The sequence below is a fragment of the Corynebacterium marinum DSM 44953 genome (assembly GCF_000835165.1).
Lineage (GTDB): Bacteria > Actinomycetota > Actinomycetes > Mycobacteriales > Mycobacteriaceae > Corynebacterium > Corynebacterium marinum.
This window is the reverse complement of sequence record NZ_CP007792.1, coordinates 1-96,094: the sequence shown is the minus strand read 5'-3', so window position 1 is coordinate 96,094 and position 96,094 is coordinate 1. Positions and strand designations below refer to the sequence as shown.

General features: G+C 62.9%; 91 protein-coding genes and 5 pseudogenes. 46 read left to right on the top strand and 50 right to left on the bottom strand.

Annotated elements, in window-relative coordinates; all coding sequences use genetic code 11:
- The first annotated feature begins 120 nt into the window (after positions 1–120).
- Positions 121–1,533: an IS1380-like element ISCli1 family transposase gene (locus B840_RS12780; RefSeq protein WP_018297647.1), complete on the top strand. Its 1,413-nt coding sequence runs from the start codon at positions 121–123 to the stop codon at positions 1,531–1,533.
- 118 nt (positions 1,534–1,651) lie between these two features.
- On the opposite strand, the gene B840_RS12775 is transcribed toward B840_RS12780, so the two are convergent.
- Positions 1,652–2,350, bottom strand: coding sequence for a helix-turn-helix domain-containing protein (locus B840_RS12775; protein WP_169745292.1), 699 nt, complete (start codon positions 2,348–2,350; stop codon positions 1,652–1,654).
- Positions 2,351–2,822: 472 nt separating this feature from the next.
- Between B840_RS12775 and B840_RS12770 the strand changes: the two genes are divergently transcribed.
- Positions 2,823–3,545, top strand: coding sequence for a VIT1/CCC1 transporter family protein (locus B840_RS12770; RefSeq protein WP_003859513.1), 723 nt, complete (start codon positions 2,823–2,825; stop codon positions 3,543–3,545).
- Between the two features lie 240 nt (positions 3,546–3,785).
- On the opposite strand, the gene B840_RS12765 is transcribed toward B840_RS12770, so the two are convergent.
- The gene (locus B840_RS12765) at positions 3,786–4,391 is read right to left on the bottom strand and encodes a class I SAM-dependent DNA methyltransferase (protein WP_229676671.1); all 606 of its coding nucleotides are present in this window, start codon (positions 4,389–4,391) and stop codon (positions 3,786–3,788) included.
- A 313-nt stretch (positions 4,392–4,704) separates the two neighbouring features.
- Between B840_RS12765 and B840_RS12760 the strand changes: the two genes are divergently transcribed.
- The gene (locus B840_RS12760) at positions 4,705–6,228 is read left to right on the top strand and encodes a molybdopterin-dependent oxidoreductase (RefSeq protein WP_042622843.1); all 1,524 of its coding nucleotides are present in this window, start codon (positions 4,705–4,707) and stop codon (positions 6,226–6,228) included.
- 7 nt (positions 6,229–6,235) lie between these two features.
- Positions 6,236–6,511, top strand: coding sequence for a hypothetical protein (locus B840_RS12755; RefSeq protein ID WP_042622842.1), 276 nt, complete (start codon positions 6,236–6,238; stop codon positions 6,509–6,511).
- A gap of 95 nt (positions 6,512–6,606) precedes the next feature.
- Here the strand turns inward: B840_RS12755 and B840_RS12750 are convergent, their stop codons facing one another.
- The 3 genes from B840_RS12750 to B840_RS13735 form a co-directional block, all read right to left on the bottom strand.
- A complete protein-coding gene (locus tag B840_RS12750; RefSeq protein WP_042622862.1) occupies positions 6,607–7,407 on the bottom strand; it encodes a ZIP family metal transporter in 801 nt (266 codons plus the stop codon).
- Positions 7,408–7,824: 417 nt separating this feature from the next.
- The gene (locus B840_RS12745; RefSeq protein WP_042622841.1) at positions 7,825–8,745 is read right to left on the bottom strand and encodes an NADP-dependent oxidoreductase; all 921 of its coding nucleotides are present in this window, start codon (positions 8,743–8,745) and stop codon (positions 7,825–7,827) included.
- Positions 8,746–9,116: 371 nt separating this feature from the next.
- Positions 9,117–9,713, bottom strand: a complete 597-nt coding sequence (locus tag B840_RS13735; RefSeq protein ID WP_042622840.1) for a CueP family metal-binding protein — start codon at positions 9,711–9,713, stop codon at positions 9,117–9,119.
- 588 nt (positions 9,714–10,301) lie between these two features.
- Here B840_RS13735 and B840_RS12735 point away from each other — a divergent pair.
- From B840_RS12735 to B840_RS12725, 3 genes are all read left to right on the top strand, one after another.
- Positions 10,302–11,042: a Crp/Fnr family transcriptional regulator gene (locus tag B840_RS12735; RefSeq protein WP_188656969.1), complete on the top strand. Its 741-nt coding sequence runs from the start codon at positions 10,302–10,304 to the stop codon at positions 11,040–11,042.
- A gap of 155 nt (positions 11,043–11,197) precedes the next feature.
- Positions 11,198–11,434: a heavy-metal-associated domain-containing protein gene (locus tag B840_RS12730; protein ID WP_042622839.1), complete on the top strand. Its 237-nt coding sequence runs from the start codon at positions 11,198–11,200 to the stop codon at positions 11,432–11,434.
- A gap of 205 nt (positions 11,435–11,639) precedes the next feature.
- Positions 11,640–11,957 (top strand): hypothetical protein, encoded by a 318-nt coding sequence (locus B840_RS12725; RefSeq protein ID WP_042622838.1) that lies wholly within the window; start codon positions 11,640–11,642, stop codon positions 11,955–11,957.
- A 209-nt stretch (positions 11,958–12,166) separates the two neighbouring features.
- Here the strand turns inward: B840_RS12725 and B840_RS14000 are convergent, their stop codons facing one another.
- Positions 12,167–12,295 (bottom strand): hypothetical protein, encoded by a 129-nt coding sequence (locus tag B840_RS14000; protein WP_255312486.1) that lies wholly within the window; start codon positions 12,293–12,295, stop codon positions 12,167–12,169.
- Positions 12,296–12,599: 304 nt separating this feature from the next.
- On the opposite strand from B840_RS14000, the gene B840_RS12720 reads away from it, so the two are divergent.
- Positions 12,600–14,480, top strand: coding sequence for a heavy metal translocating P-type ATPase (locus tag B840_RS12720; RefSeq protein WP_042622837.1), 1,881 nt, complete (start codon positions 12,600–12,602; stop codon positions 14,478–14,480).
- Positions 14,481–15,180: 700 nt separating this feature from the next.
- Here B840_RS12720 and B840_RS12715 read toward each other — a convergent pair.
- Complete coding sequence (locus B840_RS12715) at positions 15,181–15,516, bottom strand: transposase (RefSeq protein ID WP_042622836.1); 336 nt, start codon at positions 15,514–15,516, stop codon at positions 15,181–15,183.
- 514 nt (positions 15,517–16,030) lie between these two features.
- Between B840_RS12715 and istA the strand changes: the two are divergent.
- Both istA and istB (B840_RS12705) read left to right on the top strand, forming a co-directional pair.
- Positions 16,031–17,501, top strand: a pseudogene (istA, locus tag B840_RS12710) (IS21 family transposase).
- On the top strand, positions 17,498–18,232 hold the full coding sequence (istB, locus tag B840_RS12705; RefSeq protein ID WP_211255114.1) for an IS21-like element helper ATPase IstB: 735 nt from the start codon (positions 17,498–17,500) through the stop codon (positions 18,230–18,232). Before istA ends, istB (B840_RS12705) begins: the two are co-directional and overlap by 4 nt.
- Positions 18,233–19,104: 872 nt before the next feature.
- Here the strand turns inward: istB (B840_RS12705) and B840_RS12695 are convergent.
- The 5 genes from B840_RS12695 to mobF form a co-directional block, all read right to left on the bottom strand.
- Positions 19,105–20,040 carry a replication protein RepA gene (locus B840_RS12695; protein WP_052491236.1) on the bottom strand — a complete coding sequence of 312 codons (936 nt, stop codon included), beginning with the start codon at positions 20,038–20,040 and terminating at the stop codon, positions 19,105–19,107.
- 395 nt (positions 20,041–20,435) lie between these two features.
- Positions 20,436–20,603, bottom strand: a complete 168-nt coding sequence (locus B840_RS13995; RefSeq protein WP_156971988.1) for a toxin-antitoxin system HicB family antitoxin — start codon at positions 20,601–20,603, stop codon at positions 20,436–20,438.
- Between the two features lie 70 nt (positions 20,604–20,673).
- Positions 20,674–20,904 (bottom strand): ribbon-helix-helix protein, encoded by a 231-nt coding sequence (locus B840_RS12690; protein WP_042622833.1) that lies wholly within the window; start codon positions 20,902–20,904, stop codon positions 20,674–20,676.
- Entirely contained in the window at positions 20,901–21,488 is a 588-nt protein-coding gene (locus tag B840_RS12685; protein WP_042622832.1) for a ParA family protein, read from the bottom strand. Before B840_RS12685 ends, B840_RS12690 begins: the two co-directional genes overlap by 4 nt.
- A gap of 193 nt (positions 21,489–21,681) precedes the next feature.
- On the bottom strand, positions 21,682–25,695 hold the full coding sequence (mobF, locus tag B840_RS12680) for a MobF family relaxase (RefSeq protein ID WP_084603129.1): 4,014 nt from the start codon (positions 25,693–25,695) through the stop codon (positions 21,682–21,684).
- Positions 25,696–25,962: 267 nt separating this feature from the next.
- On the opposite strand from mobF, the gene B840_RS13000 reads away from it, so the two are divergent.
- Complete coding sequence (locus B840_RS13000) at positions 25,963–26,415, top strand: hypothetical protein (RefSeq protein ID WP_156971987.1); 453 nt, start codon at positions 25,963–25,965, stop codon at positions 26,413–26,415.
- A gap of 283 nt (positions 26,416–26,698) precedes the next feature.
- Positions 26,699–26,995 (top strand): hypothetical protein, encoded by a 297-nt coding sequence (locus B840_RS13645; RefSeq protein ID WP_052491233.1) that lies wholly within the window; start codon positions 26,699–26,701, stop codon positions 26,993–26,995.
- 250 nt (positions 26,996–27,245) lie between these two features.
- Here the strand turns inward: B840_RS13645 and B840_RS13355 are convergent, their stop codons facing one another.
- Positions 27,246–27,635, bottom strand: coding sequence for a type II toxin-antitoxin system prevent-host-death family antitoxin (locus B840_RS13355; protein WP_084603127.1), 390 nt, complete (start codon positions 27,633–27,635; stop codon positions 27,246–27,248).
- A gap of 90 nt (positions 27,636–27,725) precedes the next feature.
- Between B840_RS13355 and B840_RS12660 the strand changes: the two genes are divergently transcribed.
- Positions 27,726–28,346: a class I SAM-dependent methyltransferase gene (locus B840_RS12660; RefSeq protein ID WP_011867702.1), complete on the top strand. Its 621-nt coding sequence runs from the start codon at positions 27,726–27,728 to the stop codon at positions 28,344–28,346.
- 422 nt (positions 28,347–28,768) lie between these two features.
- On the opposite strand, the gene B840_RS12655 is transcribed toward B840_RS12660, so the two are convergent.
- Positions 28,769–29,377 (bottom strand): YdhK family protein, encoded by a 609-nt coding sequence (locus B840_RS12655; RefSeq protein WP_042622830.1) that lies wholly within the window; start codon positions 29,375–29,377, stop codon positions 28,769–28,771.
- Between the two features lie 370 nt (positions 29,378–29,747).
- On the opposite strand from B840_RS12655, the gene B840_RS12650 reads away from it, so the two are divergent.
- The 4 genes from B840_RS12650 (at position 29,748) to B840_RS12635 (ending at position 37,135) form a co-directional block, all read left to right on the top strand.
- Positions 29,748–30,158 carry a four-helix bundle copper-binding protein gene (locus B840_RS12650; protein WP_042622855.1) on the top strand — a complete coding sequence of 137 codons (411 nt, stop codon included), beginning with the start codon at positions 29,748–29,750 and terminating at the stop codon, positions 30,156–30,158.
- Positions 30,159–30,340: 182 nt separating this feature from the next.
- Positions 30,341–32,776 carry a phosphoketolase family protein gene (locus tag B840_RS12645; RefSeq protein ID WP_042622829.1) on the top strand — a complete coding sequence of 812 codons (2,436 nt, stop codon included), beginning with the start codon at positions 30,341–30,343 and terminating at the stop codon, positions 32,774–32,776.
- Positions 32,777–32,852: 76 nt separating this feature from the next.
- The gene (locus B840_RS12640; protein ID WP_229676669.1) at positions 32,853–35,999 is read left to right on the top strand and encodes a beta-phosphoglucomutase family hydrolase; all 3,147 of its coding nucleotides are present in this window, start codon (positions 32,853–32,855) and stop codon (positions 35,997–35,999) included.
- A gap of 251 nt (positions 36,000–36,250) precedes the next feature.
- Positions 36,251–37,135 (top strand): fructose bisphosphate aldolase, encoded by an 885-nt coding sequence (locus B840_RS12635; protein WP_042622827.1) that lies wholly within the window; start codon positions 36,251–36,253, stop codon positions 37,133–37,135.
- Between the two features lie 111 nt (positions 37,136–37,246).
- Here the strand turns inward: B840_RS12635 and B840_RS12630 are convergent, their stop codons facing one another.
- The 6 genes from B840_RS12630 to B840_RS12605 all read right to left on the bottom strand — a co-directional run bounded on the left by B840_RS12630 (position 37,247) and on the right by B840_RS12605 (position 43,672).
- Entirely contained in the window at positions 37,247–38,299 is a 1,053-nt protein-coding gene (locus B840_RS12630; protein ID WP_042622826.1) for a type II glyceraldehyde-3-phosphate dehydrogenase, read from the bottom strand.
- An 87-nt stretch (positions 38,300–38,386) separates the two neighbouring features.
- Positions 38,387–39,049 carry a DUF305 domain-containing protein gene (locus B840_RS12625; protein ID WP_042622825.1) on the bottom strand — a complete coding sequence of 221 codons (663 nt, stop codon included), beginning with the start codon at positions 39,047–39,049 and terminating at the stop codon, positions 38,387–38,389.
- A 57-nt stretch (positions 39,050–39,106) separates the two neighbouring features.
- Positions 39,107–41,326, bottom strand: coding sequence for a copper-translocating P-type ATPase (locus B840_RS12620; RefSeq protein WP_042622824.1), 2,220 nt, complete (start codon positions 41,324–41,326; stop codon positions 39,107–39,109).
- Positions 41,327–41,376: 50 nt separating this feature from the next.
- Positions 41,377–41,718 carry a heavy-metal-associated domain-containing protein gene (locus B840_RS12615; RefSeq protein ID WP_042622823.1) on the bottom strand — a complete coding sequence of 114 codons (342 nt, stop codon included), beginning with the start codon at positions 41,716–41,718 and terminating at the stop codon, positions 41,377–41,379.
- Positions 41,719–41,765: 47 nt separating this feature from the next.
- Positions 41,766–42,953: a sensor histidine kinase gene (locus B840_RS12610; protein WP_042622822.1), complete on the bottom strand. Its 1,188-nt coding sequence runs from the start codon at positions 42,951–42,953 to the stop codon at positions 41,766–41,768.
- Entirely contained in the window at positions 42,950–43,672 is a 723-nt protein-coding gene (locus B840_RS12605) for a response regulator transcription factor (protein ID WP_003859491.1), read from the bottom strand. Before B840_RS12605 ends, B840_RS12610 begins: the two co-directional genes overlap by 4 nt.
- A gap of 403 nt (positions 43,673–44,075) precedes the next feature.
- Between B840_RS12605 and B840_RS12600 the strand changes: the two genes are divergently transcribed.
- The 7 genes from B840_RS12600 to lnt all read left to right on the top strand — a co-directional run bounded on the left by B840_RS12600 (position 44,076) and on the right by lnt (position 52,392).
- Complete coding sequence (locus B840_RS12600; RefSeq protein ID WP_042622821.1) at positions 44,076–44,651, top strand: CueP family metal-binding protein; 576 nt, start codon at positions 44,076–44,078, stop codon at positions 44,649–44,651.
- A gap of 70 nt (positions 44,652–44,721) precedes the next feature.
- Positions 44,722–46,203 carry a multicopper oxidase family protein gene (locus B840_RS12595; RefSeq protein WP_003859486.1) on the top strand — a complete coding sequence of 494 codons (1,482 nt, stop codon included), beginning with the start codon at positions 44,722–44,724 and terminating at the stop codon, positions 46,201–46,203.
- Between the two features lie 152 nt (positions 46,204–46,355).
- Positions 46,356–46,970, top strand: a complete 615-nt coding sequence (locus tag B840_RS12590; protein ID WP_042622820.1) for a TlpA family protein disulfide reductase — start codon at positions 46,356–46,358, stop codon at positions 46,968–46,970.
- Entirely contained in the window at positions 46,967–47,779 is an 813-nt protein-coding gene (locus B840_RS12585) for a cytochrome c biogenesis CcdA family protein (RefSeq protein WP_042622819.1), read from the top strand. The genes B840_RS12590 and B840_RS12585 overlap by 4 nt, the downstream gene beginning before the upstream one ends.
- 98 nt (positions 47,780–47,877) lie before the next feature.
- Positions 47,878–49,557 (top strand): cytochrome c biogenesis protein ResB, encoded by a 1,680-nt coding sequence (gene resB, locus B840_RS12580; RefSeq protein WP_084603126.1) that lies wholly within the window; start codon positions 47,878–47,880, stop codon positions 49,555–49,557.
- A gap of 36 nt (positions 49,558–49,593) precedes the next feature.
- Positions 49,594–50,622 carry a c-type cytochrome biogenesis protein CcsB gene (ccsB, locus tag B840_RS12575; protein ID WP_042622818.1) on the top strand — a complete coding sequence of 343 codons (1,029 nt, stop codon included), beginning with the start codon at positions 49,594–49,596 and terminating at the stop codon, positions 50,620–50,622.
- A gap of 207 nt (positions 50,623–50,829) precedes the next feature.
- A complete protein-coding gene (gene lnt, locus B840_RS12570; RefSeq protein ID WP_229676668.1) occupies positions 50,830–52,392 on the top strand; it encodes an apolipoprotein N-acyltransferase in 1,563 nt (520 codons plus the stop codon).
- Between the two features lie 618 nt (positions 52,393–53,010).
- Here the strand turns inward: lnt and B840_RS12565 are convergent.
- Complete coding sequence (locus B840_RS12565) at positions 53,011–53,757, bottom strand: M23 family metallopeptidase (protein WP_042622817.1); 747 nt, start codon at positions 53,755–53,757, stop codon at positions 53,011–53,013.
- A 708-nt stretch (positions 53,758–54,465) separates the two neighbouring features.
- Here B840_RS12565 and B840_RS12560 point away from each other — a divergent pair.
- The 3 genes from B840_RS12560 (at position 54,466) to B840_RS12550 (ending at position 57,657) form a co-directional block, all read left to right on the top strand.
- Complete coding sequence (locus tag B840_RS12560) at positions 54,466–54,675, top strand: heavy-metal-associated domain-containing protein (RefSeq protein WP_042622816.1); 210 nt, start codon at positions 54,466–54,468, stop codon at positions 54,673–54,675.
- A gap of 193 nt (positions 54,676–54,868) precedes the next feature.
- Positions 54,869–57,223 carry a heavy metal translocating P-type ATPase gene (locus tag B840_RS12555; protein ID WP_042622815.1) on the top strand — a complete coding sequence of 785 codons (2,355 nt, stop codon included), beginning with the start codon at positions 54,869–54,871 and terminating at the stop codon, positions 57,221–57,223.
- A gap of 89 nt (positions 57,224–57,312) precedes the next feature.
- The gene (locus B840_RS12550) at positions 57,313–57,657 is read left to right on the top strand and encodes a metal-sensitive transcriptional regulator (protein ID WP_084603125.1); all 345 of its coding nucleotides are present in this window, start codon (positions 57,313–57,315) and stop codon (positions 57,655–57,657) included.
- Positions 57,658–57,672: 15 nt separating this feature from the next.
- Here the strand turns inward: B840_RS12550 and B840_RS13640 are convergent.
- From B840_RS13640 to B840_RS12505, 10 genes and pseudogenes are all read right to left on the bottom strand, one after another.
- Positions 57,673–57,756: pseudogene (locus tag B840_RS13640) on the bottom strand (IS6 family transposase); the annotation flags it as partial.
- 103 nt (positions 57,757–57,859) lie between these two features.
- Entirely contained in the window at positions 57,860–58,747 is an 888-nt protein-coding gene (locus B840_RS12545) for an IS5 family transposase (protein WP_042622814.1), read from the bottom strand.
- Between the two features lie 343 nt (positions 58,748–59,090).
- Positions 59,091–59,774: a DUF305 domain-containing protein gene (locus B840_RS12540; protein ID WP_042622851.1), complete on the bottom strand. Its 684-nt coding sequence runs from the start codon at positions 59,772–59,774 to the stop codon at positions 59,091–59,093.
- Positions 59,775–59,899: 125 nt separating this feature from the next.
- Entirely contained in the window at positions 59,900–60,310 is a 411-nt protein-coding gene (locus B840_RS12535) for a DUF302 domain-containing protein (RefSeq protein ID WP_042622813.1), read from the bottom strand.
- A gap of 370 nt (positions 60,311–60,680) precedes the next feature.
- Positions 60,681–61,389, bottom strand: a pseudogene (locus B840_RS12530) (VIT1/CCC1 transporter family protein).
- Positions 61,390–61,633: 244 nt separating this feature from the next.
- The gene (locus B840_RS12525) at positions 61,634–62,287 is read right to left on the bottom strand and encodes a vitamin K epoxide reductase family protein (protein ID WP_042622812.1); all 654 of its coding nucleotides are present in this window, start codon (positions 62,285–62,287) and stop codon (positions 61,634–61,636) included.
- A gap of 9 nt (positions 62,288–62,296) precedes the next feature.
- Positions 62,297–63,004, bottom strand: coding sequence for a DsbA family protein (locus B840_RS12520; protein WP_042622811.1), 708 nt, complete (start codon positions 63,002–63,004; stop codon positions 62,297–62,299).
- A gap of 97 nt (positions 63,005–63,101) precedes the next feature.
- The gene (locus tag B840_RS12515; RefSeq protein WP_042622810.1) at positions 63,102–63,434 is read right to left on the bottom strand and encodes an ArsR/SmtB family transcription factor; all 333 of its coding nucleotides are present in this window, start codon (positions 63,432–63,434) and stop codon (positions 63,102–63,104) included.
- 144 nt (positions 63,435–63,578) lie between these two features.
- The gene (locus B840_RS12510; RefSeq protein ID WP_042622809.1) at positions 63,579–64,343 is read right to left on the bottom strand and encodes a M23 family metallopeptidase; all 765 of its coding nucleotides are present in this window, start codon (positions 64,341–64,343) and stop codon (positions 63,579–63,581) included.
- 338 nt (positions 64,344–64,681) lie between these two features.
- Positions 64,682–66,748 carry a bifunctional copper resistance protein CopD/cytochrome c oxidase assembly protein gene (locus B840_RS12505; protein WP_084603124.1) on the bottom strand — a complete coding sequence of 689 codons (2,067 nt, stop codon included), beginning with the start codon at positions 66,746–66,748 and terminating at the stop codon, positions 64,682–64,684.
- 299 nt (positions 66,749–67,047) lie between these two features.
- Here B840_RS12505 and B840_RS12500 point away from each other — a divergent pair, with 299 nt between their 5' ends.
- From B840_RS12500 to B840_RS12470, 7 genes are all read left to right on the top strand, one after another.
- Complete coding sequence (locus B840_RS12500; protein ID WP_035120001.1) at positions 67,048–67,623, top strand: copper resistance CopC family protein; 576 nt, start codon at positions 67,048–67,050, stop codon at positions 67,621–67,623.
- Between the two features lie 173 nt (positions 67,624–67,796).
- The gene (gene cmtR, locus B840_RS12495; RefSeq protein ID WP_042622807.1) at positions 67,797–68,156 is read left to right on the top strand and encodes a Cd(II)/Pb(II)-sensing metalloregulatory transcriptional regulator CmtR; all 360 of its coding nucleotides are present in this window, start codon (positions 67,797–67,799) and stop codon (positions 68,154–68,156) included.
- A gap of 4 nt (positions 68,157–68,160) precedes the next feature.
- Positions 68,161–70,134, top strand: a complete 1,974-nt coding sequence (locus tag B840_RS12490; protein WP_042622806.1) for a heavy metal translocating P-type ATPase — start codon at positions 68,161–68,163, stop codon at positions 70,132–70,134.
- 64 nt (positions 70,135–70,198) lie between these two features.
- Complete coding sequence (locus B840_RS12485) at positions 70,199–71,239, top strand: SURF1 family cytochrome oxidase biogenesis protein (protein ID WP_042622805.1); 1,041 nt, start codon at positions 70,199–70,201, stop codon at positions 71,237–71,239.
- 123 nt (positions 71,240–71,362) lie between these two features.
- A complete protein-coding gene (locus B840_RS12480; protein WP_042622804.1) occupies positions 71,363–73,450 on the top strand; it encodes a heavy metal translocating P-type ATPase in 2,088 nt (695 codons plus the stop codon).
- 475 nt (positions 73,451–73,925) lie between these two features.
- A complete protein-coding gene (locus B840_RS12475; protein WP_042622803.1) occupies positions 73,926–74,204 on the top strand; it encodes an SHOCT domain-containing protein in 279 nt (92 codons plus the stop codon).
- 885 nt (positions 74,205–75,089) lie between these two features.
- Entirely contained in the window at positions 75,090–75,806 is a 717-nt protein-coding gene (locus B840_RS12470; protein WP_188656965.1) for a M23 family metallopeptidase, read from the top strand.
- Positions 75,807–75,813: 7 nt separating this feature from the next.
- On the opposite strand, the pseudogene B840_RS13925 reads toward B840_RS12470, so the two are convergent.
- The 5 genes and pseudogenes from B840_RS13925 to B840_RS13630 form a co-directional block, all read right to left on the bottom strand.
- Positions 75,814–75,900, bottom strand: a pseudogene (locus tag B840_RS13925) (metalloregulator ArsR/SmtB family transcription factor); the annotation flags it as partial.
- A gap of 29 nt (positions 75,901–75,929) precedes the next feature.
- Positions 75,930–76,469: a hypothetical protein gene (locus tag B840_RS12465; RefSeq protein WP_229676667.1), complete on the bottom strand. Its 540-nt coding sequence runs from the start codon at positions 76,467–76,469 to the stop codon at positions 75,930–75,932.
- A gap of 42 nt (positions 76,470–76,511) precedes the next feature.
- Entirely contained in the window at positions 76,512–77,051 is a 540-nt protein-coding gene (locus B840_RS12460) for a hypothetical protein (RefSeq protein WP_052491232.1), read from the bottom strand.
- 69 nt (positions 77,052–77,120) lie between these two features.
- Positions 77,121–77,651 carry a DUF2771 domain-containing protein gene (locus tag B840_RS12455; RefSeq protein WP_042622802.1) on the bottom strand — a complete coding sequence of 177 codons (531 nt, stop codon included), beginning with the start codon at positions 77,649–77,651 and terminating at the stop codon, positions 77,121–77,123.
- Between the two features lie 11 nt (positions 77,652–77,662).
- A complete protein-coding gene (locus B840_RS13630) occupies positions 77,663–77,794 on the bottom strand; it encodes a glutaminyl-peptide cyclotransferase (protein WP_373285116.1) in 132 nt (43 codons plus the stop codon).
- On the opposite strand from B840_RS13630, the pseudogene B840_RS13350 reads away from it, so the two are divergent.
- A pseudogene (locus B840_RS13350) lies at positions 77,788–77,981 on the top strand (transposase); the annotation flags it as partial. The gene B840_RS13630 and the pseudogene B840_RS13350 overlap by 7 nt on opposite strands.
- 106 nt (positions 77,982–78,087) lie before the next feature.
- On the opposite strand, the gene B840_RS12450 reads toward B840_RS13350, so the two are convergent.
- From B840_RS12450 to B840_RS12430, 5 genes are all read right to left on the bottom strand, one after another.
- On the bottom strand, positions 78,088–78,684 hold the full coding sequence (locus tag B840_RS12450) for a cadmium resistance transporter (RefSeq protein WP_042622801.1): 597 nt from the start codon (positions 78,682–78,684) through the stop codon (positions 78,088–78,090).
- The gene (gene cmtR / locus B840_RS12445) at positions 78,684–79,043 is read right to left on the bottom strand and encodes a Cd(II)/Pb(II)-sensing metalloregulatory transcriptional regulator CmtR (protein WP_042622800.1); all 360 of its coding nucleotides are present in this window, start codon (positions 79,041–79,043) and stop codon (positions 78,684–78,686) included. The genes B840_RS12450 and cmtR (B840_RS12445) overlap by 1 nt, the downstream gene beginning before the upstream one ends.
- 186 nt (positions 79,044–79,229) lie before the next feature.
- Positions 79,230–79,928, bottom strand: a complete 699-nt coding sequence (locus B840_RS12440) for a metal-dependent transcriptional regulator (protein ID WP_042622799.1) — start codon at positions 79,926–79,928, stop codon at positions 79,230–79,232.
- A 29-nt stretch (positions 79,929–79,957) separates the two neighbouring features.
- Positions 79,958–81,190 carry an Nramp family divalent metal transporter gene (locus B840_RS12435; RefSeq protein ID WP_042622847.1) on the bottom strand — a complete coding sequence of 411 codons (1,233 nt, stop codon included), beginning with the start codon at positions 81,188–81,190 and terminating at the stop codon, positions 79,958–79,960.
- Positions 81,191–81,540: 350 nt separating this feature from the next.
- Complete coding sequence (locus B840_RS12430) at positions 81,541–82,158, bottom strand: recombinase family protein (protein ID WP_042622798.1); 618 nt, start codon at positions 82,156–82,158, stop codon at positions 81,541–81,543.
- Between the two features lie 458 nt (positions 82,159–82,616).
- Here B840_RS12430 and B840_RS12425 point away from each other — a divergent pair, with 458 nt between their 5' ends.
- Both B840_RS12425 and B840_RS12420 read left to right on the top strand, forming a co-directional pair.
- A complete protein-coding gene (locus B840_RS12425) occupies positions 82,617–82,820 on the top strand; it encodes a cold-shock protein (protein WP_042622797.1) in 204 nt (67 codons plus the stop codon).
- Between the two features lie 111 nt (positions 82,821–82,931).
- Positions 82,932–83,819, top strand: coding sequence for an IS5 family transposase (locus B840_RS12420; protein ID WP_042622796.1), 888 nt, complete (start codon positions 82,932–82,934; stop codon positions 83,817–83,819).
- A gap of 138 nt (positions 83,820–83,957) precedes the next feature.
- On the opposite strand, the gene B840_RS12415 is transcribed toward B840_RS12420, so the two are convergent.
- From B840_RS12415 to B840_RS12410, 4 genes are all read right to left on the bottom strand, one after another.
- Positions 83,958–84,302 carry a histone-like nucleoid-structuring protein Lsr2 gene (locus B840_RS12415; protein WP_042622795.1) on the bottom strand — a complete coding sequence of 115 codons (345 nt, stop codon included), beginning with the start codon at positions 84,300–84,302 and terminating at the stop codon, positions 83,958–83,960.
- A gap of 315 nt (positions 84,303–84,617) precedes the next feature.
- Positions 84,618–85,574 (bottom strand): hypothetical protein, encoded by a 957-nt coding sequence (locus tag B840_RS13625; RefSeq protein WP_156971986.1) that lies wholly within the window; start codon positions 85,572–85,574, stop codon positions 84,618–84,620.
- Positions 85,575–86,121: 547 nt separating this feature from the next.
- A complete protein-coding gene (locus tag B840_RS13620) occupies positions 86,122–86,286 on the bottom strand; it encodes a hypothetical protein (RefSeq protein ID WP_156971985.1) in 165 nt (54 codons plus the stop codon).
- A complete protein-coding gene (locus B840_RS12410) occupies positions 86,283–87,050 on the bottom strand; it encodes an RNA polymerase sigma factor (RefSeq protein WP_042622794.1) in 768 nt (255 codons plus the stop codon). The genes B840_RS13620 and B840_RS12410 overlap by 4 nt, the downstream gene beginning before the upstream one ends.
- Before the next feature lie 231 nt (positions 87,051–87,281).
- Between B840_RS12410 and B840_RS13615 the strand changes: the two genes are divergently transcribed.
- Positions 87,282–87,629 carry a hypothetical protein gene (locus B840_RS13615; RefSeq protein WP_156971984.1) on the top strand — a complete coding sequence of 116 codons (348 nt, stop codon included), beginning with the start codon at positions 87,282–87,284 and terminating at the stop codon, positions 87,627–87,629.
- An 88-nt stretch (positions 87,630–87,717) separates the two neighbouring features.
- Here B840_RS13615 and B840_RS12405 read toward each other — a convergent pair whose 3' ends face one another.
- A complete protein-coding gene (locus B840_RS12405) occupies positions 87,718–88,833 on the bottom strand; it encodes a recombinase family protein (RefSeq protein ID WP_042622793.1) in 1,116 nt (371 codons plus the stop codon).
- 228 nt (positions 88,834–89,061) lie between these two features.
- Positions 89,062–90,483 (bottom strand): mercury(II) reductase, encoded by a 1,422-nt coding sequence (merA, locus tag B840_RS12400; protein WP_003859023.1) that lies wholly within the window; start codon positions 90,481–90,483, stop codon positions 89,062–89,064.
- A gap of 98 nt (positions 90,484–90,581) precedes the next feature.
- Between merA and B840_RS12395 the strand changes: the two genes are divergently transcribed.
- Positions 90,582–90,971: a heavy metal-responsive transcriptional regulator gene (locus B840_RS12395; protein WP_003859021.1), complete on the top strand. Its 390-nt coding sequence runs from the start codon at positions 90,582–90,584 to the stop codon at positions 90,969–90,971.
- Positions 90,972–91,075: 104 nt separating this feature from the next.
- Here the strand turns inward: B840_RS12395 and B840_RS13340 are convergent, their stop codons facing one another.
- Positions 91,076–91,360, bottom strand: coding sequence for a hypothetical protein (locus B840_RS13340; RefSeq protein WP_229676666.1), 285 nt, complete (start codon positions 91,358–91,360; stop codon positions 91,076–91,078).
- 41 nt (positions 91,361–91,401) lie between these two features.
- Between B840_RS13340 and B840_RS12390 the strand changes: the two genes are divergently transcribed.
- The 7 genes from B840_RS12390 (at position 91,402) to B840_RS12365 (ending at position 94,644) form a co-directional block, all read left to right on the top strand.
- A complete protein-coding gene (locus B840_RS12390) occupies positions 91,402–92,187 on the top strand; it encodes an IS6 family transposase (RefSeq protein WP_084603121.1) in 786 nt (261 codons plus the stop codon).
- Positions 92,188–92,282: 95 nt separating this feature from the next.
- On the top strand, positions 92,283–92,513 hold the full coding sequence (locus B840_RS12385) for a hexameric tyrosine-coordinated heme protein (RefSeq protein WP_042622792.1): 231 nt from the start codon (positions 92,283–92,285) through the stop codon (positions 92,511–92,513).
- 357 nt (positions 92,514–92,870) lie between these two features.
- Positions 92,871–93,206, top strand: coding sequence for a cupin domain-containing protein (locus B840_RS12380; protein WP_042622791.1), 336 nt, complete (start codon positions 92,871–92,873; stop codon positions 93,204–93,206).
- A 264-nt stretch (positions 93,207–93,470) separates the two neighbouring features.
- A complete protein-coding gene (gene fdxA / locus B840_RS12375; RefSeq protein ID WP_042622790.1) occupies positions 93,471–93,794 on the top strand; it encodes a ferredoxin in 324 nt (107 codons plus the stop codon).
- A 145-nt stretch (positions 93,795–93,939) separates the two neighbouring features.
- Positions 93,940–94,158, top strand: a complete 219-nt coding sequence (locus B840_RS13920) for a recombinase family protein (protein ID WP_229676664.1) — start codon at positions 93,940–93,942, stop codon at positions 94,156–94,158.
- Positions 94,077–94,250 carry a helix-turn-helix domain-containing protein gene (locus B840_RS13915; protein ID WP_229676672.1) on the top strand — a complete coding sequence of 58 codons (174 nt, stop codon included), beginning with the start codon at positions 94,077–94,079 and terminating at the stop codon, positions 94,248–94,250. The genes B840_RS13920 and B840_RS13915 overlap by 82 nt, the downstream gene beginning before the upstream one ends.
- Before the next feature lie 97 nt (positions 94,251–94,347).
- Positions 94,348–94,644, top strand: a complete 297-nt coding sequence (locus tag B840_RS12365; RefSeq protein ID WP_042622788.1) for a cupin domain-containing protein — start codon at positions 94,348–94,350, stop codon at positions 94,642–94,644.
- Between the two features lie 111 nt (positions 94,645–94,755).
- On the opposite strand, the gene istB (B840_RS12360) is transcribed toward B840_RS12365, so the two are convergent.
- Positions 94,756–95,547 carry an IS21-like element helper ATPase IstB gene (gene istB, locus B840_RS12360; protein WP_042622787.1) on the bottom strand — a complete coding sequence of 264 codons (792 nt, stop codon included), beginning with the start codon at positions 95,545–95,547 and terminating at the stop codon, positions 94,756–94,758.
- A complete protein-coding gene (locus B840_RS12355; RefSeq protein ID WP_211255115.1) occupies positions 95,544–95,981 on the bottom strand; it encodes a Mu transposase domain-containing protein in 438 nt (145 codons plus the stop codon). Before B840_RS12355 ends, istB (B840_RS12360) begins: the two co-directional genes overlap by 4 nt.
- Positions 95,982–96,094: the final 113 nt, after the last annotated feature.

Here is a 96,094-nt window from a genome sequence, read left to right as displayed (position 1 = left end):
CCTGGATCCACCGATGTGATTTTGGGGTAGCGGCGTGGGAAAAAGAGAAATACCCTTCTGAACTGGGATAATACGACTTGTCGAAGGTCTATATTCCCCATCCAGGAGGGCATCTCTCAGGTGCAACTATCTCACACTCCCGCGGCACTCTCTATTTCATTCGATGACCCCAACCTCGTGTCGGCCGCCGGCTTGGTCCCAGCCATGCGCCTGGCCGACACTGCTGGCCTGTCGACCCTGGCACAGCACAGGATGAGTATCGCAGGCGACAAGGGTGCCAACGCCGGGGCGAAGATCTCCTCACTGGTCGCAGGCATGGTCGCCGGTGCCGACTCGATTGACGACATGGACCTGTTGCGCCACGGCGGCATGAACCGACTCTTTACCCGGATCTACGCGCCGTCGACCCTGGGATCCTTCCTCCGGGCCTTCACCTTCGGGCACGTGCGCCAGTTGGATGCCGTGGCCTCCCGCTTCCTGATCAACCTGGCTGACCAGTCACCGGGCCTGGTACCCGCACCCCCAGCTGCCACCAGCGGGTATGTCTTCGTCGATGTCGACGACACCATCATCGAAGTCCACGGCCACCAGAAACAAGGCGCCGGCTTCGGCTACTCCGGTGTCCGTGGGCTCAATGCTCTGCTGGCGACGGTCACCACGACAGAGTCTGCCCCGGTGGTCGTAGCCCAGCGCCTGCGCCGAGGGTCCTGTGGTTCGGCGCGTGGGGCAGGCCGGTTGATTGCCGATGCCATCACCACCACCCGACGCCTACCCGCCATGGCCCAGCAGAAAATCCTCGTACGCGCGGACTCCGCTTTCTACGGCCGGCCCAGCATCCACGCAGCACTCACCGCCGGTGCGGATGTGTCCATCACCGCGCGGATGACGCCCAACATCCAGAACGCGATTGCCACGATCCCGGACACGTCCTGGGAAACAATTGAGTACACCGACGCGCTCTTTGATGAGGACACCCAGACCTGGATCTCCTCAGCGGAAGTCGCGGAAGTCCCCTTCATCGCGTTTGCGTCGAAGAAGGCAGCTGATCAGGTTCCCGGTCGGCTGGTGGTGCGCCGGATCCCGGAGTTGAACAAGAAGAATATCGATCAGCCGGGCCTGTTTGATCTGCACCGCTTCCACGCGGTATTCACCACCGCCGACCCAGACCTGCTGGGTACCGTGGCCGCGGACAAGACCCACCGGCAGCATGCGGTCATCGAGCAGGTCAACGCCGATCTGAAGAACAGTGCGCTGGCGCATATGCCTTCAGGTGTGTTCACCGCGAACGCGGCGTGGTTGGTGGTGGCGGTCATGGCCTTCAACCTCACCAGGGCTGCCGGGACCATCGCGGCCGGGGCACTGGCCAGGGCTACGACTGCGACGATCCGGCGTCGGATCGTCATGGTGGCGGCCCGCATTGCTCGTAGGGCACGACGGTTGGTCCTGCACCTACCGCAGGGCTGGAAATGGGAGCCGCAGTGGCGGAAGCTGTTCGAGCACGGTCACTCGCCACCGGCTGTTGTTTCTTCCTGACCACCTGAGCCGAAACCCTCCGGCCCGAGCCGACCTACCAATTCGTGGAACAACCAGACGACGACGTGATCTGGGGATCATTCCTGCCCGAAAATCTTGGTGGTGCCCGCAGCCGAAATCAACCGATCACCGAAAGACCATCGGCGGATCCAGGCTTAGTCTCCGGGTCCCGGGGCGGGGCCTGCAGGATCCGGGTGCCCAGTGTGCCGGCAAAGGCAAGCACCGGTCCAGTGAGTTTCTTCTGTCCGATGCCAGTCTCATGGTCCCACAACAGGTGCTCGGGCACGGCCTGAAACGACGTGGACAACAAGGCCCACATGCCGGCGATCAGATCTCCGGTGGTGCGTGTCGGCAGTACCCGGGCGGCCATGAACCTTGAGTGGGACGCCACCATCACCAGCACCGGGAACTCCGCCCTCGTCCCGGTCTCATCCGGCAGCCCACCGGTGGGGAAGGTCAGGTCGCACTGGATCTGCTCCCCGGGACGATGGGTGAGGGTATCGACCGGGTCCACGGGCTGGTAGTCGGGGCGGATGCGACGGATATTATCGCGAAACCAGGTGATCGACCCGGTCCACCCCACCCGTTCGGCGATCACTGTGGCCGGCAACGTCGGCGTTTTCTCCAGCAGTGCTCGGACCTGCGGTTCGAACGGGGTGAAGCTGGTCGCCTTGCCCGCCCGCTTCTTGTACGTCGGAGGCTCCGGGGAAGCCAGCGCCCGTTCCACGGTCTTTTTCGCGCAACCGACCTCGGCCGCGATCTTTCTGATCGACAGGCCCTGTTTGCGCAGGCACCTGATCTGAGCCCAATCATCCACGGATATCACCCATCCAATCTTGTTGGTGGGCTACTTTCCGATCGTCGTTGGTGGGCTACTTTTCAAGCGTCGCCGACAGTTCGAGCGTTATCGGATCCATGAGTGCCAGGCCGAGGGTATCGACCTGGTTAAGGCGGCCAACCGCTAACAACGTCAGGGGCACGAAGTTCGATAACGAGCAACCCCAGGTGATCATGGAAAAGATCGCGGCCCACGTACCCAAGGGCCAGGTCGCCCGCGAGGACAAAGTCAACCGGCCCCCCCTCTACCGCATGCTTGAGCATGAGTAGGTGCCTCTTCTCGCATCTCGAGGCCGGAGTCCACGTTCCAGGAGATCTCCCGGAGAGTAACGGGACGTGTCAACGAAGAGATTAGCCCCGAAAGACGGCGAGGGTTGGCTCCGCTTCGTTGTGGGAAAACTAGGCCCTTAATAAGCTGTGCTTATAGGGTCTCCTGCGCCGATAAAGGACTGATGATCATCTCCACTAACACCGCTCACCCCCTGCACGAACCGCACGTACCCAGCCACCACAATCGTATGAATACTCTGCGTGCCGGTGTGCTGGGTGCTAATGACGGTATCGTCTCCATTGCTGCGCTACTGCTCGGTGTGATCGCCACCGGCGCCAGTGACACCGTCGTGTTCGGCGCTGGTTTGGCCTCAACGATCGCGGGGGCGGTATCTATGGCTCTCGGTGAGTACGTCTCTGTCTCCTCACAGCGTGATACCGAACGGGTGCTCATCGCAAAAGAAGCGAAGGAGCTGGCCGAAGACCCGACGGCCGAGCACGTCGAGCTGTCGGAGATCCTACACTCCTACGGCATCTCCCCTGCGACAGCGAACCAGGCGGCCACCGAGATCGGGCAGGGCGACGCCTTGGGCGCCCACCTTCAGCTCGAGCTCGGTATTGATAATGAGCAACTGACCAGCCCCTTGGCCGCCGCCTTCTCCTCGGCCGTGGCTTTCCTGCTCGGAGCACTGCTGCCGATGGTGTCGGTATTCATCGCCCCTGCAGGCTGGGACGCCGGCGTGGTCTTCGTAGTCACGCTGCTGGTCCTGGCGGTGACCGGGTTCATCTCAGCCCAGATCTCGGGTACCTCCCCAATGCGCGCGTGCGGGCGCCTGGTGATCGGTGGTGCCCTCGGCCTGGCCCTGACCTACGGTGTCGGTGTTTTGTTCGGGGCCGCAGTCTGAGGTGCCTCGGGACAGAAAAGGGGGAATGCGGGTTTTGTGGTGGCTGGGCGTTTTCGTCGACGCCTGGACGAAGTGATCGGCGCCGACCTCCTTGCAGACCATCCGGGGCCTGGATGGACCGCTGCCCCAGCCGGTCGCCAGTTATGGTCCGGCTGACTACTCGTTTCTCCTCCGGCAGGTAACCACACTGGTGCTATGAGATGTCTTCTGAGAAGACGACTACCGAGTAGGCCACCACTGTCAGGCGAGATTCTGCTTGCTGGCCTCGGCGGTGAGATAGGCATGGGGGAACCGAGGATCCCAGTGACTACTGGTGACCTGGAAACCAGCGTCCTCCAGTGCCCGGGCAAGGTCGGGAAGCGGCCACTGGTAGGCGGTGGCCACCGGATGGTGCAGCGGTTCGAGACGGGGTCCGGAGAAGAAGGACATGAGGAGGATACCGTCGTCCTTGGCCACTGCGCGCAGTGCAGCCAGTGCCGCCGGCAACTCATCAGGTCCCAGGTGAATGAGTGAGTACCACGCCAGGAGGCCCGCCCAGCGCTTCGGCGAGTCTGAGAGGTCGGTAATAGTGCCGTGGTGAAAGGTCACTGAGGGGTGTGTCTGGCGAGCGAGCTCCACGAGCCGTGTTGCCGGTTCCAGTCCCTCGATCTGGTGTCCGAGGCTCGCGAGGTGACCGGTCCACCGTCCCGTGCCAGAACCGACATCGAGGATCGCCCCGTCGACGTTGGCGGCCCAGGATTCGATGAGCGCTCGGTCAGGGTCATCGGCCGAGATGATCGTTCCGAGCAGGGCTTCCGGGTCGAAGTTCGGTGAGTTGTAGGCCTGGCTGAGGTCATCGGTTGCCATGAGGATAACCCTAAGCATGCCCGGGGCTGGACGTGCTTGTATGCCTTTCAGTAGGCGCGCAGGTGGTCTCCAGGGGCGTAGAGCGGCGTTGATCCGGGCCATGTGGGCGAAGATGCGTCAGTGGGCAGGGGGAACCTCTCGTTCGTCGGCCCAACAGTCCTGGGACCAGGCAACGCCCCTGCCATTACCGAGCCACCCCCGCTGCGGGGGATGACCCCTTATTTTTCCCCTGTTTCCTCGTTAGCGTGAGATGCGTCATACATAAATTTCCGTTGTATTCCCCTGTGGATGGTCGCGACATAAGGAGTGCCCTGTGGAGGTCAACCCGGATTTTCCGTTGTGGTTACGTGCCACGCATCTGATCAATTTCGTTCTCATCGGCATGTTGCTGCGCTCTGGTTGGGAGATTTTGTCGTCGATGCCGCGGCTGTGGTGGCGCAATGACTGCGCCCCGGGCACCGAATGGCTACGGTTCACCAGACGCAAGCTCCCCAAGGAGGAGGGCGTCTACACCTCCCTGATGGATGAGAAGTCCCTCTCGCCGCTCATCGCGCTGCCCGGGCGAGAGAACATCGGCCTGGGTCGGCACTGGCACGGTCTGTCGGTGATGTTGTGGGTGCTCAATGGCCTCGTCTACGTCGTCTTGTTGTTCGCTACCGGGCTGTGGCAGCGGATCATTCCCACCTCCTGGGACGTGTTCCCCGAGGCGTGGGAGACGTTGAAGGTCTACCTCGGCTTCCGGGCCCCGGGTATCGAGCACTTCACCCCGTATGACTCCCTGCAGATGCTCGGCTACACGTTTGTCATCTTCATCCTGGCGCCGTTTCTGATCCTCACCGGCCTGGCGATGGCCCCGGCGATCCGCTCCCGTTACCCGTGGTATGTCAAGGCCTTCGGCGGGCATCAGGGGGCGCGGTCTCTGCATTTCATCGCCATGGTGCTGATGGCGGGCTTTGTCGTCATGCACGTCGGCTTGGTCTTTCTGGTGCACGGTGACTACAACATGGTCCACATGGTCTTCGGCGATATGGACACCACCCGTGCCGCTCAGGCCTACATCATCGTTATCGCCACCATCGTCGTCGTCATCCTGTTCTGGATTGTGCTCAGCTACTGGTCACTGGCTGATCGGGCGCGTTCCCAGCGCATCACCGCCGGGGTCACGGAGATCGGCCGGAAACTCTTCCTTAACTGGATGCGTCCGCGGATGAGTGAGCAGAAGGTCTACACGGACAAGGACATCTCGCAGTTCCACTGGACCAACGGTCTGCCGCCGACCGATGATGACTCCCCCGAATGGATCGCCGCCCGCGACAATGGCTGGGAGGGCTACACCATCACCATCGGTGACGACCTCGCCGGCACCGAGAAGGTCGTCACCCTTGATGATCTCAAGGCGCTGCCGCAGGTGTCCTATGTGGCCGTCCACACCTGCATGCAGGGCTGGTCGGCGACCTCCCGGTGGACGGGGGTGCGGTTGCGGGATCTGATGGAACTGATCGGCCCGAAACCGGATGAGGCGCGTTACGTGCTGATCGACTCCTATGGCCTGGCACAGAAGATGTACGACAACCGGCCACGGGAGCCGTTCTACGCGGTTCTTGACCTGGAGACCACATATGAGGATGACACGATCGTGGCTTATGAGCGCAACGGCAAACCGCTCGAGACCCACCTGGGGGCTCCGGCCCGTTTGCGGGCGGAATCCAACCACGGCTACAAGATGGTCAAGTGGATTAATTCGATACGCTGGATCAAGGACTACGCCGACTACGGTGATGGTCGAGGAGGTACCCGCGAGGATTCCGCCCTCCAGGCATTCAACGGAAGGATCTAGTCCACCTATGTCAGCCTCAGACATCGTCTCCTGCCGGTTCAAGGTCGAAGGTGTGCGTACCGACAGGGACGTCAAGAAGGCCCTGCAGTCCCTCTACGACATCTTCGCCGACCACGGCCTCGGCCAGGCGGCCTTCGAGATCACCGGCGACGAGCACGCCGACCTGATCATCAAGCACCTGGCCTCCGTTGATCCGGATCCGGCCATTATCGACGCCGCACTGGCCCGGGCGGGCGACTTCCGTGTGATCTCCGCTGATCTGCACTCCGACCACTCCGGATAACGACTGTTCGGATCGCTGGCCGATCGGTGGAACACCGGTTGAGGCCGGGCACCCCCGGGGTGCCCGGCCCATCTCGGTTCAGAATTCGGCTGCCCTCACATGAGCATCATGAGCAGGAGGAAGACCAGGAAACCGGCGGCGGCCATGGCGATGGTGCCGGTGCTCTCCTTGATTTCGTAGGCCTCGACCAGTAGCTCGGCGACGGCGGTGAACAGCAGCGCCGCAGCTCCGAAGGCCAGCCCGGCAACCAGCACCGGGGCGGAGACCCCGGCGAAGACGAGGGCACCGAGCACGGCGCCGATCGGCATCATGGCCGCGACGAATGTGCCCACCCCGATCGCCGTGCCCAGGCTGCCTCCGCCGGCACGGGTGGATCCTGCCGTGGAGGCGGCGACGAAGAGCAGCTCGATCGACAGGGCGATCGCGATCAGCAGGGCCGCAGCCCCACCGGCGGAGAGGGCGACGCCGATGATGGCGCCGTCGATCAGGACGACGACCGCGAGGGCGACGATCAGCCGCAGGTTCACCCCGGTGGCCGTGGTGGGGGAGTGAGCGTCATGCCCGTGGGCGTCATCATGGCCGTGGTGGTCGTGGTGCGGATCATCACCGGGGTGGTGGCTGTGTCCGACGCGGGTGAGCAGGGAGCGTAGTGCCAGCATGAAGGCGGTGCCCAGCACGAAACCGACGATCAGAGGCCATCCCCCGCCCAGGTGGAGGGCCTCGGGGAGGAGGTCGAGGGTGGCTGCGGCGATGATCAGACCGGCGGCAAAGTGCTGGACATAACTGGTCAGCGTGGAGGTCTGGCTCCGGGTCGCTAGTGCCGCGATCACCGCGCCGATGACGCCAGCGACCAGGCCAAGAGTGCCCAGCCCGAGTGCTTGTCCAAACAGTTGCATGATCATGTCCTTGTCAGTGGAGTTCTTCTCCGGCCGGGTAGTTACCCGACCTGCTACTAAAAACCCTATGACTCACCCGAGAATCCATCCATGATCTAGATCAATGTTGGTTCCGGGATCGGCATCACCGGCAACACAGGTGCAGCAGCCTGGAGAAAGGAATCGCGACTCCTTCTTGCCGCAGGGCGGGGAGATCAGCAGCACGGAGCGAAAAACCTGCCGGCACAGGCTGCAAGCCTCTGCTGGCAGGGGCCGGGGCGCCCTGTTATTCGCAGGCAAGACCGCGGCAGATGCTCAGAACAGATTGCGGGTCCTCATCGCAGCCCCCGCTTACTGTGGAGTGTCCGCAGTAAGCGGCGCAACCGGCTGGCCGCGCCTACGCGGGTTTTCTCCTCCGCGGTCGTTCTGGTTGTCTGGTTAGTCCTGGGAGGTGATGAGCTCGAGGACGATCTTGCCGCGGGCGTGGCCCTGCTCAACGTGGGCCAGGGCCTTACCGGCCTGTTCCAGCGGGTAGGTCGTATCGACCTTCGGGTCGACCAGCCCGTACTGGACCACCCCGGTGATCTGTCCGACCATTTCCGGGGTGCGGCGCAGCACCTGTCCACCGAGTTCTCCCACGGTGGCAGCATCAGCCGCCGAGATCACGTGCGCCGGATTCTTCGCCAAGGGAGCAACCACCCGCAACGCCTCCCCGCCGACCAGGTCGAAGACCAGGTCAACGCCGTCGGGGAGCAGCGCACGCACCTGCTCCGCGACGGCGTCGCCGGTGGCGACGAAGATAGCACCGGTGGATTCGATGAGCTCGCGCTTGTCCTCGTGGTCGACGCCGACGACCTGGAACTTGTGGACCCGTCCGATCTGCGCGGCCATCAGCCCGACCCCACCACCGGCCCCATTGATCAGCAACGACTGGCCTGGTTCAAGCTCGACCTGGTGGGTGCCGGCGTAGGCGCTCGCCCCAGCGACCGGGATCGCGGCGGCGTCGGTGAACGAGATCTCCTCCGGCTTGAGCACGGTACTCTCTGCCACCAGCAGGGTGTCCTCGGCATATCCGCCGACACCGGGGACCACCAGGCCGAGCACCTGATCACCGACCGCGAAGCCCTCCACACCGTCACCGACGGCGGTGACGATCCCGGAGGCCTCCTCGCCCAGGGGCGCCGGAAGCTCTCGCGGGGTTCCGGCAACCCCGGAACGGACCTTCCAATCAAGCGGGTTGACCCCGGCCGCGTGGACCTTGACCCCGAGTTCTCCCGGGCCTGGCTGGGGGGTGTTGCGGGTGATCAGTTCCTGGTTGTCCGGGCCGCCGTACTCGTTGAACACGTATACCTTCGACATCGTGTGCTTCCTCTCCTCGTGAATTTCTTTCCTGTGGTCACGGCCGTTCGCGGCCTTGCCTGTCACGGTAGGAAGATGATCACCGCGAGACCATGACGTGGATCAAAGAGTGAAAGAAGTGATCACGATGAGACCCCACCGACATTGGGGGTCTCATCGCGCAGGCCCCTTCGTGCCGCTAAGGTCGGTGTCGCTTGCCACAGCGTGCCCAGGGCCTCTCGATGCCCTAGGTGAGGCCTGCCCCTGTTCCCAGCAGGAGCAGGCATTTTTCTCCGTCGTCACCCTTCGGGGACGGCAGGCCCCTGACATGCATATCCCACACCGCCTCAACGGTTGCGCACCATGAATCCCGAAAAACCGGCTAGTACCGGTTAAACCTGCGGCAGTGGGGAGGCCCTGAGGCGAAGGTCGGTGATGCAGGTGGCTCCGTCCGTACCGGTGGCTCCGTCCGTACCGGTGGTGAAGTAGGAGTAGCCGGTGAACTCCCCGTGGGTGATCTCGATGGTGCCGGCGGTATCGCGCGGGAGCCAGTAGCCGATGAACCCGTTGTCGAAGGTGGTTGCCTGCTCCGAGACGAGCACCGCACCCGTGCCGTCCTCAATGATCTCCACCTCCACGGGTGCGTTGCGCAGCTCGCCCAGACACGTGGTCAGGCTGTGGTAGAAGCAGTCATGGGTCTGGTTGATAAACGGGGCCACGGAGACATAGACGGAGGCAGCGGGCATATCCAGGCTGATTTCCTCGTCAGGAGTGGTCAGAACGAGCTCGTCGGGGCGCACCACGGCCATCAGATCCTGCGGACGGGCCTCCACGAGGAGAGCGTCCAGGTAGTCGATGATCCCCACCGCGTCCATACCTGCCAGATCGACCGAGGCCAGAAACTCCGCCTCCTCGGGGTCCGCCGCCGAGGTGGTGCACCCGGCCAGGGTGAGCGCACAGACAGCGAGGAGGGCGGCGAATCGGTTCATGGCAGATCCTTGCTTCATGTTTCTATGGTCAAACATAAAAACTACTGCATGTGACAGTAAGAGGAAAAGGGGACGTGGCCCTTTCCGGGAAGGTCGACGCGAACCCAGTATGCCGCGACCCGCACCGTCATGCGCAGCTGCTCCCGCCGGTCGGGACTCTTTTCCGGTTGTTTGATCCAGGTTAAGGAATTACTCCGGATATGGCCGTATTTTCATTACTATGCACCCATTCCATGTGCCTCCGATGAAAGGGCCTTACTGTCATGACCATTCCCATCCTCAAGCACACCACCGTGTCCACGTCGGGGTTTTTCTGCCCGAGTTGCCTGGCCACCGCCTAGACCACACTCAGTGACCTGGAGGGGGTGGCCTCCGTCGAAGTGGTAGTACCGCCCGGCCATCTCGTGGTGGCCCATGACCTACAACAAGTATCTGTGGGCGAGCTCATCAGGACCGTCACCGACATCACCTCCACTGCCCACCCCTTGGCAAGCTAGTGGTGAGGGGGTGCGGCTGTCGGTTGTGTCGGAGGCTTTTGTTCCTCCGCTTCCGCGGTCATTGCTCTCCGGGCCCGATAGCATGGGGCTTATGGCCCGCAATCCCGTCCGTCACAACTGCGCCCAACCCCACCAGTGCTCCCTGGACGTGCGCATGCAGGTCATGGCCCGTTCCCCGCTGACCAAGGAACTAGGCCCACAGCAGCACAGGGAACTCGACCAGCATCTGACCTCCTGGGCCTGGGCCGCGGGTGATCCCATCCTCCTAGCCGGCGAGCAGACTCAGGGCAGCTATATGGTCGCCTCCGGTCGGGCCCGGATCACCCGGGACACCATCGATGGCCGCGAAATCACCGTCGACATCGCCGCCCCCGGGGATGTCATCGGCCCGCTGCACACCCATAGCTCCCCAGCCACTGACTCTGCCTGGGCGATCGAGACCACCTGTGCACTCTACCTGCCCGCCGAGGCCCTGGCCGAGGTCGTGGACGCCTACCCGCAACTGGCGTTGGCGATCATGCGGATGCAGCAGGATCAGTTGGCCCGGTCCCGGGAGCGTGAAACCGCCCAGGCCACCTCGACTGTCGAGCAGCGCGTGGCCGCTGCCCTCCAACACCTGGACGCCAAGCTCGGGCAAATCCGACAAGACGGATCCAGCCTGCTGCAGGTCCGCCTGCGCCGCAACGACGTGGCCGGCATGGCCGGCACCACCGTCGAGTCCGCCTCCCGGGCAATGGCGCGGATGAAGAAAACCGGTGTCATCGACTCCGGCCGCGAATGGATCGCCATTACCAACCACCAGGCCCTGGCCGACCTGGTCGCCGGCCTCTAAACGCCCACATCCCTCTCTCTTTTCCAGGACAATTTCCTGGTAGGAGAGATTTGTCGTTGTTTGATCCAGGTCAAGGAATTAACCCGGAAAGGACCGTATCTTTAAAGGTGCAAGCACAGGAACATGACGATAAAAGATGAAAGGACCTGGTTACGATGACCGCCCCGGCCACGCTGAAGAACACCACCTTGCGCTCTGATGAGTTCACCTGTCCGAGCTGTGTCGCCAAGATCGAAAACAAGCTGAATGGTTTGGACGGCGTGGAGAATGCGGAGGTGAAGTTCTCCTCCGGACGCATCCTGGTCACCCACGACCCACAGAAGGTCTCCGTACGTGACCTGGTCACCGCGGTAGCCGAGGTCGGTTACACCGCCAAGCCGTCGGCGATCTGACGCACTCCCGACCCCACAAGCCCGCCCGCACCAGAAAGTGCCGGCGGGCCATCTGTGCCCCCGGGCTACGAGCACCACAGTCTTTTTGCGATCCAGATCTCACTTTGCGGGTACTTGATGCGGATCAAGGTACTTTCTCCGGATTGTTCATAACTTAATGAGTGTCACAGAAAACACCTGATCTTCATCATGAAAGGACACCACCATGGCCGAAGTGACCTTTGCCAGTCTCCACGAGAAGATGAACTTCCTGCTCAAGGACCACGGGGTCGAGAACTTCGACGAGTCGGATCTGGACCTCGAATCCGTCTCCTCACTGCACGCCAAGGCGAACGCGTTATGCGCCGCCCACGGCGGTGACCCCTCCCGCATGGCGAACGATACCCTCGCCCAGCTGCACCCGAAGCTGGACTTCCTGATGAAGGGGCACGGCGTGGACACCGACACTGCCCGCCTGAACTTGAGCACACTGGAGGCTGTGAATGCCAAGGTCAACGCCATTGTCAACGCCCACGATCATTAGCGACTGGACCATCTTTCCGAAGTGGGAGCCGCGCTGTCCTCATGCCCACACCGACCCGTGAACGACAGGGACCGAATCTTCTCGCAAGAACTCGAGCCCTGAATACAGGCGACATCCAGGGTGTCATACGCAACGGCTACTCCCGCCTATCACAGTGGGGCGGCGTTGTACCGCGTGAGCCGTCCTGCGGGCCAGGACGACACTATCACCTAGGACATCTCAAGGAGACCCGTGACGCCTACCAGCGACGCGTAGATGACGACCTCGCCCTGTTCCCCTCCCTTGCGGCGCCCGACCCACACGGCCGCCACCCGATCCGGGAATGGCTGAGCACTCACACCGGCCCTCTCATGGCCGCCGGCTGTACCGCCAAACCCTCGGCCTACTAAACACCCCCTATCCGAGTACCCGGGAAAGGAGCATGATCGACGCCACGTCATCTCCACGCTAGGAACCCACCAGCACCGTGCGGTGCTGGTGGGTTCCTGGCGTTGACAGGCCACGTGGCATGCTCTTCTGCTCCACCTCGTCAGGTCGGAGGTGTGTGGGTAATTGATCCAGGTCAAGGAAGTTTCTCCGGAATTGTCCTAACTTAATGAGTGTCACAAGAAAAAGACCCTCAAAAAGTAAAGGACACCCATCATGAAGACCTGGAAAACCTGGGGCGTGGTCGCCGTCTCAGGCCTGTTGATTATCTTGTCCTGGCTCACCCCCGCTGGGTGGCTGTCAGACGGATTCATGATCGCCGCCGCGGTGGTCGCCGGCTGGCAGATCGCCGTCTCCGCCGTCCAGGCCCTGCGCATTAGGATGATCTCGATTGACCTGCTGGTCATCGTCGCCGCCATCGGCGCGCTGTTCATCAACAACTACTGGGAATCCGCCGCCGTCACCTTCCTCTTCGCCCTGGGCAAGGCCCTGGAGAAGGCGACCATGAACCGCACCCGCAAGGCACTGTCGGACCTGGTGGACGCTGCCCCCGAGACCGCCACCGTGCTGCGCGACGGTGAGCCCGAAACCGTTGAGATCTGGGAACTGGCCCCCGGTGACGTCGTGCTCGTGAAAAACGGCGAGCAGATCCCCGTCGATGGACGCGTGCTCTCCGGTCACGGCGGGGTCGACGAGGCCACCATCACCGGGGAATCCGTACCCGCTGAGAAGGCCGAGGACTCGGAGGTCTTCGCCGGTACTTGGCTGCGCTCCGGGGTGCTGCGCATCGAGGCGATTGGCATCGGCTCGGACTCCACACTGGCCAAGATCATCCACCGTGTGGAAGACGCCCAGGACGATAAGGCCAAGACCCAGACGTTCCTGGAGAAATTCTCGAAGTACTACACCCCCGGTGTGATGGTCGCCGCCCTCGCCGTTGGCCTGATCACCCTCAATGTGGAACTGGCCTTGACCCTGCTGGTCATCGCCTGCCCCGGGGCGCTGGTCATCTCCATCCCGGTCTCGATTGTCGCCGGTATCGGACGCTCCGCTAAGGACGGGGTGCTCATCAAGGGTGGCGAATACCTGGAGACCTCCGCGAAGGTCGACACCGTGGTCGTCGACAAGACCGGCACCCTGACCAACGGCCGCCCCGAGCTGACCAACGTCGACGTCCTCGACCCTGCCTACTCGGACGATGAGGTGCTCACCCTGGCCGCCCGTGCCGAAACCGCCTCCGAGCACCCCCTGGCCGAGGCCATCATCCGCGGCGCGGAGAACAAGGGACTGACCATCGAAATGGTCGAGAAAGCCAAACCGGTCACCGGCAAGGGCATCATCGCGAAGGTCGACGACCATACCGTCGCCGTCGGTTCCGCCGACCTGCTCGACCACGCCCCGGACACCACCCGCATCCTTGAACTCAATGACCAGGGCAAGACCGCCATGTACGTCGGTGTCGACGGACGCGCCATCGGCATCGTCGCCGTGGCCGACACCATCCGTGACGACGCACCGGCCGCTATCCGATCGCTGCATGACAAGGGTGTGCGCGTGATCATGGCCACCGGTGACGCGCAGCGGGTGGCCCGCAACGTCGCCGCCGAACTCGGGGTCGACGAGGTCCGGGCCGAACTCATGCCCGAGGACAAGCTCACTATCGTCAAGGACCTGCAGGCCCAGGGCCGCACCGTGGCCATGATCGGCGACGGTGTCAACGACACGCCGGCACTCGCCCAGGCCGACATCGGCATCGCCATGGGGGCTGCTGGCTCACCTGCCGCCATCGAGACAGCCGATATCGCCCTGATGGCCGACAAACTCCCCCGCCTGCCCTACGCCCTGGGTTTGGCCCAGCGCACCGTGCGCACCATGCGGATCAACATCGCCATCGCCCTGGCCACCGTCGCCATCCTCCTGGCCGGCGTGCTCCTCGGAGGAGTGACCATGTCGATTGGCATGCTCGTCCACGAAGCGTCCGTCCTGCTGGTCATCGCCATCGCGATGCTGCTGCTGCGCCCCACCCTCAAGCAGGAGGACAGGGACAAGGCAGACGTCAGCACTGCTGACGCCGCGAAGGAGACGCTGAGCGCCTAACGACACAACCGCCACAGCCAGCCCCGCCGGTTTTCCTCCAGGTTTTCCCGGTGGGGCTTTCCCCTGTCTGGGTTTCCCACTTCCCTTGGACGGGCAGGAAAGCGGTCATGCAGACGACGTGGGACAGATGTGCAACCGCCTTCTGACTTCGACGCCGGACCGCTCCGCCTGGGCTGGTGGGGCAAAGGGCGGCCGGCCGATCATGGCGAGCCCCGAAATCACTCACCGGCAGGAGGGGGCATTCCCTGGAGTGACTGACGACCATCCCAGGGGGCACCCTATCTCTCGTCATCGACGGATGCGATTACTTCCGGGGAGGCAGGGCGCATGGTGGAGAGCCTCCCGCACGGCGCAGGTCACCACGAGCACCACTCCAGGAAGTGCAAGAGCTCTTCCCCATGGTCCAGGGCGGATATTGATATCCCGACCTTGTGGTCATCTTTAGTATTGCCCTATCTATATGGGGGCAGGGAATAGGTGCGGGCGATTTGTTGTGATAAACACAAGTACACCTTTTCTTATGTGGCTCTCACCTACCCGGTGACCGCCCCGTGCCGTAGACGAGGTCTGCCGGTGACACCCGCCGCAGGCTCTCGCGTATGACGCGGGAGAAGGGGCCTGTTGCCGACCGCGCAGCACTTACCCGGGCTCCGTCCTCCCGGCCGTGATCCTCCCCGACCTCCGAGCCCTGTAGGACCACTCACCGCATGAACCACAACGACCAGCCCGCCCCGGCCTCCGCGGCGAAATACTTCGCGGCCTTACGCAGGATGTCTCGCTCGGTCGACAACTTCTGCGTCTCCGAGCGCAAGTGCTGGACTTCCTTGCGCAGGCGCAGTAGCTCATCGGCCGGGTCCTCGGCGGTGCTGGTTGGCTGGATGCCACGGCTCTTGCGGGCCGCGTAGACCCAGTTCTTCAACGTCGCCCGTCCGATCCCGAGGTCCTCAGCGATCGAGGTAAATGAGGCACCTTCGGTGTCTTCGTAGAGTCGGACCGCGTCAGCCCGGAACTCATCGGTGTAGGTGTTCTTCGGCATGAGAGTTTCTCGCATTCTCCGGCCCATTCTGGGCCAGGGTCAGCGTGTCCACCAAACAGGGGTCAGGCCCCAGCTGCGCATCACGGATGTCGATGGCCGCCGGGTCCAGGCCTTTGTCACCAACCGCCCCGGCCATGCCAACCGGCTCGACGTCCTGCACCGCGTGTGTGTGATCAACTCTTTGTAGGCCGGTTGAGCAACAACTCCCGGCCATCTCAGCGGCTGGTTTCCTGCCAAAAGAGCACGGAAAACCAGCCACCCCACCGCACACCCGCCAACTTCCCGTCGGCGACGGCTGCCGGTGTATTTATCCCCGAAGACACGATCACACTCACCCCAGGTGGCCGGGCCCGCACCCCATCCACGGCTGTGACCTAAAGCCAATGGTCACAGGCCCCGCCACCGTTAGATAGGTTCCTCCTCGACGCTTCCCGACCCTTTTCACAAGCGGGAGCGCTAAGAGATAAGGAACCCGAAAGAAGATGGCGGTACCCAGTGAGCCGTTGTAGAAGATATCAGGAGACTCGACTCCCAGGGAGTCTCCGGCCGCGACATCGCCCGCCGACTCAACGTCAGCCGCGACTGAAGTGGCCAAATACACCAGCATCGAGGACTTCTCCCCGACACCACCCGCACCGGTCAAACGCCCCGGATCGAAAGTCCTCGACGGGCTCGAGGTCATCATCGACGGCTGGCTCGACGACGATAAGAAACGCCCCCGGAAGCAACGTCACACCAGCCGACGCGTTTTCGACCGCCTGGTGACCGAATACGATTACACCGGCTCGTATTCACCTGTTCAGCGCTACATCAAGGCCTGGCGCCAGGCCCACCGCCAGCCCGGTGACGGCTACATCGAACTGACCTGGGCCCCGGGCACCGCCCAGGTCGATTTCGGGCAGGCCGACGCCATCATCGACGGCGAACGTATGAACCTGCACATCCTCATCGTGACGTTCCCCTACTCGAACATGCGCTTCATCCAGGCCTACCGTGGGGAAACCGCCGAATGCGTCTGCCATGGACTGCGCACCATCTTCGAACACATCGCAGGCGTGCCCGGACAACTGATCTTCGACAACGCCACCGGTGTTGGCCGACGCACCGGGGCCAAGGTCATCGAGTCCAAGTTATTCGCCGCGTTCAAGCTGCACTACCGGACCACGGCTCGCTACTGCAACCCGTACTCCGGTCATGAGAAAGGCAACGTGGAAAACGCCGTCGGGTTCCTGCGCCGCAACCTCATGGTCCCCGAACCTGTGGCCACCACCCTGGCCGGGCTCAACACCACGTTGCTGACCAAATGTCAGGAGCTGGCGTTGACACCGCACTGGCGCAAACAGCAACCCATCATCGAGTTGTTCGCCGAGGATGTCGCCGCCTGCCTGGACTTGCCCGGCGTCGGTTTTGATCCGGTGCGCTATGAATCCCGCAAGGCCGACAAGACCGGCACCATCACCGTCGACGACAACTTCTACCTCGCCGGCCCCTCATTCGGCAGCAGGGCGCTGACGGTGGCGATCCGCCATGACGTCATCGACATCCTGGATGAGACCTCCCGCCCGGTGGTGACCTTCCCCAGGTCCTATGACCACCAGGATCAGACGATCTTCACCCCCATATCACTGCTGCCGGCGTTGATCGCCAAGCCCGGGGCCTGGACCAACTCCCCGGTCCGCCCCCTGGTACCCGGCACCGTCCGTGACGTGCTCGACGCCGCTGACGCCACCGACCGTGCCCGCATGCTGGCAGGGATCAACCAGGCCAGCACCGCGACTTCCTTCACCAACGCCATCACCGCCTGTGAGCAGTTGATCGCGGTGGGACAGGATCCCGCCGGCCCCGGACTGGGGATGCTCGCCCGCCGCATCGCCCACGGTGCGGAACCTGCCGCCACGGATGTGGATCTGTCGATCTATGACCTGCTGCCGAAAACCACCCGGACACACCTGACCAACAAGCAGAAAGCCCAGGTGGGGGCATGACGGAACCTATCACTGCGGTCGACATCATCACCGCAGGTAAAGCCACCTCGCTGACGGCGGCGGTGCTCGCGGAATGGGCTGAGAAAGGCACCCCGAAACAACGCGAGTACCTCCACGGGCTGCTCATCGCCGAGCAGCACTCCCGCCACACAGCCCGTAGTACCCGGCTACTTCGCGCGGCGAAGCTGCCCATGATCAAGACTCTCGACGGTGACGACTGGAGCAACATCGGCTTCCCTGACGGCTACGGCCGTGACCAGCTGCGCTGCCTGGACTTCCTCGACACCGGTGGTGATCTGGTCTTCTACGGTGATGTCGGCACCGGGAAAACACATTTGGCCTGCGCCTTAGTCGCCCAGGCCTGTCAGGCGGGCATCCCCGCGAGGTTTTTCACCACCGCCTCCCTGGTTGCGCATCTACGCCGGGCGAAAGAGGCCGACCGGCTCGATAAGGAACTGGCCAGCCTGGCCAAGAATCGGCTGCTGGTCATCGATGAATTCGGCTACCTGCCCATCGACACCGAGGGAGCCAGATTATTGTTCCAGGTCATCGCCGACGCCTACGAGAAGCGCAGTTTGATTTTGACGACGAACCTGGCGTTTTCCAAGTGGGGTGCCGTCTTCGGTGATGATCATATGGCCGCCGCGGTCATCGACCGGATCGTCCACCACGGCAGGCTCCTGCACTTCACGGGCGAGTCCTACCGCGTCAAGCACGCCCTGATGACCTGACGCTCACATGGCCGGAAAACCCGCTGAGGTGGCCGGGTTTTCCGCGCTCTTTTGGCAGGCAAAAAGTTGACAAAACACACCTGGTGGTGTTCCTCCAGGCTGGTACACGGTGTGTACATCTGCTGCCCACCACAGTGGGCACGAGGGACACCACGGCTAGAGCAGCCCAGGTCAAGGGGAAGCCCGGGTTCCATGTCGACAGGTGTTCTCGCTTGCTGAGCTCAGCCCGATGTACTCCCTCCCGATCCTGCGGGATCCTGCTTTCACCGACCAGGACCTGAAGGGCGATCCCCAGCTCCATGCTTGCTGGCACGTCCGAAGGACAAACCGACTCACTCCCCCACCGTCAGGCTGCGGAGCATAATCCCACCGTCTCCAGAGACACCGTGTCCTCCGCGAGCCTGGCTCTTCTCATCAACGCATCTCGGATGAAGTGTCCGTGATGGAAGAGGTGCCCCACGATGTTTGGGGGCAAGGCGTCGCGCAGCGGCGCCGCGCCAGCCTCGATCCAGACCGCTATTTTCACCTTCATCAGCGATAAAAGATGACCTTTTACCCTGGGACATATTGTTTTACTGGATACTGTTATAGAAGACGGGGTGAATAAAAAATAACCGCAGCTCAAAGCCTGTGGATAACGGAAAATCGTGGGGTAAATCTGCGCAGAGCGTGGGGTAAATCTGCGCAGAGCGTGGGGTAAATCTGCGCAGAGCGTGGGGTAAATCTGCGCACGCGCATTTCAGCGTGGGGTAAATCTGCGCACGCTCACCAGGGGAAATGCTATTTGGGCCGGCTTACACTGCGAAGCGTGGGGTGAATCTGCGCACGCTCACCTCACGAAAAAACCCGCGCTGGGCGCGGGTATCCGTTGCTTACCGATGTAGTTCTCGCCGGGATGGCTTGGGCCTTACTGGGGGATCTCCTCGGTGAAGTAGCAGCCCCTCATCCGTCACCTCCGCACCAACTTCGGGCCAGAGTTCCTCGATAGAGGCGATGCACTTCCGGACTTCTTTACGGAAGTCGGATCGTTCGTAGCGGGTCGTAAGCTCCTTGGGGGAAAAATGCAGAGCAAGCGTGTCCCACGTGAAAGTAAAATCGCGATGCGAGGATTTAGACAGCCAGTACTTCTTGAGCGCCAGCCAAACATATATGTCGATCGCTCGAGGTTTTCCCAGCTGCTTGAGCACTTCCAGATCGATGGGGATAGGAGCTTCAATCGTCTGCTGGTAAAACTCCCGGGTTAACTCGATGTAAGACTCAGTGACTGTAGTCTGGTCGGGGTTTTCCGCGTCGTACCAGAGGTCGTACTCATCGGTGATGTCAATAGATTTTCCGCGGCCCCGATCCCGTTCTTGCGTCCGGAAAATCTTTTCAACCTTGATTGAGGAGCTCGTAATTCGGCGCAGCTGCTCCCGTATCAACGTCACAGTCCCCCGTTGGCCCCCCGTGCCGCGGCTCATGAGGCCGATCTGCTCAAGAAAAGCATTCATCGAGCGTCCGAGAGGGATCCGCCGTGCCTCATCTTCAGGGAGGTCTTGCCGGTGAACAGCCTGAGTGATGATGTAGGCCATGATTAAGCGAGGGTACTTCCCGTACGGAAGCCCATCTGGCGAGGTGACGGTAATACGGTTCGGGCCATTTTGGACCTGACGGATGAGATCGTCTGTCCTTCGGTAAGGAAATAACGCCTGAACGAATATACGGCTGGTGTAACCGATGTCTTGCTGATCTACCGCTTCGGCGTCTAATAGGGCAGGGGCGTCAGCGTATTTTCCCTCCCCGACCCTCGCCGGAGTATAGTTTTCCATAAATCCTCACACTTTCTTTGAACTCTGTGGGGTCGTGGCCGGGGCTGGTGGTGCAGCGCCCGGCTTTCATTTATTTGACGGTAGCAGTCCCCATTCCTGCTGAGGGGGACGAACCGGCACGTTTTAATAAATGTATTGATGTATTTACATCTGATGTAAATACATCATGATTTATCAGTCTTTCCGGTAGGTGTTCCGCAGCCTTTGAGGGGCCTCTTTCTTCGGCGTTCTTCGGCCATGCCCAAGGGGTCGGGGTGGAGGTCCCTGTTGGCGCGAAGGTTGAACATTATGGTCACCCCCTCCCCATCCTGAAAAGTTTCCTGGATTCCACTCCGTCCTTGAGGGAATGGGAACTTTCCCAATGTATTGATGTATTTACATCTGATGTAAATACATCATGATTTATTCTCGTCGAGGTAGGTACGGAGCAGGTCCTCGAGGATTTCCTTCATGGGACGCCCTTCGGTCACGGCCCGGAGCTTGAGCCGCCGGTGAAGGTCGCTGTTCATGCGGAGCGTGAACATGGTCGTAGGCTCCTCGCCATCATGGAAAGCTTCCTGCATGCTCCGCCGAGCGGCGGTTTAATGAAAGTCATCCTGGTGTATTGATGTATTTACATCTGATGTAAATACATCATGATTTATTCTCGTCGAGGTAGGTACGGAGCAGGTCCTCGAGGATTTCCTTCATGGGACGCCCTTCGGTCACGGCCCGGAGCTTGAGCCGCCGGTGAAGGTCGCTGTTCATGCGGAGCGTGAACATGGTCGTAGGCTCCTCGCCATCATGGAAAGCTTCCTGCATGCTCCGCCGAGCGGCGGGCTTGGTGGCTGCGGGCGGCTGAAACTTCGACTTCTTATCACTCATTGGAAGGCCTCCAGGATCTCCTGGGCAACCTTTTCGTAACCTTCGCTCTTGGTGGGCACGGTGCCGAACGTGTCGCGGATAGTTTCCCGCAGGGGAATTCGCGCGTCGAATACTGGGACCTCTTGCCCCTTCAGGACTTCGGCGACAGCCTCGAGGTTGCGAGTGCCCAGGCGGGCGGAGGTGATAAGAACTCCAAACGGAAGACCGTTCAGCGATGGGAGGGTTTCCCAGACTCGGGCAACTTCAATGCTCGAGGCCTGAGTAGGAACGATAATGAAGTCGGAGGCCTCAATGGCTGCGTCGATGGAACGAGCATCTCCAGGCGGAGTGTCGAGAATGACGATGGCATCTTGGCCTACGGCAGAAATTGTGCGGGGCAAGCGTTTGAGGTTTGAGACCTCGACGGGGAAGGGGAGGGGGGTGCCGGCAGCTTCGGCGCGATCGGCCCAATCGGAGGCGGAACCTTGAAGGTCGAGGTCGATCACTGCGACCTTATGTCCTTTGTCGGTGAATGACTTGGCGAGGTAGATGGCGGTGGTAGTTTTTCCTACCCCGCCTTTGCCGTTGACGATTCCGATTATCATCGGACGACCTTTCTGTAGTGGGGTACAGTTTGATGTACATACATCAAGATTCAATATATCATGATGTATGTACATCACAAGGGGTAAAGATCGTTGCTCAGGTTTATATACCCAGGTCGGGCACGAATCCGCCCTGCCCTTCTCTCATTCCCTCCGATCCTGCTGACATGTCTCCTCGTCGCTGCGGGCGTGGTTACAGTTCGAGACCACCTTGGGTGTGATCGACGACCTGCTGCTGGTGCTGGGTGGGTGCCGCGTAGGTCTCCTGCGCGGCATGATCATTTCTCATCCGGTTCTGGCGGGCGCGCTCGCGGTCGGCCACTGTCTCACCCTGGGCCTCGTGCAGTGCTTCTGGGGCGTTCTCGTCGAGGACGCAGTCCGCGACGCTGAGGTGAGTGCTGGCGTGGGCGTCGGTGAAATCTGCCCCGGTGAGATCGACGTACTGGAAGCGTCCGGCGATCTGTGCGCCCGTGAAGCGGGCATCGGTCAGCGAGCATGTGGTGAACCGGGTGCGGACCAGCTGCGCATCGGTGAAGTTTGCACCGCTGAGGTCACAGTCGAGCAGGGGGATAACTCGGAAGGGGCCATCGCCGACGCCGAAGCGGGCGGAGGTGAAGCTCGTGTTCTGCATCTGGCAGGAGGTGAAGGAGACCTGGTGGAAGTCGGTGTCGTCGAAGGCGGCACCGCGCAAGTCACAGTCGATGAACTTCACGCCCGTCAGTTGCATCCCGCGCAGATCCGTGTTGCTCAAGTCCTGGCCGTGGATCTCCCCGCGCTCAGGCAGGGGAGCATTCAGCGGCCGTAGGGTCCGGGCAGTGTCGCGCGCCAGCTCGTCACGGGTGGTGGTGGCCCAGTCGTAGAGTTCGACGTCCTGGCCAATATGGCGCGGGGGCAGGGCGGCCAGCTTAGGGGCAGAAGCGGGGAGGTGTGACTCGAGGCGGTGGGCGATGACGGCTGCGACATCGCGGGAACCTTCCAGGTTGGCGGTGGCTTCACCGATGAGGTCGCGGTAGTCGATGCGGTGACGAGCCAGACGCACAGCCGTGGTCGCAATCCGCTCGACGGCCTGGTCTTCATCCACCGGTGCGGTGAGTGTGACCGGCAGGGCGTCGAGCAGGTCGCGGACCTCGGGTTCGAGCTGGGTGCGACGCCACGAGGTGGTGAGCACATCGGTGGCGGTAGCTAGCAGCTCACGCTTGCGCTCGGGGCTGGTGGCGTGGGCCAGTTCTGCACGATGTAGGTCATGCGCACTGCGGTGACCGTCATCGGTGGCCACGATGCGGGCGAGGATGTCGTGGTGGTCTAGGGCGTGGTGTTCGCCGGACATATGCCAGTGCGCGTCCTCGGAATCCAGATCGATCCGGGTGTCTTCGGCAACATAGATATGGTTCTGCTTTTTGCCGCGCGTGAGTGCGACGTACAGGCCGCGTCGGTCGGTTTCCGGGCCGACGATGGCGCGGGTGATATCGACGGTGACTCCCTGGGCGCGGTGCACGGTTGCGGCGTAGCCGAGCTGGACATGCTCTGCGACGTACTGAGCCGGCAGGATCAGCGGCCGGCGGCGTTCTTGTGAGGTCACCTCGAGGGAGCCGTCCTGGCGGATGTGGGTGATGGTGAAGCGGTGGCCGTTGAGTACGCGCTGCCCACCAATGGTCTGGTTCCTGCGGGTGAGGATGACATCACCTCGTGCTGCCTGGTGTCCGGTGCCCAGGGTGATCTGGGGGCCGTCGGTGTCGATGAGGCCGCGCTGACAGCGGGCATCGCGGATGATCTGGTTGGCGGCGTCGACATCGGCTCGGGTGGAGGCGATGAGGATGCCGGTATGCCCTTCGGCTTCATCAGCCAGGTGGGCGTGGGCGGCGGCGGTGACCATATCGCTACGTGCGCCGTGGTGGACCCAGCCACGGGAGTGGTAGAGCTTAAGGCCGGTTGCGTCACCGTGGCGTATGGCCAGGCCGGCTGTGGCTTGGGCGGTGTCTGCGCCCATGCGCATGACCTGGTCGAGTTCGACCGACTGGTCACGTTTGACCAGGGTGCGGAAGAGTCCGCCGGTTTCTACGGCGTCGAGCTGGTGGGGGTCACCGACCATGCGGACTACGGCACCGGAGGCCTGGGCGATCTCCACCAGTGCTGCGAGGTCGGCGGTGGTGGCCATGCCGGCTTCATCGAGCAGGAGCATGTCACCGGGTTTGAGGGTGATGCCGAGGTGGTCGAGGCTGCGTGGGTGGTCGCCGACCATGCCGCGCCAGCGGTAGGTGAGCGAGGCCAGGGTGTGGGCGGGGGTGTTGATGTCGTGCCCGAGTTGCTGGGCGGCGGTCGCCGAGGGGGCCAGGGCGATGACCTGGTGGCCCTGGTCCTGCCAGATGCGGGCGACGACGGCCATGGATGCGGTTTTGCCGGTACCGGCCGGGCCCACACCGGCGGTGAGCTGGGCGCCGGATTCCGTCAGGTGGGAGACCAGAAGTTTCTGGCCTTCGTTGAGCTCGAACCCGGACGTGGTGGCATGCTCCGACAGTGCCTGGGTGACGCTGGTGCGGGTGGCGATGTGTGCGGTCGGTTCCCCGACCGCGTCGAGCACAATCGACTCTTCCGCCAGGGTGGCTGTGGCGGTGAGCATCTCGGCGTCGTGGTCCTGGTCGATGGCGCGGCCATCGGCATGCAGCAACGCGGCCGGGAGTATCTGATCAGCCGGTGGGGTGAGCGCGACGATGAGGTGTTCGCGGGCGAAGCGGACGGTATCGTGACGTACCTGTTCGGCGGTGTCCTCGTCGGGGAAGCGCCATTGGTTCATGCGCATGGTCACTGAGGTGGTCAGGTGGCGCTGGTAGAACTCCGCGCGTCTGGTGCGGGTGTCTTCGGTGGCCTGATGCGCCAGATGAGCGACCGCCTCCTCATAGGCTGTGGTGCCTGCAGGAGGGAACATCTCACGCGCCGATGCCTGCTTGGCAAGACGGGCCGCGGACAGGTGCTGGCCGCCTGCCATGGTGGCCCACTGGGCGCGGTGATCTTCCAGCGACTGGGCGGGCTTTTTCGCATCCCGGGTATCGAGAATGGCCTGCTGCCACAGGCCGTAGCGCACCCGATCCGACGGCGCATGCCCGTGGGTTGCGGCATACTCTGCGGCGTAGCGCTCGTAGACCGGCCGGGCCATGGTGCGACGCGAGGAGAAGTGTTCGATGAGACCGTCATCGATGCCGGCGACCTCCCACACCGGCGCCTTCTCATCGACGGTCACGCGGGGTCGAAACTCCAGCCCGAGGCGCTGCGTGAGGCGTTGGTTGAGCAGCTGCTGGTAGCGCTGACCCACGAGGGCTGAGTTCTTCAACAAGTGCGAGGCGTCGATGCTGCGCCACTTATCCGCCTCCGCCTTCGTCATCCCGGGTGTGGTCGGGTCGGCCTGGACTTTGTTGGAGATCAAACAGTGGGTGTGCAGGTCCGGGTCGCCTGCTCGGGTGTCGAAGTGGACGAAGGTGGCTGCGATCATGCCGCGTGCACGGATCTGTCGTTCGCCACGATGACCGGTGCGGGTGAACAACACGTGGTCTTCGATCCAGGACAGGCAATCGGTGACCGTCTCCTGGTGGATCTCCTCGATTGCCTGGCGGGTGGCATCGTCGCCCAGGGCCCAGAGGACGGAGACGGATTTCTGCGGCGAAAACGTCAGATCCACCCCCGAGGTGGCCTGCTTGACGTTGTTCTTCTCATCATTCAGCCAGGCCAGCACTTCCCGCGGGGAACTGGTGGTCAGTCCCTGTGCGGTTTCGTAGTGGGGGCGGGCGATCTCCAGGCCGATGATGTTGCGTTCCTCGGTGCTGGGACGACGTCCCCGAGCGGTGAGAAACTCCGCCTCGGCCGCCTTGACCGCCTCGAGCACCGGTACGCCCTTGGTGTAGATGGGGAAGCGCCGACCGAGCTGGACATCCTTGAGGGATGCGCCCTCGTGGAGCATCTTGTGGTCGGCGTCCGGGTGCAGGCCTTCACCATAAAGTGCGGCCATCTGCGCCTCACCGACAGCCACACCAGAACCGATGGTGGTAGCACCCAGGCCGCCGATCCCTTTGCCGAACCAGCGCCCGGGCGGGGTGCCGGTGGCCTGGTAGTAATCAGACAGCGAGGTGCCGGCACTTCCGGTGTCGTCGTGGGCGGCCACAGAGTCAAGGAGATAGGCGTATCCATCTCCCGCGTTGACCACCCGAACTGACATCATGGCTTCGAGCTTACGGTGATTGGTGGGGCGCTGAAAGGCGAGGGGAAAGGCGGCGCTGTGAGCTGGGAAAACCGACAGTCAGATTATCTGCAATAGGTGTGTAGCGGTTTATTTAGCTAGAGCGTAGCGAGAGGCCAAGGGCTATGACGGGGACCGGTGAGGACATGAGTGGGCGAGCAGAGGGGCGGCGGGTGTCGGGCGGGTGCGCTAGGGTCGAACCCAGGAACAGGAAACGACGCGTGCGAGATGCAAGGGGAGTGGTTGATCATGGCTGTAGCTCGTAAAGGAACACTCAATGCCCGCCAGCGGGCACGCCTGGCCGTGCAAGCGGACCAGGACAAGATCAAGCGTCAGGTCGATCTGTTCACCGAAGCACTCACCGCGGTGGATGCCCGGGACCAGGCAGAGATCCGCCTGGGACAGGCGCTCAACGAGCTGCGCGGGATGGGGCTGTCTCGCGCCGATATTGCGGACCGATCAGGGCTGACCCCGCGGGAGATATCCGCGGCGATGCGGGCCGCCACCGACGCTGAGACCCTCGATGAGGAGGCGGTAGTTGAGGTCGGAGAAGGCGACGTGGAGGTGACCTCAGATGGCGGGGCAGACGGGTCCCACGACGGGCACGTCTCTGCCCATGGGGGAGACGACCTGGACATCACCGGCGATGCAGACAGTGACCCCGAGGCCGCGCATGCTGGCGACCGCGCCCACGCGCAGTAGCGCATCGACGGAGTAGTGATCTGTGCTTGACGACGGGCTGTTTCCCGCACCCCCAGCCATACCCAGACGGTCCGGTTCTGGCTCGCGGGTACCGGTCATCCCCGACCCCGATCTGCCACTGAGCAAGCGTGCCCAGCAGCGCTTCTGGAAACACGTTGTCCGCGGGGATGACGACCGGTGTTGGATCTGGGTCGGGGCGATCTCCTCGCCTGATGGCTACGGCCGATTCACCTGGCAACAGGACCGCCGGAGACGTACTGTCTCCGCCCACCGCGTAGCCCTGATGATCGCCCACGGCGGGGAACTTCCCGTCGGCCTGGTCGGGGAGCATTACTGCTGCGAACCCTTGTGCGTCCGCGTCGGCGAGGGGCATCTTCGGTTAACCACCCAGGCCATCAATCTCGCCCGGGCCGTGGCGCTGGGCCGGCACTCCTCCAACCACGAAGTCGTCGCCAGCTTTGATCGCGCAGCCCGGTCCTTCCGCGTCCGGGACGCCGTGCTCGATGGGTGGAATGAGCAGGCTCTCCGGGCCGCCCAAGGAGGCCTTCCAGCCGCCGAGGATCAACCTGGGTTATGGTGACCAAGGGAAGAAACAGCAGCGCCTCAAACCGTCATGGATGGGGTGCTGTTGTTTGTGTTGGGTTCCGGTCAGAGACCCTAGTGGGTGCGGTACCTGGAAGCACCCACTAGGGCGTCCAGGATGATCTCGCACGCCCGAAGGAGCCATGGAGATACTGGGGTGATTTCCTCACCGGATGCAGTGCCCCGCACCCGCATCCGTGTGGAAGCAAGAACGAGCCGGGGCCGGCGCAGGTTTCCCTCCGGACGGGTCAGAAGGCCTGGCCGCTGAGGAAAACCTCCAGGAAAATACGGGCCCCATCATCCTCACGTCGAGCCTGGCGCAGCGCCTCCAGATCAGCGCTAGGTTCCAGCTCATCGAGCAGTTCCAGCTCATCGAGCAGTTCCAGCTCATCGAGCAGTTCCAGGTCCTCGACGGACACCATGGCTGCCACGGTCTTACTGTGGCGGGTCACGGCCGCACGTTCACCGGCAAACCTCACCCGGTTGACGACCTCTCCCAGGTCTCTACGCAGCTCTCCCAGGAGACTGCGGACAGCTTCTTCACCGTGGCGGACACGCCCTACTCCCAGCAGGTGAAACGTTGGCTCGCGCGGCGATACGGACTGCTGTGCCGGGTAACATCGGCGACACGGTGGCATGTTTGTAGAGCCATAGCAGCCCAATGCGGTTCGGTATTACCGCCGGGAAACTGATCCGATCTCAGACTGCCCCGTAGATACGAGGAAGCCATGCCCCGGATGTCGACCGCAGAAGCGTTGTTCTGCCGCAGTGCACTGTGGCATTTTCTGGCCCCGAGGATGATTCCCTGGGCGACTCAGGACTGCTCCCTCGCTGGACGCGTTCTGGAGATCGGCGGTGGCAGCGGAGCGATGGCTGAAGCAATCATCCACTCCCACGGGCAGGTGAACCTCACAACGACCGACGTCGATCCGGCCATGGTCCAGGCCGCGCAGCGATCCCTCGCAGGACTGCCCATTGAGGCACGTCAGGCTGATGCCACTGCCCTGCCCTTTGCAGACGAGTCCTTCGACATGGTGGTGAGCTTTCTCATGCTCCATCACGTGGTCGAGTGGGAGCAGGCGGTGGCTGAGGTGGCTCGGGTCCTGCGCCCAGGCGGGTTGTTCGTGGGATATGACCTGCTCTCCTCGCGCGTCGCGGGCTGGCTTCACCGGGTCGATGGCTCCCCGCACCGCCTCATCGAGGCCGATGCCTTCGAATCCGCCCTGGAACAAGCTGGTCTGGACCCACTCCGCCTTCGCTCCACTGGCGGGGGTCTGGTCCTGCGGTTCGTAGTACACAAGTCGAGTATCACCGACCACAACCCGAGTAACTCTGGGCACGGTACGTAGCTGCTTCGCGAAGATAAGCTCTAACCAATGAGACCAGGTCATCCCCGGTGACGATGACCGGTGCGGGATTTGGTGTGGGGCTCATTTCGCATCCTGATGGCTATGGCCGGTTCACCCGGCAGACAAGCGGGCCACGATGTACCGTCTCTGCCCACTCAGAGGACATCCGCCACGCCGTCTAGAGCGGCCGTCACCAAGGGAACATCCCCGTCACGGGCAGCCACCACCGGTGGGATGCTCCTGACTCGTCCGCGACGTCGTCCGCCAGGGATGGAACGACCACGCCTACCGACTGGCCCGACAGGTGCTCACCCAGGACGAGGACTAACTCGTCCTAGGGCAGAAACCAAAGAGGTAAGCACCCAGGGACCTCAACCAGATGGTGGAGGAGCCCGGGGTGCTGAGGTTGCGGTTGGTGGGTCTTACTCTGCCGGGGCGATCTCGCTTTCGGTGACCCACTTGTGATTGGTCATGGTCATCCCGTCGACGGTGAGATCAACCATGTAGACCGTCTCATCCGTGGAATAGTCGATGGTGGCCTCCACACCCTTCATTCCCGACATGTGCTCGGCATCCAAGACGACCTCGGACCCCTCCGGCAGGGGGGCCTGGCCCGGATCGACAAGCTCCTCGTGGACCACCCACCGGTGGTCGGTGACCGGGTCCCCGCCGTCGGTGGGGGTGTAGCTGACCGAGTAGGTCGTGGTGTCAAACGCACCGGCGATCGTCGCCTCAGCACCCTCCATGCCCGGCATGTGGTCCGCGGTGAGGACGACCTCGGTGTCCACCGGGTAGGTGGGATTTTCCTCTGCTGCGATCCCTGCCGGGGGTTGCCCACCATCAGCCGGATGGTCATGGCCCTCTGCACCCATCTGATCGTTCATGCCAGTCTCCTCGGAGGACTGTGTGGCCGTCTCCGAGGTGGTGGTGGTCGTGGTCTCGGGGGCATCGGATGCAGTGTCGTCCGTGCAGGCGGCCAGGGCCAGGGAGGAGGTCAGGGCGAGGGCGGCGAGGGCAATGGTGCGCTTCATGATAATGCTTTCTAGGTTTCTTGGTTGGTGCAGGAGCTGAGACTCAGCGAGGGATGGTGCTTCAAGTGCGTCGTGGTTTATCACTCCTCCTGCTCGATAGGTGCCACTGGGTGGAGGCTGTGGGTAGGGCAGCGTCCGGCTCTTGGGAGCCTGTGGCCGACCCACTCGGCGTAGCTACGGCCGAGCATTCGCCACGTTACTTAGGGAGTTTCTAGCGGCTGGTAGCCGCTAGGTGGAGGTTGGGGTTCTTCATGAAATCTTCATGGTCCAGCCCGTGATTCCGGCCAGTCGGGCCTCTAGGGTCGAGGGTGTGGGCCGGTCGGCTCGACCGGCCCGCCTTTCCGGACCGAATTGAGATATGGAGCACGACATGACCCATCACGTACGCGCCATGCTGGAGACCCACCCGAAGGACCTAGGCCAGATCGACAAGGACAAACTGGCCGAATGCATCACCGCCTGCTTCGAGTGCGCCCAGACCTGCACCGCCTGCGCGGATGCCTGCCTGGGTGAGGACATGGTCGCGGAGCTGACCACCTGCATCCGCCTCAACCTCGACTGTGCTGACATCTGTACGGCCACCGGCCGGATGCTCTCCCGGCCCACCGACTGGAATGTCACCCTTATCCGCTCCGTCCTGGAGGCTTGTCGTACTGCCTGCCAGGCCTGTGGAGAAGAATGCGCCCGCCACGCTGAGATGCACGAGCACTGCACGGTCTGCGCCGAGGCCTGCCGCCGGTGCGAGCAGGCCTGTACTGAGCTGCTGGCCACCTTGGACTAACCCCGACCCACGACCACGCTCACTGTTTCCGCCATATCTTTCCTATGCAGGGGTTTTCGACCTCCCGGAACATTGTGAACGAGACGTTGCTCCAGCACTAGTCTTCCGCTCCTGCGGTTTTGGCCACGAAGTGCAGGGCAGTAGCTCAGATCATCGACAATCCGAGGGAAAGCACAGAGGACATGATAAATAACACTGCTAGAACGCACTCTGATGGTGGTGTCCTGACACCGACCGAACTCACCCACCTTCACGCCTGGTGGCGAGCAGCGAACTATCTGTCCGTCGGACAGATCTACCTGATGGACAATCCCCTACTGCGCGAGCCGTTGCAGCCCGAACACATCAAACCTCGATTGTTGGGGCACTGGGGCACCACCCCGGGGTTGAACTTCATCTACGCGCATTTAAACCGCAGCATCATCAAACGCGATCTCAACATGATCTACATCATGGGCCCCGGCCATGGCGGTCCAGGCCCGGTGGCGGCGGGATGGCTGGAAGGGACCTACAGCGAGACCTACCCAGACGTGGGCCAGGACCTGGAGGGGATGAAACAGCTGTTTAAGCAGTTTTCCTTCCCCGGGGGTATTCCCAGCCATGTGGCTCCGGAAACCCCTGGCTCCATTCACGAAGGGGGGGAACTGGGATACGCTCTCTCACACGCCTACGGGGCAGCCTTCGACAACCCCGACCTTATTGTTGCGGCCGTGGTGGGCGACGGGGAGGCGGAAACCGGCCCGCTGGCAGCCAGCTGGCACTCCAATAAGTTCATGAATCCCGCACGCGACGGAGCCGTTTTGCCGATCCTGCACCTCAATGGCTACAAGATCGCTAGTCCCACCGTCCTGGCACGGATTGACCATGACGAGTTGGACGACTTGCTGCGCGGCTACGGGCATACTCCCTACTACGTTGAGGGTCACGATCCGGAACAGATGCACCAGGATTTCGCCCGAGCACTGGACACCTGTCTTGATGACATTCGGGAGATCCAGCACCGTGCCCGCGAAAGCGGAGAGACGGAAAGGCCCCGCTGGCCGATGATTGTGCTGCGTTCCCCCAAAGGATGGACCGGCCCGGCCGAAGTGGACGGGCAGGACGTGGAAGGGTCCTGGCGCTCCCACCAGGTTCCCTTCAGTGCGGCACGGGAAAACGATAGCCACCGGAAGATCCTGGAGGACTGGTTGCGCAGCTACCGCCCGGAGGAGCTCTTCGACGACTCCGGGGAACCGGTCGAAGAGGTCCGCATTCTGCACCCTCCCGGGGACAGACGGATGAGTGCCAACCCCCATGCCAATGGCGGCACTTTATTGCGGGACCTGCGGATACCCGATTTCCGCGACTATGCTGTCCCGGTAGAACAACCCGGGACCGGTCAGGTTGAGGCAACCCGAGTGCTCGGGCAGATGCTTCGGGACATTCTGGCTACAAATCTGCACAATTTTCGTGTCTTCGCCCCGGATGAAAACAACTCCAACCGCCTGACAGCGGTTTTGGAGGCCACGGACCGGGCCTGGAACGTCGGAACAGTCCCCGGGGATGATCATCTGGCCCGTGATGGGCGAGTCATGGAAATCCTGTCCGAGCACACCTGCCAGGGTTGGCTGGAAGGCTACCTGCTCACCGGTCGGCACGGGTTCTTCTCCTGCTATGAGGCCTTCATCCATATTGTGGACTCGATGTTTAACCAGCATGCCAAGTGGCTGGACACGACCAATGGCATCCCGTGGCGCAGGCCGATCGCCTCCTTGAACTATCTGGTGACCTCCCACGTCTGGCGGCAGGACCACAATGGTTTTTCCCATCAGGATCCCGGCTTCATCGACCATGTGCTCAACAAGAAACCCGAGGTCATCCGGGTATACCTACCACCGGACGCGAACACGCTGCTGTCGGTGGCCGACCACTGTCTGCGCAGCCGTCAGTATGTCAATGTCATCGTCGCCGGCAAACAGCCACAGCTGCAATACCTAGACATGGACGACGCCATCGTTCACTGCACCAAGGGCATCGGCATCTGGGACTGGGCCAGCACACACCCGGACACGGAACCGGATGTGGTGCTGGGTTGTGCCGGGGACGTTCCCACCATGGAGACCCTCGCCGCCGTGGACCTTTTGCGCTCCCACTTCCCGGATCTGTCCATCCGGGTGGTCAACGTCGTAGACCTCCTTCGGCTGCAACACGAGTCCGAAGGCCCGCACGGGCTGTCGGACACCGACTTCGACGCGCTGTTCACCACGGACAAGCCAGTGATCTTCGCCTACCACGGTTATCCGTGGTTGATCCACCGGCTCACCTACCGGCGGACCAACCACGGCAACTTCCACGTTCACGGCTTTAGAGAGGAAGGCACCACGACGACACCGTTCGATATGTGCGTACTCAACCGGATCGACCGGTTCCATCTGGCCATGGCTGTGATTGACAGAGTGCCCCGGCTCAAGGACGTGTCGGCCACCGTGCGCGAAAAATTCAAGAACGCCTTGATCGAACACCACCAGTACATCCGCACCCACGGCGAAGACATGCCGGAAATCAGCAACTGGCAATGGTCAGCTGTCCCCGGCCCCGGCCTTCGATGCGAGCAGGAAGCACGAGAGGAACCGGTCTAACATGGCACCGTCACATCCTCGGAAGACATCACCGCCCTTGTCGTCGAATCATCTCGCCACTTTGCCCTATGATGCGGTGCTGTTCGACATGGACGGGGTCGTTACCCGGACTACCAGCGTGCATGCGGCGGCCTGGAAGGAGCTCTTCGACTCCGTCCTGGCCGACTCCAGATCCGGAGTGGGAGCGGATACGCCACCGTTCGACGCCGACCGGGACTACCGGCTTTACGTGGACGGACGCAGCCGCGAAGACGGCATCCGCGCCTTTGTGACCTCCCGCGGCATCCGGCTTCCCACCGGCAGCCCGGGGGACGGACCGGATGCCTGGTCTGTCGCCGGACTGGGGTCCCGTAAAAATGACCTGTTCCTGGCCGCGTTGGCCCGTGATGGTGTCAGTGTTTATCCCGGAGCCGTGGCGCTGCTGGAACGTCTGCGCGGCGGCGGCATCCCCGTGGGCCTCGTCACAGCCAGCCGTAACGCGCAGGCTCTGTTGGAGGCCGCGGGCCTGGAGTCGGCGTTTGATGTGATCGTTGACGGCCTGGTGGCCGCGGATCAGGGTTTGCCCAGCAAGCCGGATCCGGCGATGTTCCTCGAGGCGGCGCGTCGACTCGGTGTGTCCCCGGAGCGTGCCGTGGTCATCGAGGATGCTGTGTCCGGGGTCAAGGCAGGCCGCGGTGGCGGTTTCGGACTGGTGGTGGGGATCGATCATGCCGGGTACCGGGAGCAACTGGAGGCGGCGGGTGCCGACGTCGTCCTGGGTGATGTGGGCCAGTTGGATCTGGGTGCATTGCGCACCGATCCCTGGCTGCTGGTTTACGAGGGATTCGACCCGGCCCACGAGGGGCATCGGGAGGCTCTGACCGCCCTGGGCAATGGTTACATGGCCACGCGCGGTGCGCGTCCGGAGCGCCGCGATGACGGGATCCACTATCCGGGGACCTACCTCTCGGGTGTCTACAACCGAACTACCGGCATCATCCACGGCCGCGAACTGGAAGAAGAGCACCTGGTCAACATCCCCAACTGGCTGCCGGTCGACGTCCGCATCGGCGACGGTCCCTGGTGGTCCACCGGAGAGATGGAGGTCTCCGAGGATCGCAGCGAACTTGACCTGCGCCGCGGTACGCTCACCCGCCGGGCCACCCTCACCGGCCCCGGGAACGCCCAGCTTATCGTGGTGCAGCGGCGGCTAGTCTCGATGGACAATCCCCACCTGGCGGCGCTTCAAACCACTGTGACGGCACAGGGGTTCAGCGGTACGGTCGGCATCCGGGCCGGAATTGATGCGCAGGTCACCAACACCAACGTCCGTGACTACATCGGCAGCGGGCAGGCTCACCTGACGAACGCCGTCGTCACCGACACAGACGAGGACACCGTCCTGTGTGAGGTGGAGACCAACCAGAGCCAGATCCGGATCGCCCTCGCGGTGCGCACAGAGTTCCCTGGCCGGGAAGTAACGGCCAGTGACGTTAACAATGGTGGCGGGAGATACCTACGGAACTGTGATGTTCAGCTGATCGACGGGGAAACAGCCACGATGACCAAAACCGCGGCGATAGTAACCTCCCGGGATGCGGCGATCTCCTCGCCGGGAGAAGCAGCGCTCACCGAGCTCTCCCACAATGCGGGCGACTTCGACACCCTGCTCCACAACCATGAAGCAGCCTGGCGTCGCCTGTGGGATCGTTTCGGGGTCACCTTCGACGGGGACCGCCAGTCCCGGCTGATACTCAACCTGCACGTGTTCCACCTACTGCAGGCAATATCAGAGCACACCGCCGAGCTGGATGCCGGGGTGCCGGCCCGGGGCCTGCACGGGGAAGGATATCGCGGGCACATCTTCTGGGATGAACTGTTCGTCCTGCCCGTTATCGGGCTGCGGCTGCCTCAGGTAAGCCAAGCACTTCTGGAGTACCGGTGGCAGCGGCTGGACGCTGCGCGGGCCGCCGCCTGGGCGCAGGGTCTCAAGGGGGCACTGTTCCCGTGGCAGAGCGGCAGCGACGGGCGGGAGGAGACACCCCAGTGGCTATACAATCCACGATCCGCCCGGTGGATGCCGGACAACTCCAGTCGGCAGCGCCACGTCGGTCTGGCCATCGCCTACAACGCCTGGCAGTATTTTCAGGCCACGGGTGACCGAGACTGGCTGGCCACCCGCGGAGCGGAACTGATCATCGAGATAACCAGGATGTTTGCCTCACTGGTTACCTACGATGACTCCACCGGAAGACATCACCTTACCGGGGTGATGGGGCCAGACGAATACCACGATGGCTATCCGGATCATCCCGGAGAGGGCCTGACCGATAATGCCTACACCAACATTCTTCTCTCCTGGGTTTGTGAACGGGCGACCGACGCTCTCCGGGAACTGGCCGGCCACCAAGAACATGACCTCATCGACCGATTGCAGATCACCCCCGACGAAATCCACCACTGGTCCCAGCTGAGCAGCTCCCTGACCGTCGCGTTCCACGCCGACGGGATCATCAGTCAGTTCGACGGGTATGAGGACTTGCTGGAATTGGACTGGGCGCGATACCGGGCGAAGTACGGCAACATCGGTCGGTTAGACCTCATCCTGGAAGCCGAAAACGACACCACCAATCGGTATAAACTGGCTAAACAGGCCGATGTCCTGATGCCCATCTATCTGTTGGGGCCAGCCGGTGTCATCAACCAACTCGGCAGGCTCGGTTATTCTTTCTCCGATACTGACCTGAAACGCACCGTAGAGTACTACGTTTCCCGCAGCTCAGAAGGATCCACACTCAGCCGAGTGGTCCATTCTTCAGTGCTCTCCCGCTTCAACGAAGACCGGGCCTGGGCCCTTTTCCGCGAAGCCCTTGTCGCGGACCTGGATGACACCCAGGGGGGAACCACACGCGAAGGAATTCATCTGGGTGCAATGGCAGGCACGGTGGATATCCTCACCCGCTCTTTCGCCGGTCTCCAAACCGAAGCCAACGCCCTCACCTTCGCTCCCCGACTGCCTACCCACCTGGGAAAAGTGGAATTCCAGATCCAGTACCGCGGACACCTGATCGATGTTGCCCTGGGCATCGATAGTCTCCTGATCCGACTACACCCCAGTACTGCGCCACCCATCTACGTGGGGAGCGCGGGAGCGTATGTGGAACTCGCCGGTGGGGAGTCAACGGACCTATTCGAGGCACGACGCGGCCTGCAGAACAAATCTACCCCGGACCTAACCAGGTGAGAAAACCCATGATGTCTACCAAGCAGGCCGAAGCCAGGAGCATGACCGGTTCCCTTCGGCGGAGAGCACAGCTGCCGAAGACCCACGCTGGCCGGGCACCACCGGGGAAGAACCGTCATGACGCAGATCCTCGGTATTTACCTAACTGGACTGGAACCGTACCGGGATACGACAACGAGCACAGTTGCCTGGGACCGAGGCACAGTGGGCTCCACGACATGGTCACAACTCGCTAGGCGGAAGGACGTTTCATGGACGTAGGAAAATACGACAAGGTCAGGGCCGGTACCGGCTTCATCGCGGCGTTGGATCAAAGCGGGGGCAGTACCCCGAAAGCGCTGAAACTTTACGGGATCAACGAGGACGCCTACTCCAGTGGGGAGGAGATGTTTGCTCTGGTGCATAAGATGCGCACTCGCATCATTACCAGCCCCAGTTTCGACGGTGACCGGATCCTCGGGGCGATTTTGTTCGAGGACACAATGGACCGCGACATCGGGGGAATGCCTACAGGGGATTATCTGTGGAAAGTCAAAGACATTGTGCCGTTCCTCAAGATTGACAAGGGCCTGGCGGAAGAAACCCACGGGGCTCAGGTCATGAAGCCCCTCCCTGATCTGGACAACCTGCTCGAGCGTGCGGTAAGCAAGCACATGTTCGGCACCAAAATGCGCTCGTTCATCAGGCTTCCCGGGCAGGGGGTGGACGCTGTCGTGGCGCAGCAGTTCGCGATCGCTCAGCAGATCCTCCGGTTCGGTCTGGTACCCATTGTCGAGCCTGAGGTCGACATCCACAGCCCCCGGAAGATCGAGGTAGAAGACCAGCTCCGGGTGACCCTGCGCAAAGAGCTGGACCAGTTGAAGGAGGACCAGGCGGTCATCCTTAAACTGACGCTTCCGGAAACTGATGACTTCTACCGCGAGTTCGTGGAACATCGGCGGGTGATCCGGGTGCTGGCACTATCGGGCGGCTACTCACGCGCGGAAGCTAACGCTCGCCTGGCACGCAACCCAGGGATGATCGCCAGTTTCTCCCGCGCCCTGACCGAAGGGCTCACTCTCACCCAGGATGACGGCGAATTCGACGCTGTCCTGGCGGAAACAATCGGCACCATCGCGGAAGCCTCACGCACCTGAGTACGCCTTCAAAGAAGGCGCGGTGCAGCTGATCACCTGTTCGTACGGCGGTGCCCGACCCAGATCGCTCATACCTGGGTCGGGCACCGCCGTGGGTGTCTGCTGCGTGAATCAGCTGGTGGGCGCAGGGGAGACAAAGTCCGCGCGCACCCCCAGGGCACGGTCGGTGCGCTGGATGGATTCATCACCGTCTTCCACGGTGCTAGCCAGGGCACGGATCGCGTCGATGTTCTCGGGGACGACGATGGCCTGGTTGTCGACCGTGTACGTCAAGAACAACTCATTGCCCTGGACGGTCAGGATGTCCTCCCAGATGGCGACCTCATACATATCGCCCCGTGGCCGGCCTAGATCTCGCATCAACTCGACGGTGCTGTTGACCGCCACGATTCCATCGGAGCGTCGCACGAAAGCGATCCGCGGCATCGCCTTCAACGCCTCGAGAACCTCTTCTGTGTCTGCCGGACGGGTCAGCTCGATGGTCCAGAAATGCAGGTGGTTGTGGGTGTGTGCTCCCTTGGCCGCCATGGTCACCACATCCAGGTCGGGGACCACCGATTGGGCGTCCGGGCCCTGATGGCTGGGGATATTGCCTTCGGGAACGATGGTGTTCATGATCCCTGAGTGATCGGATTCCCACGGATCGGTGGCCCGTCGGACGAGCACTCCGCGTGCTTTGGACAGCAACCCAGCGTTCTTGAGTGCGGTAAGGGTGCGGACAGTGCCGGTGGTGTTGCAGGAAACCACGCGGGTGGTGTCGCGTCCGAGGGTGGAACTGTAGTTGGCGTTGGCCACAAAGGAGTGTCCGGTGAGACTGTGCTTCTCCCCGCCCTGGAACACGGACTTGACTCCATGCGTGCGGTAGAGGTCGAGGTTGCCGGCCCCGATTTTGGCCGGGGTGCAGTCCACCACGACGTCAGCGTCATCAAGTAGATCCGGTAGGTGCCCGGCGACGGGGTAGCCGGCAGCGCTCATCTCTTGGTGGGATTTTTCGGTGGAAGCATAGACCGGGATGCCCAGTGTGATGGCGGTGGCGACCCGATAATCGGTGGTGACGTCGCTGACACCGAGGAGTTCCATGTCCTCCTGGGCTCTCACCGCGTCGGCTACCCGTTTGCCGATGACGCCGTACCCGTTTACTGCAACCTTGATCCTAGTTGGCATATTCTTTGTCCTTCCCGAGAATTCTGGTTTGACCCGATGGTCGTATCGTCGTGTTTCTCATCTGGGGTGGTCAGGCAATGTCCTTGTTTAGAGCTTGTTGAGCATCTGCTCCATCTCGGCGATCTCGGCCTCCTGGTCTTCAATGACCTGCTCAGCCAGAGCGATGGCCTGCGGGTTCTGGCCATCAGTGACCTCATCGCGAGCCATGTCGACCGCGCCCTCATGGTGGGCGGTCATCTGCTCAAGGTAGAGCCGGGCAGCCTCGGTGCCCTGGGCGTCCTCGAGGGCTGTCATGTCCTCCTCGCTCATCATTCCACTCATCCCGCCATGGTCCATCTCACCCATATCACCGGTGACCGGATCTTCTTCCCAGGTCTCGAGCATGGTATTCATCCGGTCGATCTCCGGGCCCTGGGCATCGATAACACCCTGGGCGAACTCGATGACCTCGGCCGGGATATCGTCCTTGGCCAGGAGGATTTCACTCATCTCCACGGCCTGTTGGTGATGCGGGATCATCATCTGCGCGAACATGATGTCCGCGTCATTGTGCTCGGCGGAGACCTCTCCGGCCGCCCCCGTCTCTGTCTCAGGATCCGTGGTGGCCCCGGTCGTTTCGGTGGTGTCGGGGGCGGACGTAGTGGCGATGGTCGTGGTGTCGGTGTTTTCTCCCTCAGTGTTATCTGCGCAGGCGGACAACACCAGGGTGGAGGTCAAGGCGAGAGCGGCGATGGTGATGGTGCGCTTCATGGGGGTTCCCTTTCGGAGGTTGTGTATGGGGGGGGGGAGTCGATGAAGGATTGAAAGTCAGCGGACGGTGGCTGCAGAGCTCACAGCAGCCTTCTCCTCCTTCCGGTCGGTCGGAGCCAGGTGAGCCGGGTCCAGGTCGATCCGGCGTAGCAGCTGAGCGTTGAGGGCGACGATGATCGTGGACAGGGACATCAAGATGGCGGCGGCCGCCGGGGGAAGCAGCACACCGATGGGGGCGAGCACACCGGCGGCCAGCGGAACGGCCACGATGTTGTACCCGGTCGCCCAGACCAGGTTCTGGACCATCTTGCGGTAGCTGGCATGGGAGAGCTCGATCATCGACAGCACGGCCCGGGGATCATCACTGGCCAGGACCACCCCGGCGGACTCCATCGCCACATCTGTACCCGCGCCAATCGCAATACCGACCTCGGCCCGGGCCAGGGCCGGGGCGTCATTGACACCGTCGCCGACCATGGCCACGCTCAGACCGCGCTCCTGCAGCTGGGTGACCTTGGTGTCCTTGTCCTGCGGCAGAACCTCGGCGAAGACCTCATCGATCCCCAGATCCTTGCCCACTGCCTGGGCGACCTGGGTGGCGTCACCGGTGATCATCGCCACCTTCACCCCGCGGGCCTGCAGGGCGCGTACCGCCGCGCGGGATTCGGGGCGGATTTTGTCCTCCACTGCCACCGCACCGATGATCTCACCGTCGCGGACGACATGGAGCACTCCGGCACCTCGCTGTGCCCAGGAACCGGTGATGTCGGTGAGCTCACCCGGGGTGGTCAGATTGAACTCGCGTAGCATGTTCGGCCCGCCCACGAGGATTTCGGCACCGTCGACGGTGGCCCGGATCCCGCGGCCGGAGGCGGCGGTGAAACCGGTTGCGCGCAGCTGACGCTGCGAGGCCTCGGGGTGGGCGGCAGCGGCAGTCACGATCGCGCGGGCCACGGGGTGCTCACTATCGGCCTCAGCGGCGGCGGCCAGGGCCAGCAGCTCACCCTCGGCGATACCCGTGGCCGGAGCCACGCCGGTGACGGCGTGTGCGCCTTCGGTCAGGGTGCCGGTCTTGTCGAAGAGCACGACGTCGATGGTGCGCATGTGCTCGAGTGCCATGCGGTCCTTGATGAGCACCCCGGATTTCGCGGCGCGCTCGGAGGAGATCGCGATGACCAGCGGGATGGCCAGGCCCAGGGCGTGCGGGCAGGCGATGATCAGCACGGTCACGGCGCGGACTACCGCATCGTCGGGGCTGCCGATGATGGTCCAGACCACGGCGGTGATCAGGGCCGTGATCAGGGCGAACCAGAACAGGAAGGCTGCGGCTCGATCGGCCAGGGCCTGGGCCCGGGAGGAGGAGGCCTGGGCGTCGGCGACCATGCGCTGGATGCCTGCCAGGGCGGTGTCCCCACCGGTGGCCTCCACCCGGATACGGACGGTGTTGTCGGTGGCCACGGTGCCGGCCACCACGCGCTCACCGGTATCCCGGTAGACGGGTCGGGATTCGCCGGTGATCATGGCCTCATCGAATTCGGCCGCTCCGTCGATGATGGTCCCGTCGGCCGGGACGCGGGCACCGGCTCGGACCAGCACGACATCGTCGACGGTGAGCTCTGAGATGGCGACGGTGCGGGTGGTCCCGTCTTCCACTTTTTCGGCCTCATCCGGCAGGAGTGCGGCCAGGGCGTCAAGCGCGGAGGAGGCTGCACCAAGAGCGCGCATCTCCAGCCAGTGGCCCAGCAGCATGATGGTCACCAGCAGGGCCAGTTCCCACCAGAAATCCAGGTGGAATCCGCCAATCTCCAGGGTGGTGACCCAGGAGGCGAGGAATGCGACGGTAATGGCCATGGCGATCAGGAGCATCATGCCCGGTTGGCGGGATTTCAGCTCGGTCATTGCGCCCTTGAGGAAGGGGGTGCCGCCGTAGAGGAAGATGATCGTGCCCAGGACCGGAGGAATCCAGTAGGCTCCCGGAATCTCCGGAATACTGTATCCCAGTAGATCGGCGAACATCGGGCTGAAAAACACCACCGGCACCGACAGGATCAGCGACCACCAGAAGTATTTTCTGAACATCGCGGTGCTGTGACCGGCGTGGTCGCCGTGACTGTGGACCTGGTGCTCCTCATCCAGGGCCGAGTGCGGGTGTTCGTGCGGCATCGCCTGGCCGTGGGTGTCGGTATCCGCATGGTGCTCGTGACCGGCATGATCCGGGTGGTGGGTGTGGTCTGTTTCCGGGGCGGGGTGATCACCGTGGTGGTGGGGAGTGCTCATGAGGTTCCTTCCGCTCAACCCGGTCGGGGTCGAGATGATGGGCGAATCGATCAGGACAAGACGGTGTAGCCGGCCTCCTCGATGGCCCGGCGAACCATCTCCGGGGGTACGACACCGGTGACCGTGACGGTGGAAACACCACCAGCAGTGAGGTCAATCTGAACGTCGTCGACCTGGGGCAGGGCCTGAAGGGCCTGGGTCACGCTTTTCGCGCAGTGCCCGCAGGTCATGCCGGTGACCTGGTAGACGGTGGGAACATCGGGGCCTGCGTTGGTTTTCGTGGCGGCAGGGGCGGAGGAGGTTTTCACGGAAGGCGTAGAGGGGGCAGAGGGTGCGCAGCACCCACAGCCGTCGGAGGCCATCGGCAGCAAGGGGGGAGTCGGGGTGGTCATCGGATCGCTCCTTCGGATCGGTGAATCGGGCAAGGTCTCGCCTTTCACTATATACCCCTATGGGGTATATTTCGAGGGGTAGTGAGAATCGTTGTCTCATCGGGACGGTCGGCGCTCATCAGTGCGGTTCTTTCCGGGAGCAGCGGAAGAGCGATGGTGAAGATCGATCCGGCACCAGGTCCGGAAGAGGTAGCGGTGAGTGTCCCGCCGTGAGCTTCCACCAGCGCCCGGGAGATGGTCAGGCCGATACCAGAACCGCCGTGGTCCCGGTCGCGGGCGGTGTCCCCGCGGTAGAACCGCTCGAAGATGTGCCCCAGTTGGTCTGCAGTCATCCCGTCCCCGGTGTCGGTGACCTTGATGAGGACACTGTCGGCCCCTCGGCGGGCGGCACCGATGGTGACCTGACCGCCGGGCGGGGTGTGGCGCAGTGCGTTGGTCAGCAGGTTGCCCATGACCTGGCCGAAGCGTTGAGGGTCGACGACCACCCTGGCCGTGCCTGTGGCAGCCTCGACCTGCAACCCGACGCCCTTATCGACGTAGGATTCCTGAGCTGCTGCTGCGGTGGCGTGGAGGAGCTGGCCGAGGTCTTCCTCGGTCACATCCAGGTCCATCTGATTTTCCTGGGCCCGGGAGACATCGTCGATGTCCTCCACCAGCCGGGTCAGGCGAGTGAGCTGCTCCGCCATGACTGAGTTTGTGGCAAGGTCCCAGTCCACCACGCCGTCTTCCAGACCGTCGAGGTAGACCGACAGCACGGAGACCGGGGTGCGCATCTCATGCGCCAGATCCGAGAGCATCTGCCGTCGCAGGTCCTCGGTATGTTCGAGTCGATCAGCCATGGTGTTGAAGGCCTGGGCCAACGTGGTGACCTCGGGGCCTGCTTCTCCGGCGGGCACGCGGATACGGTAGTTGCCGGCCGTCAGGCTGGTAGCGGCGCGGGTGAGATCCTGCAGGGGGGTGCGCAGGCGACGCGATAACCACAGGCTGGCCAGCAGGGCGCTGATCAAGGCGGTGGGCAGGGCGACGGCCAGGGTGATCAGGTTGGCGTCCCGGTAGGCCTGCTCGGCATGGAACAGCTCCAGCGAGGGGTCCTCCCGGCCGGTCATCAACATATGATCATGGAACAGGGTCGGGCCCACCATCGTGGCCACGGCCGCGGCCACCAGCAGGCTAATCACCACGACCAACACCTGGGCGGCCAGGAAGCGGAAGGTCAGGCCGGGTCCGTGATTCATGGCTGCCCCACCCGGTAGCCCACGCCACGCACGGTGTCGATAAACCCCCGGCCCCGGGTGTCGGTGCCGAGCTTGCGACGCAAGTTGCCGATGTGGACATCGACGATGCGTTCATCACCGACCCAGGTGGTGTCCCAGACCTCGGTGACCAGGTCGTGGCGGGTCAGCACCTGGCCGGGGCGCAGGGCCAGGGCAACCAGCAGCTCGAACTCCGTGCGGGTGAGCTCCACGGTCGTCTCCCCCACCCGCACCTGATGGGCGACGGGGTCAAGGATGAGGTCACCAACGATCAAGGGGGTGGTCACCTGCGGTGGGGTGGTGCTGGTGCGCGGGCGGCGCAGCACCGCATGCACCCGGGTCACCAGTTCCCGGATGCTAAAAGGTTTGGTGATGTAGTCATCCGCCCCCAGGGTCAAACCGCTGATCTTGTCGTCCTCGCTGCCACGCGCGGTGAGCATGAGGATGTAGCAGTCCGAGAAGGTGCGGATCCGTCGGCACACCTCCAGGCCGTCGAGTTCGGGCAGCCCCAGATCCAGCACCACAACATCGGGGGAAAAGCGACGGGCCTCGTCCACGGCCTGGGTGCCGGTGTGCGCCTGGCGGGTGTCGAAGCCGGCCCGGATGAGGTAGGAGGCCACCATCTGAGCCAGGGGTTGTTCATCATCGACGACCAGCACCCGCCCCGGGGGCGTGGCGGTGGTCGGTGTGCGGTCAGCCATAGACCCCAGTATCGCTTCGGCCGGGGGGAATACCACCCTCGCTCAGTGCCCGGCGGGGAAATCTTCATCAAATCTTCAAACATCACCCTTCGACCGCCGTCACCCCTGTGCCCCACCCCGGGCCGGCGGCATCGCCTCCCCTGGTCAGTTCAGCAGGCGCCACCAGGGATTTCACTGCCTGCACCGCATACCCGGGGCGGGTAGAAGGACATCGCCCACGGCTGTGGGGTGGTGTCCCGGTGGTGACCCAGCCCACCGGAGTCACCCCCTTTTCGCCCTGTTATAAGGCTGTGAGCAGGGTTTTTGATTTCTGGGCCGTCAGGCACCCGTGCTAGATAAAGGTATGGCATCGACCTTGAGGCGGTGTCTTCTCACGGTCTTACCACGATCCAAGGAGATTGACGTGAAACGAGCAGCGATCGCAGCCGCCGCCCTTGCCCTCGCCCTCACGGGGTGTTCGGCCGCCGACCCGGAACCCACCGCCGACGGGACGGTGTCCCAGGATACATTCCTGACTACCCATGGCCTGGCCGCCATGGACGCGGTGGAGATCATTGATCACCTCGACCGGCAGAAGGTCACTGAGCGTCCCACGGATCTGATCGCCTCCGTGCGTGCCGATGAACTGCTGCTCTCGAGCGATGACCAGGAAGTCGTGGTCGATCTTCCCGACAATCAGACGTATGTCTCGGTTGCTCCGTATATCACCTCCACCCACGACTGCTTCTACCACAGCCTCACGACCTGCCTGGGGGAACTCGACAATGAGGATATCCAGGTCACGATCACCGATGAGGCGACCGGTGAGGTGCTGGTGGACGAGGCGACAACCACCTTCGACAACGGGTTTATTGGCTTCTGGCTTCCCGATGATGCCACCGGCCTGATTGAGGTCAGCTACCAGGGGCGTACCGGCACCACGGAGTTTTCCACCACCGACGACGGTGCCACCTGTGTCACGGACCTGCGCCTGACCTGATGCCTCAGCAGTGGGTTTCCCCTGATCCTTCCCCTGTGTCACTCAGACTTGCACCAAGGACGGTTTAACCATGACAAGTAGTTTTTCCCGACGACAGTTTCTGCTCGGCGGGCTCGTCCTGGCCGGCACCGGGGCCGTGGCCGCCTGCACCAGCGACCCTGGACCCGCTGCCTCGGCACCAGGTCCCTCCCTTCGCCCCACTCCCACCCCCACTGCGCTCGGTGAGCCGACGGTGCGCCGGACACTGACCGCCCGGCCCCTCTCCCTGGATATCGGCGGCATCGAAGCCAAGACGTGGGGATACGTCTCTGACACCGGGGATGCGGCCATTGAGGCCACCGCCGGCGACGTCCTCCAGGTCGATATCACCAATGAACTGCCTGAGAGCACCTCCATCCACTGGCATGGCATCGCACTCCACAACGCAGCCGACGGTGTGCCCGGCATGACCCAGGACCCCATTGAACCTGGCGAGTCTTTCTCCTATGTTTTTGAAGTCCCCCACGGTGGCACCTACTTCTACCATTCCCACACCGGCCTGCAGCTTGATCGCGGCCTCCACGCCCCACTGATCATCCGTGACCCGCAAGACGCTGAGGACCAGGACGTCGAGTGGACCATCGTGCTCGACGACTGGGTCGATGGCATTCAGGGCACTCCCGACGATGAGCTCGACAAGCTCACCGGAATGGGTTCGGGCGACCATAACGGGAGGATGGGAATGGGAGGTCACGGCCAGATGATGCACGGCACCCCGGACCGGGTACTGGGCGGGGATGTCGGCGATGTGATGTATCCGCACTACCTCATCAACGGACGTATCCCCCGTGCTCACCGGACCTTCGAGGCTCGCCCGGGCGACAAGGCCCGCCTGCGGTTTATCAACTCCGGCGGTGACACCATCTTCAAGGTGGCCCTCGGTGGTCACCGCATGACCGTCACCCACACCGACGGCTTCCCTGTCCAGCCCTGGGAGACCGAATCGATCTACCTGTCGATGGGCGAGCGTGTCGACGTCGAGGTCATCCTCGGCGACGGCATCTTCCCGCTCACGGCTTTGGCGGTGGGTAAGGACGACCGCGCCTTCGCCGTCATCCGCACCGCCGGCGGCCAGGCCCCCCGCCCCGATGTCGACTTCCCCGAGTTGTCGTCCACCGGACTGCTTCTGTCCTCCCTGAAGCCAGCAGACCGTGCACTCCTGCCCGAGGGCACACCAGACCGAGAAGTCAGCATCGACCTGGGCGGGCAGATGATGCCGTATGAATGGAGCATTCTCACCGACGGCCAATCCTCCTCCGCGACCGTGCAGGAGGGCCAGCGCCTGCGGATGGTCATGCGCAACAGGACCATGATGCCCCATCCCATGCACATCCACGGCCACACGTGGGCGCTGCCCGGCAGCGGCGGGCTACGCAAGGACACCGTCCTTCTCCGCCACGGTGAAACCATGATCGCCGACCTGATCGCTGACAACCCCGGTGAGTGGGCATTTCACTGCCATAACGCCTATCACATGGAAACCGGGATGGTCAGCTCGCTTCGCTACGAGTAACCCCCACAGCAGGGTTGAGTGCCGAGGTGGGCAGAGTCGCTGCAGACCGCCCACCGGGCAGCACTATGACCTGCTTCGGTGGCGTACTGGTCTCCGGGAGAGCCAGAACACCAGTTTCTTTCCCACCCTCCCGGACGAAGGAGTTCTCATCCATGTCGCGCACACCCCGCAGGGCCGCCATCGCGGTTGCCGCGGTGCTCACCGCCGTGACCCTGGTGGCCTGTTCCTCAGGCGACGGCGCCCGAAACGCCGTCGCCGTCGGGGGCACCTTCCAGTTCCACTCACCAGGAGGCCAAACCGAGATTATCTACGCAGAGGAGGAACGTGCCCCGCTGCCGGACTTCTCCGGCCCGTCGCTGATGGAGGAGGGTGAGGAGATCAGCCTGTCTGATTTTGAAGGCGAGGTCGTCGTCCTCAACGCTTGGGGCCAGTGGTGTGCACCGTGTCGGGCGGAAGTCGATGACCTGCAGCTTGTCCAGGAGACTCTCGACCCCCTCGGTGGCACGGTGCTGGGCATCAACGTCCGCGACTACAACCAGACCATCGCCCAGGACTTCAAACTCGACAACGCGGTGACCTATCCCTCGATCTACGACCCGCCGTTTCGTATCGCTGCGGCCCTGGGTGGGGTGCCGACCTCGGTCATCCCGACCACCATTGTCCTGGACCGAAGCCACCGCCCGGCCGCGGTGTTCCTGAGGGAGGTCACCGCCGATGACATCCTTGATGTCGCCCTGCCGCTGGCCGAGGAGGCACCAGCATCATGACCGTTGATGTGATGGCGCAGTTGGCGATCGGCCAGCAGTTCGCCGACGCCGCGGCCACCGGGCCACTGATGATCGGCATCCTGGCTGCGGCAGCTGCAGGTCTGATCTCGTTCGCCTCCCCGTGCGTCGTACCCCTGGTACCCGGGTATATGTCGTATCTGGCCAGTGTGGTCGGCGGGGAGGTCGACTACGACGCCGAGGGGGGCACGGTGGTCACCAAACGCCAGTGGGCGGTAGCGGGTGCGGCCGGGTTGTTCATCCTCGGCTTCACGATCGTCTTTGTGCTGGCTACCGTCACTGTCTTCGGGGCGATCAGCATGCTCACCCTCAACGCCGAGATTCTCATGCGCATCGGCGGGGTGATCACCATTCTCATGGGCCTGGCGTTCATGGGGATGGTGCCCGCCCTGCAACGCGACACCCGGATGGCCCCGAAGAGGTGGTCCACCTGGTTAGGCGCCCCGCTGCTGGGCGGGGTCTTCGCCCTGGGGTGGACCCCCTGTCTGGGGCCCACATTGGCGGCGATCATCTCCGTGTCCGCCGGCACCGAGGGCATGACCGCTGTGCGCGGGGTCATCCTCATCATCGGTTACTGCCTGGGCCTGGGTCTGCCGTTTCTTCTCATGGCGTTTGGCTCGGCCCGGGCCATGCGCACGTTTGGTTGGCTGCGTCGCCATTCCCGGAAAATCCAGATATTCGGCGGGGTGCTCATGGTCCTGGTGGGCATTGCCCTGGCCAGCGGGGCGTGGGCGTACTTCATCAACTTCGTGCGCCAATGGACCGTCGAATACGGCGCCACCTTGATCTAGCACCTGGCCGGCTCACCCCCACCGCCCCACCACGACTGACATCCCCACCCCGCAGCCACCACCACCTGGTGTGGGCCGCGGACTGGAAGAGGAACACCATGATCACCCTGATGCGCACCCTATGGACGTATCCGAAGAAAGCCTGGCACTGGCTGACCAGCATGCGCACCGCCCTGGTGCTGCTGTTCGTCCTGGCGATCGCCGCGATCCCCGGTACCGTCTTGCCCCAACGCAGCCTCAACGCCGGCAACGTCGCCGACTACATTGCCGACAACGGCCGACTCGCCGAGATCTACGACCACCTACAATTATTCGACGTCTTCGAATCCACCTGGTTCAACGCCATCTTCATGCTGTTGACCATCTCCCTGATCGGCTGCATCCTGCCGAGGTCCTGGGAGCACTATAAGGCGATGAAAACCCCACCGACGCGCGCACCGAAGCGACTGGAGCGCCTGCCGCTGCACGCCACGGGCACCGTCGACAAGCCGATGGACCAGCTCACCGACGATGCCCGAGGTCTGCTCAAGCGGTGGAAAGTCGCTGAATACACCCCGGACAAGGACCGGGCCGGGGTGTTTTCCCTGTCGGCGGAGCGCGGGCACACCCGCGAGCTGGCCAACCTGATCTTCCACCTGTCCCTGGTGGGCATGCTCGTCACCATCGCTGCCGGCCGGATGGTCTACTACGAGGGCATGGTCATCATCGTCACCGAATCCGGCAACTACGAGACCCCACCGATCGAGCAGAGCACCGAGTTCTGCAACACCTCCACCGCCAACTTCGACTCCTTCCGGGCCGGTCCGACTTTCGACGGCACAGGGCTGACCACGTTTTGCTTCGATGCGCATGACTTCACCGCTGACTACCTGACCAACGGACAGGCGGAGATGTTCACCTCCAATATCTCCTATGCCATCGGCGAGGACATCCTCAAGCCCAAGGAGGAGTGGACCGACTACCAGCTGCAGGTCAACCACCCCCTGCGGGTGGCAGGCGACCGCATCTACCTCATGGGCCACGGCTTTGCCCCGACCTTCACCGTCACCTGGCCCAACGGGGAATCACGCACGCAGACCCTGCAGTTCGCCCCGGAGGATCCGACCTTCTTCCTGTCCTCTGGGGCCATGCGGTTTGACCCGCCGGCCGGCATGTACCCCGACATTTATGACCGTCGCCAGAACCAGATCGCCCTGGAAGGCCTCTTTGCCCCCACCGCCGAGTGGGGCGGGGACAACGGCCTGCTGTTGACATCCGCCTTTCCGGCAATGCGCGACCCGGCGGTGGCCATGGACATCTACCGCGGTGATGCGGGTCTGGATACCGGACGCTCCCAGTCGATCTTCGAACTCGACCCCACCCTGATCGCCACCGGACAGTTGCAGAAGATCGAACGGGTCAACCTCCTGCAGGGCGAGGAGGTGACCCTGGATGACGGGACGACCGTCACCTTCGACGGGGCCAGTGAATTCGCCAACTTCCAGATCAGCCACGACCCGTTCCAACCCTGGGTGCTGGCGACCACCGTGATCATGCTCGCCTCCCTGATCGGCTCACTGGTCATCAAACGCCGACGGATCTGGATACGGCTGCAACCTTCCGCCGACGGGAGCTCCACAGTTGTGGAGATGGGTGGCCTGGCCCGCACCGATAGCGCCGGCTGGGGTGGGGAGTTCGACAAGCTCCACCGTGCACTGCTCGGCCTGCCTGATCCAGACGACATTGATGAGGAGGCCGAGGAGAACATCCCCGTTCTGGTCACCAGCGCCAGTCAGTAATACCCGCCCTTTTGAGTTTAAGGACTTCATCCCTTCATGCCTGTCAATCAGACTTTGGCCACCTTCTCCGACACCGCCTTCCAGACCGCGTTCGTGATCTACCTGCTCGCCCTGGTGCTCTCCCTTGTGCACTACGTGAAGATGCAGGGGGTCATCGATGCCCGTCGGGCACGCGAAGTCATCGCCCACCCCGAATATGTCGCTGTAGGTGCCGGTAGCGGCACTGCTGACCTCAGTGACCGCTCCACCGGGGACGTCGCCGATGATCCTGTGCTCACCGATGAGCAATGTGCTGCCCGGGAGGCGTCGGCCGATAAATTCGGTGGCATGACCCAGACAGTGGTCTGGTTGGGTGCAGTGGTCCACCTGGTGTCGGTGGTGCTGCGCGGCTTAGCCACGGATCGTTTCCCGCTGGGAAACATGTACGAGTACATCTCCATGATCTGTGTGCTGGCGGTCCTGACCGCAGCCATAACCATTCAGCGCCGCGAGTGGCGCAGCGTGTGGCCGTGGCTGCTGGTCCCCGTCCTCGTCATGCTGTTTTTCGCCGGCACCAGCCTCTACGCCGACTCCGCCCCGGTGGTGCCTGCCCTGCAGTCCTACTGGCTGCCCATCCATGTCTCCACTGTGTCCGTGGGTGCGGCGATCGGCATCGTGTCGGGTATTGCCTCCCTGCTCTACCTGCTGCGCATCTGGCAGCCCAAGGGCGCGGAGCGCGGCTTCTTTGGGGCTGTGGCCAAACCGCTGCCGAGTGCGAAGAAGCTCGACGGGTTGGCCTACAAATCCGCCATCATCACGTTGCCCGTGCTGGGTCTGGGCATCGTTTTGGGTGCTATCTGGGCGGAAGCCGCCTGGGGCCGGTTCTGGGGGTGGGATCCGAAGGAGACCGCCTCCTTTATCTCCTGGGTGCTCTACGCCGCCTACCTGCATGCGCGTGCCACGGCCGGATGGCGGGACCATAAGGCCGCGTGGATCAATATCCTGGCCCTGGCCACGATGATCTTCAACCTGTTTTTCATCAACCTGGTGGTCTCTGGTCTGCATTCCTACGCCGGCCTGAACTAAATCTGGCTTCCTCAGCAGTCGGGTGGACACCCTCAGAGACGCGGAAAAGCACGGAAAGTTGCGGTGGATGGCTCGAAGGATTGTTCCTGTGTTCACGGCTCATCAGCGCTCCGAAAAAGATCGTGCTCTTCGGTGAGGACTGGTATTGCAGCGGGCACGAGGGTGTCGCGGCTTCCCCAGGAGATAGCTGGTGCTAACGGGCGTAGATTGGCCGGTCACTCCGCGCTCATGGTGGGGGCCGCGGTCGCGTGGTGGCTGGCGCTGCCCCCACGGGGTTGGTGGGTGCTGTTCCCGGTAGGTGTGACGGTGTTCATGCTGGCGCTGGCAGGTCAACCCCTCCGCAACCGGCTGTGGCTCGGTGGGCTGAGCGGGGTGGTCCACTACGCTCTTGTTCTACGTTGGCTCACCGACTTTAATACTGCCGGATACGTTGCGGTTGTTGCCATCCAGACGCTGTTGTTAATGCTGGTTGCCGCGGTATCTTCTAGCGAGCCAGCTTTTCGCGGCCGCTGGCCTGTCTGGTGGCTGCTCACCCCTGCTGCCCTGGTGATACTGGAAGCGGTACAACACCGGTTTCCGTTCGGTGGTTTTCCGCTGCCTGCTTTCGGATACAGCCAGGCCGACGGCCCGTTTATGGCTGCAGCACCCCTGGGGGGGACTCTCCTGACGACCGCACTGGCCGCAGTTGCCGGGGCCGTAGTTGCCGCTGTCATTCTCGAGCGGAAACGGGCCCGTGGCCTATCCGTGCTCGCAATTGTCGTGCTCCTCGCTGTCCCAGGGTTCGCGCCAGTGATTGTCGATGATGCGGTAGAAGACACCCTGGAGGTCGTCCTCGTGCAGGGTGGTGGCCCCCGCGGGCTTCGCGCGGTCCATACCGATCCGTTTGATACCACCCGCCGACATCTTCAGACTGCCGCAGACATCACCGGGACCCCTGATCTGGTTCTGATGCCCGAAAACGTCGCCAATGTCGACGAGACGGTCGATGGGACAGTCGTTGATGCATCTTTTGCCGAGCTGGCCCGCCAGCTCGACACGAACGTCGTGGTCGGTATTACCGAGTCCGACGGCGAGCATTTCCGGAACGCATCCATATTATGGGGACCAGACGGCACCCGATCGGGACGCTATGAGAAGCACCACCGTGTGCCATTCGGCGAGTATCTCCCCATGCGCAACCTGATTGAACGACTCAGTGACGACGCCCGGTTCATCCCCCGCGACGCCGTTATCGGCGAGGGCCCGGCGGTGCTCGATCCCAGCGGGGCACCACGACTGGGGATCGTCATTTCTTATGAGGTATTCTTCGCCGACCGGGTTGCCGACGCCGTCCGCAATGGGGGGCAGCTGCTGCTCGCCCCGACTAACGCCGCATCATTTATGACCGAGGAAGTACCCGCCATTGAAGTGGCCGCGTCCCGGATGCGTGCCAGCGAGTTTGGCCGCACAGTTCTCCAGGCTGCCCCCACCGGGTACTCGGCCATCATCCAGCCCAACGGAACAGTGTCACAACTCAGTGACTTGAGCACAAGCGAACTACTGACGGCAACCGTTCCACTTCATACTGGCTTGACGCCGTACGCGCGAATGGGGGATACACCCATGTTGATTCTCGCGTTATTGGCTCTTGCGTGGCCGCTGGTTTCTGATCTCGTCAGCTGGCTGAGGGGAAGACGGGGTCAGGGAGGTATCTCCTCAAGGCAGATTCCGTCACCACCTTCCTACGTCGACGGGATGCTCGCCCTGGCTGCGTCTGACGAGCGCGCATGATGGCGGCTTGAGGGACCGGTCTGACGTCCCTGGAGAAGCTGTGGAGCCCGGACAGCGGCCATGAAACAACCCGGCAATGATAGTCTCGGGAACAAGATCATTGCCCCGGCAAGGGGGACAAAGCCCGGTACTGCCAAACGCCTCCACTGGAGGCCGGAGAAAAACTGAGTACACCCCGAGGACATTGCCTCGCGTTGCTCTATCGAGCGAGTGGTAGCGTGCTGTTGCGACAGGTTCAGAAGAGGGACCGGCGCTAGCACCTCCGCGGGGATACCACCGGTCACAGGGGCAGAAGCCGGAAGCTGGTGGTGGTCATGACCACACCCATCACTGTCTCGTCACCGGCAGCAGCTAAGGCGGTGCACGCATCGATCGTGCCTGGTATCGGTGAGCGGCTTTCTGGAGCTGTGACGTCAACGGCCAGCGCTATGCCCGGGGATCAACCCGAAAATTCCCCCTGGGCCTTACGCAGTGCGAGCGTCAGGATCAACAGTCCCCGCGACTCTCCCAGGGCGAGCAGGGAGACCGGCACGCAGTCGACGATGACCTGGACCATGTCTATCACCCAGACCACGGGGTGGGCTGGGGACTAAGGACGGTGTTCCCGGGGTGAGGAGGTTAGAAGGTGATGCCGTGCTCAGCGAACCAGGGGGTCGGGTCGACGGCACCGCTGCCGGTGGGGTAGAGCTCAAAATGCAGGTGGGACCCGGTGGAAAATCCTCGGTTACCCATACCGGCGATCTTCTGGCCGGCGGTGACCTGCTCACCGACGCTGACATCGAGGGTTTCCATATGGCCGTAGACAGCAATGGAGCCATCGTCGTGCTGGATGCGGATCCACTGGCCGAAACCGGAGGCCGGACCGGAATCAATGACGGTGCCTCCCATGGCTGCGAGAATGGGGGTGCCCACCGCGTTAGCGATATCAATACCTTGGTGGAGGCTGCCCCAGCGCATACCGAAATCCGAGGTGAAGATGCCCTCGGCCGGCTTGACCACGGAGGGCGCACGGGCGGCACGGTCAGCCTCGGTACGTTCGACGGCGTATTCCACCGCCTTGTCCAACTGCTCGTCGACGTTGGCTACCGGCTTATACTCCGGGATCGCCAAGATCTGCGGTGCCACCTGCGTCGCATCGAAGGACAAGGCGGCGTCATTGGCGGCCAGCTCTACATCGACGGTGGTGACCTCCGAAGACGCCGGGGACTCATCCTGGGCCTGCAGCGTGGCGGCAGTAGCCCCACCGATCCCAGCCGAGGAGACCGCGCTGGCGGCCACGGCCACCAGTGCCACGCGCCCCTTGGTCTGCGAGGTGGTGATCTTGCGATGTTTTCCTCGGGGAGCCCGCTGAGCCGTCAGTCGCATTGAATCTTCTTCCGTCGTTTCCCTATGCGGGATTGTGATCATGGCGTTATCGTTCCGAGATGACAATAGCGCTTCAATTGCAGATGCCCCACCCCGACAACCCCTCTGTCCGCGCATTCCCCAGGGAAAACACGCGGGCCCTGACCCTCAGCGGGCACGAGTTTCCACTCCCCGCGACACGTGCACGAGCCTGGCGACCGGGCTTCCGCACCCGGAGACAACCCCAGGTGACACTCGGAAATGGCTGGTCACAGCCCGCAGAGGGCGGGCCCATCCCCAGGGAAGTAGGGGCAGGTATTGGGGCCGCCCCTCCAGCGCCACAGCCGCGGGATGGAGAATGGATTTCTTCATGAAATCTTCATGGTTCAACCCCCGAGTCCCGCCGGGAGGCCCCTAGGGTCGAGAGTGTGGTCAAGCTGGCTCGACCGGCTTTTCCGGATCGACGCGAGATAGGGAGCACAGCATGACCCATCACGCACGCACCATGCCGGACACCACCCGAAAGACCTGAGCCCGAGCGACAAGGAGACACTGACCGGAAGGCATCACAGCGTGTTTCGAGTGCACCCAGACCCTGCACTTGCCCTGATTGCCCACCTCCTTGATTTATACCCCCCATGGGTATAAGTTGGAGGATAGTCGAAGGGGTGCCCCAGCACTGACGCCACTTCGCCACCTCCGGCCCCACCCCCCTGAAAGGACATTCACATGGCAACCGTCACCAAGAACTACATGGTCAAAGGTATGACCTGCGGACACTGCAAGTCTTCCGTCGAGGAAGAGGTCCGCGAGGTGGCAGGCGTGAACTCCGTGGAAGCGAACCCCGGCACCGGCCGCGTGGAGGTGACCGGAGAGAACTTCACTGACGAGGATGTCGCCGCCGCCATCAAGGAAGCCGGTTACACCCTCAAGCCTTAATTCCCGCCCCCAGGGCCCGGCCGCCGCACTGCGTCGCAGCGGGGTCGGGCCCGTTTTTATCTGCAGATTCGCGGCATCACCCACCCTTGCCTTATACCCCCCAGGGGTATAAGGTTAGGCCTATGGAAGGCGGGGATTGCCGCCCACGCCGGACAACAATTACCGATGCACTCTCCCTGAGGACTGATAAGTGATGACCCAGACTCAACCAGCGGTCGACCTGCTCCAGATCGATCTCGGCGTGACCGGCATGACGTGCACCTCGTGTTCGTCGCGGGTGGAACGCAAACTCAACAAGCTTGACGGTGTGGAGGCGACCGTCAACTTCGCTACCGAATCGGCTTCCGTGCGCTATGACCCGGCGAAGGTCAACCCTGACAACCTCATCGAGACCGTTAAGACCACCGGTTACGGCGCCTTCACCATGTCTGGCGCGACGGACGATGGCGGCGACAATACGAACGACGCCGCGACAGGGGCTTCGGGTTCCAGCGGTGCCCAGAGTCAGGTCGACGCCGCCCGCGAGAATGAGGCCGCTGACCTGAAGAAGCGCCTGATCATCTCCGCGCTGCTCACGGTGCCGATCGTCCTGCTGAGCATGATTCCCGCCTTGCAGTTCACCAACTGGCAGTGGGCCGTTCTCACCATGACCACCCCGGTGTTTTTCTGGGGCGGTGCCCCCTTCCACCGGGCCACCCTGGTCAACCTGCGCCACGGCGCGACCACCATGGATACGCTCATCACACTCGGCACAGGGGCGGCCTACCTGTGGTCGTTGTGGGCCCTGTTCATCGGTAACGCCGGCCATCCTGGCATGACGATGGAGATTCACCTGCTGCCGACGAACTCCACCATGGACGAGATCTATCTGGAGACCGCGGCAGTGGTGATCTCCTTCCTGCTGCTGGGTCGCTGGTTTGAGACCAAGGCCAAGGGCCAGTCCTCCGCGGCGCTGCGCAAACTACTCGACATGGGCGCCAAGGACGCCGCGGTCCTCCGCGACGGTGCGGAGGTCCGCGTCCCCGTGAGCCAGCTCAAGATCGGTGATGTCTTCGTCGTCCGCCCGGGCGAGAAGATCGCCACCGACGGTCGTGTCACCGAGGGATCCTCGGCCGTGGATGAATCCATGCTCACCGGTGAGTCCGTGCCGGTGGAGGTCACCGCAGGTTCCAAGGTCACCGGCGCCACCCTGAACACCTCAGGCCGGTTGCTGGTGGAGGTCACCCGCACCGGTGCCGACACCACGCTGGCACAGATGGCCAAGCTAGTCACCGACGCCCAGGCGAAGAAGGCACCGGTGCAGCGCCTGGTCGACCGGATCTCTGCGGTCTTCGTGCCCGTGGTCATCGTCATCTCGATCCTCACGCTGTTGACCCACACCTTCCTCCTCGACGCCGGACTGGCGACGGCTTTCACCGCCGCGGTCGCGGTGCTGATCATCGCCTGCCCGTGCGCCCTGGGCCTGGCCACCCCGACCGCGCTGCTGGTGGGTACGGGCCGTGGCGCCGAGCTGGGTCTGCTGATCAAGGGACCCGAGGTACTGGAGTCGACCAAGAAGGTGGACACCATTGTCATGGACAAGACCGGCACTGTGACCACCGGAGTCATGTCCGTCACGGGTGTCACCGTTGCCGACGGATTTGACCGTGACGATGTTCTGACCAAGGCCGCAGCCGTCGAATTCGCCTCCGAGCACCCCATCGCCCAAGCCATCGCCCGGGAAGGCGGGCGCACCCGAACCCTGCCCGAGGTGACCGACTTCGCCAACACTGCCGGCCGGGGAGTCACCGGCACGGTGGAAGGCCACAGTGTGACCGTGGGACGTCCCGCCGGTGAACTGACCGGACTCCTGCAGGACGCCTTCACTCACGCCCAAACCCTGGGTGGTACCCCGGTGGTCGTCCAGATCAACGGCCGCAACGCCGGGGTGATCACCGTGCGTGACACCGCCAAGCCGACCTCCGCCGCTGCGGTAGCCGGCCTGAAGGAGCTGGGCCTGACCCCGATGCTGCTCACCGGTGACAACGCCGGGGCCGCGCAAGCCGTGGCGGCTGAGGTCGGCATCGACCCGGCCCACGTCATCGCCGAGGTCATGCCCGAGGACAAGGTCCGAGTCATCGAGAGGCTGCAGAAGCAGGGCAAGAACGTCGCCATGGTCGGCGACGGCATCAACGACGCCGCCGCACTCGCCCAGGCTGACCTGGGCCTGGCCATGGGGGCAGGCACCGATGTCGCCATCGAGGCCTCGGACATCACCCTGATGAACAGCGACCTGCGCTCCGCGGTCGACGCGATCCGGCTGTCACGTCGCACACTCGGCACCATCAAGGGCAACCTGTTCTGGGCTTTCGCCTACAACGTTGCCCTGATTCCGGTGGCCGCCATCGGCCTGCTCAACCCCATACTCGCCGGTATTGCGATGGCATTTTCCTCCGTGTTCGTCGTGTCCAACTCCCTGCGGCTGCGTGGTTTCAGGTCCAGTCACGGTGCCACATCCCCCGCACCACACACGACTGAGGCCAGCCCCCGACAGCCGGTCAATGCCTAATCCACATTCCCTCAGGCCTGCCATCCTCATCGAACTGCTTATTGACCCCATGACTTACCGGCCGGCCCCCTTTTAGCAAGGAGACCACCATGAATGCCCTCACCCCTGATCAGACCGTCCCTATTGACGAAGCGGCAGGCACCTGCCACACCACCCACGGCTACATCACCGACAAGGACCGCTACCTTGCCCGCCTCAAGCGCATCGAGGGCCAGGTCAGGGGCATACACCGCATGGTCGACGAAGAGCAGTACTGCATCGATATCCTCACCCAGGTCTCCGCGGTCAACTCCGCCCTGCGCAATGTCGCCCTGGGTCTGCTCGATGACCACATAAAGCACTGCATGTACGAGGCTATCCAGCTGGGAGACGAGGCAGCGGACGCGAAGCTCCAGGAAGTCACCGATGCCATCGCCCGCTTCGCCCGCTCCTGAGCGAACGAACAACCTGTCCCGGTAGCTGAGTCCATAACGGCAGTACCAGCGTAGTGACCACGAGATGACCTCCCGAGGGAAATGGCGACCCGGGAAGATGCCCCATACCCGTGGTCATTCCCCGCCCACTCCCTCAGAACCCCGAGTTTGGCAACAGCACCGTCCTGGGTATCGATACCTGGTGGTCCACCATTAGGTCGTGTTACGAAAGTCGTTTCAACCAGTACCGGATCACCGCCAGCTGAACCGTCGCCTCGAAGTGCACCGCTAGTTTGTCGAAACGCGTGGCACACCCGCGGTGCTGCTTGATCCTGTTGATACCTCGCTCCACGGCGTTGCGACGCCGGTAGGCCACGGTATCGAAAGCAGGGGGTCGGCCACCAGCCGATCCTCTGCGTCGACGGTGGGCGACCTGGTCCCTGGGCTGGGAGATCGTGGCCTTGATTCCTCGTGACCTGAGATACTTCCGGTTGGCGCGTGAGGAATACGCCTTATCCGCCAGCACCCGGTCGGGACGACGCCGCGGCCGGCCACGTCTGGCGGACGGCACCCGGATCTTCTCGAGCACCGGCACCATCTGCGGCCCATCCCCTGCCTGACCAGGGGTGATCACCAGCGACATCACCCCGCAGTCGGCGTTGACCCCGACGTGGATCTTCGTCGACCACCCGCCACGGGAGCGGCCGAAGCCATGATGGGCCGGCTCCCCCGAGTGCCGGGTGGCACTGTCGTTGCGCGCACCTGCGGCGTGGACATGCCCGAGGCTGGTCGTGGAATCGACGCTGACCTCCCAGGAGAGCTTTCCGGTGTGCTGGGCCTGGGCAAGCAACCGGGTATGCACGTCCTGCCACACCCCGTCGGCCCGGAGACGGACGAACAAGTCATAGACCCGCCACCAGGGTCCGTAGCGTTCATGGACGTCCCGCCACGGGCAGCCGGTACGGATACGAAAGAAGATGCCGTTGACCAGGGATCTTAAGCCCCAGGTGCGGGGCCTGCCGGTGGGGGACGCTGCTGGTAGCAGGGGGTCCAGCAGGTCCCATTCGGCGTTGGTGAGGTCGTGGCGGGCAGAGGTCGGTACTGTAGGCATCGAAGGTTTCTTTGTGCGGGTTGATGATTAGACACCAACAGCGTGCGCGGGAAACCTTCTTTACTTTTCAGGACACGCCGACGTGTTCACCGGACTTTCGTAACACGACCTAGACGCGCCCTAGTGTCGGTTTTCGTGTCCCAAAGCCCAGAGCCGCACACCGGCCAGCGCTCCTCGCTGATCTCCGCTTTCACAGGGGCGACTGCCATTGCGACGGCAGTCGGTCGGCTGGACTCATAACAAGCTAGGCCGAGGCGCTTTAAAGAGCCCCGTTGCCCGAGACTGAAAAATGATCGCCCTGATGGCGACCAGGGCGATCATTTCTCGGATTGGCGAAGGTCAGTTACAGGTTCTGGAGCATCTGCTTCATCTCGGTGATTTCGGCTTCCTGAGTGGTGATCATCTGCTCTGCCAGGGCGATGGCCTGGGGGTTGTCGCCGTTGTTGACTTGATTGCGGGCCATGTCGATGGCCCCTTCGTGATGGGGGATCATGTGCTCGAGGTAGAGACGAACTGCCTCGGCGCCTTCCGCATTCTCCAGTGCGGTCATGCCCTCTCGGTCCATCATGTCGCCCATGTCGCCCATGTTGCCGGAGCCCATGTTGCCCATGTTGCCGGAGCCCATGTTGCCCATGTTGCCGGAGCCCGGTTGCCAGTCCCAGGTCTCGAGCATGGCGTTCATCTGGTCGATTTCAGCGGTTTGGGTATCGACCACCCTCTCGGCGAAGCCGGCGACCTCACCAGGGATGTCGTCCTTGGCCAGGAGGATCTCGCTCATCTCCAGGGCCTGCTGGTGATGAGGGATCATCATGCGGGTGAACATAACGTCCGCGTTGTTGTGCTCGCCCGCAATCTCCCCCGGGGCCTGAGCCGTGGTCGTTCCGGTGGTGGTCTCTGTGGAACGAGTGACCGTCTCGGTACTCGTGGTCAGGGTGCCAGTGTCCCCCGTCTCGGCTCCCTGGCCACAGGCGGCCAGGGTCAAGGCGGCGACCAGGGTGAGGGTGGACAATGTGATGGTGCGCTTCATCATGGTGCCTTTCGGGATCAGATATCAGGCGAGGACTACACGATTCATCGAGCTAGGCCTTCTCACCGGCCCAACCACTTCCACATAACCACGCCTGCCCCAGGTCCAGGGTGGTGAAGACCGGCTTAGGCGCCGCTGATGGCTTCCAACGCCGCCTGCAGTCGGGTGTCAGCGTCGTCGGCGACCTCGCGGACCTGGTCACTGGCGCTGAGTTTCACCATGGTCTGCGGGTCGATTGCCTCCACCGTGGTCCGCTCATCCCCCGGACCCCGGCGAACAACGACGTTGCACGGCAGCAGGGCACCGAGCTCGGGCTCGGCGGCCAGCGCCTTGCTGGCCAGGGTGGGGTTGCAGGCACCGAGGATGACGTAGTCCCCCACAGCCTCCGCGGCCGCAGCCCCGAGCTTCTTGTGGAAGGTGGCCTTGATATCAACCTCGGTGAGCACGCCAAATCCCTGCTCGGCCAGCGCTTCCCGGGTGCGGGCGGTGGCGTCCTCGTAGGACAGTGCCACGGTGACAGTGTGGGTGTAGGACATGCTCTGACTCCTTAGAACGTGGCGGTGACTTCGCAATGACTCGACGCCTTCAGCCTGACAGCGTCGGGTGGATCAGGCAAGGGAGAAGAAGAGCTTTTCCTCTCTTTTCCCGTGAACTCCTCCGGGGTGGTCACGCTGGAGGCGTGCCTTCATCGTATACAGACTGGGGCATTTTCTATACCCCGGCCCGTATAGGGACGGGCGAGAATGAGGGAGAGACGCGGTCCTTCATCCGGGAAACCTACCCATCTCGCACAGGTACGACCGATCACCGCCTCCCGTGGGGCCGGCCGGGAGTCGAAGGAATGTCGAATCAGGGGTCTTTTTCGCCCAGGGCACCCCGGCTACGCCCTGGATCAGATCAGAGGCCTTAACCAAACAACGAGCCGACGCCATAGGTGATGGCCAGTTCGAGGGCGCCTCCGAGCACCAAACGAGCACACGACCGCATGCGCGAGGTGCCGGAGAGGAAAGCGGAGATAAACCCGGTCAACGCCAACGCCACGAGAGTGACCACGGTGACCACGACAACCGCAGACCCCCGCCGGGGCAAAGAACACCGACAGCAACGGCAGGAGAGCCCCGAGCACAAAGGAGATAGCCGACGAGACGGCAGCGGCAACCGGGCTGGTCAGCTCCTCGCTGTCCATTCCCAGCTCCAGCTGGAGATGGACCGCCAACGGGTCCTTCTGGCCAATCTCGCGGGCGGCCCTATCGGCAGTCTCTAGCGAGATGCCGCCGTACCCGGTGAGGATGCCGACAAGCTCCTGACGCTCTTCTTCCGGTTGCTCCGCCAGTTCCCTGCGCTCCAGGGCCAAAAGTTTCTTCTCGGTGTCCCGCTGAGCAGAGACCGACACGTACTCACCCAACGCCATGGACACCGCACCCGCGATGGTCGAGGCCATCCCGGCAAGAAAAATCGCCCCCTCCCCCATGCCGGTGGCGATAACGCCCAGTAACAATGCCGCAATGGAGACTATGCCGTCATTGGCGCCGAGAACACCGGCACGCAGCCAGTTCAACCGGGCATGATGACCCGCCTCATGGGGTTCGTCACGGTGCCCAGTGGGAGCAGACATCCAGTGGATTCTCCTTACCGATTGCCATCGTCGCGGGTAGATCCGTTCTGAGGATCATCCTAAGCCTCAACCCACCGACTGGTATCCCGAAAACTGCTACCACCGTGGTCACTATCGGAAACCTTCTCCCCGAGGGCATCACACCTGACCACAGCTCAGAGGCAGATATTTTGTCTCCGTCTGCTGGTTACGACCCCCTTCCTCCCGGGGTAGCTGCGACAACAGCACCGGCCGATCACCAGGATCAAAGAGTGATGAAATCCGAGTAGAAACTGAAAAACACCGAGGCTGCGACGGCGACGTAGACCACGGCGATCAGGGTGCCCGCCCATTGGGAGGAAAACCGCACCACAGCAGGGGAAGCGGGGAAGAGCCCATGAGCGAGGTTGCGCACGGTAAGCAGGATGAACAGCGGAACCATCATGGCCCACACCACCAGGCAGTACAGGCAGAGAATATGGATGACGAACAGGGCCTGGTACCACAACCACACGATGAACAGCAGGCCCACGGTCACCCCTGCCTGCAGAGCCCCCCAGTACCAGTCAGCGAAGCGGGCCCCGGACAGCATGGCCATCGCCGTGGTGATGACCACGGCGAAAGCGACGATGCCGATCAGGGGGTTGGGGAAGCCGAGCAGTTCGGACTGCCAGGTGCCCATCACCTTTCCACAGGAAACCAACGCGTTGATGTCACAGGTGGTGACATGCTCAGCGTCCTCATAGAGGGCCAGGCGTTCGAGCACCAGGATGCCCGAGGCCACCCATCCGATCACACCGGTGATCAACAGGATGAGGGCGAAAGGACGGTCACGGGCGACGGCCGGCAAAGAGGTGGCAGTGTTCGTCTCGGTCACGAGAACCTCAGTTTCGTCTTCGGCGGTGGGTGAGTGCGTCATGGGTTCGGGTTAGTCGGCGGCAGCCGCGTCGACCTCGGCCCGGAACTGCTCAAGGGAGTCCGGAGTCAAAAGCTGGCCGTCGAGGAAAAAGGTCGGGGTGCCGGGCACACCCAAAGCCTTGCCGTCGGCCACATCGAGCTGGACCCGTTCCTCGGTGGCCGGATCGGCGACAGCGGCGTCATAGGCGGCCATGTCCAGTCCCAGATCCTCGGCGAAGCCGCGGAAGACCGCGCTGTTGTCCTCCGAGGACTCGCCCCACTCGGACTGAGTCTCGAACATCCGGTGATACATCGCTTCGTACTGGCCCTGCTGGCCGGCGGCCTCCACTGCCACAGCCGCCGGCAGGGAGTTGCGGTGACCCGGCAACGGGAAGTAACGATGGATGAAGGTGACGCTGTCGGAATACTCTGCGCGCAGGTCCTCCACGAAGGGGTACGCCGCCCGGCAGGCCTCGCACTCGAAGTCGAGGAACTCCACCAGCACAGCCTTCTCGTTCGGCGCCTGGGACAGCACCCGACTGTTGTCCCTCACCACCAGGCCAGCATCACTGGCCACAGTTTCGGGGGCGGGCGCAGAAGTGGAGTCCGCCCGGCCGAGGAGGAAAGCCACGATCCCGGCGATCACGACGACGGCCAACAATGCCCAGACAATGATCTGGGCTTTTCTCCAGTTTCCCGACGGCCGGGTGGAGGTGGTGGGGTTGGTGGGAGTGCTCACGAGGGTTCCGTTCTATCTTTCGTGGGAATCAGGAGTGTCAAGGCAGCAGGCCCAGGGTCGCCCGGCAACCTGCCGACGAAGTCTCTACCTGGGAGGGTCATGAACAGGTGCATCCATCCGGCGAGCAGCAGGCCGGATCAATGGTGACCACCAACTCAAGCAACTCGCCCAAGGCGTGACCCAGCCGAGGATCAGCCAGCGAATACCAGACGTTGCGCCCCTGCGGGGTGGAGACCACCAGTCCGCATCCGCGCAGGCAGGCCAACTGATTCGACATCACCTGCTTGGAGACATCCAACTGCCGGGCCAGCTCGGACGGTCGAGCCGGCCCGTGGCGAAGGGCCAGCAAAATTCCGGTCCGGGTGTCATCGGACAGGGCATGGCCCATCCGGGACAAGGCGGAGATGTGAGGCAGGGCCACCGTGCTCATAACGATAGACAGTACACAGTCCCCTGTACTAGGCCTCGAGGCACTCAGCGCACTAACCCACGATCAGCGGGGGGCTGTTCGACACCCCGGCCACAGACGCGGCCCTGAGGGTCAGGGCCGGGTTTTCTTGCCGGTGGGGTGGGGTTAGAAGGTGATGCCGTGCTGGGCGAACCAGGGGGCAGGGTCGACGGCGCCGCTGCCGGTGGGGTAGAGCTCAAAATGCAGGTGGGACCCGGTGGAAAAACCTCGGTTACCCATACCGGCGATCTTCTGGCCGGCGGTGACCTGCTCGCCGACGCTGACGTCGAGGGTTTCCATGTGGCCGTAGACGGCAATGGAGCCATCGTCGTGCTGGATGCGGATCCACTGGCCGAAACCGGAGGCCGGACCGGAGTCGATGACGGTGCCGCCCATGGCGGCGAGAATCGGGGTACCCACGACGTTGGCGATGTCGAGGCCGGCGTGAAGGCTGCCCCAGCGCATACCGAAACCGGAGGTGAAGGTGCCCTCGGTGGGCTTGACCACAGAGGCGGACGGGGCCTGCGCGGCGGCAGCCTCAGCAGCGGCGGCTTCGGTACGCTCAGCGGCGTACTCCACCGCCTTGTCCAGCTGCTCCTCGAGGTTGGCTACCGGCTTATACTCCGAGATCGCCAAGATCTGCGGTGCCACCTGCGTCGCATCTAAGGGCAGGGCGGTGTCAGTGGCGGCCAACTCCACATCGACGGCGGCGACCTCCGAAGATGCCGGGGCCTGATCCTGAGCCTGCAGCGTGGCAGCGGTAGCCCCACCGATCCCGGCGGTGGAGACCGCGCCGGCGGCCACGGCCACCAGGGCCACGCGCCCCGTGGTCTGCGAGGTGGTGATCTTGCGGTGTTTCCCTCGGGCCGGTCGCTGAGCCGTCAGTCGCATGAATCTTCTTCCGTCGTTGTCCGTTGGCCCGCACCCCAGCCCACCGCTATGCACGGTGGAGACCAGAATGTGACCGTTCCGTTATTTACGGACGTAACACTAGCGTCTCACTCCCCAAGAAATCCAGCCGGAAGACGAACTCTGTGCTTCTTCCACCTTCTTCACAGCCCGATCGCCGGGGATTGTCAGGGATTAGCGAGGACGACGCCAATGTGCCCGGAGAGCTCTTGCCTGCTCCTAGCTGACCTACCTAGAAATCGGGCACGGCCAGGGGCAATCCGGGCAGGACTGTAGCCACCGGCGGCGTCCCGGCCGCTCCTGGCGAAATCCCACCGGTACTACTTGGCGGGCGGGGACAGGGAGGGTGTACCGGTTCCTCCGGTGTCGGGGGTGGCCACCTCCTCGACACCCCGGGTGCTGTCGCCCCTCCCCCGCACCTGGCGGCTGAGCAGAAAAACGACGAAGGCCAGCGGGATGACACCTGCGGCCCAGGCCAGGACGGCGGCGCGCTGGTCGGCGAGCAGATCCAGCTCCCAGGGCAGGAGCAGTGAGCGGTAGAACGCCTGGCCCAAGATGGTGTCGAGCTGGAGGAGGTAGACGCCGAAGAGCAGGTGGACCGGCAGGGAAGCGATCAGCCATCCCAGGCGGACCGCGGCTGGGCGGCGGTGCGGAAGAGGATCAGGTCCACACATCCCCCAGAAGTAGAAGCAGCCGGAGACCAGGAGCACGGTGTTCATGATCAGATGTCCTGCGTGCTCGGAGATCAGCAGCTCATAGAGCGGGATGAGCAGGTACATCACGTAGAAGAAGAATAAGAACTGCATGGTGTTGACCACCGGATGAGTGATCATCGCCACCAACCGGCTGCGGGTGAAGGCACACACCCAGTCATGGATGCCTGGCCGGCCGGCCGGGTCGGAGTCATAGGCGGTCATCAGCAGGGTCAGCGGGGCGCCGAGCACGAGGAAGATGGGGATGACCAGCGACAAGATCATGTGACCGAGCATGTGCATCGAGAAGCTGGCGGGCATGTTCATCCCGATCCCTGAGCTCATCGTCGCCAGCAGGGTCACACATCCGGCCAGCCACCAGGCGGTGGAGGTGGTCGACCAGGTTCTGCCGGCCTGGTGGGTGCGCCACACCGCGTAGAGGTAGCCGGCGGCCAGCAGCAGAGCGAGGGTGCCAAAGAGCAGGTCAAAGCGCCACATGCCCCACACGTTGAGGGCGGTGGGTTTCTCGGACAGCTCGTAGCCGAGCTCGGTGGCCATCTGTGAGAGGTTCGGGATGCGCGGTGGCGGCGGCGGGGTGCGCCCCATCGTGATAGCGATACCGGTGACCGCGGCCATGACGAGGATCTCGACGATGGCGACCTGGCGGAACAGGCGGTGATCAGTGGGATCGGCCTGCACCTGCGGGATGACCCAGGCCCGGTGGATCCAGCCGAATACACCGAGGATGATCACGCCGATGGTCTTGGCGACGATGATCAGCCCATAGCGGGTGGTCAACAGGTCGGTCAGCTCGATACGGATGGCAGCGTTGACCAGCCCGGACACGGCCATGATGATGATCGAGACCAGGGCGATCGTCGAATAGCGGCGCAGTGCGATATTCAGGTCAGGTCCCAGGCGTCGTCCGTGAGCGAGCAGGGCCATGAGCCCGCCGATCCAGATGACCAGGAAGATCAGGTGCCACAGGTAGGAGTTGGTGCCGTGGTCGTGGTTACCACCCGAGGAAGAGTGTCCCGTCAGGCCCAGAGGGACGACCATGAGAATCGCCCCAAGCAGGAGCAGGGGTTGGGTGATCCACGCCCGGCTCATCATGCCTGTAAGTCCGGTGACCAGGGCAATAAGGGCCACGATCAGCCACACCTGGGCCATGGCCACCTGTTGGAGGGCCACCACCAGGGCTTCCATTCCCAGTGTCTGGGCCAGGGGTGTGCCGGAGACATCCGAGAGCACCAGCGGGATCATCAATAACGCAACAAGCCCAAAGCAGAGGGCCGCGACTGCACCGGTACGCGAGGCCAGGTGCCCGTCCACACTCAACGAGGCCTGGTGCAGGCGGTCGTTATCACCGCCGGGCAACCGTGGGGAGATGAGGAAAGCGGAGAACAGGAAAGAACCGGCCGACAGGGCAGCGAGCATCCAACCGACCGCGCGGAAAAACGGCAACCCGAAGGTGGTGGCGATGCCAGGGTCGGGGATGCCAAGCGCGGCGAGGGATTCGCCGAGGAACCTGTAGGCGATTGTCCCGCCGATGGCGCCGGCGACGGCGAGGAAGAGCAGGTACAGCGGCCAGGTGGGGCGCACATGTTCCTGGGGTCGGCGCCCGGTGGTGGGAGCCTTCCCCGCCGTCGCCTCCGTGACAGTGGGGATGGTGTTATCGCTTACCGGGTGGGTCATCTGTGTCCATTTCGCCGTCCATGCCGCCTCCGCTGTCGGGGTGTGCTGGGAAGCTGGCGTGAAGTTCACCCTAATGGGGCCTGTTGGTGTTCTCGTAAATGGCCCAGGGCCCGGTAGTCATCCCTCGGTTCGCCCCCTGCTGGAGGGAAACTTATTGTGGGTAACAACACGCGGTGAACGCGACATGGCCGGGAACTTTCCTCCCGCCCGTGCCGACCAGTCCCTTAGTACCTCCCGCAAGCAGGTGCCTTAGTCGCTCACATCCGGTTGAAGAGCCGGCCCAGTCCAGGAGGACTTTCGTGATCATCTCTCCCATGCTCCCTCGTCGTGTCATCGCCGCTGTAGTGGCGGTCGGTGCCCTGAGTGTCGTAGCCACCCCGGCTGCCCTCGCGCATGACTCGGTGATCGGTGGCAATCCCGCGGACGGTGAGGTGGTCGAGGAGTTCCCGCGCAGCATCGAACTGGAGTTCTCGGGGCTTCCCCAGGAGGGTTTCAGCACCGTGGCCATCACCGATCAGGATTCCGGTGACCTCCTGTTCAGTGGTGAGCCGACCATCAAGGATCGACTGGTGACCCTCGACCTGCCGGCGGATATCAGTGGTGGACCAGGCGACTACACCGTGGGCTTCCAGATCCTCTCCTCCGACGGCCACGCCACCCGCAGCTCAACCACCTTCACCGTCGCCGGCGACGCGGCCGCTGCCACCACGGGTGACGCCGAGCCGGTGGAGGAGACCCCCGCTGCCGAGAACACCGCCGAGGAAGACACCTCCGGATGGAGCGATCTGATAGTCCCGACCCTCGTGGGACTGGCCGTCTTCGGGGCCATCGCCGGTGCCGGTGTCCTGGTCGTCCGACGTCGTGACGCGCGTTAAAGAGTGAAAAAGGCACCCGGTACATCCTCCCGTGCAGATGTGCCATGCCACGGGCCCCTCTTCCTGCCTCCGGATATGTCTCAGGACCCCCACCTGATGCTGGCCAGGTACCCGAGGACGACCCCGCCAGGAAATGCTTGCAGATTAGTCATTCACCACTGTATGGTCAGCGCATGCTGACCATTGCTTCCCGTCTCGATGTGATGAACCGCCTGGGTCGTGCCATGGCCGATCCCACGCGGTCCCGGATTCTGTTGTCCCTGCTCGATGCCCCGAACTATCCGGCGCAACTGGCCCGGGAACTAGGGTTGACGCGCTCAAACGTCTCCAATCACCTGACGTGCCTGCGGGACTGCGGGATCGTGGTCGCCGAGCCAGAGGGGCGGCGCACCCGCTATGACATTGCTGATGCCCACCTGGCTCAGGCCTTGACCGCTCTGCTGGAGACCACCCTGGCCGTGGATGAAAGCGCACCGTGCCTGGACCCGTCCTGCCCGGTTGAGGGTTGCTGCGACGCTACAGAGGGGCGGTAGAACAATGGACGCCTGTTGCGCGCCCGCCACGGCCACCGCGACCCGAGACCATGAGGAGCCCACCCCGTGGTGGCGTGACCGCGCCATCCTCATCCCGGTGGCTTCCGGACTGACCCTGCTCCTCGGCCTGATCCTCGAGTGGTTTATCCCCGGGGCCGGGCTGGTGGCCACCGCCTTGTTCTGGGTTTCCCTCCTGCTGGGTGCCTCCCAGTTCGTTCCCGGGGCCCTCACGGGACTGTTTACCCGGGGAAAGCTGGGTATCGGGTTGCTGATGACCATCAGCGCCACCGGTGCGGTCCTGCTGGGATTCATTGAGGAGGCCGCCGCCCTGGCCTTCCTCTACTCCATCGCCGAGGCGCTGGAGGATAAGGCGATGGACAAGGCCCGTTCGGGCCTGCGCGCCCTGCTGACACTCATCCCCTCGACCGCCACGATCGTCGCTGCTCACGGGGGTGCCCGCACCGTACAGGTCGAAGACCTCGTCCCCGGGGACATTCTGCGCCTGGCCGCCGGGGAACGCCTGGCCACCGACGGGGTGGTCCGCTCAGGTCACAGCAGCCTGGATGTCTCGGCGATCACGGGTGAATCCATCCCCGTCGAAGTCGGGCCCGGCGATGCGGTGCTGGCCGGATCCATCAACACCTCCGGCGCCCTCGAGGTCAAGGCCACCGCCGCCGGCACGGACAACTCCCTGACCACCGTCGTCAAGCTGGTGGAGCAGGCCCAGAACGACAAGGGCCGACGGGCCCGGATCGCTGACCGTCTGGCCCGCCCCCTGGTGCCCGGGGTCCTCATCCTGGCCATCCTCGTGGCCGCCATCGGTTCCCTGCTCGGTGATCCCGGTGTGTGGATCGAGCGTGCCCTGGTCGTCTTGGTGGCCGCTTCCCCGTGCGCGTTGGCGATCTCGGTGCCGGTCACGGTGGTCTCGGCGATCGGGGCGGCCAGTAAATTCGGTGTGGTCATCAAATCCGGCGCCGCCTTTGAACGCCTCGGCGGCATCCGGCATCTGGCCCTGGACAAGACCGGCACCCTGACCCGCAACCGACCCACCGTCACGGAGGTGCTCACCACCGGGGGAGTCAGCCGGGCCGAGGTCCTCGACTGGGCGGCGGCACTGGAGGCTCACTCCACCCATCCGCTGGCCGCGGCGATCACCGCCGCCGCACCCCACCCTCCGGTGGCCCAGCAGGTTTCGGAGGCCGCCGGCCAGGGCATTACCGGAGTCATCACCGGAACCCGGATTGCCGTGGGTAGCCCCCGCTGGCTTTCCCCTGGGCCTCTGGCCACCGAGGTGGAGTCCCTGGAAGAACAGGGCATGACCGTGGTCATCGTCCACCGCGACGACCAACCCGTCGGGATAGTCGGGGTCCGCGATGAACTACGCCCCGAAACCCCCGAGGTCATCAGGTCCCTGACTGCCGAAGGCTTCGGGATCACCATGCTCACCGGCGATAACACCCGCACCGCCCAGGCCCTGGCCGTCGAGGCCGGCATCCAGGACGTCCGTGCGCAGCTGCGCCCGGAGGACAAGGCCCGGGCCGTGGCTGACCTGCATGAGCGGGGTCCGGTGGCGATGATCGGCGACGGCATCAACGACGCCCCCGCCCTGGCCTCGGCAGACATCGGCATCGCCATGGGTGCCAGGGGCTCGGACGCCGCCATCGAGTCCGCGGACGTGGCGTTTACCGGCGATGACCTGCGCCTGATCCCCCGTGCCTTGCACCATGCCCGCCGGGGACGGGCCATCATCAACCAGAACATCGTCCTGTCCCTGGCGATCATCATCGTTTTGCTCCCGCTGGCGATCACCGGCGTGCTGGGACTGGCGGCGGTGGTCCTGGTCCACGAGGTGGCCGAGGTCATCGTCATCACCAACGGCCTGCGGGCCGCCCGCACCAAGCATCCTGACCTCAACCCGGTGGCGACGGCCACGGTTCCCACGGATGAGGATGCGCACGGAAAGACCCGGGTCTACTAGTGTTTTCACCCATCAGCACACTGGAAAAGAATGCATTTTCTCACCGGACGGGGAAGTAGAAGTCATGGCCGTGAGCAGCACACGTGAACGCAGGTACGAGCGGACCGCGCAGAAGAAGGGCTGGAGGACATTCCTTCGGCCCGGCTGGGTGTTCGGTGTCCTCGCCATCATCGCCTTCTCCTATTTCTCCTTTACCTTTCTGGCCCCGTGGCAGCTGAGCAGGGATGGTGCCATCGTCGAGCGCAACGATCAGATCGAGGCCGCCTTCGAGGTCGAGCCTGTCCCCGCCAGGAAGGTCTTCGACGCCCAGGGCAGCATTGAGCCTGAGGAGGAATGGGCGCGGGTCATCCTTGAGGGCCACTATCTGCCCGAGGATGAGGTCTTGATGCGCAACCGTCCGGTCGACTCCTCCCCCGCCTTCCACGCCCTGACCCCCTTCCAGCTGAACTCCGGTGAGGTGATCCTGGTCAACCGTGGTTTTCAACCGCCGTTCGAGGGCGGTGTCCCCCCGATGGACACCCCGCCGACCGGTGAGCAGTCCATTCTCGGCCACGCCCGATTTGCCGAGCAGACACCGATGTCCCCGCCGATCGAGGACCAGGGCTACCGCCAGGTCTACGGCATCAACACCGAGCAGATCGCCGAGGTGACCGGCACAGATCTCGCACAGGACTATGTGCAGCTGGCCGAGGGACAGGCCGGGGAGATCAACGCCATCCCGGTGCCCATGCTCGACCGCGGCTCACACCTGTCCTATGCCTTCCAGTGGATCGCCTTTGGCATCATGGCCCCGCTCGGCCTGGGCTACTTCATCTGGGCGGAGTTGAAGGAACGCCGCCGCGTGCGCCGCGAGGAGGTCGAGCTTTCCGTCGACGCCGCATCCGCCGAGCAGACCACGGACCAACAGGACGGTGACACGGATTCCGGCACGATGGGCACCCTCCGCACCCCCCTCCTGGAGAACGACACCCCTGGCCCCGCCCCTACCGAAACCACCACGTCCGCATCCTCCGGTGACCGTTCACGCATGTTGCACGACCGCTACGGTGACAGTCGACCGGATCACTCCCGGAAATTCGCTCGTCGCCAGCGCGAGCGGTTCTAACCGTGGCCTTCCCCGCAGCACCGTTCGACCCGCCTCACACTTGCGTGGGCCGTACCAGACCGGATGCCATCAAGCATTTTCAATAAGCTTTCAATAAGGGGTTTTCCCGGCTAGGCTACAGGCATGAGCACGCCCGACCACGGCCATGACCCCGGCCAGCCCCATGCCCCGAACGGACCCCCCACAGCCCTGACACCGACAGTGCCGACCACCCCTACCGACGATCATGCCCACGGCTCCGCACGCTGGGAGTTGGGGTTCTCGATCGCCGCCGGCGTCACTTACGCCGGTGGGATGATTGCGCAGTTCGCCTTGGGGCTGCCGATGGTCGGATGGCCGTTGGCGTTCTTTCTCGCCACCTACTTCTTCGGCGGGTTCTTCACCATCCGCACCGCGATCTCCTCCACGCTGCGGGGGAAGTTCGAGGTTGACTTCCTCATGCTTGTCGCCGCAGTCGGCGCTGCCCTCATCGGCCGGTGGGCGGAGGGAGCGGTGCTGCTGTTCTTGTTCAGCCTCGGCCACGCCCTCGAGGAGTACGCCCTCAGCCGCGCCAGCAAGTCCATTGAGGCCCTCGCCGAACTCGCCCCCCGCCACGCCCTGGTGCGCCGCGGTGATACCGAACCCGTGGAAGTGCCCGTGGAGGAACTCGTGGTCGGAGACATCGTGGTCATCCGCCCGAATTCCCGCATCCCCTCGGACGGGTTCGTGATCTCCGGGATGTCCGCCGTTGATCAATCAGCGGTCACGGGCGAGTCGATCCCCGTGGAGAAGGAACCGGTGGCCGACCCACAGCGGACGATGCACACGATTGACACCCTCCCCGCTGCCAATCGAGTGTTCGCCGGCACCGTGAACGGGTCCGGCGTGCTCGAGATCGAGGTCACCGCGACCGCCGCCGACTCAACGCTGAGCAAAGTCGTCGAGCTCGTTCGCACCGCCGACCAGGCCGCGTCCCCGACCCAGCAGTTCATCGACCGGTTCCAGCGCTGGTACGTGCCCGCCGTGATCCTCGGGGTCATCGCCACCTTGTTGGTGTCGATGTTCGTGTTCGCGCAGCTGTTCTCCGACGCTTTCTACCTCGCCATGACCGTGCTCGTCGCCGCGAGCCCATGTGCTCTCGCGATCGCCACCCCAGCCGCGGTCCTGGCGGGTGTGGCTCGCGCTGCCCGGGCCGGCGTGCTCGTCAAGGGCGGTGCCCCGCTCGAGACACTGGGCCGAGTAAAGGCGATAGCGTTCGACAAGACCGGCACCCTCACGTGGGGCGCGCCCCGAGTGACCTCACTGGCTCCCGCCAACGATACGTCCGAAGCGGAACTGATCCCCACACTTGTGGCTGTCGAATCGCTCAGCGACCACCCCCTTGCTGCCGCGATCGTCCGCGACCTTGCCCCCCGCGTCCCGGAGACCGAGCGGTTGGTGGCCACCGATCTCTCTGCCCTCACTGGACGCGGCATCACTGCGACGATCGACGGAGAACGGGTGGAAGTGGGCAACCTCCGCATGTTCGACGAGCAGCAGCTTAAGCTGCCTCCTTCGCTGGCCGAGGCCTACACGAAGGCCCGCGACTCGGGGCAGACGTTGATGGTGGTCCGTCGCGGTGACCGCTTCCTTGGGGTCGTCGGAGTGATGGATGCCTCCCGCAACGAATCTGCCCAGGTGCTCAGCATGCTCCGGGACACAGGGGTGGGCCATCTGGTCATGATCTCCGGCGACAACCAGCGGGTGGCCGACGCGGTCGGCCGGGAAGTCGGCGTCGACACGGCGATCGGAGAGCTGCTCCCCGAGGATAAGGTCACCCACATCACGGGCCTGGCCAAGACATACCATCCGATCGCGATGGTCGGCGACGGTGTCAACGATGCCCCCGCCATGGCCCGCGCTGATGTCGGCATTGCGATGGGTGCCGCTGGGTCGACGGTCGCGCTGGAGACCTGTGACATCGCGTTGATGAGTGACGACCTCGGACGCGTCCCGTTCGCTGTCCGGCTGAGCCGGGCGACTGGCCAGATCATCCGGCAGAACCTCATCGCCAGCCTCGCAGTCGTCGTTGTCCTCATCATCGCGACCTTCCTCGGGTTGAATATCGGCGCTGTCGTGCTTATCCACGAGGGATCCACTCTCATCGTCGTCGCAAACGCGCTGCGCCTGCTCAACTTCCAGAAGGGCAAGGAACACGCTGGCATCGACCACGAAGATAAGCCCACGCACTGACGCTTCCCCCTGCCAGTCACCAGTGGGGGCAGTTTCGAGAACAGTCCGAAGCCGCGTTCACCCTCAGGCCAGCGAAACCGTCTCTGACCTACTATCGACTCCGCGTGACAGTGTCATACCTCGGCGCCTAGCCACACACATCCTCCGTGAGGTAAAGGCAGGCAAACGACTTCTGCCCCTGACAGCAAGCCTCGTCTGACGTGATCATTCAGCTGCCCTTCTCTGGAGATAAAGACAGCCACCCAGGATGAGTTCCTGCATGTCCTCTCTGATGAAGAATTCGTGAAGATTCTCTCCCCAGACTGGCTTTGTGACTGGGTTCTCCTCAATAGTCGAGGTAGGAGAGCATGCCACCTATTCTGGTGGCCACAGGCAGAAGAAGAGCTGCTGGCGGTACTGATCCGGAAAATGTGGAAGGCCTGGCGCTCCCCGGCAACGATGGTCAGCTGCTCGGGAAACCCCGAAGGAGTGAAACATGCACTGGGATGGAGACCACATGGGGGGTTGGGGCATGGGAATGGGCTGGTTGGTCCTGGCCCTACTCGTGCTCGGTATCGTGGTCTTGATCATGATCATGGTCGGCATTTTCCGCGGCGGAATAGGACGAGGTCCAGGAGGCGATGACAGGGCTCAGGGACCGGAGCGCAATCGGGCACGAGACATGCTCGATGAGCGCTATGCCCGAGGGGAGATCGACGCCACTGAGTACGACGAGAAACGGCGGCGTCTTGAGAACCGTAAGGATAAAGATTAGGCCCTGACGCCACCCAGCCCCCGGCAGGTGCTCCCCCGGGGACACAGGTCATGGCTGGGATCGCCTCCGGGTGGAATCGGCGTCTGCGAGGCCGGGTTTCCCTGGGCTCATCCATCAACTCCCTCCCCCAGGTCTCTGAGGGCGACGACGCGGGCATCCTCGTGCGAGGAAACCTATGGCAGCGGAAGTACTTCACAGCCAGGACGGTCTACTGCAGGTGGAGGTAGTTGCCGCCCAGCAAGAGAGGGATATCCGCGCACGTCAGGCTCGGGTTTTCACTTATAATGGCACGATTCCGGGGTGGACCTGGCAGGTGAGCCCCGGGGACTAGTTCATCCCCGCAGCGGTTCTTTTCTTCGTGGCTTAGGCGGTGACAATGCTCCGCCGAGGAGCCTTGGTCGCTTCCCGCGGTTACGGCACCATGTACGCCGTGTTGGCTGGCGTCGTCACCCGCGTGGCCGTCTTCTATCACGGGGTCCACGGGCGCAAGGTTTCTTGACGCCCGCTTATCGACGCCACCTCTCCCCCATCTTTCGTTCACGGCCGCACCCTCCCGGAAAGGTGTGGCCTGTGTGATTCGGAGCGCACTTCGCCGCCGATAAAACTGGGCTTGAGCTGGGAGAATCCTGATATTCACTGCATACCCGGGCGCTAGCGTGGGCTTTTTTCGCTACTTAAGGCCGGCGATTCTGGCAGACAAATTATAGGCGGCCGGGGGGCTTGCATACACTAGGTCGAATATGTATGGTTCTGCGAATCAATAACGAAACGGTCACGATGTGCTCACGATTGGGTTATCGTCCAGGCCCGTGCAGCGGGCAGCATGACAGGAGTAGAACCATTTCCAGCCAGAATCAGCGGTCTACCAAGAGCCGCATCGCCTTCATGGCCGCTGCCATCGGCGCAGTCTCCACCGCCGGCATCGGCGGCGCGGCCGCAGGGACTCTGCAGGCCGATTCCGCCGCCGCCCAGAAATCCTTCACCGCCGACTACCAGCTTGCCAACGACTCGCAGCAGGTGCTCTACCCCGAGACCGATTCCGCCCCGCAGATCCTGACCATCGCCGAGCACAAGCCGGTGGACAACCTCGACGAGCAGCTGAACAAGTCCATCGAACTCGCCGCTGAGCGTGCTGCTGCCGAGGCCGAGGCAATCGCAACCGCGGAAGCAGAGGCTGCCGCCGCGGAGGCAGAGCTGGCCGCGCAGGCCCCGTCCGCCTCTGTGGTCAAGCCCACCGAGGGCACCTTCACCTCCGGTTTCGGTATGCGCTGGGGCAGCCTTCACGCCGGCCTCGACATCGCCAACGTCGTGGGTACCCCGATTCTCGCCGCCATGGGCGGCACCGTCATCGACTCCGGTCCGGCCTCCGGTTTCGGCCAGTGGATCCGCATCCAGCACGACGATGGCTCCATTGCCGTCTACGGCCACATGGAAACCCTCGACGTCAGCGTCGGCGAGCAGGTCACCGCCGGCCAGAAGATCGCCGGTATGGGTAACCGAGGTTTTTCCACCGGGTCCCACCTGCATTTTGAGCTCTACCCCACCGGCAGCGGCGCCGTCGACCCTGCCCCCTGGTTCGCCCAGCACGGCATCACCTTCTAGTTGTGCTGGCCAGCCTGGAAAAGACAATGACGTAATCGATGCGCGGGGTCAACAACACCAGCAGGACACCTAACAACAATGCCTGGTCGTCGGCCCCGTCCCACAAGAGCTGACGACGTACTACTAGTCGGTGAGGGCCGGGATGAAGATCTGCCAGGTCTGCAACATCCACATCATGGCGAAGGGAATGAGCACCCAGAACACACCCATCCACGGGCGCCAGCGGGTGAAGCTGTTCAACTTACGCACCATGATGATGGCGCAGCCGATGACACCCGCGGCGGGGACCAGGCTGGTGACAAGGGGCCACCAGATCTGCGAGGAACGGGAGCACAGCCAGAGGGCGTCGCCGGCGTCACAGACGGGACCACCCATCAGCCGGGCAACCCACGCAAGCACATAAGCGACCACGACGGTGGCGATGATGGTGCCGAACAACCAGGTGAAAGCCTGACGCGTCGACATCGTGTTGCGGTCGGCCTGCAGCACGGGATCCGTGGAGGAGGCGACTTCCTCGGCTGTCCGGGGAGCCGGCGGGCGGCGGTTGGCGAAGTCGGCGTCCGCGGTCAGATCGTTCTCCGGGTGATCGAGGAAGTAACGCCTGCGGCGGCCGTCACTCTGCGGGCGCTGGGGCGAATTCGTCTCCGGGTCACGTCCATTCATGCCCTCACCTTAGCCTTCGCGTCAGTACCGGGGTGAGGGGTGTCAGCAGAACGGGGACGTGGACGTGCCCGAGGAATTCGGTGGCGGAGAAACCGACGAAAACTCGTTCCCGCGGGCCGGGTGGGGTGGAGCCGAGGATGAGCAGATCACCCTTCTTCCACGTGAGTGCATCGATCGCACCCGACCAGCCTTGCCTGATCCGATGTCCGAGTCGCCCGAGAGATCCGGGAAGAATTCCCCCAGCACATCGTAAGAACGGTCCATGACGGCGAGGGAGTGCTCGCGCCACTCGTCGATGAGCTCGCTGGTGAAGTCGAATTTGTCGTGGAAGGACTGGTCCGCGAGGCCAGAGGGGGAGAACGCGAAGACCCGCAGATCCACCCCCCAGCTATCAGCGAGACGGGCGGCGCAGTGGAGTGAGGGGTCATTCTCGTCGATCTCGCTTGCCAGGAAAGCGTAGTTGACGCGGGTGACCCCTCGTTTAGCCAACCGGACCGCGCGTGGTGCCAGGCCCAGCGATGTGGGGAAGGAATGCAGCAGCGCCTCCGCGGCGGACCATTGCCGGTCGGATCCGGGCGGCAATGTCCTCCAGAGTCGATGATGTCATGAACCCGGTCCTAGACACTTTCGCCCGCCAAACCGATCGCTTCCCTAGTCCGCCATCGTGCTCAGGGACCACACAGTGGCGTAGGGGGTCTCCTCCCCGTCGGCGTCGAGACCGATCTGGGCAGAGGAGATCTCCACGACCATGAGACGGGGACGGGGGTCCCCCTCAGTGAGCGGGTCGACGGAGCCGGGGATCTCGACCTGCTCGGTGTCATAGGGGCCGTGCAGCTGCTGGTCGTTGGCCGCCGGATCGTCGTAGATCATCAGCAGCTGCCAGTCATGGTCGTGGATCGCCTCCGGGATCTCCAGCAGCAGGGTGTCGTCCGGGCCGACCGGCAGGTTGGGAACCTCACCCTCCGGGCACTCCAGCCCGGGCTCACACACCAGGTAGGGGGAGACCTCGATGGAGGCGTCACCCACGCGGGCCGTCACGGTGATGTCCTGCGGGGCGGGTCCGAGCCGGTTGTTCCACCAGTTCTGGGCGAGGATCGCGGCGAGGATGATGACCACCACGGCGACCAGGAGAGCGAGAAACTGCAGCAGCGACCTCTGCCGCGCCTTTTTAGGGGTGGACATGGCTCCTCATCCTACTGGGCGGGGATGAGCTCGACCTCGTAGAGGTCGGGCCAGCGTTTCCCACCCAGGAGGAACCAGCCGGTGCCGAACACGTGCGCGGCCCCGTTCAGGGCATGATCAGGCGAGGCCTCGGTCGAACACAAACCCCTATATGTGCGTCTCCTGCGACGCGTTGACCATGCAGTCCGCGAAGACGGACAGGCGGTGAAAACCGCCGTGTTGCTGACCACCGGGGTCAACGCCGAAGGTTACCGCGAACTCCTGGGCACGCACGTCGTCACGAGTGAGTCGGTGGCCTCCTGGACCGGGTTCTTCCGCGATCTCGAAGCTGTGACTGTTAGCTTTGTGTGGCGGCTTTTTCGCAACTTTATTGGCGATTGAGCTGATGCCGGTGACGAAATCTGGATAGGCCATATGGACGCTCGGGATGAGCTTGTTAGAGACCGAAGGCACCGCCGCTGACGAGGATGAAGATTCCCAGGCTGATCAGAACGATCGGGAACAGCACGTGCTCCCAGCGTTCGAGGACTTCTGCGATGGGTGGGCGAGTGGCCACGAACTTTGCCAGCAGGACCAGGCCTGCCACCAGGATGAGGAAAACGATGCAGTAGATGATGACGGTGGCGTTCTCCACGTTGAGGAAGACCGGGACGTAGACGCCGATGTTGTCGCCACCGTTGGCGAACGTCACCCCGGCGACGGTCAAGATACCTACGTTCTTTCCGCTGACTGTCGCGTCGTCATCGTCGTCATCATCTCCCCGCCAGGCCTGCCAGGCCGCCCACAATCCCAGTGCCAGGGGGATCAGCCCGAAGTAGGGAATCGCCTCGGTGGGCAGGAAAGCATCCGCCCCTATGGTGACCAGGACTGAGGCTGCGAGAATACCCGCGAAACCAAGGTACTGACCAGCCAGAATCCGAAGCGTGGTCCCCGCTTGGCCGGCCCCGCGGGCGAAGAACAGCGAGAGCACGATGATGTCGTCGATATTGGTGGCGATGAACAGGCCGATCGCCGACAGCAGGCTGGTGACCATTACGCTCCTGCCTGTCCGATGTCACAGCCGGGCACGTCACAGTCTGAGTCGAGGCAGGGGACGTTGCCATCGACGGCCAGGGTGGTGTCCAACAGCGAGTTCAACGCCTGGACAAGATGGGCGTCGACGATCTCATAGCGGGTCTGCCGTCCCTCCGGTTCGGCGACAACAATTCCGCAGTCTTTCAGGCAAGCAAGGTGGTTCGACACATTTGACCGCGTCAGGTCCAGCTCCCGAGCGAGAGCGGCAGGATAGACCGGCCCCTCCAGCAGGGTCAGAAAAATACGGGAACGAGTCGGATCTGCCATGGCCCGACCCGACCGGTTCATCACATCGAGACGAGAAGCAATAGTCAACATGCACTGAACTATACAGCCAACACTGAACAGTATATGCCCGTACGTCCTCCCCCAAGGAACGGGCCAGGCACCATGCGAACCAGCCCGGATCGTCATGCATCGGAAAGGGTCGCCTTGGGCGCAGGACTTCAGAAAATAACCACGATGGATGAAGAGAGAGGTTCCACTGCTGTCTCCTCTCACCAGTTAAAAGGGAGTGCTGCCCCCGACGCCGGGGGAGGGCGTCACCCAGATGACACCGGCTTGCTCGGGGGTGAGGACGACCGCTTTCCCGTCGGCGTCTGTGAGGAGAACTCTGTCTTGGTGTGGGCCCGCGCCAGCGACGTTCACTATGGCGCCCGGAACTATTTCCTGCCTCCTGAAGCCGGCTAACTGGCTGGAGTCAGCATCAGAGATGCGGATGATTTCGTAGTCACCCGGAGTGGCGTGGGTGAGCCGGGTGGCATTGATGGAGCGGGAGATCTGCCCGGTAGCGGTGGGGATGGGGTCGCCGTGTGGATCGGTGGCGGGGTTCCCGAGGAGAGCCTCGATACGCTCGATCATGGTTTCTGAGGCGGCGTGTTCGAGCCGTTCGGCCTCGTCGTGGACCTCCTCCCACGGGTAGCCCAGGGTGGTGGCAAGGAAGGTCTCAAGCAATCGGTGCCTGCGTACCATCGCGATGGCGTACTTCTCGCCTCGCTCGGTAAGCATGACCGGTTTGTAAGGTTGATACTCCACAAGTCCCTGGGCCGCCAGCCGCTTGACCGTATCCGAGACGTTGGGCGTGGTCGTGCCCATCCGTGCCGCCAAGGCCGTGGCGGTGATGGGTGGGCCTCCCCACTCGGTGGCCGCCCAGATCACCTTGAGGTAGTCCTGGGCTACCGGCGTGATCTCACTCAGGTCCATAGACTCACGCTACCGAAGACCACAGCCGGTCAGCCCCGACCGGTGACCAGCAGTCCGATCAAGGCGAGATTCAACGACACAATCAACGCGACCACCACCCAGGACGCCACCTGCAGAGGAACCCGGATGGCGAAACCACCCATGAGGGTTTGATCACTGCTCAACACCACCAGCGGGATCAGGGCGAAGGGGATACCCAGGCTGAGGACCACCTGGGAGAGCACCAGCGCCCACGTCGGCTCCACCCCGGCGGCGATCACGATTAAGGCGGGGAGCAGGGTGACCGCTCGCCGCACCACCTGCGGGATCTGCCGGTGCAGCAATCCGCCCATGATCGTGGATCCGGCGTAGCAGCCCACCGAGGTGGACGCCAGCCCGGAAGCCAGCAAACCGACACCGAAGGCCACTCCGACTACCGGGCCCAGCGTGTCGGTGATCACCGCGTGGGCCCCTTCGATGCTGTCGGTGCCAGGAATCCCGTTCAAGTTGCCGGCCGCCAACAATAGCATTGCGATATTGACCGACCCGGCCACCAGCAGCGACAGGAGAACATCCCACCGGGTGACACGGAGCAGACGCGGCAATGCCTCGGGCGGGATGGTGTCACCGTGGCGGTCTCGGGCGAGGGAGGAGTGGGCATAGATGGCATGGGGCATCACGGTGGCTCCGAGCATGCTCGCGGCCAGCACCACCGTCGGGGTCCCCTCAAAGCGCGGGATAATCCCAGCCAAGGCCTCGCCCCAGGAGACAGTGCCGATGAACATGCCTGTGAGAAAGCCAGCGGTGATGATTACCAGCAGACCTACTATGACGAACTCGAAGGGACGCTGACCGTGCCTGGATTGGATGGCCAGCAGCAGCATTGATACCAGCCCGATGAGCAGGCCCCCCATCAACAAGGGGAGGCCGAAGAGAATGTGGAGGGCGATCGCCCCGCCGATCACCTCGGCTAGGTCCGTGGCCGCGGCGACCGTCTCTGCTTGCGCCCAGAACGTCAAGCGTCGTCCCCGGGGTAGCCGTTGCCCCAGCAACTCCGGCAGGGAATAGCCGGTGACCAGACCGAGCTTGGCTGAAAGGTACTGCACGAGCATCGCCATGACGTTGGCGACCACCAGCACCCACACCAGCAGGTACCCGTACTGTGCCCCGGCGGTGATGTTCGCCGCGACGTTGCCCGGGTCCACATAGGCCACCGCAGCCACGAAGGCCGGGCCTAGTAACCAGGCCAAGGGCTGACGGCCTACCCGTCGCCTACTCAACATCCTTTGCACCGCTTCGCCTGGGTCTCCCCGGACTCTACTGAGCCTCATAAAAGTTAAGTTACACGAACTTTCAGTGACGGAGGGTAAATTTTAGGGATCCTGCTGCACTCGTGAGATGCGCGGCCCTCCTCCTGGCACGATGAAGATCATGGGCATTTTCCCGGGCCGACTTTTCCTGCCATGAGATCATCCTGGAATGTGACCCACAGATTCGTTTGGCGGCTGCGGTGATGGGGAAGTCAGTGCGACCGGATTCTCTCCCTCAATTTTTTGCCCCTATACCTCTATATATAGGACACCTCGAGACGACCTCAGAGCACCCTGGCCCACCCATGCCTCACCGCCGGTGGTCAGCTGCCGGAAAGCAGTTTCTGCCCATCCTCCCGCAACTCCCCTGTCGGGGACACATGCCGATATAGCGTCTGACGGGTAATCCCCAACTCCTGACACAGGGCTGCGACATTGGTTTCCGGTTGGCCCATCGATGCCATCGCCAGGCGCACCTTCGCTGGGGTCATCTTAAACGGCCGGCCGCCCTTGCGCCCACGGGCACGGGCGGATTCCAGGCCGGCCTTGGTGCGCTCGGAGATCAACTCACGTTCGAACTCAGCGAGGGCGGCGAAGATCCCGAAGACCAGCTTGCCCTGCGCCGAGGTCGTGTCAATCGCCGCCCCCTGACCGGTGAGCACCTTCAACCCCACCCCGCGGGCGGTGAGGTCATGGACGATGTTGACCAGGTGGCGCAGATTCCTGCCCAACCGGTCCAACTTCCACACCAACAAGGTGTCGCCGGAGCGCAGGGCCTTGAGGCACGCCTCGAGGTGGGGTCGGTCCTCTTGCTTGCCCGACGCCATGTCCTCGTAGAGATGGCCCGGATCCACCCCGGCCGCAAGAAGGGCGTCGCGTTGCAGATCGGTGGTTTGCGACCCATCCGACTTCGACACCCGCATATAACCAATCAGTGCCATAGGATTCTCCCATCACTTATACGATCGTTTACGTGACACGATTTTCAAAAATGTCATCCAAGGTCGAAAAAGCCGATTTTGTCACTTAACGCGTTATTTTACCTATGTCACGTGAACGGTGTAAAAAACCATTAATGTGACACGATTTTCCGGTTGACCCAGTTTCCTTGCCGGCCCGCCACCGCTCTGGCCGGAAAGGGTGTCTTTTCATGTCTGTGCGCCTGGCTTCTCGTGGAGTCGACTTCTGACAAGGTCGCTACGCCGGACCGTGATCCATGGCACACTTATTGGTGGTCGCGGTTTCTGTGCGCAGTGTTGAGGCACTCGCGAGCGCCTGGTTGTCCTCACCATGCAGTCACTGCGTAGCTTGATGGTCGACGAGGAGTTCCACCGACCCGTCCTTCAGCGAATTATGCTGGCGAACGTAGCATCTCCTCATCAAGGAAAAGGTAATAGATATGGCACAGGGAACTGTGAAGTGGTTCAACTCCGAGAAGGGCTTCGGTTTCATCGCCCCCAACGATGGGTCCGCTGATCTTTTCGTCCACTACTCCGAGATTCAGGGCGGCGGTTTCCGCAACCTGGAGGAAAACCAGCCGGTGGAGTTCGAGGTCGGCGAGGGCGCCAAGGGCCCGCAGGCCCAGCAGGTTCGCCCGCTCTAGGCCGTGTTACGAAAATCCGGTGGGTGAGACCGGCGTGTCATAAACAGCAACGAGGGTTTCCCCACGCACGCTGTTGGTGTCGAATCATCAACGCTTGCAAGGAAACCCTCGTTGCCTACTTTACCGCCCTCAGCACGCCATGACCTCACTGACGCCGAATGGCATCTACTCGCCCCACTGCTGCCCGCCCCCTCACGGCGGGGACGCCCCCGTACCTGGGACCTGAGATCCCTGGTCAACGGCATCTTCTTCCGGATCCGTACCGGATGCCCCTGGCGTGATGTCCATGAGCGCTACGGACCGTGGTGGCGGGTCCACGACCTGTTCGCCCGTCTCCGGGCTGACGGAGTGTGGGAGGACGTACACACCCGGTTGCTCACCCACGCCCAGGAGAAGGGAAAACTCTCCTGGGAGGTCAGCGTGGACTCCACCACTGCCCGCGGGCATGTCCATGCCGCCGGCGCCCGCAAGGACAGTCCCCTCCGGCACCCCGGGGAGCCTGATCATCATGGTTTCGGGCGCTCCCGGGGCGGATGGTCAACAAAGATCCACGTCGGTATCGATGCCGGGTGTGGGGTGATGTCGTTGGTGATCACCCCTGGCCAGGCAGGTGATGGGCCACAGATGGTGCCGGTCCTGGACAAAATCCGGGTCCCGTCCACCGGCCGGGGCCGGCCGCGGCGACGACCCAAGCGGGTGCTGGCAGATAAGGCGTATTCCTCGCGAGCCAACCGAAAGTATCTACGGTCGAGGGGCATCAAGGCGACAATCTCCCAGCCGAAGGACCAGGTCGCCCACCGGCGGCGCAGGGGATCAGCCGGTGGCCGACCCCCTGCCTTTGACACTTCTGTCTACCGGCGGCGCAATGTGGTGGAGCGGGGGATCAACCGGATCAAGCAGCACCGTGGGTGTGCCACGCGTTTCGATAAGTTAGTGGTGCACTTCGAGGCCACGGTTCAGCTGGCGGTGATCCGGTACTGGCTGAAACGACTTTCGTAACACCGCCTAAGCCACTCGCGTGGTAAAGAATGACCGCCTCACCGTCGGGTGCGGCGGTTTTTCTCATCGCCTGGCCAGGGATGGTGTCCCATGGTCGTGGCCACAGCACCCACAAAACGCATGAACGACGCTTCGACCCTACGAGGGGTGTGCCTGGTTGTAGGCCTCGACGATGTGCTTGGGGATGGAGCCCCGATCAGACACCTGAAGGTTCTGCTCCTGCGCCCACTGGCGGATCCGGCGGGAGTGTAAACGCTTCGCCCCACCAGCAGCCCGGGTGCGGGAGTTGCGTGCCACCGGGGCGGGTTGGGCAGCCTCGACGTAGGGGGCGAGCAGATCAAGGAATCGGGTGGCGTTGTCCTCGGAGAGGTCGATAACGTACTCGGAGCCCTCGACGCCAAATCGGAGGGTGGTCACCTGGTCATCGGTCAGGGGCGTGCCGTCGATGTCGTCAAAGTACTGGGTGATTTCGCGGCGTGCCACGGGGTGCTCCTCGGTGTAGAAGGGATTTCTCGGTGACGTATCCGTGAGGAAACTCCACTGCTATTTATGGTTATGGCATGAGTTTACAGTTTCACGCCCCCTGAACGTTCTGACCCCCGGAGGAAGCCGAACAGATCAAAAGCGGTAAGTTATCCGGGGGCTGTTGCACACTCGCGTTGTGGACCCAATTAGCAGAGCTGCCCACCTATCGTGCGCTGCACGCCAACCAATAGTGCGTAAGCCGGAATTTCTATTTCAACAGCACCCTTTCCCCATGCCCCGGCCCCTGGTTCAGACAACGCTCAGCGCTAGGAGCTAGTTCTGTTTCTTGTCTTGGCGTGCTTCTACTTCATGTTGTCGCGTCTTCCGCTGGTGCTCGCGCGCCCGAATACGGGCGATTTTTTCCTCCCGCTCTTTCTTCTGTTCAATCTCTTCTTGCGTCGGGGACGTGGCTCGATTCAGGAGGGTCTGTACCTGGTACGTGAAAGTCTTTCCGTATCCTTCGACGGACTTAGATAGCTTCTCTAAAGCTTTGCGTTGTTTTTGCTCATCCGTCTCTTGAAACATTGTTCCAGCCCAGATGCCGGGGTCGAGTTCGAAAGTGTCGGCGTAACGTTCGTTTTTTTCGTCTCGGTAATGAATGTGGACGAGCTGCTGGGCAGGGATTCCCTCGGCAGAAAGTGCGTCCCGGTCACCGACTTCATAGTCCTTATGGGAAACCCAAAAGGGTGCTGTTACCTTTTGTCCTGGCACCCAAGTGCGGAACGTGCGCCCAGCAAACACCGTCCTAGGTATTTCCGCGTTGGGGTGGTGGAAGGTCTGACCAGGGTCGCTGTTTTTGTTCAACGCATCCAAGTCAGGCTCAGGAAGCGGTGGGTCAAACTCAGCGTGAACTTGATAGGCGACCGACTTGCCCACGTTGGAGATCTCCAGGTCGAGGACATCCATTGTGCTCTTCGGCGGAAGATAGCGAACAGTCATCATCGGGCGATTTGTTCGCTCCACTGATTCTCGTTGCAGTTCTACCGACTTTGCTTGATGGTCGGCTGAATCAGTAGCGAGGCGGTTGTACTCTTCTTGCTGCTTCTGAGACGCCAGTGCCGCCTCAGAATGGTCGGTTCTAGCTATTTCGTTCTGTTTGATGATTCTCTTCGTTTGATAGACAGCAACGAGTGCCGCGACCGCCGTAATGACAGCAAGAACGAAGATGCCAGCATTAGCAGCAGCTGCCACTCTCTCTGCCGTCCACCACTGAAAATCAGTAACATTCATCAATGATCCCTTTCTCTCAAGTCATGTAATTCGCAAATCAAGCTTGGCGGCGTGGGCGGCTGCGCGATTATGAGCCAGACCATGATCACCCTCGCCGCAAGGCAGCGTGCCCCCGTCCGAGGACGAGAGCACGATTCCTTGCGGTCGGCGGAATTAGACCCATTGGCGGATGGTCCCGCTCGGGTTTCCCTTTCCGTGACCAGGAGTGACAAACCGGCCGGTAGCCGCGGAGCGGTACACCGGCCGGTGGTTGCTGGTTCCGCTGCCCACCTGCTCGGTGGTGGTCTTCCCCGGCCACCGCGCAACCGTGGACTTGGGAACGAAGCGGCCGGTCTTGGCGGATCGATGGACTGATCGTCGTGCCACGAGAACTCCTCTCAAGTTTATCGAGAGTGAGCGTGTCCGCTGATCGGACACTGGTAGCTCCGCTAGGATCGCTGCTATCACCCGTCAAAGTGATGGCGATGAGGTTCTAGCCTCTCGATACTGCCGGGGTCTGGTGGCTGCCAGGCCCCGGCATCGCTTTTCAGCGATACCCATTACATGGCTACTTCCTCCCAATATCCCCCTTTTTGCTGGTAGATCGCCTTTTATCCTCAATTTTCTTGAGCACGCTTTCCCGCTGCGAAGCGGTAATCACCTTTCGTGCCTGGGCCACCTCCGGAGTTCCGAACGAAGAACGTTCGAACGCCTTTCTATAGCTGTCACTCATGCGGTCTCCTCCTTAGTTGCGTCGTCTCGAAGGCGGGCATGGATACGAGCCAACCGCCGCTCGATCCCCTTGGGGGTGGTACCCATCTTCTGTCCAATCTCACGGTGTTTAAGCCCCTCAAGATGAAGGGTGAGTATCTCGCGGTCTTGAGGGCCTAACATTCCTACAAGGCGCATCAGGTCTATATCTTGAGTTACTGCCTCAGCCGTGTTCTCGGGGTCCACAAAGGAGCCTCTGTCACTGAATCCGTCCAGGTAGATCATCTCCTGCTCCCGTTTTCTCTGCCGGTGAAAGGCCGTCAGTGGGTCGGCTGAAGAAAACAAGCATCGATTGATGAAAAAAGTGCGCATGCTGGCAGGGCCGTTGGGCCTCCACCGCCCACCGAAAAGGGACTGCTCACGAAACCGGTAGATGCCGTCGGCGACAATATCTTCTGTCAGGTCCTCTATTTCATGTTCTCTCAGGGAACTCGGGTCGAGATCAATACCCGTAGAGATGCCTTTGACCTTTAACGAACCGCATTTTTCGAGCAGTTTTCCCTTGCGGAGCCAAGATCGGATCACCATGAATCCGTAGTCCACCAGCTCCCGTTCGAAATCCGCATAGTCTGCTCCACGAAATCCTTGGTCGGCAAGAATTTGGTAGAGCTCACGGTCTCCGTCTCGCCTGCTCACTTCATCTACAGTTTGACTAGTGACCCACCGCTGGACCGCATTCCGCCGGCGGCGCAGCCCTGGCTCAAAGAGTTCGTCAGCGTCCTCCATGCGGCCCCCTTCGGGCTATTTACTCAACACTTTAAGTTACATGGAAACAACGCCTCAAATCCCCCTTTCCCCTGTTCAGATGGTCTTCCTTCACCTTCTCGAGCGCTCTCAACTCTGACCGAGTCTCGTTTCATAGGCGCAGGATCACCTTGCAGTGGAGACGCCTGAATCTGGGTCTTGCGGTGCGATAGGCTTGTTCCCACCTACACCCCCTAAATAAGGATTCGTCCCATGCCTACTCCCTCTCCTGAGCCCCATGAGATTGTCGAGCATTTCCACGATTTCATCGAAAATTCCCGTCCTGGAAATCAAATCGTTCGAGCAGCTCGGGACATCGAGTACCATGATCGGACCGTCACGATCACTTACTCTCCTGCCCATGTCGGAGCCACGGACGAGGCTCTGTTGAGCGTTATTCCTAATCGGCTAGCCGTAATTCTCGGTACTCCGATTGCGTTTAATGACCAAAAGGGGACATATATTCGTTCAGCAGTAGATCTGCTTACAGTGCTCTCCGAGCAGGGCGAAGTACTGGACGAAATAAGCACTGAAGAGCTTCATGCGCGGGCTGTCTCCTGACCTTTCTTCGCACACAAGCTGGTTAACGTACCTCTAGACCGACCGAGTGCTGGCATAAAACCTTGGCTTGCTGGTTCCGAAGTTGAATCTAGTCACTTTTCAATGCCCGGTAGAGGGTGGCTCGGCTGACGTTGAGGTCCTTGGCAATGACGACCTTGGACTCCCCAGCGACGGCCCGTCTGCGAGCTTCCTGGACTTTCTTCGGACTGAGAGCGCGTTTACGGCCTTTGTACTTTCCGGCTTTCTTCGCCAGAGCAATGCCTTCAGCCTGACGTTCACGGATGATGGTGCGCTCGAACTCGGCGAAGGATCCGAGGATCCCCAGCATGAGGGTGGCCCGCGGGTCGGTGGAATCCTCGGAGAAGGTCAGGTTCTCCTTGATGAAGTGCACCGATGCTCCCTTGGCGGTGATCGCATCGATGATGAACCGCAGATCCACCAGGGACCGGGCCAGACGGTCGATGGAGGCGACATGCAGCTCGTCATGGTCGCGCAGGTAGTCGATGCAACGCTCCAGTCCCGGACGATCTGCCCTCGAGCGGGCGGAGACTTCATCGATGAATTCCTTGTTGACGTCGCCGATCATGGCGCGTTGGCGGGCGAGGTTCTGATCCGCACTGGACACACGCAGGTAGGAAAACCGCTGCACCTTCGAGGCCTCCAGTATCAGCGCCGCAGGGGCTGGCGGCGCCACAGCTACCTGCGTGGCCGGGACTGGTACAGGAGTCGACTCCTGCCGCCTCTCCCCCACCTCCCTCCCCTGCTCCCGGGGCAGCTCCCCGACGGCCAGGGAAGTGTCGGTGTCGATGGGTTCATGCCAGGTAGGGATGTTCCAGCCATGGCCGGCGCCGCCGTCGAAGACGATGTCTTTGGTGGAAAAATCCTCGACCTCGGACCAGGTGGTGTCCCCGAGGTAGACCTGGGCCTTGGTGATGGTCGAATACACCCGCTGGACCCGCAACCTGGCCTTCGGGATGCCATTGGCACGATAGGTGGCGTGCGTGGGGTTGTTCGAATGCTGCTCGAAGCGGAGGCCGCCGTCGTCGAGGATCAGCCCGGTGGGCACCAGCTCGTCCTCGACGGCCCAGGAGCGACCGTAGTTCGTGGATCGTTTAATCCGGGTATTGTTCTTGCCCCGGCGGATGATCTGGACCCGGTCGGCAGGCCGGCCGTAGTCATCAAGCAGTGTCCCGACTCTGGCCATGTTCGCCTCCGATGTCTCACTAAGTCCTTGCTCTCAATGAGAATTCTATCAGCGATAGGGATTAGGGCCCCGTGAGACAGCAGATACTCTGCAAGCAGTCATGTCTCAATGGGGTATGCCCTATCGAATCATCTTTATCTCAAAACCGACAGGAGCCACCAAGGGGGAGGGGCGCTCATCGTCTGCACCTCTTCAGGATGAGATCTCCCCGATTGCCTGCGTTGCCGTTCATGCGCAGCACGACAGCAGCGACGGGTCGGTGGTGAAGGCCTTCGCGGCGATCCGGATGCCCTCGGCCATGGTCAGGTAGGGGGCCCAGGCGTCGGCGACCTCGGCGACGGTCCTGCCGAGCACGTGGACGCCTGCGGCGGCGAGCTCCCCGGCGTCCTTGGCGACGGCGGTCAGGCCGAGGATCTCGTTCGTCTCGGCGTTCACGACGATCTTGATGAACCCGCGGGTGTCGCGGTTCACCAAGGCGCGGGGCACGTGGTGCAGGGGCAGGACGCGGCAGTCGCAGCGGATCCCCGCGGCGAGGACGTCCTTCTCGGTCATCCCGACCGCGCCGATCGCGGGCCCGGTGAACGTCACCCGCGGCAGGCGGGCGTAGTCGACGGACCGGTCGGCGTCGGCGAACGCGTTCTCGGCGACGAGGGTGCCGTGGTGGGCGGCGACGTAGACGAACTCGGGGTGCCCGGTCACGTCGCCCGCGGCCCAGATCCGCGGGTTCGAGGACTGCAGCCGGTCGGAGACGACCACCTCGCCGGAGTCTCCGGTCTTCACCCCGACCGCATCGAGGTTCAGGCCATCGGTGACGGGACGGCGTCCGAGGGCGACCAGGACCTGGTCGGCGCGGAACTCCTGCGAGCCGCCGGACACGGCGGCGGTCACGACGGCCTCGCCTCCCGTGCCGCGGGAGACCCGGGTGGGCACTGCGCGGCTGACGACGCGGATGCCCTCGTCGGCGAACACCTCCTGGAGCGCCTTCGACACCTCCGGCTCCTCCTTCGAGGCGAGCCGGGACCGCACGAGCAGCGTGACCTGCGAGCCGAGGCGGGCGAACAGCTGCGCCTGCTCCAGGGCGACGTAGCCGCCGCCGAGCACCAGCAGCGACTCGGGGACCTCCGTCAGCTCCATCGCCGTGGTCGAGGTCAGGTATCCGGTCTCCTCCAGGCCGTCGATCGGCGGTGCCCACGGGCGAGAACCAGTCGCGACCAGGTAGTGGTGGGCCTCGATGGTCTCGACGCTTCTGTCGGCTCCGGCAACATCGAGAACCGGCGCATCAGGGGTGCCCACGAACGAGGCGTCGCCGCGGAGGACCTGCCAGCCGTAGGAGTCGGCGACGTCGGCGTACTTCTCGCCGCGCAGCGACTCCACCAACGCTTGCTTCCCAGCGATCAGCGCGGGCATGTCGACGGGATCCGCCGTCGTCGCGATCCCGGGGAACCGGGTTGCGGCGTCGACGGCGACGTGCCGCGCGCCGGCCGCGGCGATGAGCGCCTTCGACGGGACGCAGCCCGTGTTCACGCAGGTGCCGCCGAGCGTCCCGCGCTCGATCATCACCACCGACTTTCCGAGCGTGCTGGCGCGGATCGCAGCGGCGAACGCGCCGCCTCCCGATCCGATGATGGCGAGATCGTACTTCGTAGGCATCGCTGCTCCTGTCAACTCTTGGCTTTCTGCTCTGTCTCAGCCATACTGGACCTTCCAGTACAGGGGAAGGTCAAGCGCGGCCACGGAGGGAGACAGCAATGCGGATCGGAGAACTCGCCGAGAGGGCGGGCACTACCGCGAAGACCCTTCGCTTCTACGAGGAACAGGGCCTTCTGCCCCCGACCGAGCGCACGCCGTCCGGATACCGCGACTACGCGCCCGAGACGGTCGCTCGGATCGACTTCGTCCACCGCGGCCAGGCCGCGGGCCTCACCCTCGCCCAGATCCGCCAGATCCTCGACATCCGCGACGGCGGCCATGCGCCCTGCGAGCACGTGCGCGACCTGCTTGACGTGCGCCTCGCTGAGATCGAGCAGCAGATCGCGCAGCTCTCCGTGCTGCGCGACACTATCGCGGACCTCAGACAGGACGCCGCGCACCCGGACCCTGAAACGTGCAGCACCGATCAAGTGTGTAGGTACTTGTAATCCAATTGGGCACACCTCCTTAGCAACCACGCTATGCGAGAGTTGCAGCTCGACGAGAGCAAAGATGGCAGGATTGATCACCAGGATCGATCTTTAAATAAGGACTATTTCTTACCTGGAAGTAACATTTTGGCCGTTGAGGATAATACCTTTGGTGCATTTTGAGCCAAAAAATTCTTGGCCTCTGGATTAATAGTTGCCACCACAGCACTCGCAACCAAAACTGAGCCTATAATAAATGCTTCTTTATTTATCTGCAGTGATTGCAGATTAAATCTTTTGTTGTTGACGTCATGCTCCATAAGCTTGTCGTCAAGGCGTTCTAGCCGATCGAAAGCATCTCGGCGACTTTCTTCTGATGAATTAGGGTCGCTAAGGTGCTGTTGCAAAGTTGAGGCAGTAGGAAGAGCGACGTGAAATAATCACAGCCATGGGTATCTTCTCGGGTCGTCATTTCCCTCGCGAGGTCATCCTGTGGGCAGTGCGGTGGTACTGCCGCTACGGGGTGAGCTACCGAGACTTGGAGGAAATGATGACCGAGCGGGGCGTGCCGGTCGATCACACCACGATCTACCGCTGGGTCCAGAAATACGCCCCTGAGCTGGACAAGCAAACACGGTGGTACCGGCAGGTACCTGACTGGCAGGCCAGTTCCTGGCGGGTGGATGAGACCTATATCCGGGTCGGCGGCAGGTGGTGCTACCTCTATCGGGCGATCACCGCCGGTGGCCAGACCCTGGACTTTTACCTCTCTCCGAAGCGGAACGTGGCCGCAGCGAAGCGTTTCCTGGCCAAGGCCCTCAGATCCAATGCGTCAGCCGGGTATCCCAGAGTGATCAACACCGATAAAGCACCCTCCCTAGCCAGGGCAATCGCCGAGTTGAAGTCAGAGGGAATCTGCCCGCCAACAGCGGAACACCGGCAGGTGAAATACCTCAACAACATCCTGGAAGGCGACCATGGTCGGCTGAAGCGGATCCTCGGGCCGAAAGGCGCGTTTAAGAACCGGACATCTGCATATCGGACGTTGAAAGGCGGTGGTGTGAATAAGCTCGCCGAGGGGTTGTTCGGCACTATCCAGGTCAATCCGGTCCTCCTGGGCGCGGGAGACGTCGTCGATGTCTTCGATCAACCGGGTCAGGCCGCCTCAGCCATTTCTCCGCCACCGATTTATCTGGGCCCGACGCAAAGTCGACCCGGAAACATTCCCGTATGATCTAGATTACGTTCCGGCGGAGAGGAACCACTAGCTGACGTTAGTGTCGGTTCGTGACCGTACCCGTTCGAAGTATTGACTATGTGGAGGCAACCATGGCGCTTGTGCCGGATAACACCTTGATCACCCAGACTCCTGAACAGGGTCGCGAATTGGCTATCATGCTGGCGCGGAAGACCATCGGAGCAATCCAACCAGATGCCGAAGTCCGAGAGACGTTACGACCGGGTTATGCCACGAACGCGGATTCTTTGACCATGGCCGGCCATGTCGTCGCCATCGAGTTCGCTACCATCGCCGCCGCCAACAATTACTGGCGAGCTTAAGTCCCTGACGTGTGGCAAAGAGCGATCCCTGACCGGCCGCTGGTTTTGACCAGCACCCTCAGCCACAATCGGAGAGTTCGCGCAGTGGGGCGGAATGGAACTGAACCGCCACGCGACGCTGCAGTAAACCGCCATTCCCCGTGAGCGCCGCGCATATCGATGACAGTGCCCGAGACCGGGAGCTGACTGTCACCCTGCGTCTCGATCCGCCCGCGGAGGAGACCTACTACACTCGCGGCGGGATCCGCTTCTTATGCCCTGCGCCACCTTCCCAGATCATTAGGACAGGCGCGTGAACAAAGAACACTGCCCCTCACCGTTTGATGCTCCCGGCACCGGCTCTGAAAGGTTGTATGCATGCAGAAGATATCGATTGAGGCTATCGCCCGCCAGCAACTCAAAATGGCCGATACCGCCCCCAGTGCCCGTGCCGCGGATACCGTCTTCGGCGGGCACGAAAAAATTCTGCGGCAGACCGTCATCGGGATACGTCAGGGTGCCGAGCTCGGAGAGCGCGACAATCACGACGAATCCACGATTTATGTCCTACAAGGGCGTGTCCAACTCAGGACGGGCGATGAGACCTGGATAGGTCGCAGCGGTGATCTGTTGATCGTGCCGCGATCTCGGCACAGCCTCGAAGCAATCGAGGACTCCGCTGTTTTGATCACCATTGCCAAACTGACGCAATAAGAAAGATAGGGACTTCCCCTGGGGTGTTTGAGCCCGCCGAGGGTCCGTCTTCCGCGGCGAGACCATGGACCGGCAACCGTTCACCCGCCGACTTCCTGTTCCTGATGTCCGTGCTGGCGATCAGCTAAGCGATTTCACTATCCACTCCGCACTGCCACTGGCAGCAGGAATTAAAGTCAGGTGACCCTTGGTTAAAGACAGGGGAGCTAATAGGATGGCGTTGAACCTATTTTCCCCGACTCTATCCGGAGTATTGGAGGTCCAATGACCTATACAATCGCCCAGCCCTGCGTTGATGTCCTGGATCGAGCCTGCGTCGAGGAGTGCCCCGTGGACTGCATCTACGAGGGCAAACGGATGCTCTACATCCACCCCGATGAGTGCGTCGACTGCGGCGCCTGCGAGCCCGTCTGCCCGGTTGAAGCCATCTTCTACGAAGACGATGTCCCCAACGAGTGGGTGGACTACACCGGCGCTAACGCCGCCTTTTTCGACGACCTCGGTTCGCCAGGCGGTGCCGCCAGCCTGGGTCCGCAGGACTTTGACGTCCAGCTCGTCGCGGCGCTGCCGCCACAGAACCAGGACTAGGACCTGATATCGGCCCTAAACAAGGAGAACCTGACTGCGATGTTTCATGTCCCTCGTACCAATAGTTGTTCCTGGCCTGTCATTGTGATGGTCGAAGGTCGACCTGCAGAAGATCATTGACCAAATCACCGCCAAGGGTGCGAGCGTGCACTTCATCAAGGAAAACCTGATCTTCTCGGCGGAATCCAATGCTTCGCGGGCCCAGCTCATGCTGAGCATTCTCGGCTCCTTCGCTGAGTTCGAACGCTCCATCATCCGGGAGCGCCAAGCCGAGGGGATCGCCTGGCGAAAAAGGCCGGCAAGTACAAGGGCCGCAAACGCGCCCTCACCCCGGACGACGTCGAGAAAGCCCGGAAACGGGTAGAAGCTGGTGAGTCCAAGGTGTCGATCGCCCAAGACCTCAGAATTGGCAGAGTCACCCTCTACCGAGCGCTATCCAATAACGATAAGGACTAATTCTCATCGCTCATGACCTGTGCCGGTAGGGTGGCGGTATGGCAGGTCGGGGACTAGATTCCCTCCAGTGAGTGACGTGTGGCGAAGGAGTTTTACGATGGAATCCGCAGGACGACCCCGGGTGACGCCGTTGGAAGAAGGAGCGCTGTTTGAAACTAAACGGATGGAAGCGGCGTCGGGAATTTCCTGGCCCAGACACAGAGCATCAACCGAATCGGTGCTCGTCGTCACCGAGGGGCAATGCATCGTTCAGTTCTCTGCCGAAGACCGTGGTGTGAGCGCGGGAGACAGCCTCGTCATTCCCGCTGATATCTGGCACGAGATCGTGGCAGACCCAGAGTTTAAGGCTGTCCACATCATGCCGAAGGAGATCCGGTTCACCTTCTCCACGTGATCTCCAGGAGTAATTCACCCTCCTCGGCTCCCTTCGTGGAGTTCGTGTCAGCGATGGTCGAAAAGTAGCCCAGTAACGACGAGCGAAATGTAGCCCGATGTTGTGTGTTGTCTAGTGTGCCTGACGCTCGGCGACGACCGACGGTAGGACACCCTCGCGGCCGGCGATGCGGTAGCTGGTTCCCTTGTGCGTGAAGATCTCCGCGTGGTGGACGATGCGGTCAACCATCGCCGCGGCGACGGTGATGTCTCCGAAGCATTCACCCCAGCGGGAAAACGGAAGATTCGACGTCATGATCAACGAACCGCGCTCATACCGGCCCGACACCAGCTGAAAGAACAGGTTCGCCGCGTCCGCCTCAATCGGGACGTAGCCGACCTCATCGACTATCAGCAGCTGGTAGCGGTTGAGCTTCGTCAGCAGTCCGTCCAGCTCACCTCGGCTGTGCGCCTGGGTCAGGCGGGTGATCCACCCGGCCGCAGTATCGAAAGCGACCCGGTAGCCCTGCCGGGCGGCGATCACCCCCAGCCCGGTGGCCAGGTGCGTCTTGCCCGTTCCGGGTGGGCCGAGGAAGATGACGTTTCCAGCCTCGGTGATCCACCCACCGGTCTCCAACCGGGCGATCCTCCCGCGGTCGATCGTGGGCTGGGTGGAAAAGTCGAACTCGTCGATGGTCTTGATCTGCGGGAACCCCGCTCTCCTGATCCGGCCCCTCGCCCCGGATTCTGCTCGGGCGGAGGCCTCCACCGACAGCACAGCCGCCAGATACTCCTCATAGGTCCACGAACCGTCCCGGGCCTGGGCGGCGATGGCCGCGTAGTCCGATCCGATGCGTGGTGCCTTCAACGCCCGGGCCAGGTAGGCGACCTCGGATTCCGTTGCGGTGTGATGGGCGCGTGTCATGCTCCCACCTCCAGGCCGGCCAGCCGGTCATAGACGTTCAGATCCGCCTGTTCGACCTCGACGGCCTGCGGGTGGATCCGGGTCACCGCCAGCTGGTGGCGCATCTGCTTCGCGGTGGCTGCATGCGTCGGGTCGGTGAGCGTCTGATGCTCGCCCCACACCCGCACATGGTGGGCGACGATCACCCCATCCGGGGCGCGCACGATCACCTGCTCCAGGTCGGCGTGGACGGTGACGATCCGGTTGATCATCCGCGGGTCCACCGAGTACCGGTTGGCGTCGACCGCGACGTAGTAGTTGCGCGGCAGGCGCACCTGCCGCATCACCCCGACCTGCGGGGGATACGGCGGCAGGGTGGTCATCTTCGCCTTGTCCGCGGTCCACACCTTCGCCGGGACCTGCCTGGTAGTGGCGTGGATCCGTTGGTTGGCCACCTGGGTGATCCAGTCGTCTAGCTGGTGCTGGACATCTGACGGTTGGGTGAAGTGGCGACCGGGGAAAAACGAGGACTTCAGGTATCCGTTGGCCCGTTCCACCACTCCCTTAG

Coding starts and splice junctions, on each gene's coding strand:
- B840_RS12770 (WP_003859513.1), top strand. CDS start 2,823: ATGATCATCTCCACTAACACCGCTCACCCCCTGCACGAACCGCACGTA.
- B840_RS12765 (WP_229676671.1), bottom strand. CDS start 4,391: ATGGCAACCGATGACCTCAGCCAGGCCTACAACTCACCGAACTTCGAC.
- B840_RS12755 (WP_042622842.1), top strand. CDS start 6,236: ATGTCAGCCTCAGACATCGTCTCCTGCCGGTTCAAGGTCGAAGGTGTG.
- B840_RS12750 (WP_042622862.1), bottom strand. CDS start 7,407: ATGCAACTGTTTGGACAAGCACTCGGGCTGGGCACTCTTGGCCTGGTC.
- B840_RS12745 (WP_042622841.1), bottom strand. CDS start 8,745: ATGTCGAAGGTATACGTGTTCAACGAGTACGGCGGCCCGGACAACCAG.
- B840_RS13735 (WP_042622840.1), bottom strand. CDS start 9,713: ATGAACCGATTCGCCGCCCTCCTCGCTGTCTGTGCGCTCACCCTGGCC.
- B840_RS12735 (WP_188656969.1), top strand. CDS start 10,302: ATGGCCCGCAATCCCGTCCGTCACAACTGCGCCCAACCCCACCAGTGC.
- B840_RS12730 (WP_042622839.1), top strand. CDS start 11,198: ATGACCGCCCCGGCCACGCTGAAGAACACCACCTTGCGCTCTGATGAG.
- B840_RS12725 (WP_042622838.1), top strand. CDS start 11,640: ATGGCCGAAGTGACCTTTGCCAGTCTCCACGAGAAGATGAACTTCCTG.
- B840_RS12720 (WP_042622837.1), top strand. CDS start 12,600: ATGAAGACCTGGAAAACCTGGGGCGTGGTCGCCGTCTCAGGCCTGTTG.
- B840_RS12715 (WP_042622836.1), bottom strand. CDS start 15,516: ATGCCGAAGAACACCTACACCGATGAGTTCCGGGCTGACGCGGTCCGA.
- istB (WP_211255114.1), top strand. CDS start 17,498: ATGACGGAACCTATCACTGCGGTCGACATCATCACCGCAGGTAAAGCC.
- B840_RS12695 (WP_052491236.1), bottom strand. CDS start 20,040: ATGGAAAACTATACTCCGGCGAGGGTCGGGGAGGGAAAATACGCTGAC.
- B840_RS13995 (WP_156971988.1), bottom strand. CDS start 20,603: ATGCAGGAAGCTTTCCATGATGGCGAGGAGCCTACGACCATGTTCACG.
- B840_RS12690 (WP_042622833.1), bottom strand. CDS start 20,904: ATGAGTGATAAGAAGTCGAAGTTTCAGCCGCCCGCAGCCACCAAGCCC.
- B840_RS12685 (WP_042622832.1), bottom strand. CDS start 21,488: ATGATAATCGGAATCGTCAACGGCAAAGGCGGGGTAGGAAAAACTACC.
- mobF (WP_084603129.1), bottom strand. CDS start 25,695: ATGATGTCAGTTCGGGTGGTCAACGCGGGAGATGGATACGCCTATCTC.
- B840_RS13000 (WP_156971987.1), top strand. CDS start 25,963: ATGGCTGTAGCTCGTAAAGGAACACTCAATGCCCGCCAGCGGGCACGC.
- B840_RS13645 (WP_052491233.1), top strand. CDS start 26,699: ATGATCGCCCACGGCGGGGAACTTCCCGTCGGCCTGGTCGGGGAGCAT.
- B840_RS13355 (WP_084603127.1), bottom strand. CDS start 27,635: ATGCCACCGTGTCGCCGATGTTACCCGGCACAGCAGTCCGTATCGCCG.
- B840_RS12660 (WP_011867702.1), top strand. CDS start 27,726: ATGCCCCGGATGTCGACCGCAGAAGCGTTGTTCTGCCGCAGTGCACTG.
- B840_RS12655 (WP_042622830.1), bottom strand. CDS start 29,377: ATGAAGCGCACCATTGCCCTCGCCGCCCTCGCCCTGACCTCCTCCCTG.
- B840_RS12650 (WP_042622855.1), top strand. CDS start 29,748: ATGACCCATCACGTACGCGCCATGCTGGAGACCCACCCGAAGGACCTA.
- B840_RS12645 (WP_042622829.1), top strand. CDS start 30,341: ATGATAAATAACACTGCTAGAACGCACTCTGATGGTGGTGTCCTGACA.
- B840_RS12635 (WP_042622827.1), top strand. CDS start 36,251: ATGGACGTAGGAAAATACGACAAGGTCAGGGCCGGTACCGGCTTCATC.
- B840_RS12630 (WP_042622826.1), bottom strand. CDS start 38,299: ATGCCAACTAGGATCAAGGTTGCAGTAAACGGGTACGGCGTCATCGGC.
- B840_RS12625 (WP_042622825.1), bottom strand. CDS start 39,049: ATGAAGCGCACCATCACCATCGCCGCTCTCGCCTTGACCTCCACCCTG.
- B840_RS12620 (WP_042622824.1), bottom strand. CDS start 41,326: ATGAGCACTCCCCACCACCACGGTGATCACCCCGCCCCGGAAACAGAC.
- B840_RS12615 (WP_042622823.1), bottom strand. CDS start 41,718: ATGACCACCCCGACTCCCCCCTTGCTGCCGATGGCCTCCGACGGCTGT.
- B840_RS12610 (WP_042622822.1), bottom strand. CDS start 42,953: ATGAATCACGGACCCGGCCTGACCTTCCGCTTCCTGGCCGCCCAGGTG.
- B840_RS12605 (WP_003859491.1), bottom strand. CDS start 43,672: ATGGCTGACCGCACACCGACCACCGCCACGCCCCCGGGGCGGGTGCTG.
- B840_RS12595 (WP_003859486.1), top strand. CDS start 44,722: ATGACAAGTAGTTTTTCCCGACGACAGTTTCTGCTCGGCGGGCTCGTC.
- B840_RS12590 (WP_042622820.1), top strand. CDS start 46,356: ATGTCGCGCACACCCCGCAGGGCCGCCATCGCGGTTGCCGCGGTGCTC.
- B840_RS12585 (WP_042622819.1), top strand. CDS start 46,967: ATGACCGTTGATGTGATGGCGCAGTTGGCGATCGGCCAGCAGTTCGCC.
- resB (WP_084603126.1), top strand. CDS start 47,878: ATGATCACCCTGATGCGCACCCTATGGACGTATCCGAAGAAAGCCTGG.
- ccsB (WP_042622818.1), top strand. CDS start 49,594: ATGCCTGTCAATCAGACTTTGGCCACCTTCTCCGACACCGCCTTCCAG.
- B840_RS12565 (WP_042622817.1), bottom strand. CDS start 53,757: ATGCGACTGACGGCTCAGCGGGCTCCCCGAGGAAAACATCGCAAGATC.
- B840_RS12560 (WP_042622816.1), top strand. CDS start 54,466: ATGGCAACCGTCACCAAGAACTACATGGTCAAAGGTATGACCTGCGGA.
- B840_RS12555 (WP_042622815.1), top strand. CDS start 54,869: ATGACCCAGACTCAACCAGCGGTCGACCTGCTCCAGATCGATCTCGGC.
- B840_RS12550 (WP_084603125.1), top strand. CDS start 57,313: ATGAATGCCCTCACCCCTGATCAGACCGTCCCTATTGACGAAGCGGCA.
- B840_RS12545 (WP_042622814.1), bottom strand. CDS start 58,747: ATGCCTACAGTACCGACCTCTGCCCGCCACGACCTCACCAACGCCGAA.
- B840_RS12540 (WP_042622851.1), bottom strand. CDS start 59,774: ATGAAGCGCACCATCACATTGTCCACCCTCACCCTGGTCGCCGCCTTG.
- B840_RS12535 (WP_042622813.1), bottom strand. CDS start 60,310: ATGTCCTACACCCACACTGTCACCGTGGCACTGTCCTACGAGGACGCC.
- B840_RS12525 (WP_042622812.1), bottom strand. CDS start 62,287: ATGACGCACTCACCCACCGCCGAAGACGAAACTGAGGTTCTCGTGACC.
- B840_RS12515 (WP_042622810.1), bottom strand. CDS start 63,434: ATGAGCACGGTGGCCCTGCCTCACATCTCCGCCTTGTCCCGGATGGGC.
- B840_RS12510 (WP_042622809.1), bottom strand. CDS start 64,343: ATGCGACTGACGGCTCAGCGACCGGCCCGAGGGAAACACCGCAAGATC.
- B840_RS12505 (WP_084603124.1), bottom strand. CDS start 66,748: ATGACCCACCCGGTAAGCGATAACACCATCCCCACTGTCACGGAGGCG.
- cmtR (WP_042622807.1), top strand. CDS start 67,797: ATGCTGACCATTGCTTCCCGTCTCGATGTGATGAACCGCCTGGGTCGT.
- B840_RS12490 (WP_042622806.1), top strand. CDS start 68,161: ATGGACGCCTGTTGCGCGCCCGCCACGGCCACCGCGACCCGAGACCAT.
- B840_RS12485 (WP_042622805.1), top strand. CDS start 70,199: ATGGCCGTGAGCAGCACACGTGAACGCAGGTACGAGCGGACCGCGCAG.
- B840_RS12480 (WP_042622804.1), top strand. CDS start 71,363: ATGAGCACGCCCGACCACGGCCATGACCCCGGCCAGCCCCATGCCCCG.
- B840_RS12475 (WP_042622803.1), top strand. CDS start 73,926: ATGCACTGGGATGGAGACCACATGGGGGGTTGGGGCATGGGAATGGGC.
- B840_RS12470 (WP_188656965.1), top strand. CDS start 75,090: ATGGCCGCTGCCATCGGCGCAGTCTCCACCGCCGGCATCGGCGGCGCG.
- B840_RS12465 (WP_229676667.1), bottom strand. CDS start 76,469: ATGAATGGACGTGACCCGGAGACGAATTCGCCCCAGCGCCCGCAGAGT.
- B840_RS12455 (WP_042622802.1), bottom strand. CDS start 77,651: ATGTCCACCCCTAAAAAGGCGCGGCAGAGGTCGCTGCTGCAGTTTCTC.
- B840_RS12450 (WP_042622801.1), bottom strand. CDS start 78,684: ATGGTCACCAGCCTGCTGTCGGCGATCGGCCTGTTCATCGCCACCAAT.
- cmtR (WP_042622800.1), bottom strand. CDS start 79,043: ATGTTGACTATTGCTTCTCGTCTCGATGTGATGAACCGGTCGGGTCGG.
- B840_RS12440 (WP_042622799.1), bottom strand. CDS start 79,928: ATGGACCTGAGTGAGATCACGCCGGTAGCCCAGGACTACCTCAAGGTG.
- B840_RS12435 (WP_042622847.1), bottom strand. CDS start 81,190: ATGTTGAGTAGGCGACGGGTAGGCCGTCAGCCCTTGGCCTGGTTACTA.
- B840_RS12430 (WP_042622798.1), bottom strand. CDS start 82,158: ATGGCACTGATTGGTTATATGCGGGTGTCGAAGTCGGATGGGTCGCAA.
- B840_RS12425 (WP_042622797.1), top strand. CDS start 82,617: ATGGCACAGGGAACTGTGAAGTGGTTCAACTCCGAGAAGGGCTTCGGT.
- B840_RS13625 (WP_156971986.1), bottom strand. CDS start 85,574: ATGAATGTTACTGATTTTCAGTGGTGGACGGCAGAGAGAGTGGCAGCT.
- B840_RS13620 (WP_156971985.1), bottom strand. CDS start 86,286: ATGAGTGACAGCTATAGAAAGGCGTTCGAACGTTCTTCGTTCGGAACT.
- B840_RS12410 (WP_042622794.1), bottom strand. CDS start 87,050: ATGGAGGACGCTGACGAACTCTTTGAGCCAGGGCTGCGCCGCCGGCGG.
- B840_RS13615 (WP_156971984.1), top strand. CDS start 87,282: ATGCCTACTCCCTCTCCTGAGCCCCATGAGATTGTCGAGCATTTCCAC.
- B840_RS12405 (WP_042622793.1), bottom strand. CDS start 88,833: ATGGCCAGAGTCGGGACACTGCTTGATGACTACGGCCGGCCTGCCGAC.
- merA (WP_003859023.1), bottom strand. CDS start 90,483: ATGCCTACGAAGTACGATCTCGCCATCATCGGATCGGGAGGCGGCGCG.
- B840_RS12395 (WP_003859021.1), top strand. CDS start 90,582: ATGCGGATCGGAGAACTCGCCGAGAGGGCGGGCACTACCGCGAAGACC.
- B840_RS12390 (WP_084603121.1), top strand. CDS start 91,402: ATGGGTATCTTCTCGGGTCGTCATTTCCCTCGCGAGGTCATCCTGTGG.
- B840_RS12385 (WP_042622792.1), top strand. CDS start 92,283: ATGGCGCTTGTGCCGGATAACACCTTGATCACCCAGACTCCTGAACAG.
- B840_RS12380 (WP_042622791.1), top strand. CDS start 92,871: ATGCAGAAGATATCGATTGAGGCTATCGCCCGCCAGCAACTCAAAATG.
- fdxA (WP_042622790.1), top strand. CDS start 93,471: ATGACCTATACAATCGCCCAGCCCTGCGTTGATGTCCTGGATCGAGCC.
- B840_RS12365 (WP_042622788.1), top strand. CDS start 94,348: ATGGAATCCGCAGGACGACCCCGGGTGACGCCGTTGGAAGAAGGAGCG.
- istB (WP_042622787.1), bottom strand. CDS start 95,547: ATGACACGCGCCCATCACACCGCAACGGAATCCGAGGTCGCCTACCTG.